The organism is Listeria kieliensis, from assembly GCF_003369925.1.
Lineage (GTDB): Bacteria > Bacillota > Bacilli > Lactobacillales > Listeriaceae > Listeria > Listeria kieliensis_A.
Genome location: NZ_LARY01000002.1, coordinates 865072 through 980414, shown reverse-complemented (window position 1 = coordinate 980414; position 115343 = coordinate 865072). Strand labels below are relative to the sequence as shown.

The window sequence follows — 115343 nt, the reverse complement described above, 5'->3', positions numbered from 1 at the left end:
CCATTCAGCTCCCTGTTCGTTAATGAAGTCCTTTCATCCAGTCCAAAAATACAGTTACTCATCTTACCATTTTACCTTTTCTCTCCTCAAGATTCAAATAATGTAAAAAGAGCCGGTTCTATTTAAATAAATAGATGCGGCTCTTTGCTACAGCTGAAGTCCCTTGATTAATTTATTCGATGCAATACATTCTTCACCATTTACCATCGTAATCGTTCCCGTTTTCGTATCCACTTCGCTAATATTATTTTTATTAACAAGGAACGACCGATGACATCTATAAAACGGTTCCCCCAAGCTATTTTCGATTTGTTTCATTTTCGCATAAAACTCCACTTGCCGGTTCTTGCTATGCATCACAATCCTGTGAATTTTAGGTGACGTTTCAAAAAAGAGAATATCGTCTATTTTTTCATGAATCACTTTCTTATCTGAAATATGGTATGTGAAGTAACTACTCGTATCCGGGTCATCCGTCATTCTTTCTTGAACGCTTGCCAAACAAGCACGGACACGCTCTTTCACATCCGAAAGATTATCCTTCACAATGTAATCCATTGCTTCAATTTTATACGTAAAAGTCAAATAAGTCATTTCGGCGTGCGTCGTAAAGAAAACAATAAAACCGCGCGGGTCAAACTTGCGAATTTCTTTAGCAAGCTCAAATCCATTAAATTCTGGATGGTTCAAATCAATATCAAGAAAATAAAGCCCAAGCCCATTTTGCTGTTGAACAACCTCCAAAATTTCATCTGGATTTCCCGATACTTTCACGATTTCCATATCATAATGTTCAAACATGATCGCATCGTTAATATAGCCGACAAGCCTTTCCCGTTGAATCTTATTATCTTCGCAAACAAAAATCGGAAGCATAATAATCCCCGCTTTTCTACATGATTTCTAGTTCCTGAATAAACTCTTGTTTATCTTCATCCAACTTCGTATCCAAAGTAACATTTGGATATTCTTGCAATGTATCTCTCAAACTGGACAATCCAATCCCACGATTTGTCCCTTTCGTTGAAAAGCCATCTTCAAAAATCTTATAAACTGGTGGCATATCCTTTGGCACACTATTCGCAAATAGCATGGTTGTCGCTTCTTCTCTTTTAAAAATCGCGATTCGGATAATTGGTCTTTCACTTCCAAGTGCAGCTTCCACCGCATTATCTAACAAAATTCCAGCCGCCTTACAAAGATCGACACTTGGCATATTAATCGAATTGATTTCTTCTGTCACTTCTACACTGACATCAATATTCAGTTCTTGCGCCCGAATCAATTTGATCGCAAGTAAACCTTTTAGTTCTGTGACATGAATATTTTGCAAAGTAGAAATCCGGTAATCATTCGTTTCGATTTGTTGGTTGATTGGTACAATGTTTTTCTCGAAATACTTTTTTAAGCCTTCCATATCGTTTTCATCAATATAGCCAGCCATACTGGATAAAATGTTAATGTAGTCGTGCCTAAAAACGCGCATTTCATTATGCAACTCTTCAAGCGTTGACGTATACTCTTGCAGTTGCGCGAATTGTTCTTGTTGGTTTTTCATTTTAATTTCTTGCACAGCAGATTGAAGCACCAGATACAACATACCTATCAAAATTGCAAAATAAGCTAGAAAAATGATGGTGTTTAAACGAACAACCTCTTGGACAAAACCATCTGCGGCACTGAAGAAAATATTTAGGTGATAAATCAATAGGGTAAGCAAAGTAATTGCCACAGTAATAAAACCATATTTTTTCTGATTAATATAAGTATAAAGATCCCACTTGTCTACAAATTTTTTGATAATATATGCGAACAGACAAGCAATTATCATCATGCTTGTGGCATAGCTAGCTGCACTTCCAAGCCCTTGATATATTTCGGAAATAGGTATTTTAAAAACCGGAACAAAAATATTGCTAAATATATAATCACTTACAATTAAAAGTATAAAAGTTAGCGCTGGAACAATAATTGAAATAAAGATAGTTTGCTTTTTGTATAATAAAGCTATCATAAAGATAAAAATAATTACTAAGTTTAGCCAATAAGTAATCACAGGAAATAGAGGGATGGTAGCAATGGCAAACACCAATGTAACCGCTCCCTCTTTCCATTTTAATACCCAACCAGATAGAATTTCTACAACAATAAACAAACCAACAGTTTGAATTAAAATAGTTATAAGCAAAATTATCGTTTGATCCATGTATATCCTCCACGATGTGATCGCATCATCTTACAACATATTTTATCACACTTTTATTTATTGACATAGATAAATTCACTTACTTATTTGCTTTCTTGTTCCATTTTCTTCACAAAAGGACTTTTTGGTTCATAAGAAAGTCCTACACAAGATTTCTTCATTGAATTATTCGCAATTTTCAACGCCTTGTCTTCAAGCTTTCTTCCTAAAAATTGCATTGTTTTATCATTCATAAATCTCATAACTGTTTCTCCTCCTCTTAAGTAGTTTATAAGTTAACGGGTGAATACACACCATTTGGTAAAATGCACCAAATAAAATCAGTGTTTTTATTTCCGAAAACGGAATAAAAAGCGTAACCCCCATTAATAACAAAGTACATAAAACTGCTTTATTTCTTAACATCTTACGATTTTCAGCACCTAAAAGAGGCAGGCTCTCGGTATCTGCTGGCGCATATAAAAATATATTAAGCACAATAATCGCAAAGATAATTAACACAAACAAATTTGAAGATGAAACATCTCTTAAAAAGAACGGACCAGCTACGAAAACTAACAAACTAATTAACGTACAGTTTAAACTTTTGAGCGCGTGTAGCCCAAATGAATAACGCCGCACAATTAAAAAAGAAAAATGAACAATCAGCGTTTCAAAAAACACGCCCATGAGAAGGGAAACTAAGTAAACTAAACCGATTTTCATCGTATTAATTAAAATAACTTCCATTCCGTATTTTACTTTTTCGTAGCTTTCTTCATCTTCTTGAAAACGTTCTTTTGAGATGAGCTTCTCCGCAATTCTTTCTGTTAGAGGAACTTTGTTCACTAAACTGCTCAAATTTTTCACCTCCATCTCTATTTTACAACGAAATAAGCGATTATAACCAAAAATGTAATGAAATGTCTATTTTAGGTCGCGAATGACCAAAAAATGGCATTTTTTTCGATTTTTTACATAGGATTTTCAATCTTTAAGTTAAAATACAAATAGATTTACCTTCTAAAATAAAAAAACCGGCTTTGGATTTTCTATAAATCCAAAGCCAGTTTGACTTGTATGCTTATTTTTCTTCCGCAACAAATGGAAGTAATGCCATTTGACGAGCACGTTTAATAGCAACTGTTAATTTACGTTGATATTTCGCACTTGTACCTGTTACACGACGAGGTAAAATTTTACCACGTTCTGAAACGAATTTTTTTAGTAATTCAACATCTTTATAGTCGATGTGTGTGATTCCGTTAGCCGTAAAATAACAAACCTTTTTACGACGACGTCCGCCTCTGCGTCCTCCAGCCATGTTTTTCTCCTCCTATCTCTCAATAAAATCTACTTGCGCATTTTTGTTCCTTTTCAACATTAGAATGGAAGATCGTCATCCGAGATGTCGATAGGTTTCCCATCACTTGCGAATGGATCATTATTTGCGCGATCATAACTTTGAGATGAAGATTGCTGGTTCTGATTGTATCCACCGCCAGCGTTATTATTGCTATATCCGCCACCGGAATTTCCTTGGTAGCCACCATTTCCGCCACCGCCATTATGCGTCGCGTTTTTAGGCTCTAGGAATTGAACACTTTCAGCAACCACTTCTGTTACATAGACACGTTTTCCATCTTGACCTTCATAATTCCGAGTTTGAACTCGACCATCAACGCCTGCTAAACTTCCTTTTTTCAGGAAATTCGCTACGTTTTCAGCTGGTTTTCGCCAAACTACGCAGTTAATGAAATCGGCCTCCCGCTCTCCTTGCTGATTCGTAAATGTACGGTTAACAGCGAGTGTAAATGTCGCAACAGCAACACCTGCTGGAGTATAACGAAGTTCAGGGTCTCTGGTTAAACGGCCTACTAACACCACACGATTCATCATACAGAACCAACCTCCTCTCGTTTAGTCGAATCAAAGGGAAAAACCCTTCGAAAATAAGTCTTATTCTTCTTCTTTAACGATGATATGACGAATAATATCATCCGTGATTTTAGCGATACGATCGAATTCATTGATTCCATCTGCATTTTCAGCAGAGATTTTCACAATGTGGTAAATTCCATCATGGAAGTCTTGGATTTCATAAGCCAAGCGACGTTTACCCCATTCTTTTGATTCGATGATCTCAGCCCCATTCGAAGTTAAGATTCCGTCAAAACGTTCTACCAACGCTTTTTTCTCATCTTCCTCGATATTCGGACGAATGATGTAGTTAATCTCGTAATTTTTAGCCATCTACTTTACACCTCCTTGTGGTCTTAGCGGCTCTGACGCGAAAAATCGCATCCCCATCGTTTCAAAGTTCATCACTCCTACACGATAAGAACGAGCAAGGAATAATTTATAATTACTCACAATAACAAATTATACCACAGGACAAGACTTGCTTCAAACATTTTCTTAAATATCTTCGTTTCAAACGCTATTCGTTTTTTAATAATCCAAACTATTCTACTGCGATTTGTGAACTTTTTGTGACAGTTTTTTGCATATCGTTGTATATAAATTAAGGGTTTTATACAAAAAATTTATAATTAGAATTTTTTCGCTTTTATACCTTAGACTTGTCAATGTTTAACTTTATATGTTTAATTGTCTTACAATTGAATAGCAACAAAAAACCGCAAAGTCTTCTCCTGCAACAAAATTCAGATTATGTTAGAATTTGAAAACAGCTTATCTTTTTTGGAGGTCTATACTTTTGAAAAATTTGTACTTATTAGCTATTTTATTTTTACTTCTTTTCTTTATCGGTGCTCTTTGTTTACAAAAGAGGGAAGAAGCTGTTATTCGGAAGCCTTATACAGTCATTTCCATTGATCAGCTTAAAAATATGCTTTCAACAAGCCATGTTAGCATTAGTCCCGCTTCTATTGATTTAGAAAATAATCAGCTTCATGTTAATATCCCGCTTTCTTTTAGTCCTAATCTTTACAGACAGATGGCTGATGTAGAACATTTCGGGATGAAGATAGATTTGCCACAAGACATTTATGCACTCAGTACATTAAAAGAAGCTTCCATACCTATTACTGCTCAAAACATTCGCTATACTGACAAACACTTCCTCGAGGTTTCTTTTATAGTTCCCTTAAATCGCACCTCATTCACTTCAAAAGAATTCACCAACTTGATGCAAAAAGATTTAAAACTCCATTTAAGTTTTACAAACGCTAAAAATAAACCCATTGCTTCATTTCGAGATATAGAAACGGAATTTATTTCCAAACAAAAAGCCGAAAGGAGCAACTCCTTTCGGCTTTTCAAGAATTTTTAATTTCGAATCAAATAGTCAAATGCACCCAAACTTGCTGTTGCACCTGAACCCATTGAAATGATAATTTGCTTATAGGCGCTATCTGTGCAATCTCCGGCAGCAAAAACACCTGGAACATTTGTCGCACCGCGTTTATCAACAATAATTTCTCCTGTTTTAGCGCGCTCTACAGTGCCTTCAAGCCATTCTGTGTTTGGTACAAGACCGATTAAAATAAATACGCCTTCAAGATCAAGATGAACTTCTTCATTCGTTTCACGATCAACGTAAGTAAGTCCATTTACTTTTTCAGTACCTGTAATTTCCTTTGTTTGAACATTGGTAAGTACAGTGACGTTTGGAAGGGAGTGAAGTCGTTCTTGTAAAATTTTATCGGCTTTTAATTCCGACATGAACTCAAGAACTGTGACATGCTTGACGAGCCCAGCAAGATCAATTGCTGCCTCAATTCCGGAATTCCCGCCGCCTACTACGGCCACATTTTTTCCTGCAAAAAGTGGTCCATCGCAGTGTGGGCAATAAGCTACGCCTTTGTTTTTGAATTCTTTCTCGCCTGGAACGTTGATATTGCGCCATCTTGCTCCGGTTGAAAGAATAACGGTTTTACTTTTTAACACGGCCCCATTGTTTAGCGTCAATTCAGCTAGATCCTTTTTCTCGAGTTTCGCTGCACGAACGGTTTTCATTATATCTACGTCGTATTCATTTACATGCTCTTCAACTGTTCGCATGAGTTCAGGACCTTCGATATACTTCGTACCAATCACGTTCTCAATTCCTAAAGTTTCTAGAACTTGTCCCCCGAAAGTTTCGGCAACGATGCCCGTTCTGATTCCCTTACGTGCCGCATAAATCGCTGCACTTGCTCCGGCAGGCCCACCACCTACAACAAGAACATCATAAGGATCTTTGTTTTCAAATTCAGAAATATCAACTGTTCCTACGATTTTTTCAAGAATTTGTTCGATCGTCATTCGACCGTTGCTAAATTCTTCTCCGTTAAGAAAAACTGTTGGGACGCCCATTACATTTTTGGCTTCGATTTCAGATTGGAACATGCCACCTTCAATCATAGTGTGTGAAATGGACGGGTTAAGTACGCTCATAATATTTAAAGCTTGAACAACATCTGGACAGTTATGGCAAGATAAACTGACATAGGTTTCAAAATGAAGTTCTTCTTTAATTGACTGAATTTGTTTGATTACTTTCTCAGAAACTTTTGGTGCGCGTCCACTGACTTGGAGCAAAGCGAGTACAAGTGATGTGAATTCGTGACCAAGTGGAATGCCTGAAAAGACAATTCCTGATTCCTGATCTTTTTGGTCTACGCTAAAACTTGGCTTGCGGCTAAATGCGCCTTCAGTCATTGTAATTTTAGGAGACATTGCTGTGATTTCTTCGACGAAATCGGATAGCTTTTTCGAGTTTTCACTAGAATCCAAGCCGACGCGTAAAACTAAATCGCCTTCTAGGAGCTCTAGATACCCAGCTAGTTGTTTTTTAATTTCTGCATCCAACATATCTTTTGCGCTCCTTAAATTTTTCCTACTAGGTCAAGACTTGGCGTTAAAGTTTCTTCCCCTTCTTTCCATTTTGCAGGGCAAACTTCACCAGGATGTTTACGAACATATTGAGCAGCTTTTACTTTATCAATTAATGTACTTGCATCACGTCCGATTCCATCTGCATTGATTTCAACTGTTTGAACAATGCCATCTGGATCGATGATGAATGTTCCACGATTAGATAGTCCTTCTTCTTCATCTAACACATCAAAAATTTGCGAAATCTTATGCGATGGGTCTCCTACCATAATGTAATTAATTTTATTAATGACATCTGAGGAATCGTGCCAAGCTTTATGTGTGAAGTGCGTATCAGTTGATACAGAATAAACTTCAACACCTAACGATTGAAGTGTTTCATATTGATCTTGTAAATCCCCAAGTTCTGTCGGGCAAACAAATGAAAAATCAGCTGGATAGAAACAAACTACGCTCCATTTTCCTTTTAAATCTTCTGAAGATACATCAATGAATTCACCCTTGTGGTAAGCTTTCGCTGTGAATTCTTCAACTTCTTTTCCAATTAATGACATTTAAAAATTCCTCCTTCATGTTATCTATAGGATGCAAAGTAACCCTTTACTTCTTTATTATCATGAATTTAGAAAGCAATGTCAACCGTTAATTAAAGTACTTATTAAATTATAATAACTATCAAGTGAAATCAGATACAAGAAAAGCACGTTCCATCATTGGAACGTGCTTTTTCGAATGGTTATTTTTACTTGGTTCCTTTCTTCGCAAGCTTTGCGCGCAAGAAAGAAACAAACATCGGGATGAGCGATACGATGATAATCCCGATCACAACAATTGAGAAATTTTCTTTGACAATGGGAATATTCCCAAAGAAATAGCCGCCAAGTGTGCAAAGAAGTACCCAAACGGTTGCGCCTAAAATGTTGTAGTTGAGGAAATAGCGATAGTTCATTCGGCTTGCCCCAGCTACAAACGGCGCGAAGGTGCGGATAAATGGCATAAAACGTGCAATGAAAATCGTTTTTCCGCCATGTTTGTTGAAGAATGCTTCGGCTTTTTCCATTTTTTCTCGGTTAATGATTTTACCAAACCAGCTATCCTCAGGAATGCTCGTTCCGATTTTTTTACCGATATGATAGTTGACGGTGTCGCCAAGTACTGCTGCTAGCCAGAGAACGATGACAAGCGGGACGATTTTCAAAATGGAACCGTCTAGGACCGCGAGCGCCCCTGCCGCGAACAGCAATGAATCTCCCGGTAAAAATGGGAAAATAACAAGTCCCGTTTCAACAAAGACAATAATAAACAAAATAATATATGTCCAAATGCCAAATGTATTAATAATTTCTACTAAATGCTGGTCAATATGCAAGATAAAACTAATTAACCAAGAGATAAAATCTACCAAGCCTTCACTTCCTTTTCATGTGTTGTGTCCATTTTAACATAGCTTTTTCCAAAATTTATCATTCTTAAGTGTGATTTAACGAAATTTTAATAAACGATAAAGATATAGTTTTTTACAATTGTCAATAAATTGCCACATTATTTTGCGTCAAAACGTGGTATGATAGTGACACAGGATTTTACTGTATGAAATTCATTCGAAGGAAAAATAACGTCTTACAGGCACAAGACGTTATTTTTTTGCATAAAAAGAGAGGCACGCCGAGACGGCGTGCCTCTCTTTTGTTTTATTCCCCATCAAGCGCGATTTCTTCTTGGTTAACTAAAGCAATTAAGCCACCTAGGCCTAGAAGCATGATTGGGATTAGGAACATTACTGAAACAGACATTGTTCCGCCAATCGCCGCTGCGATCATGAAAACTGCCCCCATGCGTGGTTTGTGAGCTACAACGAACGAGCCAACAAGACCAAGAATAGAAAGAATAAGCGTACCAGCTGTTAGTAGGTAGAAGAAAAACGATTCTTCTTCTAAAGCTTGTGAAATGCCAGGGATAGTAAGTACCATTAAACTAAAAGCAATGGCGAGCGCTGACCCCAAAAAGCCAAGTAATCCTTCTAATTTCATAAATAACTCTCCTTTTTTGTGCTTTTATTCTATGTTACCACCTCTCCTGCAAGAAAACAATAAAACGCCTACATTTTCACAGTTTAGTCAAGAAAAGCTTGGATTTCGCTTGCTGCCTCTTCGTCTAGCACAACGGTCAAGTTGGGGTGCATTTGTAAAATGGAAGAGGGGTGTTCGTTCGTGACTGGTCCAAAAAGAGCTTTTCGGATGGTTGTTGCTTTTTTCTGTCCGTTTGCAAACAACACAATTCGTCTGCTTTGCATAACGCTTTTCGGCCCCATTGTTACATAATAATCTGGGCATTTGGATTCGTCTCCGCCGACTTCACTGATCATCACTTCGCGCATACCGGGTGTTGCGTCACTTTCCACACGTGATGTTAAACACTCAAATCGAGTAGTTCCTGGAAGGTTGCCACAAAAATGACCGTCTTCGCCGATGCCCAGTAAAATCAAGTCTAATCCGCCATCTGCTGCGATTCGCGCATCTTGATCTTTATAATTTTTTTCGTCAAGAATGTGGATGTTGGCTTGGTTGATTTTAGCTGGCGAAAAGTATAACTGATTTAAATTGGACATGGTGACGCCAAATTCTGCACCTTTAACAGGGATTTCATCAAAATTGTAATAGTGAACATTGTTGAAATGCGGTTTGTCACGCACAGTTTCCGCCAAGTATTGATACATTTTAACAGGTGTGCTTCCAGCTGTAATGGCAAGGTTGACTCTTTTTTCTTGTAGCATTTCCCCTAGCAAGATTTGTTCTGTGGTTTTGCTCATCGCATCATAGTCTTGTTCCACGATTATTTTCATTCTGTTGCCTCCTCTAGTCTTTGGATGTGCCTTTTTCGACATAGCTCATATCATTAATACTCTCAACATGAAATTTTCCATGTTTATAACGAATTTTTGTGACACTTGCATTTTCAAAAGGTTCACCATGATAATCATCTGTCAAGTTAGAAATCAAAGCACCGATGGCCATTCCATGACTTACTAGCAACACATTGCCGCCACCTTGATCGGCTTGTTTTTTGGCTACTTTTGTAAGTTCTTGTTGCATCCTATTTCGAACAGCTGGATAAGTTTCTGCCATGCCTGTATCATCTAACTTTTGTAATTTCTCGAGACTCTGCTCAATAGTTACTCTCTGCGCCGAAATAGCTTTCATAAGCGTTGGCTGATCTGGATAACCAAGCTGCTTGGCAATGTCGCCCCACATATTCGCATCCAAATCGCCTTCATATTTACCAAAGCAAACTTCGCGTAGCTTCTTGCTTTCATGTAATTTTAAATGCTTTTGTCCCTGCGTTTCTAAAATGGCATCCGCTGTTTCGCGCGCTCTACCAGAGTCACTTGAATAAACTGCATCAAAATGGGTTCCCTTCAAGCCTTTTCCAAGTTGTTTCGCAACTTCCGTTCCAGAATCAACGAGCGGTGAATCTGCAAAGCCTTGAACGCGTTTTTCCTGATTCAGCATTGTTTTGCCATGACGTGTCACGTAGATCACAACATCTTGCTCGGTTTTTTTGGAACCATTTGCATCTTTAGCTCCCTGTCCTGAACCACAACCAGCTAAAATGAGCAATACTGCCATACAAAGGATCCCAATCTTCCCTATTTGCTTTTTCATTTTGCAAGCTCCTTTAAATAACCAGCGTAATCAGTCTGTCGCCTACTTTCACGGTTTGGTCATCTACGACTAAAATATCCAAATACTTATCTGAATTCGTTATAATCACTGGTGTTGTTACGTCATAGCCAGCCGCTGTGATTTTTTCGATGTCAAATTCTGATAGTAATTCGCCTGCTTCAACGCGGTCGCCTTGCTTAATATGTGTCGTAAAATGTTCACCGTTTAGTTGAACGGTATTTAATCCAATATGGATGAGCACTTCTGCGCCATCATCTGTTTTTATGCCGATTGCATGCCCAGTTGGGAAAACGGTTGTCGCCACACCACTTGCTGGAGCATATACTTTGCCTTCTTGCGGTTTGATGGCTGTTCCTTTTCCAAGCGCACCAGATGCAAAGGCTTCGTCTGGCACTTCAGCCAAAGTGATTACTTCACCTTCCATAGGGCTTACCAAAATTTCTCGCTCAATCAGGGTTTCTGTTTCACGGTTTCCTGCTTCTGTTTCTGCTTTTGCGCTCGCTGGGTCTTTAAATCCGAAAATCAAAGTTAACACAGCACCGATGATAAATGCTACAACGATCGCGATAATCACCATTAGCACGCTGAAACCAATTGATTCACCTGGTTTGAAGAAGTTTGGAATACCGAAAATGCCAAGACCACCCATGATATAAGATTTTACGTGCGCACCGCCAATGATTGCGCCACCAACGGCACCACCGATACAGCTCATGATGAACGGTTTTTTGAGCGGAAGCGTAACACCGTAAATCGCGGGTTCTGTTACACCAAAAATACCCGAGATGAAGGCAGGAACGCTAAGAGATTTGAGTTTTTCGTTTTTCGATTTGATCATGACTGCGAGTACCGCACCGATTTGAGCGAAGGATGCCGCGAAACTCATCGCCAAGATTGGGTCAAAGTGCATTTGAGCCAAGTTGTTCATTGCGATCGGGATAAGTCCCCAGTGCAAGCCGAAGATAACAAAGACTTGCCAGAAGCCACCAAGTAAAAGGCCGGCTACGATTGGACTCAAATTGTAAACCCAGATGGTTGCTGCGCCGAGCAATTGTCCTGCCCAAGTTGCAATTGGACCGATGACTAAGAAAGTTAGCGGAACAACAATCAAAAGGGTGAAAAATGGAACTAAGAAAGTTTTCACTACATCTGGAATGATTTTTTTCATCCAGTTTTCAACTTTGGAGCTAAACCAAATCGCAATCAAAATTGGGATTACGGAAGAAGCGTAGCTCATCAAAATGACAGGGATTCCAAGGAAAGTCACATGAATCGGTGAAGCAATAACTGTGCCTTCAAAGAGTGTATATAGCGGTTTTCCTGCCATAATTCCTGCAAGTGTCGGGTAAACCATCGACGCCCCGATAGCCATCCCAATAAAGATGTTCGAACCGAATTTTTTACTTGCTGTATAACCGAGGAAGATCGGGAAGAAGTTGAACAAGCTGTCCCCTACAGCATAAAGCAATTGGTAAGTACCAGACTGTTCCGTCACCCATCCAAACGCAAGGAACATCGCAGCAAAGCCTTTAATCATCCCAGTTGCGGCTAAAACACCAAGAACGGGCGTAAATACACCGGAAATAAAGTCAATGAACCGGTTAAAAATATTTCCAGTTGCTTTTTCTTCACCAGCTCCCTCTGGATTAATGCCGGCTACTTCAATAAATGTGCTATAGACATCTGGAACATTGTTTCCAATAACTACTTGATACTGGCCGCCACTTTGTACGACGGAAACAACGCCATCCAAAGCTTTAATTTTTTCAGTATTGGCAATTTTCTCATCTTTAAGTTTAAATCTCAGCCGCGTCACACAATGAAACACGCTATTGATGTTTTCGACGCCTCCGACATTTTCCAAGATGTCCTTTGCGAGTGCTTCATACTTTTTCATCTCTCAAATCATCCTTTCTTATTTTTGGGCAAAAGAAAAACCTAAACTCATTCGAGGAACGTGCGCCAGAAAGCGACACAAAAATTCCTACAAATCAGTTTAGGTTTTGCCCAAAATTGGTAACAATCCTTTTTGATAATCCAACTATACCACATGTATAAAACGCTTTCAAGGCTATTTTTAAATTTTTTTCCTTAGAGTTAAATCATTGATAGATATAAAATGAAAAAGCCTCTCTTGCCGATTCTTGCATCAGCAAAAGAAGCTTTCAACTTTTAGTCTAAATCTGTTCCATTCGAAGCAATCACTTTTTTGTACCAATCAAATGACTTTTTCTTCGAACGATTGAGCGTTCCGTGCCCCTCGTTATCGCGATCAACGTAGATGAATCCGTAACGTTTCTTCATTTCACCCGTTCCGGCGCTCACAAGGTCAATACAGCCCCAAGGTGTGTAGCCGATCAGTTCAACGCCATCTTCCATTGCCTCGCGCATCTCACGCACGTGTTCCCGCAAATAATCAATCCGGTAATCATCATTGATCGAAACGTCCGCTTCCACTTTATCAACGGCACCAAGGCCATTTTCCACGATAAACAGCGGTTTTTGATAGCGATCATAGATTTCATTCATCGTAATCCGAAGCCCGACTGGGTCAATTTGCCAGCCCCACTCGCTTGCCTCCAAATATGGATTTTTAAGCGTTGCAAAGACATTTCCCTCTGTTTTATCAAGAACTTCGGGGTCAGCGCTTGTTAATTTTGATGAGTAATAGCTAAACGCTACATAGTCCACTGTATGGTCACGAAGCACCTCTAAATCACCGTCAGCGATGTTCAAATTGATATTTTTTTCCTTGAAAAGGCGCTTGCTGTAACTTGGATAGTATCCACGCGCCTGCACATCCACAAAGAAATAGCCTTCCCGGTCCGCTTCAAGCGCCGCAAAAACGTCTTTTGGATTTGGGGTATTTGGATAGGTGGAACCGGCCGCAAGCATGCATCCGATTTGGTTATCTGGATTGATTTCATGCGCAAGTTTAGTTGCCCGCGCGGATGCTACTAGTTGATGATGGATCGCTTGGTATTTTAGTTCTTCTGGGTTTTCTACGCCCGTTATATCCATACCGCCACCGAACATTGGAATATGCAAAATCATGTTGATTTCGTTGAAGGTCATCCAATATTTGACTTGATTTTTATAGCGTTTGAAGATGGTTTCGCAGAAGTTAAGATAGAAATCAATCGTTTTGCGGTTAGCCCAACCGTTATAGTCTTTCATCAAGCCGACAGGTGTATCGAAATGATTGATGGTTACAACGGGTTCAATGCCGTATTTTAAGCATTCTGCGAATACGTTATCATAAAATTCAAGGCCTTTTTCATTTGGCATGGTTTCATCGCCATTTGGATAGATTCGTGGCCAGCTGATCGATAAGCGAAAGCATTTGAAGCCCATTTCCGCAAATAGTTTAATATCTTCTTTATAGCGATGGTAAAAATCAATGGATTCATGACTTGGATAATAGTCATACTTGGTTTCCATGGCTTTTTTAGGGTCTTGAAGCGCGTCCCAACGACCTCCTTCGGCTGCTGGAAGTAAATCAACGAGAGACAGTCCTTTCCCATCTTCTTGGTAAGCGCCTTCACACTGGTTTGCTGCAACTGCTCCACCCCACAAAAAACCGTCAGGGAAGCGTAAATCTTGTTTTTTCATGTCTTTTTCTCCTCCTATCTTGTCTCTAGTTTCACTATAAACTCTGTAATGCATTACAGAGCAAGAACTTTTTTTAGGTCGATGAAAAATCCATACGTTATGTAGCGTGCCCCTAAAGTTAGGTTTTTTAGTCTGGCTTTAGAGGCGCGCTACAATATCTGAACGATATGCTTGATCTCTTCTATTTTGCTGTCTTTAAAATTTGTCTACAAATCCGAAAATATGTTTATAAACGAAAGATTCACATTTTTGTCACAATTATGAGAGCATGTTTGTGGTATAATGTGTGCATAAAATTTGAAAAGTATGTGGAATTTAGATTAAAGGTGGGTGAAAACATGGACTACATAAGAGAGATAAGAAAAAAAGTAGGAAATGAAAAAATTATTTTAAATTTTGTAGGAGGATGTATTAAAAATAGCGAAGGAGAAATTTTACTCCAAAAAAGAAAGGATAAGAATGTTTGGGGGTTTCCAGGTGGAGCTATTGAATTAGGAGAATCCATTGAGGAAGCTCTTGTAAGGGAAATTTTGGAAGAGACGGGGCTTCAAATTAAGATGAAATCCTTAATCGGTATATATTCCAAATACGAAGACAGTTATCCAAATGGTGACAAAGTCCAACCCCTTTCCTATTTTTTTGAACTGGAGCATCTTAGTGGAAAGTTATCTACACAAGATGAAGAAACATTAGGCCTTAAATACTTTAAAGAAAATAAGATGCCACCGTTAGTTAATAAACAACACGAAGATTTTTTTACAGATTTAAAAAATTATGATGGGCAAGTATTTATTAGATAGAGATCTAAATGTACTGAAACTTTTATTAATGATTTCAAAACAGACATAAGAAAGCAGGTTGATTATGAAAGTTATTTTATTAGTTTTAGACGCTCTTGGGGTAGGTCAACTAGAAAATGGGAATACATATCGAACAATTACTGGAGAAAAGAAAGAACTTCGTGAATTATTTTTATCACAAATTCTTGACTATTCCATAGAAAAGGTAGGGAATGAAGAGATAGTAGAAACAGTCTCAAAAAAGTTCGGATTGCATACATTTTTTGCTTACAATTTAATACCAGAATCTTCAGTGCCAGATTCATTTTTAGGTCATTTGGAAATGATCGGTAACACTGCTGAGATTAAAGAGGTATATCTTGAAGACGAAGTCGCTAAATTGCAAAAAGTTCTGAGTAAGTATGGGGCTAGTAAATATGAAGATGGATTTTTATACATCGATAATAAAATTGTAATCGGCAATAATGCAGAATGTTCTCCCGGTCTAAATATCAATGTACTTGCTATGAAATCGGATATATGTGTTGATTTGCTTACTCAGATTTCAAAGGAAATACTTGAAATGACGAATTGTGTACGAGTGATTATGATGTATGGAAATGATATCAATTTGAGACAATTGTATACTGATGGTTTAGAAAAACGCAAAAATATCGATGGATCAGTTCATACTTTTTTAAAAATCCCCCCACTACAAATATATAATGATTTATATAAAGTTCAACATTTTGGAAATAAACGATTAAAGCCTCATTTATTAGACATCTTGAGTGATAGCCCTAAAATAAATCGGATTGAACTTATTGGAAAGGTTGCAAAGATGTTTCATTATGATGCCACAAGCGTCTCCGAAGTTTATGATGGTATTGAAACAGAGAAGATTTTTGACGCATTGCAAAATAATCTTCGAAGAAGAGATAAGAATCAAGAATTCATTTGGACTAATGTTCAAAAAATTGATTTATTTGGTCATCAACAAAGTATAACTAAATCTAGATTTGAATATCAAATAATAGCAAATAAAGTAGCCACAACGATTGAACAACTAGGACAAGAAGATGTGCTGTTGATAACAGCTGACCACGGAAATGATCCCTCAGTTAATGGTTCTTTCCACACACGAGAGAAAGTTCCTTTTGCTATATTATCAAAAAACACAGTAGACTTACCAAACATTCAATTTACAGATAAAAATTTGACTGTCATAAGCGATTTGGTTAGCTACATATTTAAATTGTCAGAAAAGGGTGAGGTTTATGAAAAGTAAGTTACGAGAACGATTCTTTGATGAGAATTTGGTAAATGAAGAATTAGAAGAATCCAAAATTGTTCGTATAAGTGGTTCTAGTAGTTATTTTACTTACTCACCTTTTCTGGACACAGAGCTAAATTTCTTGGAAAAGGATAATAAGAGTATAAAATTTCAAAGGTGCATTAGATATGTCAATAAGTTAGATTTAACAAATCCCTTAGCAATTAACTATCAAGAAACTTGCACTATTCAAAATTATCATATTGAAAATCAAAGTAAATTTATTAAATCAATCTTGGATGTCTTTTGTAAAACCTACAAACTGTCTAATCAGAATTTAGTAGTTAGAGCACATAGCGCAGTGACAGATATTGTTAAAGACTTGAACATAAAGAGATACTTTCTGAGTGAGGATTGTGAATTTAATGCAACTTTACCATTGAATGGAAACCATTACTATCTTAAAATTTTCTATCGTTATTTCGATCAAGAAGTTGCAATTATCAATTTTGTAATAGTCAATTTAGTGGGTGTAGAGTCTCAGTTGGATAGTATTATGTACTTGGAAAGAATTGGCTTTATTAATGAAGGAAAAAGATATATTTATGAACAAAATAAATACAGTCCATTCTATTCATCAATAAAAATGTTAAAAGATTATCAAATTCACAGAATAATTAACGATACCATTACCATTTTGACTATTTTTGAGCAGAATATAATGATTGGCAATAAAGGAGTTAATAGTGAGTTAAAAAGAAAAATAAAAGGATTGGCAAAGTTTATTTTTTTTAATTGCTCTGATTTCCACTATAAAGAGTATTATCAAAACCTCTTGGCATTGGACGATGTACATTTTAATACGGACCATATACAGTTACTAATGAATGAAATAGATATTCAAATTAGATGGATACTAAAACTTGAAAAAGAACTAAAAGCTGGAAAATATGATAAATATGAGGAGGAGGTACTACATGATAGATTTGGTATTCCTGAAGAATTTTTCCTTAAAGATGATAAAGAAAAAATGTATGCAAAATCGAGGGCTATGAGATATTGTTTCAGAGATCTATAAACAGGAGGAGATTAGATGGAGAGAAAAGCAGTTACTTTTGGCAGATTTAACACATTTTCAAGAGGTCATGAGAGTTTCATTCAATCAATTTTATTAGAGTGGAGTAAAGTTAGTATCGGAGTAATTGAAAATAATCCTATTACGGTAGAGGATAACTTGTTCGCTAATTTTATTAAAGAATGCGATAGAAACTACATCAAACCTTTGAATAAAATACAACATAGAATGAATTTAATGGAATTAATACTCGACGAAAAAAATTTTTTAGAAAATTGTAGTATTATAAAAATTAACAGACCTGAATTATATCCAGAGAAATTTAACGAAATGTTCCCAAAAAATGTATATGATGTGGTATTTGCGATAGATACAGACTCTCAATTTGATATAAAAAAGATAGGGATTTTTGAATTACTACTTAACAGACCTATAAAATTGGTGAAACCAGATAAAATTATACATTCAAGTGATATTATTAAAATGGGAATAGAGGAGATTGGGTTTAGTAGATCTGCAATTGATTATTGTCAAAAACATGGAATACCATTAGGGGGGGAATATTATGAAAAATAGCATTAAACTTATTATATACGCCTATCCCCCCGGATCTATTGGTCTTGACCCAAATAATTTGGGTGAAAGTACATTCATTATAGTTCCTCTCGCTATGAAAGAGTATTATATTAATTATAATCAAGATAAAGTTATATATGATCAATATTTTAATTACAATTCAATAATTTCAATAATTCAGCAGCTTTTATCTATGTATATAGTTAGTGAATTTATTGTGCTGAGTGAGCCAGATATTGAATTCGGAGGATTATTAAACGACTATTATGGAATGGATAAAGCAGCCCAAGGACTTACAAATGCAACTTTATATCGTAATAAATATTACATGAGGTCACTGCTTAAAGATAAAGTTAATCAGCCAGATTTTTATTTAGTTAAAAATAAAAAAATGATATACGAAATATTTGAAAAAAAAGAGGATAGAATGGTTCTTAAGCCCTTATCTAAAGATAGTGCTCAAGGAATTAAGTTCATAGAAAATAAAGATGAAATTGAGTATATGGAGATGGAGGAAGAAGCATATCTTTTGGAGCAGGTGGTAGAATACAAGACTATGTTTACAACAGATGGGATTTGCAAGGGGCCAGACATAGTAGAATTCTTTGTACATCAATATGATGAACCGATTCTTGAGACATTTCAAAAAAGTAAGCGCCATATAACAAGAACACGCGATTTATATTTGGAAGAAAGGATACAAAAGACACTTTTTGAAAACACAGTTACTATATTAAAAACATTTAACAAATGTGATGAGGTATTTCCATTTCATATGGAATGGTTTCTCAAAGGGGATAGTGTAATTTTTTGTGAAGCTGCCTGTCGATTTGGTGGGAAAATAGGCTCTTTAATTCAGGAAGCTTATGATTTTAACATCTTTGATAAATACTGGTCTATTAAATTAAATAAAAAAGATGCATCTCCCATTTGCTTTAGAGAAATTCGTAAGCCCAATAAAATTGCGCTCAATTATTGTGCGTACAAAAAAAATGGTGTACTCAGGTTTATTCCCGATTTTAAGGATTGCGGATTGAAACTCAAAGTAGAAATAAATCAGGCCTATGTAGCATCTTCTAATATTCAAGAAAGTTCCTTTGAAGTTAATAAAACTTGTGATTCAGAGAGTGATTATACATGTTTGATAAAAAGACTAGATAATTTAAGTGCTAGTTTTATTTATGAACAATAATTTGAAAGAGGTGTAAAATTTTGTTTATTTTAATCAATTCCTTCTCCTTTAAAGAGTTAGGATTATCAGAACATTTGATAGAAACCAGTAACATATTGATTATATCACCGTCTAGAGTAAAAATATCATTTCCTATGATTTCAGACAAAGTTATTTTTATGGAGGAGTGGTCGGATGATTATCTTCAACAACAATGTTTAAAGCTGAATTTAGTGGAAAAAAGTTCACTGTTTATCGCCAATGGTGAAGAAAAAATTGTGTTGGCAGGGCTTCTTAATGCACAATCGGGTATCAGTGAAAGTTACTTTCAAGCAATGAGTTTTATCGATAAATATCTAATGAGAACACTTTTAACAGGTGTTGTACAGCAACCAAAATTTATCAAAATAAACACTAAGAAAGAAGTAAAAAATTATTTTACAGAAAATACAGCTCAACAATATATTTTGAAACCAAGAGCACAAAGTTCTGCTAACGGACTATATATAGTATCTTCCAGTCAGGAAATTGATATGCTACCTGAAAATTTAAATGGATATATTTTGGAAAAATTTGTTGATTACGATATTATGTTAACCAGTGATGGTATTGCGCAAGATGGAAAAATACACACATTTGCTGTCCATGAGTATGGCGAGAAATTAACGGAAAGTATAGTTAAATGCCATTATGCAACAGTCAGCACAAGTCATTTTTATACTACTAATCCAGAAGTTATTGAGAAAGTTTTTAAAAATACTGAAAAAGTTTTAGATAAATTAATGGTTTATGGTCACCCGATTCCATTTCATATGGAATGGTTTTATAATAACGAAACAGGTGAGCTAACTTTTTGTGAGGGCGCCTCAAGATTCGGGGGTGCTGAAATACCCAAGCTTATTGAATGCGCATTTGATTTAAATATTAAGAATTTGTACTGGTCAATGCTTCTAAATAAGAACATTAATGAAACAGAGAGAGCTGGAATAATACGGATTCCACGTTCCTACGGAGCAACATTTTTAAGCTATCGGAGGGAAGGTGTGATAGAAAAGTTACCTAAGCAACAATCTACAGAGTGGTTTGATAAATATTCATGTTATGTTAAAGTTGGTGATAAAGTTAAAACATCAAGTACAGCTACAGAAAATATTTTTATTGCTGTTTTTAAATGTAAAAAATCCGAGAATATATCTAAAGGAATTGAAAAGTGTGTTCGATTACTGAAAGATGAGGTTGGCATTCAAAAGACTGAAACAATTCAAGAGGAAAAAGTATGAAAATTAAAAATCTCCCTATAAATATTCAAGTACGACTTTGGGGTTCTTTTTTGAATCGGATAGCAAGTAGCGCTATCTTGCCGTTTATGGCGCTGTATTTAACTGAAGAAATTAGCGGCTCTTTCGCGGGTGTTTTCTTAGCTATTATTGTCATCTCTACATTTGTGTTAAGTATCGTAGCAGGGTATGTGTGTGACAGGCTTCCTCGAAAAAAAATGTTGCTTTTAACAAGTTATGCTGAGGGTCTTCTCTTACTTGGTCTCATGTTGATGGTATGGCAGAACGATATCTGGGCGTTCATTGTTATTTACACGCTTTATATCATTGTCTCTACTTTTAGAAGACCGAATCTAACAGCATTAATCCAAGATTCTGTAACTGAGAATAATAGAAAATTAGTTTTTCGTCTAGATTATTGGCTAATTAATTTATCAATGGCTTTAGGTGCATTGATGGGCGGTTTGCTATATGTGAATCATAAAGTTCTTCTTTTCTTCACTCTTTCATTTACGACACTAGCACTTGCTGTAGCCTACACTATTTTTGTAAAAGAAACAAGACAATTTGTGAATGCTAAACAACACAATAATATTTTCAAAGATATCATTAGATCATATACCAAAGTATTTTCGAATAGGCGTTATATGCTACTTATGTTAGGTGGAATGTTTATTTTTTCAGCAGAGTTAAGTGTAAGCGGATATATTGCGGTTCGCTTATCACAAGATTTTTCAACATTTAATCTATACTCATTTCAATTTGATGGTGTAAGGATGTTTTCTTTAATTAACATAACAAATACTATAATTGTTGTTTCATGTACTTTTGGAATAGGTAAATTGTTATCAAATGTATCTACAAAGCGTACTTTAATTTTAGGATTTCTATTTTATTCGATTGGCTATGTATTTTTGACATCAGCTAGCCACTTTTGGTGGCTCTTGTTGTTTACTATACTAGCTACTTTTGGCGAACTAATCTATTCTCCAGTGTTGAATGCAGAGGAAGTGAAGCTGATTCCGGCAAATCAGAGAGGAACTTATGCTGCTGTATCTTCATTTAAATTAACTGGCGGAGATTTAATATCAAAAATCGGACTTGTTATAGGAGCTTTTTTATATCCTTGGTTAATGAGTATTATTATGGCATTTATTCTTTTTCTTGGTTCAATATCAATTATAGGAGCACTATTTTATTATAAAAAAAGCCAAGTCAATGTTAAAAACTTTTAAAGGTGGCTAATTTCTTAGAGAGCTAATAGTAAGAACTCTGAGTTAATAAACTTGTATTCTAGCATTTCCCAATTGGAAAATGTTCAGTCAGGAAAGAGAATATAAATAAAAAGCATACTGCAATACACAGTATGTTTTTTATTTATATTGATTTCAACAACGGCTACTCTATTACAGTCAACAATATTGCTTTTAGGTTTATATATAATTGAAGTTTGTTACCCCCAAATTATTCTTTCAAGTAATTCATCCACTACATGATCTTCCAACTAACTTACGAATAGATCTCATGTCGTCCGTTCTTTGAAATCCGCTAGCAACTTTAGTGTACTCTTCATTATTATAACCACAAAGCCAACACTTGAGTTTACTATCAATCATCCTTTTCCAAAAATAAGCTACTCAAAAAACCTACAAATAAAATTTTCCATATTTATAATTACTCCTTTCAAAATCTACACCAAAAAAATAATAGGTAATAGCATAAATAGACTTACTAACTCTAGCGACTGCCTTCCCTTATCTATACAAAATTACTTCCATAACAAAAAAAGCGCGCTTCCGCACGCTTTCCCATTTAAAAATACAATCCAACAATAGTTCCGGTCAAAATCGAAGCAAGTGTTGCTCCTAGCAATAGTTTCATTGAAAACTTCGCAACGGAAACGCTTTGTTTTTCGCTGATTGATTTGATTGAACCTGTGATAATCCCAACTACACTGAAGTTTGCAAATGAAACGAGGTAAGAGGAAATGATCGCATTACCTTTTGGCGTTAGTTGCGACGCTAATTGATGTAAATCGCCCATCGCTACAAATTCGTTCGTCAATAATTTAGTGGCCATCAAGCTACCTACTTCGGTAATGTCACTAACGGGTACCCCCATCAAGAAGGCAATCGGCGAGAAGATATAGCCCAAAATCTGTGTAAAGCTGATGTGTAAAACGGCTGTAAAAGTACTATTTAAGAAGGTTACAAGTGCTACAAACCCAATTAGCATCGCTGCGACAGTTACCGCTAATTTGAACCCTTGTAAAATATAGTTCCCTAATACTTGGAAAAATGGTTCTTTAGCGGCTTCCCCTGTTAATTCGTCTCTTGTGATTTCATCTTCTGGACCTACGTCATAAGGATTTACAATACAGGAAACGATTAATGCAGATAAAATATTCAAGAAAACAGCTGTAACAACAAATTTACCAGGAACAAGTTCCATATATGCTGCAAGAACTGCGGCCGATACGGCACTCATTGCCGATGCACAAATCGTGTATAAACGTTTAGCATTCAATTTTGGAATTTCATCTTTTACAGTTAGGAAAACTTCTGGTTGTCCAAGAATCGCTGTTGAAATCGCAAAATAACTTTCTAGTTCGCCCATTCGCGCCACTTTATTAAGCGCCCAACCTGTCCATTTGATGATAAATGGTAAAACTTTAATGTAATTCAAAATACCAACTAGTGCCGAAATAAAGACGATTGGCATCAATACGTTTAGGAAAAAGACGGATGCACCTTTTTGAATGACAAGGCCACCAAATACAAAGTTGATTCCGCCCGCTGCTTGTTCCATCAGCCAGCTGAAAAAGGAGGAAATACTGGATAAAACTTGAATTCCACCTGTTGTATTTAAACACAAGAAGGAAATTACTAATTGTAAGGCAAACATGATGCCCATTTTTTTAAATTTGATGTTCTTGCGATCGCTGCTGACTAGCCAGCCAATCCCAAAAACAAGCGCTAAACCAGTGAATAAAAAGATAAATCGCACGTTTCTTACACCTCTCTCATTAAGTTTACAATTCTATGTCTATTTAAGAAACATTTTTCTGTGATTAATCAATGATTTTATAAATCATTTTTGGTGCCGTTGCTGTCTCCGCAATTTCAACATTTTGATAAATTAAGTCTTTAATGGATTCGATTTCTGCTTCTGGTTGATTGGCATAAATTGTCATTAGTGACTCGCCTGCTTGAACTGCGTCCCCAATTTTTTTGTGCAATTCGATTCCAACTGCATAATCTAATTTATCACTAGCTTTTTGTCGTCCGCCACCAAGTAGCATACTGGCAATGCCAATTTCATCAGCTGTTATTTTAGCGACAACACCGGCTTCTTTTGCTGGAAGTTCGATTTTATATTTAGCTTGCGGCATGATGGTATAGTCTTCAATCACACGTTCATCGCCACCTTGAGCTTTAATCATTGCTTTGAAACGATCTAGTGCAGAACCGTCAGCAATGGTTTTTTCAAGCATTTGTTTAGCTTCATCAAATGTTTTTGCCTTTTCACCTAGTAATACCATATAACTTCCAAGTGTCAACACAAGATCAACTAAATCTTTTGGTCCCTTGCCTTTTAATAAATCAATTGATTCTTCAATTTCTAACGCATTTCCGATTTTATTTCCCAGCGGTTGGTTCATATCCGAAATAAGCGCCATACATTTCATTCCAACACCTTTTCCGATATCAACTAGCGCTTCCGCTAGTTCTGTTGAGTCTTCAAGTGTCTTCATAAACGCACCAGAACCTGTCTTAACATCAATCACAAGTGCATCTGTTCCAGAAGCAATTTTTTTACTCATGATCGAGCTGGCAATTAATGCGATCGAATCCACGGTATCTGTAACATCACGTAATGAATATATTTTCTTATCAGCTGGGGCAATATCACCAGTTGCTCCGATAATTGCCAATTTTTCATCTTTTACTTGGCTGATAAAGTCCTTTTCACTAATTTCAATTTGATATCCTGGTATCGCTTCCAATTTATCTAAAGTTCCACCTGTATGTCCTAACCCGCGACCTGAGATCATCGGAACAGGGATACCAACCGCCGCAACAACTGCTGCAAGTGGTAAGCTCACTTTATCACCTACGCCGCCAGTCGAGTGTTTATCTACTTTGATGCCAGGGATTTCAGATAGATCCAAGTGTTCGCCAGATTCCATCATTTTGATAGTTAAGCTCGCACGCTCTTCTTTCGTCATGTTTTGGAAATAAATGGCCATAAGTAGCGCACTAATTTGATAATCAGGAATGGTTCCGTTTACAACACCGTCTACAAAAAATTGAATTTCTTCATCTGTTAATTCGCCACCATTGCGTTTGTGGTCAATTACATCTATCATTCTCATGTCTCTTACACCCTCTCGTAATCTATTAATGCTTGCGCTAGTGCTAAATCGATCACTGCATGATTAGCGTAGCCTGCTGTTAACACGGCATTTACGCCTGCAAGTTTTGCAACACCACTAGCCACTAAGATTGAATAACGTTTTTCTTTTAAATCGGATAATTGGATGCCAACTGTTCGTTCATTTAATTTTTCATCAACCAATTCGCCGTCTTTATTAATAAAGCGGGAAACAATATCACCAACCGCATGGTCTTGCAGATTTTCTTTTTGGCCTTCATCAAAATAACCTAATTGAAATAATAAAGCACTTTTACGAACTGTTCCAACGCTAAATATAGCAATATTAGCTTTCTTCCCACAATCTAAAACAGCCTTAATAAAACGATCTTGCTCCACCATTTCTTTCGTCACTTGATTATCAAAAATTGTCGGTAGCGGCAAATATTGCGGTTGTGTATGATAAACGCGGCCTAATTCATTAATGCTTTCATAGGCATAAGTTCGTTCATTTTCAAAGTTAACGCTTCCTTTTAATTGTACAACTTGAACGCCAGGGACTTCTTGATTCTCCATTCTTGTGGTTACAGAATGAATCGTCTTCCCCCAGCCGATGCCAATAATATCATCGGGCCGAACGATCTTCGTCAAAAAATCTGCCGTATAAGCACCGACACTATTAATCGACAACGTTTCACCGTTAAAATTCGACGGAACGACCATGATTTTTGCCCCATATTTTTTGGACAATTGCTGCGACAGCTCATCAGCGTTTAGCAGCGGGTTAAAAATTTGGATTTTAACGAGACCGCTATCTCTAGCACTTCGTAATAACCGGGAAATGGTCGGGCGAGAAAGATTCAATTTTTTTGCAATGGCAGCTTGCCCCATATTTTCTTCATAATAAAGGTGTGCTACTAGCAGACTTTGCTTGATTTTTTCTTCATCTGTCATTGTTATCCTCTTCCTCCCCGTTTTCCCTTTAATTTAATTCTGCTAAAAAACTTGTTCCCACTTTGCTACCAGAAACGCCAAAGTTATCTGTTACAGTAGCTCCTAAATCAGCAAATGTTTTGCGAATGCCTAAACTGTTTCCTTGTTTCATGCTTGGCGAATAAGCTAAAAGCGGTACTTGTTCGCGCGTATGATCGGTTCCTTTAAAGCCTGGATCATTACCATGATCTGCTGTTATCATCAACAAATCATCCTCTTTCAAGTTGGCTAAAACTTGACCAAGGCGTTCATCAAAGTCCATCAAAGCTTGACCAAAACCAATTGGATCACGGCGATGGCCATACATTGAATCAAAATCCACTAAATTTACGAAACAAAAACCCTTGAAGTCTTTTGCCATGACGTGGTCTAAATGATCCATGCCGTCCATATTGCTTTCATTATGATAAACTTCATCTAATCCTTGACCGGAGAAAATGTCATTGATTTTGCCAATTCCAACTGTATGAATACCAGCCGCTTGGAGATCATCCAAGTCGGTTTTACTTGTTGGTTTTAATGCAAAATCATGTCGGTTAGCGGTTCTTGTAAAGTTATCTTTATTCGTTCCCACGTATGGTCTAGCGATGACACGTCCTACTACATATTCAGGACCATTCACTAAGCTACGAGCAAACTCACAAATTTTGTAAAGCTCATCAACTGGGATGACTTCTTCATGTGCAGCAATCTGTAATACGGAATCGCCTGATGTGTAAATAATCAAATCCCCAGTTTCTAGCTGATGTTCCCCGAGCTCTTTAATAATTTCTGTTCCAGAAGCTGGTTTATTGCCAACAATTTTGCGGCCTGAGAACTCTGAAATTTTAGCTAGTAGCTCGTCCGGGAAACCATTTGGAAAATAACTAAGCGGCTCTGTAACAGGCAGTCCCATCATTTCCCAGTGCCCATCCATGCTATCTTTCCCTGCGGAAATCTCCGTCATTTTACCATAATAGCCAAGCGGTTGTTCCGCCTTCGCCACACCTTCAATCGCCGTTTCTCTAAGATTTGATAAGCCTAATTTTTGCAAGTTTGGTAATTTCAGTTTTCCTTGATACGCTTCACCAACGTGACCTAACGTATCTGAACCAACATCACCAAATTTATCAGCATCCGGTGCGGCTCCAGTTCCAACAGAATCAATGACGATCGCAAAAACTCGATTGTACTTATTCATGAAAAAGTCTCCTTCTCTATTAAAATTACTCGATTACACGATTCATTGTAATTGAGTGAGGTGCCTGGTTTCTACTTAAATCTTTTTAAGCAGCTTTTTCGTTATTTCTCTTCTTACATTTTACACGGAATGCCTATCTTAAGCCAATATTTGTTTTGTCGCACTTACACCAAGACGGCTAGCCCCAGCTTCGATCATTGCTAAAGCTTCTTCTCTGGAGTGGATTCCACCAGAAGCTTTCACTCCTAGACGATCTCCAACTGTTTTGCGCATTAAAGCAACATCTTCTACTTTTGCTCCAGCTGAACTAAACCCTGTTGAAGTTTTCACATAATCTGCGCCAGCTTTTTCCGAAATTTCGCAAGCAGCTACGATTTGTTCGTTGTTCAAGTAAGAAGTTTCAATGATGACTTTTAATAATTTTCCTGTTTTGTGAGTTTCTAGAGCCACGTCATGAATATCTTTTTCAACTTCACTGTGGTTTCCAGCGATCAGTTCCCCGATATTTAAAACCATATCAATTTCTTCGGCACCATCTTGAATGGCAACTTGTGTTTCAAATACTTTTGATTTCGTTGTTGTCGCTCCAAGTGGGAAACCAACAACAGCGATTGGTTTTACTGTTGAATCTTTCAGTTGTTCTGCAACAAATGGAATCCAGTAAGCGTTAACACAAACAGAAGCCGTGTTATATTTTAATGCTTCCTGACAAGTGACCTCAATGTCGCTTTTTGTCGCATTTGGTTTTAAATTTGTGTGGTCTAAATATTTGGCTAATTCTGCAGTCGTTATATTCATTTTTGTAACCCCTTTCTTTTTACAAATTTATCATAGCACACACTTTTACATTTGTAAAATATATTTTTGAAATTTTGTTCATAAAAAATATAAATTACTTGAAATGTTGTCACAAAACCATTTTCACTAATAAAAAACAGGAGTCTAGGAAACATTTTCCCTAACTCCTGTTCTATTTTAATAAAATTTTACATTAAATGGTTCATATGTCCGATTTCCATGACCCAATAAGAGCCAATGACAACCACAATCGCAATAAACGCTGCGAAAAGGATGTTGCCGACTTGGATTCGGCCATCGCGACCTTCTGTCATGTGCATAAACATCAAAAGCTGTAAAGCTGCTTGAATGAATGCAAAGATGAAGATAATGACTAGCTTCACGCTATAATCAAGCGAAGAGTAAAGTGCTACCCAAACAGCTAGTAAAGTTAATACGATGGATAAGATAAAGCCAATGATATGCTTCCACGGGATACCCGATTCAACATGTGCGCTATTTGTATTTTTGTTTTCAGCCATTTAGTTCACCATCCCTAACAGGTAGACACCCGTGAAGATGAAAATCCAGACAACATCCAAGAAATGCCAATATAAGCTTGAAATAAAGACTTTGGATGCTGCACGTGGCGTCAAACCGCGCATTTTAATTTGAATAAGGATAAACGTAATCCAGAATAAGCCGATCGTTACATGGGCGCCGTGGGTTCCAAGTAAAACGAAGAACGAAGACCAGTATGAGCCGACTTGCATCGTTACGCCTTCCATAATGTAATGTGCAAACTCATAGATTTCAAATCCAACAAAGCCAGCACCTAGAAGCAATGTGATGATTGAATAAACCATCAACATCTTCGTATTGCCTTTACGCATTTCACCAATAGCTAAGCCACAAGTAAAACTACTTGCAAGTAGCAGGAATGTCATGATGAGTACAAGCGGTAGTTCGAACATTTCTGCTGGCGGATGTCCCGCATTCGAACCGGCTTTCATCATCACAAAATAAGTCGCAAAAAGCGTTGCAAAAAGCGCAATTTCTGCACCAAGGAAAATCCAGAAGCCAAGAATGTTCAGTCTCCCTTGTTCAGATTGATACTCAAGTGGAAGGTTCGAATTTGTTTTTACAGATTCCATGGGTTACCCTCCTTTACGCCCGTTTCACGTTCGTGAGCAGCATGCTCTTCTGTTGCACGAATTTCTTCAACTGAAACATGATAACCGTCGTCTTTTTGGAAAGAACGATAAATCATGCAGCCTAGTACACCCAGTCCTCCAAGGAGTCCAAGCCAGTACCAGTAGAAGACAAGACCAAACGCGCCGATGAAGAAGAAGACAGACATCACAAATCCGAGCATTGTGTTGCTTGGCATATGAATAGGCTGATAATTTTTATCGTCCAAGTAAGACTTGCCTTCTTGCTTCTTATTCCAAAAATCATCAATGCTGTGCCATTCTGGTAGAATTGCAAAGTTATATTTTGGCGCAATCGCAGAGCTTGTTGCCCATTCGAGTGTACGCCCAGCTCCGTCCCAAGAATCGCCACTTACTTCGCGTTTTGAATGTTTGAAGCTGTAAACGATATTCCAGCAAAGAATTAAGAATGCTACTCCCATCAGGAAGCCTCCGATAGAGGAAATAAGGTTCAATGTTGTCCAGCCGTCTCCTTGTGTATAAGTGTAAAGTCGACGTGGCATGCCGTCGAGTCCCAAGAAATATTGCGGGAAGAAGCAGACATTAAAGCCGATTACAAAAATCCAGAAGAACCATTTACCAATTTTTTCATTCAGCTTGTAACCAAACATTTTTGGATACCAGTAAATTAAACCGGCGAAACAAGAGAATACGGTTCCTGCAATCAACACATAGTGGAAGTGAGATACAAGGAAGTACGTATTGTGATATTGATAATCCGCTGCGGCCATGGCAAGCATAACCCCAGTTACCCCACCAATAACAAAGTTTGGTATGAAAGCAAGCGACCAAAGCATTGGTGTATCAAATCGAATCTGGCCTTTATACATCGTAAATAGCCAGTTGAATATTTTAATCCCAGTCGGTATGGCAATCATCATCGTCGTAATCGAGAAGAATGAGTTAACAAGTGCGCCTGAACCCATCGTGAAGAAGTGATGGACCCAAACAATGAAACTCAAAATGGAGATAACAACGATGGCAGCAACCATGGCTGGATAACCAAACAGTTTCTTTTTCGAAAAGGTAGAAATAACTTCTGAGAAGACCCCGAATGCCGGTAGGATAACAATGTATACCTCCGGATGCCCCCAAACCCAGAAAAGGTTGGCCCACATCATCGGTAAACCACCATTTGCTAGCGTAAAGAATGCTGTTCCAAATAAGCGGTCAAATGACATGAGAGCAAGCGCTACTGTCAAAACAGGGAAAGCAAAGATGATAATTAGGGAAGTGATCAAAATTGTCCAAGTAAACATTGGCATTTTCATCAGCGTCATGCCTTTAGCACGCATCCGCATTATCGTGACAAAGAAGTTAATCCCTGTCATAAGCGTTCCTATCCCGGCTATCTGAACTCCGAGCAAGTAAAAGTTAATTCCATAGCCTTGGCTAAATTCTTCTGCAAGTGGCGCATAGTTTGTCCAGCCTGCTGCTGGAGAACCACCGATTACAAAGGACAAGTTGAAAAGCATTGCCCCCATGAAGAATGTCCAGAAACTCAAATTATTTAAGAATGGGAATGCTACGTCGCGCGCACCAATTTGAAGCGGTACTGCGATGTTCATTAACCCGATAACAAACGGCATTGCCATGAACAAAATCATGATCGTTCCGTGTGTTGTAAAGACTTCGTTATAGTGCTGTGCATCTAAAAACTTCATTCCAGGTAAAGCAAGTTGGGTACGCATCATGAGCGCATCCACGCCGCCCCGGAAGAACATTAAAACAGCAGCAATCAAATACATGATCCCAATCCGTTTATGGTCAACGGAGGAAATCCATTCTTTGAAAAGCCATTTCCATTTTTTCGTATACGTTAACAGCACGACAATCCCAATACTGACGAGTGCGATCGAAACTTGTGCACCTAAGATCAGAGGGTCGCCAGTGATGATAAATTCGTTCCATTTCATGTTTTAGTTTCCCCCTTTACTCGCCCGCGTCGTCGGATTCTTTTTTATTGAATTCGTTCGTTTGGATGTCGTCTTCCATTTTTTTCATTTCTTTATCATAGTGCTTATCTGAGTGATATTTCTCGCCATTTTTAATGATCATTGGCTTCATGTGATGCCGTTCAAATTGCGGATTTGTAACCGTAACTGGACGAGCAGGTTTAAGTGGCTTATCAGAAATTGTCACTTTTTCATTTGGATTATGCGGATTCGTTAGCTTGTAGCCAAAACGTTCATACGCATAAAAGACATATTCAGGGTCCGCTGCCACATCAACAAAGGCCAAGTGAGTTCCTGAATAACTCTTTTCTTTCGAGCCTCCTGGAATAAGCAAACGATCATAAATATCTTGTGTGATCAGTGGAGAATTGGCTTTTGTTTTCTTCGCCCATGCTTTATAGTCGCTTTCAGATTGTGCGATTACGTTAAAGCGCTGTTCGTGGAAGCCTTCTCCGTTAAAGTTTGCATTCCGTCCTTTATAAGTTCCTTCTTCATCAGCTTGTAAATACAAGTTCATTGACATGCCTGACATCGCATATTTTTGACCACCTAGTTGAGGCACCCAAAAACTAGTCATTGTATCTGCGGATGTTAATTTGAAGAGAACTGGTCGATCTGTAGGAATATGTACATAGTTGACAGTCTCAATACTTTCATTTGGATAACTGAATATCCATTTCCAGTCCACACTCGTCGCATAAATCACAACTGGATCCTTATGCGATGTTACTTTTGGAGCTTCTTCGCCCGCATAAATCGTTTTGACAGTTGGAATTGCAAGTGCAATAACGATTATGATTGGAATAAGCGTCCATAAAATTTCCAGTTTACGGCTTCCGTGCATATTTGGTTCGTAATTCTTTGGATTTTTTCGTTCACGGTATTTAAATAGAATAATCGTAAGCAACACAAAAATGGTTAGCACGATCAGTAGCATGAAGAATATCGAATAGATAATTAGATTACTCTGATCTTTGGCAACCGGTCCCTTTGGATCTAGTACCGCTAAATCACCACAACCGCTTAATACAGCTAAAAATCCAGCTGAGACGGTAAGAAGTAATGATTTCAGTATCTTTGACACCCTAATCCCCTCTTTTCCTTTTGAAGTATACAGTTCGTATAACGCGCATAAAATATTAAAATTCCAAATTCGTTTTCTACTCCCGCAAAGCATGTTTTCGATTATTTTCACAAACTTCTCAAGCAATAAAAAACACTATGTGCATATTCGTTTAATATTATAACCTATATCTATCAATTATTCAAAGACTGTACATATTAAATTTTTCACAAATAAAAAAAGACCCGACCTAGTGAAATTAGATCGAGTTTTTAGCTTTTATTTTTTAATCGTTACTTGTCCAGTATGGAATGGAAGTGGCATAATTCCTGCTTCTTGCCAAGCACTTTTGACCTTTTCCGCCGCTTTAGAGTCAGGCAAAAAAGCAATGCCGCAATCGCCGCCGCCAGAACCAGATGATTTTCCTGCACCAGAACAATCTGCCGCGATTTGAGCTAATTTTTCAAGGAGCTCCGTTTCAATTTGTACCCCTGCCTGTAAGCCGAGATTTTGAAGTAATCCTCTATTTTCCTTAATTGCTTCAAATACAATGGCTTGATCTTGTTTTTTTAACCCCGTTAGCAAATGATTAACGGCAGCTGTTGAATCCTCTAAAAATTGCTTATAAGCCAGTTGATTTTTTTGCTTAAACAACTGAATCTCGGATACAAGACGCCCAGTACTAACAGGTTTTCCCGTCCAGCCAACTAAAAATGGCCAATCAGGCATCGTCAGTCTTTCAATTTTCAAAGCTGGCCAATCATTTTCAATAAACCAGTTTAAGGATTCATAAGGCAAATGCCGCTTGATCCATTCCTGATCAAAAGTTGTATAGGCAATGAAGCCACCATACATACAAGAAGCAATATCTCCGCAAGAACCATTTCCCTGCACAACAAGATGTGAAAGGGCAGCAAGTTTAAATCTTGTTAGCAAATCCGTTTCTGGTGCGAATTTTTCAAGCAACGCATTAACAACAGCCACTGTTGCCGCAGCACTTGAACCAAGTCCGTATTTAAAACCGGAAGCATCGATCAATTCTGTTTGAATCGTCATTTTAACTGGCGTAAGCGAAATTCCCCGAGCTTTCAAATAAGCCGTTACAGTATTGATCGCTTCAGCTGTAAACGACCAGTGTTCTCCGCTCGCTTTCAGCTCTTCGCCCGTTTGCCAAGTCACTTGGTCTTCATAGTGCGGAATTTTGAGTTCATTTTTTGGCGCGTCTTCGAGAACCAATGTGATGTAGCGATCCACTGCAGCTAAAACCGCCGTATGTCCAGATTCAACTACTGCATATTCACCTGCTATATAAAGTTTTCCAGGAATTTTAATTTCCATTTTCATTCTGAATCACCTTAGCTCCTTCACCTGCGTGACAAATTAAAACGCGACCTACCAATTGATCAATTCGACTGGCTACTTTTTCTTCGTCTTGCCTTAAACATACAATTTTAACATTTGGTCCAGCATCCATCGTAAAATAAGCTTCAATCCCGTCAGCCCGCAACTCTCTCACAGCTTCCATCACAAGCAGCGATTCCTGACTAAAATATGTGAATGGCGGGTTGGCACTCAAGGTTGTTGCGTGCATTTTCATTGCGTTATGCTCCAAAATCTCACCAACTTGTGTGAAATCAGAGTTCGCAAAAGCTTTTTTGATAGCTTCCAAATCCAGTTCAGCTGTCCTCGTCCATTCCGCAAAAAAAGGGGAGGTAAGTACCGTTTGCTTCATTCCACTTCGACTGGAAATTTTTTTAGGTCGATCAGACACAATCGCGACGACAACAGCCAGTTGATCAGTTAACTCACTTTCAAAAGGAACCGCATAAGAATCCGATCCATCCGCTTTTTCACCTTTTTGCCAAATCGCCAAGCCGCCAAAAATAGAACGACTAGCAGAGCCAGATCCAAGCCGGGCGAGTCGAGATAGAGCAATCTTCGAATCCTTTCGTCCAAGTGACGCTGAAGCCGCAGTTGCAAGAGCTGCAAACGCTGAAGCTGAAGAAGCTAGCCCTGCCGCAGTAGGCACATGATTTTCCGAATGGATCACCGCGCGCAAAGTAATATCAAATTCATGTCGCAAAACATCCAAATATCGCTGAATTTTCTTATCTTCACGCTCCTCACCATTTAAAACGAGCAAATCCTTTTCCTGCGAATTGCTCCATTCAAAAGTGGTTTCCGTAAAAAACTTATCAAGCGTAATTGATAAACTGCTATTGGATGGCAAAATCAACTTTTCATCCCGTTTCCCCCAATACTTAATAAGCGCTATATTGGTGTGAGCTACCGCTGTTACTTTCATGCGTTCCTTCTCCAATCGTAAAAATCCATTCTTCACTAGCACCCGCTTCATGGAGAGCCTTCACTAACGACTCAGCCTGCTTTTTGCTAGAAACAAGAGCTACCATACAACCGCCACGTCCGCCTCCGGTCAACTTCGCACCCGCTGCGCCATTTTGCAAGGCTACACGAATCAGCTTTTCTAAGCTTGCATCACTAACCGTAAGTTCCTCCAAAATAGCTTGGGCAGCATTCATCGCTTTTCCTACTTGCTGAATGTCCGCTTCACCTTCAAGTTGCTTCCGTATTTCCCGGGAAATATTTCCAAGTTCCTGAATCATCGGTTTGAATTTTTCCGGCTGCGTTTCAAGCAACCTTCCAACATCCGCAACCGCGGCGCGCGTCTCACTGGGAATCCCCGTATCAGCGACCACCAAAAAAAGTTTTTCATGAAAGTGCATCGTTTCAAGGGCCAAATCTCTTTCAAACCAAACTGGTTTTTCAGTTACAACCGTGACCGCATCGATACCACTTGGGTTCCCATGAGCTATTTTTTCAGATTGATTTACAAATTTGAGCAACGCCTCATCTGTCAGTTCTTGCTTAAAATAAGCGAATAAAGCACGGGCTACACTTGCCGCTACAGCAGCACTCGAGCCGAGACCACGTCCGATTGGTATTTCCGTCAAAACGCGAATCAAAACGGGTTCTGTTCCAATCTGCGCTAAAATAGCCTCAGCCATTTCTTTAATTCCAAAAAGAATCGGGGGCATATTATCCAAATCGCCTGTGAAAAAAGCAGACGAAAATTTAGTTTTTTGATTCGTTGGCAAAACCTCTGTTTCAATGACAGCCTGCGAAAAAGGTACAGCAATTGCAGGTTCACCATAAACAACAGCGTGTTCGCCACATAGTATTAATTTTGCAGTTGCACGTCCTGTAGCCAATTGGCTCCATTCCTTCCTGATTTTAGAATAACGTTGTGACAATCCAAGGTGCGGCATAAAGCGTCATAAATAACACACCAAAGTTAATCCCGAGTCGACTAAGTGCGCCCGATACAATTGCGACAAGAAGTACACCCATCATATTGATAAATCCACCATCCATGTAGCTAAGCATCATAACAAGCGCAATAAATAATCCTAAAATCGCTTCATGTGGAATAAATTTAAACACAAAACGACAAATTTGCTGGGAATACTTCATGATAACATAATATGTTAGTCCAAGTCCTACAACTGAACCGACAATCGTTGCAATCGTAAATTCCGACATCGTGAGCAAGTGGTGCATATTTTTATCCAACGTGAAAATAGGAGGGGCATTAAAAAGTGGATTTGCCGGACCAATCGCAACAGGCGACAGGGGAACCCCAAGCGCGATAAGTGGAATCAATAACCCCGCTAAATAAGTCGAATGCGCCAAACCTTCCATACTAGCTAGGGCAATTTTTGCCTTCTTAATTGGATTCTTCACTCGGCTCACAACCGCTTCACCAAATAACACAGTCATTCCAACCGGGCTCATAAAAAAGGTAAAACAGCCAGCGATAGATGTTCCAAGCGTTGCCCAAGATTCTTGCTTCGTTAATACCTTGAACGGGTTAGGAAATCCCTTTTGTTTTCCAACATTTGCAATCACAATCTCGCGCTTATCTTGTTTAGGCAATTTTTCACGATGTTCCTTATTCAGTAGCGAAATCATACTGAAAATCATCGGACCGATCGTAATCCCAAGGAAAAATGAAATCGTGATCGTCTTCGTTTCAGGAACCGCGCCAACACCCCAATACAAATAACGCATTCCCTCGATAAGTAAACTGAAAGGTAAGATAGCGAGTAACGATAAAATTTTATTTTTACTTACTAAGGCAAGAAATATAGCGCCGATAAAGAAAACAGGGGCCGAGTACTTCGTAATCACTTCGGATAGCGGAGCCAGAAGACCTGCCAAAGCTAAACTAATCGGAACAGCCACAATCGTTCCAATAGCAGCTCCAGAAGCCATTTTGCGTATCCCAACAACTGATTGACCAGCCTCTTTCAAAGTGAGCCCATAAGGGACCATTGGCGAGGCCATAACCCCACCTGGTGTTCCTGCAACAGCGACAGGCACTGCGTCCGTCAAATTAAGCGTCACAACAGCCGAAACAAAAAAAGCAAGCACAACCATCGGGGAAACGCCTAATAAAACGAGTGCAAGAGTCACAGGAGCAAGTACTGCTGTTTCATCTGTCCCGGGAGCAATCCCAATAATCGTATAAATCCCAGCTGCGAGAACAGAAGCAAGAATCATTTCAATCACAAGTTGAAGCGTCATTTGTCAGTCGCCTCCGTCTCATCACTTTCGCGTAGTGTTCGTTTCGGCTTGATGATTAAACTTGAAATGATGAAGCCGATAATGGCACCGCCTAGCCCAAAGAAAAGGGGCATTGGTGCTTTTCCGGGAGCAATAAAATAACCGCCCATGGTAAATCCTATACAAATAATAATTGCAAGAATCAAATCTTTTATGTTTACAAGATCCGCCCAAATTTCAACATTTTGCGAGTCCTTGTTTTTCTTAGTCATTCTTTTTCCTACTTTCTGCACAAGGTTTGCTATTAAAATAGACTACTATGATAATGATAATCATTTCATTGATTTTTTTCAATCTTACTTGACTGTAAATTTTTATTCATAAAAAAACAGATGACACATTGAGAAGAATCTCAACATGCCATCCGCATGTAATTTCATTATTCTTCTAAGTTTGGTCCGTCTTCTTCAAAACTTTCATCTGGAACTTCTGTTTTCAGGGTTTGATCGTCTTCTGCTTCTTCTTCCTCAAGAATTTCATCATCTTCTTTAGGAACTTTAGCAACAGTAGCGACTTTTTCGTTTTCATCCAAACGAATCAGTTTCACACCCATCGTACTTCTTCCAGTTTCAGATACAGTTTCCACTTCAAAACGAATCAAGACGCCATGAATCGTCATCAACATGATATCTTCATCACCAGTAACAGTCTTCATCGCAACAAGTGGACCATTCTTTTCAGTAATGGATACGGTTTTAACACCCATACCGCCACGATTGCGAAGCGGATACTGTTCGGCAGGAGTTTGTTTCCCGTAACCGTTCTCCGTCACGACAAGCACGTTCTGGTCATCTTCAAGCACTTCCATGCCAATTACCTCATCATCATTATGAAGACGAATTCCGCGCACTCCTGCAGCCGTACGACCCATTACCCGAATATTATCTTCTGGGAAATAAATCGATTGACCTGCTTTCGTCGCAATAATCATCTTCTTGCTGCCATCAGTCATTTGAACAGAGATGAGCTCATCATTTTCACGAAGATCCACTGCACGTAAACCGCTTTGACGGATATTCGCAAATTGCGAAAGGGCAGAGCGTTTCACAACACCGTGTTTCGTTGCAAAGAAGAGATAATCGTCATCAGTGAATTCACTTAAATTGATAACCGCATTCACTTGTTCTTGGCTTTCAATGCCTAGCAAATTGATTAGCGGGATTCCTTTTGCCGTACGTCCGTACTCAGGAACCTCGTAACCTTTCGCCCGGTAGACTTTCCCTGTATTCGTAAAGAATAGGAGAGTATCATGCGTGCTCGTTGCAATCAAATGTTCCACAAAGTCATCTTCATGAGTGGACATGCCTTGAATTCCACGACCACCACGGCGCTGACTCCGATACGTAGACAGCGGCAAACGCTTGATGTAGCCTTTTTTCGTTAACGTAATCGCCACTTCTTCTTCAGGAATAAGGTCCTCATCTTCAATGCTGACAAGGTCTCCCGTTAAGATTTCTGTGCGGCGTTTATCGCTATACTTCTGTTTGATTTCTTCTAACTCTTCACGAATAACTTCAAGAATACGTTCTTCATCAGCCAGAATCGCTTTTAATTCATTGATTAGCTGCATCAAATTGTTGTATTCTTCCTCGATTTTCTCGCGTTCTAAACCTGTTAAACGTTGCAAACGCATATCGAGAATGGCTTGTGATTGCTTTTCAGACAAGCTAAATTGTGTCATCAAGCCTTCTTTAGCAATTTCAGTTGTCTTTGATCCTCGAATCAAACTGATTACAGCATCAATATTATCAAGTGCAATTCGTAAACCTTCCAGAATATGCGCACGTGCTTCTGCTTTACGCAAATCAAATTCAGTTCTACGGCGAATAACAACTTTTTGATGTTCTAGATAATGATATAGAATTTGTTTTAAATTCAACACTTTTGGATGGCTATCAACAAGCGCCAACATGTTAATCCCAAAAGTAGTTTGCAGTGCTGTCATTTTATACAAATTATTGACAACTACACTTGCACTAATGTCGCGACGAACTTCAATGACAATCCGCATACCTGAACGGTCAGATTCATCATTCAGTTCAGTGATCCCATCAATTTTCTTCTCACGAGCCAGTTCAGCAATCCGCTCAATCAGCCGTGCTTTATTGACTTGATAAGGTAGTTCCGTAATCAAAATAGTTTCTTTTCCATTACTTTTTGTTTCAATATCCACGCGAGCACGAACAGTGATGGATCCACGTCCTGTTTCATAAGCCCGTCTAATTCCGCTACGTCCCATAATAAGACCAGCAGTAGGGAAGTCAGGTCCCGGAATATGTTCCATTAGTTCTCGAATCGAAATATCTGGATTATGACTTAAAGCAAGGACCCCATCAATGACTTCACCAAGATGGTGTGTTGGAATATTTGTAGCCATCCCAACCGCAATCCCAGATGAACCATTAACAAGCAAGTTTGGAAAACGTGCTGGCAAAATTGCCGGCTCTTTTTCCGAACCATCATAGTTATCTTCATAATCAATCGTGTCTTTATTGATATCTCGCAAAAGTTCCATCGAGATTTTCGACATCCGTGCTTCCGTATAACGCATCGCAGCAGCCATATCTCCATCCACAGAACCAAAGTTTCCGTGTCCATCAACAAGCATATAACGATAACTGAAATCTTGCGCCATCCGAACCATCGTGAAGTACACGGCCGAGTCACCATGTGGGTGATACTTACCAATTACTTCACCGACAATACGAGCCGATTTTTTGTAGGCCTTGTCAGAAGTCATTCCCAGATCATTCATTGCATATAAAATCCTGCGGTGAACGGGTTTAAGTCCATCACGCACATCAGGAAGGGCACGAGCAACGATAACACTCATTGCATAATCTAGGAAAGACGTTCGCATTTCTTTATTTAAATTAACTTCTTTGACTCGATGATTTGGTGTTTCTGCCATTATAACGAAACCTCCCTTTCCAATTCTAAGCTAAATTAGATTTGATTATTTCCCAGGAAATAAAATTAAATATCCAAGTTTTTAACATACTGAGCATTTTCTTCGATGAATTTCCGACGCGGTTCAACTCGGTCACCCATAAGCATTTCAAATGTTTCATCCGCATCAATGGCATCATTAACGCTAACTTGTAGCAACGTCCGGTTTTCAGGATTCATTGTCGTATCCCAAAGCTGTTCCGGATTCATTTCTCCAAGCCCTTTATAACGCTGAATGGCATATTTTTCATCGCCTAATTTTGCCAAGTAATCATCTAACTGCTCATCTGAATACACATATTCAACTTGTTTCCCATGTTTAATTTGATAAAGGGGAGGCTGAGCAATATAAATATAACCAGCATCCACAAGCGGACGCATATAACGATAGAAAAGCGTAAGCAATAGCGTCCGGATGTGCGCACCATCCACATCGGCATCGGTCATGATAATCAGTTTATGATAGCGTGCTTTTGAAACATCAAAATCGCCACCAAAACCAGTTCCCATTGCCGTAAAGATCGTTCGAATTTCTTCGTTTGCCAAAATTTTATCGAGACGCGCTTTTTCAACGTTCAAGATTTTTCCACGGATTGGAAGAATTGCTTGGAAAAGTCGATCACGTCCTTGTTTAGCAGAACCGCCGGCTGAATCCCCCTCAACGATATAAAGCTCACTGATTTCTGGATTTCTAGACGAACAATCCGCAAGTTTCCCTGGCAAATTGGAAATTTCAAGCCCAGTTTTCTTACGGGCAACTTCGCGGGCACGTTTTGCTGCTAGTCGAGCTCTCGAAGCCATAACTCCTTTTTCAACAATTTTCTTGCTGACATCTGGGTTTTCCAACATAAACTTGCTCAAAGCTTCTGAAAAAAGCTTATCTGTAATCGAGCGCGTTTCTGAGTTTCCCAATTTGGTTTTCGTTTGCCCTTCAAATTGTGGGTCAGGGTGTTTAACCGAAATAATCGCAGTTAAACCTTCTCGCACATCTTCACCAGACAAATTTTCATCATTATCTTTAAAAAGCTTATTACGTCTTGCATAATCATTGATTACACGTGTAAGTGCTGTTTTAAAGCCAGATTCATGCGTTCCGCCTTCATAAGTGTGAATATTGTTAGCAAAAGAAATGATCGAACTTGAAAATCCAGAATTATATTGGATAGCCACTTCTACCATGATGCCATCACGTTCACCTTCGATGTAAATCGGCTCATCGTGAATGACTTCTTTCGATTGATTTAAGTGATCAACATACGATTTAATTCCACCTTCATAGTGATATTCCTTTTTCACTTGATGTTCAGCACGTTTATCTTCAATCGAAATCATTAATCCACGATTTAAGAAAGCTAATTCGCGGACACGTGTCCGTAAAACTTCGTAGTCAAATTCCACAGTTTCAGTGAAAATTTCAGGATCTGGTTTAAAATGGACAATCGTACCACGATAATCTGTTTCCCCTTGATTTTCAAGATCTGATACAACATTTCCACGTTCAAAACGTTGATAATATTTTTTTCCATCACGATGCACGTAAACTTCTAGCTCTGTTGAAAGAGCATTAACAACGGAAGCCCCAACGCCGTGAAGACCACCAGATACTTTATAGCCGCCACCGCCAAACTTACCGCCAGCATGAAGCACTGTAAAAATAACTTCAATCGTTGGGCGACCTACTTTTTCATTGATCCCTGTTGGCATTCCGCGTCCATTATCTTGAACAGTAATACTGTTATCGGCTTCAATCGTAATTTCGATTTCTGTACAAAAACCAGCTAAAGCTTCGTCAATTGAGTTATCGACGATTTCCCAAACTAAATGGTGAAGTCCGCGCTGACTGGTTGAACCTATATACATACCTGGCCGTTTTCTTACGGCTTCTAATCCCTCTAAAACCTGAATTTGATTGTCATTATAGTCCGAAGCATTTTCATGTACATTTGTAATATTTTCTTCTGACATCTAAGCTTCACCGCACTTTCTCATTTTCTATTATATCAACCTAAAATTAGGATTTTTTTATGTGACCTTTTTCCACTTCAAAAGTAGTAGCTTGTTCGAGCTTTGCATGTTTAATCCCACTTACGCTAGTTGTCGTAACAAATGTTTGCACTTTGCCAGAAATCGTTTCAAGCAAATGAGACTGCCTGTAGTCATCAAGTTCACTTAATACATCATCAAGCAAGAGGAGGGGATATTCCTTTGTTTCTTCATGAATCAAGTCAATTTCAGCAAGTTTTACAGATAAAGCTGTTGTTCGCTGTTGACCTTGCGAGCCGAACACTTGTACATTTTGCCCATTAACATAAAATAGAGAATCATCCCGATGCGGTCCGATAAGTGTGACGCCTCGGTCGATTTCTCTTTGCCGAATGGTTTTCATTTTTTCAAGTAAGTTCTGTAAATGATCGCCGTCCTGATCGAGTGAAACAGAAGGCTTATACTCAATTTGTAGCGTTTCAAGCCCTCGCGAAATATCATGATGGATCGGAGCTGCATAAGCTTGCAACTTTTGGATAAACGCGGAACGCCTTTCCGTCAATTTAATGGCGACCTCTGCAAATTGCTCATCGAGAATGCCAAGCATGACTTCATCAAAGTTCTTCTTTAACTTTGCTTGCTTCAAAAATTGGTTTCGCTGGTGTAAGATCCGCTGAAAAACACTTAAATCATGTAAATAAACAGGCTGCATTTGACCGATTTCCATATTCATAAAACGTCGTCTTACGCCTGGTGCACCTTTTACAAGCGTTAAATCTTCTGGGGCAAACATGACCACGTTTAAATTTCCAACATACTGACTCAACTTTTTTTGCTCAATGTGATTGACCTTTGCTTTTTTTCCTTGTTGAGTAAGCGTGAGTTCAAGTGGCAAAGTTTGTCCGTGTTTTTCAATTCGTCCACTAATCTTTGCTTCCGCTTTATCCCACTGGATAAAATCTTTGTCGTTTGTCGTCCGGTGCGACTTAGCGAGCGAAAGCATCAATATCGCTTCTAATAAATTTGTTTTTCCTTGAGCATTTTCGCCAAGAAATACATTGATAGACGGGTCGAGATCGATTGTAAGTTCATCATAGTTTCGGAAATTTTTAAGCGTTAATTGTTTTAACAGCATGTTTTTTTCCTAAGATTGTTCAATCTTAACTTTTCCTTTTCCGGGAACTAAAATGACATCGCCATTCCGCAGTTTCCTGCCTCGTCTGTTATCTTGTTCGCCGTTTACATAAATCGGATGTTCGCTTAGAAATGCTTTTGCCATTCCCCCAGATTCAACAACATCAAGCATCTGCAAAAGCTGTCCCAGTGTTACATAGTCACTGTCTATTGTTACAATATTCGCCAAAATCTCACACCCAATCTATTTTATCGCTATCTTCTATTTTACTAAAGTTTGCCTATAATTACAAAGATTATTTTCTAAAGCATCGTTTTTCGGTTTTTTATTAAAAATAATGGGGGGATACTATTTTAAGTGAAAAATGAAATTTAAGGCTAATATGGAGCTTCTGTAAAATTTACATAAAAAAGCCCACCTAAATTGGTGAGCTTTTTATCAATTAATAAGTTCGAACAGGTGTAATCAATTGTAAAATTTCATTTGGATTTTCCGCATCACGTGGACGAAGAACGAAAGGACGCATTGTTCCAGAAAACGAAATTTGAATATCATCGCCTTCAAACGCACGTAAAGCATCCATCATATATTTTCCGTTAAAGGAAATTTGTAAATCTTCGCCAGTAAAGCTTTGACTGAAGAGTTTTTCAGAAACATTCCCAATTTCAGGAGAGTTAGACGAAACCTCTACTTGGCCATTTTCCAATGTGGAAAGTTTAATTACATTATTGCGATTTTCTCTTGCGAGTAGGGAAGCACGGTCAATCGCTTGTAAAAAGGCTTTCGCGTTAATAATCAGTTCTGATTTTGTTTCAGCTGGAATTAGTCTTGAAGTATCAGGATAACTTCCTTCGAGTAAACGCGAATAAAACAGCAAATCTTTTAATTTAAATAAAATTTGGTTGTTGGCTAGGATGATTTCAAGTGAATCAGAAGCTTCATCCAAAATTTTATTGAGTTCTGACAAACTTTTTCCTGGAATAACAATGTTGTATTCTTCCTCTTCAGGAGCTTCAATTGGAATTTCCCGAAGCGCAAGTCTATGACTATCCGTTGCAACAGCCGTTAAAGTTCCATTTTTAATGATCCAATTCACCCCAGTAAGTACAGGACGAACTTCAATCGTTGAAACAGCGAAAACCGTTTGACGAATAATATTTTTAAGGACATGGATTGGAATCCGAATTTGTTTTCCTTCAGATACCTCGGGAAGTTTCGGGTATTCTAAAACATCTAACCCATTCAGTGTAAAGAAAGCTTGTCCAGAACGAATCGTTGTTTGGTTATTAGTCGTTACTTCGATTTCAACGTTTTTATCTGGCAGTCGTCTAACGATATCTCCAAAATATTTTGATTGTAAAACGATTCCACCAAACGATTCGACTTCAACAATTACCTCATCTTGTTCAATAAGTGGAATAAAAGCTTCGATTGAAATATCTGAGTCACTCCCAGTAAGAGTAACACCTTCATCATTCACATCAATTTTAATCCCAGTAAGAATTGGAATCGTTGTTCGAGCAGAAATAGCACGTGTAACTTCGTTAACAGCATTGACCAAATGATCTCGATCGATGACAAATTTCATGAAAAATCCCCCGTTCATTTTTTATGATGTTCTTTAATTAATTAATAAGAAAATCGTAATAATAGTAATAGGCCTTGTGGATTTGTGGATAAGTAAGCTAATCTATTTTTCTTCTAAGTTTTCCACATGTGTATAACCAGTGGAAAACTAGTGTCCTGTTATCCACATTATCCACAGATTAATTTTTACGTAGATTTTTTTCTATTTCTTGAATATCATTTTTTAAAACTTGATCGCTTTTAAGCATCTGCGAAATTTTTTCGTGAGCATGAATGACAGTTGTATGGTCACGCCCACCAAATTCATCGCCAATTTTTGGAAGTGAAGCATCGGTTAATTCCCGTGACATGTACATGGCGATTTGTCTAGGAAAGGCAATGCTTTTGGTTCTTTTTTTAGCTTTAAAGTCTTCGAGTTTAACGTGGAAATACTCCCCAACAGCTTCTTGAATACCACTGATTGTGATAACGGAGGTTTTGGCATTTGGAATAATGTCCTTTAAAGCTTCCGCTGCAAGTCCAGCTGTAATGTCTTTATTTACAAGAGAAGAGTAGGCGACAACGCGAATTAGTGCCCCTTCAAGCTCCCGAATATTCGAATCAATTTGATTAGCAATATAAAGCATCACTTCATTTGGAATATCAAGCCCATCCGCTTTAGCCTTTTTCCGCAAAATCGCAATCCGCGTTTCAAGATCAGGCGGAGTGATATCTGTAATTAGTCCCCATTCAAAACGTGAACGAAGCCGATCTTCAAGTGTTGGAATTTCTTTAGGTGGCCGGTCACTTGAAATGATGATTTGTTTTTGCTCATCGTAAAGCGCATTAAACGTATGGAAAAATTCTTCTTGTGTTCCTTCTTTACCAGCTAAAAATTGAATATCATCAATCAAAAGTACATCTACATTGCGGTATTTTGTTCGAAATTCTTCTGTTTTGTTATCGCGAATGGAGCTGATAAATTCATTGGTAAATTTTTCGCTGGATAAGTACATCACATTTGCATTGTCTTTGTGCTCTTGCACGTAGTGACCAACAGCATGCATCAAGTGCGTTTTTCCAAGTCCAACGCCTCCATAAATGAAAAGTGGATTGTAAGCTTTGGCTGGTGCTTCTGCTACAGCAAGCGAAGCCGCATGTGCAAACCTGTTACCGGAACCAATTACAAATGTATCAAAGACATATCTTGGATTTAACATATGTTTGGAGTTATCAGGATCATTTTCATCCGGTAAGTTTTGATTTTGTGGAATCGGCTTGTAATCAAAATTTTCTTCTTGTTCGCCGTCAATAAAGCGTACATCATAAGAAGCTCCCGTCACTTCTTGTAAAATATTGGCGATGAACTGCGTATAGCTCTTTTCAAGCCAGTCACGAACAAAATTGTTAGGCGCCGAAATGACAAATGTGTTGTCTTCAAGAGAATGTGCAGTAGTGGATTTCATCCAAGTATCATAGCTTGGTTTGCTCATATTCTTTTGAACAATTTCAAGTGCACGTGTCCAGATCTCTTCTATAGACTGCAAAAAATTTCCCTCCCTTTTTCTGTGGACATGATTTTAAGGAAGAAAAATAACAGGGACGATTTTCCAAAGTTATCCACAAAACGGTAAAAATAGTGGATAAAGATATCCGGACCCTGTTAAGAAAATATCCACAACAAGAAATAATTATGTGGATAACTTTATTTTTCCTCAACTTATTTACTATTCAACACCTGATATCTTATCAAAAAAAGGCTTTGATATCAAGGACTTTCAAAAAATATCCACAAATTTATCCACTTGTAGAAAAACGTTACCCACAATCTGTGGGGTTGTGCATAACTTGTGCGTAACCAGTTTATAATTTTTCTTGCTTTATATATTTATTCACAATTAATTTTTATGGTTCTGTGGATAAAAGTGGATAACCTCACATAATTATCCACAGTTTCGTGATTAAAGAAAATAAAGCTTTTTAAGAAGGTAAGAAAAAAGATTGAAGTAAAATTTTGCTTTTTCCTATAAAGAGGGTTTTTTTAAACTTTGAAATATGGTATGATTAAGGGCGAAGTTTTTTCGTGCTCTATTGACAAAAAACGTTTATTTCCGTACAATATTTAAGACTGTCTAATAGATTTAAATCAATTGGACCCAGATAATGGGAGGTGTTACAAAGTGAAAAGAACATATCAACCAAGCAAACGTAAAAGAAAAAAAGTACACGGTTTCCGTGCACGTATGAGTTCTAAAAACGGCCGCAGAGTGTTAGCAGCACGTCGTCGTAAGGGAAGAAAAGTATTATCTGCGTAGACCACTGATACGGCTCAGTGGTTTTTTTATTGTTTTTTATGGAAAAAATCCATTTTTGATAGAAAGCGGATGGCACACGCAAAAAGATGGGAGACTGTATGAAAAAAGAATATCGGATCAAAAAAAATGATGAATTTCAACGAGTGTTTAAGAAAGGGAAGTCATTTGCCAATCGACAATTTGTCGTGTATAAATTAAGAAGAGAAAAGGAAGGAACGCATTTCCGAATTGGTCTTTCTGTCAGCAAAAAAATTGGCAATGCTGTTTGTAGAAATCATGTGAAACGTTGTATTAGACAGACATTCCATGAACTTGAACAGGAGATCGAACAAGGAAATGATTATATTATTATCGCCCGAAAACCGGCGGCCAATATGGATTTTCATGAAATTAAGAAAAGTTTGATTCACGTCTTAAAAATTGCAAAAGTATTGAAAAAGACCAGAATGAGCGGTTCAAAATGAATTGGAAATTTAAAAAAAGGCGGGGAGGTTACACTTGTTGAAGAAGAAAAAGAACCTGAAGAAAAAACTCTTCGTGATCGGACTTGTTATTGCTTTAGTCACTGTACTTTCAGGCTGTGGTTATTCAACTGATCCAATCACAAAAGACTCACCAGGATTCTGGAGTCATTACATTGTCTTTCCATTATCTTGGGTGATAAGATGGTTTGCTGATGCCTTTGGTGGCAATTATGCGGTTGGAATTATCGTTGTTACGATTATTATTCGCTTAATTATTATGCCACTTATGATTAAACAGCTAAAAAGCCAAAAAGAAATGATGAAAGTTCAACCTTTACTTAAAGAGCTGCAAGAAAAATATGCTTCTAAAGATAATGAAACAAGGCAAAAATTGCAGCAAGAAACGATGCGCTTGTATCAAGAGCATAATATTAATCCGATGATGGGCTGTTTACCGCTTATTATCCAAATGCCAATTTTAATTGGTTTTTATCAAGCGATCAGCCGAACAGCTGAAATCAAGACGGATTCATTTTTATGGATGACGCTAGGTCAACCCGATCCCATCTATATTTTGCCGATCATCGCTGCGATTACAACTTTCCTATCATCAAAAATTTCGATGATGGGGCAAACACAGCAAAATAAAACGATGGCCATGATGATTTATTTCATGCCAGTTATGATTTTGTTTATGGGGATCACACTTCCGTCAGCACTAGCGCTATACTGGATTATCGGGAACATTTTCACGGTCTTCCAAACACTTTTAATTAATAATCCTTTTAAAGCAAAAAGACTACAACAAGCTGAAGAGGCTGCCAAAGCCGAAGAAGCTCGTTTGAAGAAAAAAGCAGAGCACATGAAAGCTTCAAAAAAAGGAGGTAAGAAGAGAAAGTGAGAGATATCACTGCACAAGGTCAAACTGTTGAAGAAGCGATTCAAAATGGACTAAAAGAACTAGCCTTGAACCGTGATCAAGTGGAAGTAGAGATCATGGATGAAGGTAAAAAAGGGATTTTTGGAATCGGTTCACGTCTTGCGATGGTTAAGGTCATTGAAAAAGAAAACAGTGTACAAATTGTCACGGAATATATTTTGGATGTTGCTAAGAAGATGGGGGCGGAGATCTCACTCGAAGCAAAAGAAGAAGGAAAAGATGTTTACGTGCAAATCTCTGGTGAAAACCTTGGAGTTTTGATTGGAAAACATGGTCAAACACTTAATTCTTTGCAGTACTTGACTCAACTAATTGCCAATAAACAAAGTGAGCAGTTTAGAAATATCTTTGTCAATGTCGGTGATTATCGTGAGCGCCGCTATGAAACACTCTCAAATCTTGCAGAAAAGATGGCTGGGAAAGCACTAAAAACCAAAAGTGCTGTTCATTTAGAACCAATGCCATCTTTTGAAAGAAAAATTATCCATGCTGTTTTAAGTGAAAATGAAAAAATAGAAACGCATTCGGAAGGGCGCGATCCTTACCGTTATGTTGTGATTAAACCAGCACGTTAAAAAAGACTGTAAACAAAGTTGTGAAAAACTTTGTTTACAGTTTGAGCCACGCAAAGCAATTTGCGTGGCTTTTTTATTGGAATAAAAGAGGAAGTTGAGCTTGAAAGTCATCCTGATGATGCGAAGGGATGGAACATGTGGTTACCTTTCCAGTAGGTGTAAGCACAGCTTCTGTAAGTAAGTTACCGTGAATGCAGCCAGTATCCAGATGGATTTTATTTTTTAAGCGAAAGGCGTTTTTAGCGGCAACGTGTCCAAAAAAATGATAGGGATGATGCTCATTTGCTTCTTCTAATAGGAATAACAATTGTTCTTCGGTAGGTCTTGACCGGTCTAGATGGAAATTACGCATTCTTCGTAGGGACTTTTTATCAAGTTTGCCGAGATATTTATTTTTGCACGGGGCATGGGTCGCATAAAACGACGCTTGATTTGAGATAAGCTTATAGAAAGGCGCAGAATGTTCAACAAGCGTATGAAATTTGGCAAGTAAATCGGGATTCTCTTCAAGGATGGGAATGGAATCGAAAAAACGAGAAACAATTTCTTCGTTAGCATTCTTAATTTTTCCTTGGAGGTAGTGATAAACAAAAGATTCGTGATTCCCAATTACAAAATAAAAGTGTTCAAGGTTTAGATAAAGAAATTCAAGGATTGCTTTCGTATTTTTCCCTTTGTCGATGGAATCCCCAAGCAAAATGAATTGGTGAGATGGATCAGGTCGTTCTGTAATGCGTCCAGATAGATTGAAGCGAAATCCACTTTTTTCTAGCAATGTCATAAGTTCTTCTAAACATTCATGTGTGTCACCAATGATATGGTAGGTTTTCCCGGGTTCAAGTAGGTATTTTTTGAGTTGATCACCGTTTGACTCAATCGAAAAGTTTGAGATGGGCAGTGTTAAGGTATGCTGATTAGCAAAATGGTCACTTGCTAGTTTTGACGCTTGATTTAAATAAACAGCTTCAAGTTGATATTGATTCTCTTTAGCAATTTTTTGGATGCTTTCTTGCAGTGAATCGGAAGGCTTGTTACCCATGTGAATTAAAATGTAGTCAGCTGATGTTGGAAAGGATGCCGACTTATTTAAATCATTTAAAAAGCTTGTTTGGTTTGTATCAGGAAAAAATTGAATGGTAGTATAGTAATTTTTAGAAGGTTCATCATTTCTTAAGGCAGGCATGAATTGTTGTTCGATGAAAGTGAGCGCCTCGATAGATGTGTCTCCAAAAAACAGGAAAATCGTATGGAGTTGGGTAGTGAGTTGTGAATTTGTTTCGGCCATTGGAGATTCTCCTTTCGATGTTTCACGTGAAACAATTAGAGTTTTAATTTTAATTATAGGTTTAGGAGAGCTGATTTTCAAGCTGTCTAACTGAAAAAACTTAATTAAAATTTTATTTCAAAAATGGATTTTATGATATAATCAAAGAAAAAACAAGGAAGAAATGGCTATGACAAATGGAAGTATTATCAATCTTATAAGTGGAATTCTTGATACGTTGCCTAAGTCGGAACAAAAAGTAGGGAGAACGATTTTAAATGATCCTGACTTTGCTGTAAAAGCATCCGTACAGAGTCTTGCAAGGAAAGCTGAAACAAGTGCTGCGGCAGTAATTCGGTTTTCAAAGTCTTTAAATTTGGATAGTTTTCCTGAACTGAAGCGTCAACTTTCTATGGAACTAGCAACGCCTAATAGGACGGGTTACTATGATATTGAACCGGGCGAATCTTTTGATTCAATTCGTGAAAAATTGGTTTCTAATGTTAATCAGACGACACAAGACACCGCAAGTCAACTCAAGGAAGACGCCATCATTCAAGTTTGTGCGGAGATGGAACAAGCCGAAACAATTTATGCTTATGGCGTCGGAGCTTCGTGGCTTATTGCGGAAGATATTGCGCAAAAGTGGCTGCGTGCAGGGAAAAATGTATTTTTGTCGCAGGACCCGCATGTTCTTGCCATGGCTTTTTCTTCTGGCAAAGAAAACAGTTTGTTTTTTGCCATTTCAAATAGTGGGGAAACTTCGCAAGTGCTTGAACTAGCAAATGAAGCGAAACAAAGCGGTTTAAAGGTAGTTAGTTTAACACGCATTGGAAATAATAAGTTGAAGTCGATTTCTGATTTGGTATTAGAAACTTCTCGAGCTCCTGAAGCGGAAATGCGAAGTACAGCAACAAGTTCTAGGCAAGCACAGCTTTTAGTTATTGATATTTTGTTTTATTATTTCGCATCAAAGCAATATGATGAAATGATTACGCATATCAAAAAATCACGAGAAGCAACCAATCGTTTTCGTGAAAAATAAAAGGCAGCATTTGAATTCATTCAAATGCTGCCTTTTTTAGTTGAAGCGTAATTTTATTTTTTGTCCGGCTGAAATATAGGAGAGACAATCCAGATAAAGCGGGCTGATTTGACCGATGCAATTTATTTTTTCATTGGCTTCTAAAGGAACTTTTGTGATGCAAATTTCGCCACTGTAACGCCCGTATTTTTGATTATCAATCGTGATCGTTCCAGCAGGTCGGAGAATTGTATTTTTAGCTTCTATTGCAAGTTCATTAAAAGCTGGGCGACTATTTTCTAAACGTATCAAATCGCGCGCATCGTCCATTCGATTTTGATCACCTTGAATAAGGTGATTTTTTATTTGAACGGGTACAAAATCGGCTAATGTAGCTTCAAGAGACAAAGTCTGATTGAAAATAAGATTTTGCCAAAATGGAAAATGCAAGGGATCTAATGCCGGGTCGCCGATGTAAACATGGTCAACAGCTAACGTGAAGAGTTCCAAAGTCGCCGCGTAAGGACTTGTAAAGCGATGCTTTTCTAAGGTTGGTAGACCCGCATAAAGTGGTAAGCGTTTTTTGGAATCACCGGGTACGAAAGCTGAAATTTTAAGACCATTTCCGCGCAAAAAATGGTTTTTTTGTTTGAAAAAGGTTTCGCTCAAACCTGTTTCAGGTTTTGGATAGTAATTATGAAAAGCTTCGATATTTTCCATCTGAGCATCTGCTTCTTTTAAGGCGTCTAAAAAAGCTTGATCAATGGTGCTGGCATTTAAGTAAACTGTAATTTTTTGCGAAAGTAAGGCAATTTGCTGGATTCCAATGCCATAATCAATTCGCAAGCCTGTTACGCCTATTTTTCGGATTGCTTCAGCATTTTCAAAGCTTAATTGAATTTTAGCTAAAGCATTTTCGGAAATATCTAAGATGAGAGTCATCTTATTTTCTTGAGCAGCTTTGCCTAATTCTTCTAAACGAGTCCAGTAATCTATTTTACTTTCTTCTGGAATATGTAGTGAACTGAAGATAGATGAAAACCCATTTTGATGGGCTATTTGAACGGTTTCAGCAACGTTATCCAAATCCTGTAAATAAAGACTAATTCCTAGCATTTTATAACCTCCATTCTTATTATCAAGTATAAGACTTGTGAAATAAAATTTCAATTAAATGTTACAAAAATAAAATAAAGTATTGAAATTTTGTTTCAAAGGTTTTATAATCTGTTTATGAGGAGTGATTGAGATGTTAGAAAATTTATCCACGGAAAAACAAAATTTGAAAACGCTTAACTTAGATACTTTAAAGGTTGAGGAAATCTTATCGATTATGAATGAAGAAGATGGAACGGTTGCAGCGAGCATAAAGCCAGCTCTTCCTGAAATTGCCAAAATTGTAAGGGCTGCCATTTCAAGTTTTAAACGAGGAGGGCGTCTTATTTATATGGGAGCTGGCACGAGTGGGCGTCTTGGCGTACTTGATGCGGTTGAATGTGTGCCCACGTTTGGCGTTTCTAAGGAGCAAGTGGTTGGTCTCATTGCTGGAGGGGACGAAGCGTTTGTTACGGCGGTTGAAGGTGCGGAGGATTCTATTCAGCTTGGAAAGTCGGATTTAGAAGGGATTTCGCTTACAGAGCTTGATACGGTGATTGGGATTGCTGCGAGTGGTCGAACGCCTTATGTGATCGGTGGTTTGGATTATGCGCGAAGTGTTGGAGCTACGGCGGCTGCGATTTCTTGTAACAAAGACGCTGCCATCTCGCAACATGCGGAAATCGCGGTTGAAGTCGTACCTGGAGCGGAGGTTTTAACCGGATCAACTCGGCTGAAAGCAGGAACGGCACAGAAATTAATTTTAAACATGATTTCAACGGCTTCTATGGTTGGAATTGGCAAGGTTTATAAGAACTTGATGGTGGACGTGAAGCCAACAAATGAAAAATTAGAGGAACGGGCTAAGCGAATTATCATGGAAGCAACGGAATGTAGCTATGACGAGGCAGAAAAAGTTTATTTTGCTGCTGATAAACATGTAAAAACAGCGATTGTTATGATTTTGACGGGAAGCACTAAAGAAGATGCTGAACAAAAACTTAAAGCTTCAAATGGTTTTGTAAGAAAAACAATTTAAGGGGTTGAGTAGGGTGTCAAAAGAAGCAGAAATCGGCAAAAAAATCTTTGAAAATGTGGGCGGCAAGGAAAATGTTTCGCGGATTGCACATTGTATGACGCGAGTTCGGCTAGGGATTCGCGATCCAGAAAAAGTGGATTTAGACCAATTGAAAAAGGTTCCGGGTGTTTTAGGTGTTGTGGAGGATGAAACACTTCAGGTTATCGTTGGTCCTGGAGTAGTGAATAAAGTCGCAGCGGCGATGGCTGACGAGGCTGGCGTGAAGATTGGTGAAGTTATCAATGAAAATTTGGACGCGGAGCAAAAATCTGGGAAAGAATTGGTAGAAGAAAAAGCTGCTGCAACGAAGGCAAGTATGAAAGCTAAACAAAATAATCAATCGGGATTTAAGCGCTTATTGAAATCAATTTCGAATATTTTCGTTCCGTTGATTCCTGGTTTTGTTGGTGCGGGTTTGATCGCAGGTATTGCAGCGATTTTGGCGAATAATATCACAGCTGGAAATTTAGACGCAGGAACATGGACGCAGTATGTTGATATTTTGGGTGTAATCAATAAAGGTATTTTCGCTTTTCTTTCGATTTATGTTGGGATTAATACGGCAAGTGAATTTGGGGGAACTCCGGTTTTAGGTGGCGGAATTGCTGGGATTACAATGTTGTCGGGGCTTGCTGATGGGCATACGATCACAAATATTTTCACGGGTGATGCGATTTTATCAGGACAAGGTGGGATTATTGGTGTTTTGTTCGCAGTTTGGCTAATGTGTCTGCTTGAAAAGGGCTTGCGCAAATTTATTCCCAATGCTATTGATATTATTGTGACGCCAACGATTGTAATGCTCGTGATGGGACTTATTACGATTTTTCTTATCATGCCAGTTGCAGGCTTAATTTCTGAAGGACTGGTTTCAGCTATCAATTGGACTATTGAAGTGGGCGGACTTTTCTCAGGATTTGTACTCGGAACATTTTTCTTGCCGATGGTAATGCTAGGTTTGCATCAAGTTTTGACGCCGATTCATGTGGAAATGATTGCGCAAACGGGTGCGACGCTTCTTCTTCCTATTTTAGCGATGGCGGGTGGCGGTCAAGTAGGAGCTTCCATTGCACTTTGGATTCGTTGTCGGAAAAATAGACCGCTTGTGAATATGATCAAAGGTGGACTTCCAGTTGGAATTTTAGGAATTGGCGAACCGCTGATTTACGGGGTTACGGTTCCACTTGGACGACCATTTATTACAGCTTGTCTTGGCGGTGGTATCGGCGGGGCAGTTATTGGTGCTTTCGGAAATATTGGGGCGATTGCTATTGGTCCTTCTGGCGTAGCACTAATTCCGCTTATTGCAGGCGGACACTGGTTAGGTTATGTTATTGGTCTTCTTGCTGCTTATCTTGGTGGTTTTGTTTTAACTTACTTCTTTGGTACTCCAAAAGATGCTATGGAGGCGGTGAGCGAGTAATTAATTAGAATGAAGTGGAAAAGTTGAACTTGATTGGATGTTGAGTTCAACTTTTTTGTGCAGAGAAATAAGTGTTTCTTAGTTGTTTGTTTAAGAAGAAGAAATTTTTTGATTTTTGTTTCTAGGGGATATGAATTAGCTATTGATGGCTACTTAATTTCAAGAACTTTAGTGATTTTATTTTGGTTATATTTGGTAGTAAAGTTATTTAATTATATCAATGAGGATAAAAAAATTAAGAATATTGAAAGGTGATTTACAAAGTATTTAGCATCTTTATGTATTTAATAAAATGTATTGACGATACAGTTAATACACTCCAGATTGGCAAAAAGCACCTATTTAGGGCCTTCAAAAGTGAAGGCCCTAAATATTAGCTATTGTTATTTCGTCGATTGCTATTCTTAAAAATTTCTTCTTCAAAAGCTTTCATTTCTGCGATAATTTCGGCAACTGAACGTTCTTTATTAGGGGAATCTCCTGAATTTGATTCTTCTTTCTTGGCTTTTTCTTCGGCTTCAATGTCGGTCACGTTTTTAGATTTATATTCAAATCCAGGTTTAGAGTATTTATCATCGAATATTGTTGGAGTATCAACGACTTCAACTCCATTTATTCCGTCCAAAGGAGCGTCAATTTCCAATTTTTTATTATTATTTAAGTAGCCTTCAATATGGGTTACACCTGTAGGATTTGTGTATGTTCCCGTTAGAGTAACGGATTCTATATTGTTATAGTTGTAATTTAGAAATTTTTCAATGCGTGGTTTTTGTTCTTGCATCAATTCTTTTTCTTGATGTTTCATGTACAAATATCCCCCCAAACTGACAAGTAGTACGATAATCAGTATGCTTTTTAATGTTTTTTTCTTTTTCATACGTTCAACTCCTGTCAACTGTACAATACAAAATGAATATAACATAAGAGATAATGAATTTGACGAAATTTACAGAGCTAAAGATTATAGTTTTACGGCCGTAGTTTGGTCCCATTGAGAAATTGTAACTGAATGTATCAGATATCACGTACATCAGCCGCTCATATCAACTCCTTAAATTCTTTCCACTTTGCTCCAGTCAGACATTTACCGTTGACCCTTCCTGTTTAATCCGTTCCTATCGCCTGTATTCGCATTACCAAGCATCTTTCAAATCTTCTTGACTTCTTCGAATGTTTTCTGTTCTGGTCGATTGTAGCCACTTTTGTACAGCATCTCCTGTTACCGAATCAAAAGCGTCTTTTATTTGTACTTGTAAACTATGTAAATCTTCTAGCATTTCCGGATATCTTCTCCGGACACGATCCATTTCATCATCTAGTTCGGATTCGATCCGTTCAGCTCCCTTATTCACAGCTCTTTTTAAGGCGATTTTTTGCGCCTGTCTGATTAGTTCCCGCTCAGCCGCAATTAGATTCGCGCGCTCATTTGGCGTTAAATCTTTACTTTTTAGTCGTTCTTTCAAGACATCTGCTTGATACTTATATTCTCCTGCTACATCTCCTAAAGCTCTTGCTCTCTCCCTATCATAAACATTCCCGTACATGTTTATTCCTCCTGTATGTTTATTTCATGTTGGCTGCTATCCAGTTCCCTATACTCATATCTTTTTCTCGAATTTTTTTTGCTGCTTGAATCAACTCCATTTTAAATTCTTTCAAACGTTTGATATTCTTTTCATTTGATTCATAAAAACGCTCAAATTTTTCTGGGTCATGAAACATATAAATCCCGTTACGATGTTTTTTAGAACGCTCTGTGAGCATATTATCGACGTCCCAAATTGTCAATTCCCTAAACCGAGCACCTTCCACCGTATCCTCATTCAAACGATTTCTTAGCCGTTTTGATTCCTGGTTCACTTTGTCTTCTAATTCTTCCATTCGATTTTGAAGTTTTCGCATCACAGACACAATATTGTCTATACGTTCTGCCCGCCTAATAATTTCGTCTGGTTTTACTTTTAACTGGGCTGTTCCATCAGCATTGAACATACCTACAAATGTATCGCGCATATGTCCCTTAATCGGCATTGTTCCTCCCAAAACAGCAGGGTTTGTATCCATGATAAATTGTTTTCCAATCGGAATGCCTCCAGGTACAATTTTTCCGACTGGGTCTAAACGATGCCGATAATCCGTGATAAGTCCCATAAAGTCACCATTCTTCACTGCTTCTTGTTGCGCCTTTGATAACAACCGATACGGATTCGCCGCCGCATAAGTGACCGCCCTTTTTTTCAGCTGAACCGCCATAAAAATTGCCAGTGCACCACCCAAACTATGACCCGTAAAACTATAATCTTTAGCCTTATATTTCTTTAGTGTTTGATTGACAAAAACCTGATACTCTGCAAATTGATTATCAGTATTCAAATACCAGGCAGGTAAGGAACTGGCAAAATTACCTAAGCCATATTTCTTTAACGTATTATGTACTTTTTGAACGTCCTTTCCAACTATGCCTCTTAGTTTGACATCTGTCGCTGGCTTCATTCCAACCCCTAATTTTCCTAAATCTGCATTAATCCAGTCTTTTAGGAACTCTCGACCTTCTGAACCACGAGAAACAAATACCACATTATCATAATTTGTCTTTCCCTTTTTATATTCTTTTGCTGGAACAACTGCCACTGCTTGTAAACCGCTACCATTTTTATCTATGTAGTTAATAACTCTCCATTGTGATCTATCCGCTAGAGTAAAACTTTTCCCGTTTTTTAGGATATCGTTATTATAAACTCTATCCGCTAAATTAAAATATTGCTCTTCCGTAAATTTTGCCAATTTCATCACCTCTTATGTTATATTAATTCTGTACCTTATTGCACATGCTGGGAGTTGAACATATGAAAAAGAGGAGAACATTGAAAACCATATTAATTATACTGATTATTATACTACTTATCAGTTTAGGGGGCTATCTATACATGAAACATCAAAAGCAAGAATTGATGCAGGAGCAAAAGCCACGCATCGAAAAATATCTAAATTATAATTTTAACAATATAAAGAGTGTAACCTTAACGGATACATACACTAATCCAACTGGAGTCACCCATATCAAAGGGTATGTAAATGGAGATGAAAAACTAACAATTGATGCACCACTGAGCAGTAAACATGGTGTTGAAGTTGTTGACACTTCTGATGAGCTATTTGATGATTATCTGAAAGAAAAATATAGATTCAATGTTCGTAGTGTTTCTGACATTGAAGCTGAAGAAAAAGAAAACGGAAAAGAAACTAGTTCCACTGACGAATCAAAAAAAGAACGTTCAGTTGCCGAAATAATCGTAGAAATGAAGGCCTTTGAAGAAAACATTTTTAAAAACAGCAACCGCCGAAATAATGATAGCTAATATAGGAGTCATTTGCATAATAAATCAAAGGGAATTAAGATGCCTGAACGTAAAAATATGACGCGCAAAAAGCGATGAAGAAATATAAGCTAAAGGCACAAAGACGTGGTTTACTAAAAAAATCAGAACTCATTTCTCAAAAATATGAAAGCCGAAAAGAAAAAATCTTTTCGGCTTTTGTGTGACGTTCACTAGTTGACAAATTTTCTATATCGTATTACTATGTAGTAGAACTTAACATTACTATATAGTTGATGGGAAGGAGGAAAATCTGTTTGTACGTAAGACAGATGACAAATTATGAATGGAATAACTGAGATGCTAAAAGGGGTTCTTGAGGGAATTATCCTTGAAATTATTAATCGGAAAGAAACCTATGGCTATGAAATTACTAAGATTTTGCAGGAATCGGGTTTTGAAGATATTGTAGAGGGAACTGTTTATACAATTCTCTTGCGACTTGAAAAAAAGGAGCTCGTTGTCATAACTAAGAAGAAATCGACAATGGGCCCAGTGCGAAAGTTTTATTCGTTAAGCGATGCTGGTCAAAAAGAACTGGAAAATTTCTGGGAAAAATGGGAGTTTGTTTCATCGAAAATTGATAAATTGAAGGAGGAACAAGCATGAATTTCTGGGATAAAATTACTGGAAACGATATTACGAGAGATATGAATGGTTTTCAGTCGCGCATCGAAAAATTACCGGATGATTATCAGGCGGCTTGGGAAGAAATCACCCTGAACCTCGCGGGGCACGCCGATTTTACCGGTCGTAACCTCATTCCTATTCTTGGTGGCGTGGTTGATTGGTTTGAAGAAACGGCGGCAGACGGACAAACTGTGCAAGAAATTTTGGGGGACGACGTGAAAGGTTTTTGTGTGGCGCTTGCTGGCGAAGAAGGGGCAAAGTCATTGCGTGATAAATGGCGCGATCAGTTGAATAAAAATGTGGCGAAAAAGCTGAAATAATAGGAGGGATAGAGATGGGCTTGCAGGAAATTTTGTCCGAAAAAAAAGAATGGCGTAAGCATATGGCGCGAGTCAATGCACTGCCGCAAGACTATAAAGTGGTGTATAAAGAAATCCAAAAGTACCTTTTCAAAGTGGGTCCTTTGGAGCTTATCGATGGGATTAAGCCACTTGCTGATGTTTTGGAACTTTTTGAGGAAGGTGCTGCAAGAGGCGATGCGGTTCTAGATGTTACAGGAAAAGATGTCGCCGCTTTTTGTGACCGCTTGATTCAAGATTCGAAAACGCAAAGTGATGAGTATGAAGAACAAGTGAACCAAGAAGTGAAAAAAGCTTTGAAAAAAGAAATGAATAGAAAAAAGAAATGAAAAAGCTGTTCCTTTTTATAGGGATGGCTTTTTTCTTGCTTCTCTCAGTTCAGTTTTTGACTATTCGTTTGAAGAGGCTATTTTTCGGGCAAAAATAAAAGAGTATCCAATTAGATGGCTTAGAGTTTCGGAGGGAAGCAAGATGAAAAAGGTAGCAATTGTGCTCGGGGGCTATACACTGCTTTTAAGTGTGGTTATTGGCGTTGTAGCAGCCTTGTTTTTAGCGGCTGTTCACTTTTCAACAGATTTTGTTTGGGAACAACTTCCAGAAAGCTTGAATCAGCCCAATTTTTATCCGCTTATGGTGGGTCTAATTGGCGCTTTGCTTGTTGGACTTATGCAAACGAGATGGGGCGCATTTCCTTATACAATGCATGAAAATATGGCTGAATTTCGGGATACTGGTCGAATCGAATATAAAAATCGACTGTGGAAAACGATTGTGGCAGCATGGATTATTCTTTCTTTTGGGGCAAGTGTTGGACCGGAAGCGGCACTAATCGGTATTGTCGGTGCAATGATTACTTGGCTAGTGGAACATTTACGCATTAATTTAGCGAGTCGGGAGGAACTTGTGAACCTGGGGATAGGCGCGATGATGTCAGTCGTTTTCCTTGCTCCTTTTAATGGGATTGTTCAAGATGTTGAACATAAAAATCCAGTGGAACGGAAGTTGCCCGGTTGGTTGCGCTATTCGCTTTCAATTGTCGCTTCTTTCTGTGCTTTAGCAGCTTTCGTGATCGTTAAACAGCTTTTGCCACTTCCGGAAAGTATATTTGCCATTCGGCTATCCGATCAAGCGATATGGAATTTACAAAACCTCATTTTCGTGGTTCCTGCCATGATTTGCGGTGTTGCTTTTGCTTTTTATTTTAATGGATTGCAATCACTTGTTGAAAAGGTGCTTCATTTTGTGCGGAATAAGTGGCTACTCGCACTGATTGGCGGCCTGAGCATTGGGCTTCTTGGAATGATTTCTTCGTATTTCTTGTTTTCAGGGGAGCATCAGCTGATCGAAATGTCGAGTGAAGTAGTGAAATATAGCTGGCCGTTTTTGCTTTTGCTTGCGCTCCTCAAGCCGCTTCTTGCAGCGATTTGCGTAAACACGGGCTGGAAAGGTGGGTTGATCTTTCCGGCAATCTTTGCAAGCAGTGTGATGGGCTATGTGTTTACTTGGCCACTTAACGGGCACATCGGATTCTTGCTTACTATTTTTGTTGCGGCAAGCTGTTCACGAATTGTTGGGAGTCCACTTCTTACTAGCTCGATTTTGCTTTTTGTTTTCCCATTACAGTTTTTCCCATTCATTTTATTTACATCGCTTATAGTGAATCCAAAGCGGGTTCGCGAACTTTTACATAAGGAAGCAAAATCTTAATACAACAAAACAGGCAAGAAACGAAAACTCTCCGTTTCTTGCCTGTTTTTTAGAAAAATGGTCCCGACTGGTCTCGAACCAGCGACCCCCACCATGTCAAGGTGATACTCTCCCAACTGAGCTACAGGACCTTATTAATTTTATAATAACGGCTGTGAGTTAGGCTGTCAACTAAAGATTAGGACTTTGTTTTTTTGTGAAAAATGATATGATAGAACAAAAAAGGAGGTTCCAGGATGAAATTTGTCATCGCTCCAGATTCTTTTAAAGAAACGCTTTCGGCGGAAAAAGCGGCTATTGCTATTCAGAAAGGCTTTCTGCGCGTTTTTCCAGAAGCAGAATACCAGCTTTTGCCCGTCGGGGATGGTGGGGAAGGCACACTTGATGTGATTGCTAAAATACGCCAGGCAGAGCGCCAAGTTGTTTCAGTTACGGGTCCGCTTTTAAAGTCGATCGTGGCGCCGATTGCTTTTATTGATGAGCGGAAAACTGCTTTTATCGAAATGGCTGAAATTTGCGGTTTGCAGCTTGTTCCTGAAGATAAGCGTGATCCGCTAGCAATTTCAACTCGGGGTGTTGGAGAGATGATAAATTACGCGATGGAGCAAGGCGCAGAAGAAATTGTCATTGGAGTTGGAGGAACGGCTTCTAATGATGGCGGCATTGGCATGGCCGCGGGTTTAGGTTATGTGTTTTTAAATGAGGCAGGCGAAATGGTTACACCAGTTGGAGAAAATCTAGCACAAATTCATACGATCAAAAAAGAAGGCGTACGGCCGCAGTTAGCTAAAACAAAGATACGCGTTATTACAGATGTGACCAATCCTTTGGTGGGAGTGAATGGCGCTACTTTTATCTTTGGAGCGCAAAAAGGTCTAAGCGAAGCGAAGATGCCTCAAGTCGATGAGATGATGGCCGCGTTTTATGATCGTTTCTTTGGAATTCCAGAAGTACCAGGATCTGGGGCAGGAGGAGGAATGGGCGCGGGTCTTCTTCAATTTGCTTCAGCTGAACTGACACTTGGCATTGACTATGTGATTGAAGAGTTACAGCTTAAGGAAGCTTGCGCGGATGCTGACTTTGTCATTGTTGGGGAAGGCCGAATGGATGGCCAAACTTCAAGTGGGAAGGCGCCGCTTGGAGTGGCGCGTGCGGTTGCCGGACGGGTTCCAGTGATTGCCATTTGTGGGAGTGTAACAATGGATAGTGAGCATCTTTATGAACAAGGGATAACAGCTATTTTTCCGAGTATTGCTTCGGTGGCTACGTTTGATGAAGTGCGCCGGGATGCAGAACAAAATTTAGTAAGGACAGCTGAGAATGTTGCAAGATTGTTGAAATCTGCCAAATGACTTTGAATTGTTTCACGTGAAACATTTTGGGTCGTTTGGATTGAATTGAGGAGTTGGACATGGAGCCAAAAGGAAAATTTTTTATGTACGCTGTAATGAATGCAACCGTATTTATGCCATATCTGTTTTTTATTTTAGCGGGCAATCAATATCAAGGCTGGTTAAATGGCTATGCTTCACTAATTATCTTTTATGTGTTTAAATCAACCGGGACTTTTTTATTTAACGCTTTTAATTATCAAGCAAAAACTAAGTCACTTTTACTTGTATTGCTAACGATGGGGATTATTGGATCGGTCTTGGCTAGCCTTGGTTCATTCGATGCACTTTGGATTGAAATGGGGGCTATATTGATCGGAATTTCAAGCAGTATGGCGCTACCTGTCTATATTACTTTGCAGTATCATGATCATTTTTATTATGGTAGGAAGATGTCGAATCGCAATTATTTACGGGCGCTCTTTGTGATTATCTTAGCGCTTGCGATTGGCGGCATTTTAGCACGATATCTCTATCCAAGCTTAGCCTTCTTATTTTACGCAGCACTACTTCTGATTACCTTTTACTTTGTCAGTCGCTTGCCTGACTATGAAGTGAAAACTCGATCAGGGGAAGCCTTTTTAATTCGACCTTTTCTCGTGTTCTTTATTGCTTCCTTCATTCTCTTTTTGTTTAAAGAAGCACGCACCATTGAATCTACAGATTATGTGTTTTGGGTATTTCTCGCAGCCCTTGTAGGAATTTTAATTTTTATCGGTGCAGGTCTTTACTTAATGCCGAGAATGAAACTGAAATTGGAACCTTGGATTTTATATTTTTCCTTTTCACAAGGTGCAATTATGAGTTTTACGCTACTTTATGGAACCTTTGTTGCACTGGCCGAAAAAGACTTTAATTTCATGTTATTCGGTGTATATATGGTGTACTTTTTAGGGACGCTATTTTCTCTTGCGGTTGAGCCAATCGTTAAAAAGGCTTGGGGCAAACGCCCAATTTTATATCTCTACAGCTTAGGGATTGCTTTAAGCTTTGTCTTGATTGTGATTCCGGCGCGACTAAGCATCAGCGTTGGTATTTTTATTGCTTCCTTGTTTTTATCCATGCTAAGCCGCCACTTAAATCGCTCAGCGTATGCGACTGCCACTACAGAAATGCAAGATGCCAGTTTACTACTTCGAAGCAGGTGGACAAAACTGGGTAGCATTTGCGGACAGATCTTCCTAGTTTTCTTGCTATTTATCGGTAGTTTATTTAGCGCATTACTTGATTTTAAGCAGGTTATTGCGGCCTTTAACGGGGCAGAAAACATGTCGAATGATTTATTTTTCGATTTTGCGGGAACTGCGCTTGTGGCAGCGCTTGGTATTTTGCTATTCCTCTTTGCGGGTTTAAGAAAGTATCGAGGAACTGTTAAAAAATGAACAGTTAAGCTCGTTTGCTTGACGATTCAGATGGAATGGCATAATCTGAATCGAGAGGTGAGAAAATATGGCGATTATACATGCGAAAGAAGACGACTTTGATCAGATTATTGCCAGTCATCCAAAGATTTTACTAAACTTCTGGGCCGAGTGGTGTGCGCCGTGTCGCTGTTTTTGGTCAACTTTGGATCAATATGCCGAAATAGAAAATAGAGGTATCCAAATTGTCAAAGTCAACGTAGATAAGCAAAGGAAAATTGCTGATCGGTTCAAAGTAAAGGGAATCCCCAACTCATTTGTGATCGTAGATGGTGAAGTGAGAGGGATGATAACGGGGAAGATGAGTTGTGATGAACTTTCTAAACGTGTAGAAACTTTAATTGCGAAATAAAAAAGCCTTAACTGCTGTGCCTTTCAAAAAAGGGCTCGTCAGTTAAGGCTTTTTTTACGTACTTATTTAAAAATGCGGAAGCGATCTTCGTCTGCCATGAATTCTTTTTCACCAGGCTCAGCAGCGATATTACCAAATGGCATTTGTGCACGCAAGTTCCAGCTTTCTGGTAGGTTCCATTCAGCCTTCACAGCGTCATCAATTAGTGGATTGTAATGTTGCAAGGAAGCACCAATTCCAGCTTCTGCAAGAGCTACCCAAACGGAGTGTTGCGCAATACCAGTTGCTTGTTCGGACCAAATTGGGAAGTTTTCAGCATAAAGTGCGAAATCTTTTTGGTATCCTTTGATTACATCAGTATCTTCGAAAAATAAAACGGTTCCGTAACCAGCACGGAAAGAAGCAATTTTTCCTTCAGTCGAAGCAAAATTTTCAGCTGGAACAATTTTGCGAAGTGTATCTTCTACGATATTCCAAAGTTTATCATGGTTTTCGCCGAATAAAATGACAGCTCGTGAAGTTTGTGAGTTGAAAGAAGAAGGGCTGTGTTTTACGGCTTCTTTAATGATTTCTTCGATTTCATCTTGTGATAACGATACGTTTTTATCAAGCGCATAGATTGAACGGCGCGATTTAATAGTTTCTAAAAATGTGTTTGACATAGGAATACCTCTTTTCAAATGTTATTTACTTACTTTAGTATAGTGGCTAATTTTTAGGATTGCAAGCTTTTGTTTTTATGTAAGCGCTAAACCTATTGATCTTCTAAGTAAAAAAATTTTTAAAAAAATAGTTGCAAACAAGAACGTTTGTTCGTATAATAAAGATAGAAAGAGGTGATCACAATGGTTTATGCTATATCTTTAAATAAACAAGTAGAAATCACTAATCCAGCCGTTCTTATTGAAAAACCGCAAGTGGATCCTATCGAACAGGAAAGCTTTTATATCACACTGTCTGATGCGATTAAGCGGGAATGGTTAGTGCGTTTAAACTTTTTTGAAGAAGCAAATGTGGCAAAACTGGAGTTGGCATCTTTTGAAGATTCGGAAGCTTTCGTAGGGCGTGGTATTGTTCGTGAAATGGATCTCGTACCATTTCAAATGGATACAAAAACACAAGAAATTCTTTTTCGAGATATATTCGGCCAAATTTATTTTGTTCAATTTGATGAGATTATCAATATTGAACTACTTTAAAGCTAGATAACGGCAGATTCCCAGCCGTTATCTGGCTTTTTGACTTTTTTTAAATTATGTTATATGATTGTTGTGACAATGATTGTCATAACAATTAATAAAGGTGTGGTGAAATAATGAGGCAAAAGTTTGATGAATTTTCTTTTCAAACAACAAAAATCGCGAAAAAAATGCACTTGTTTCTTTCAAGAAATTTAGCTGATCTGCAAGTCACACCAGAACAGTGGACAATCTTAAACATTATCCACCAGAAAGCGCCCATTTCGCAAAGAGAATTAGCGGGGCTCTCAGAAAAAGATACGCCGACGGTTAACCGAATCATCGACGTGTTGCAGCGCAAAAATTTGGTGATTCGTGAAACAGATGCCGTGGATCGACGAAAAACTTTGTTGAGTCTAAGCGACAAAGGAAGCGAGCTAACTCGTATTTTGCAGGAAACTGTAGAAGAGGCTTGCAAGAATATGTTTGCCGGTTTTTCAGAACAAGATTTGCAAACTTTTGCTACTTTGTTAAACCAAATCGAGAATAATATTGAGTAAGAAGGGATTTTTTGGAAAGTAAAACAAAATTATGGACAAAGGACTACGTTTTTTTACTGATCGGAAGTATTTTTCTATATGTTGGCTTCATGGTGTTCATGCCAACGCTACCGACACAAATTATTAAACTGGGTGGTTCCCAAGTTGAAGCAAGCCTCGCGGTAGGTGTTTTCTCCGTTGTGGCGCTTCTGATGCGTTCTATTTCAGGAAGTTGGAATGACCGATTCGGTTCTAAGGTGCTCATTTTAATTGGCTTTCTTATTTTGATTGCAACAACGGCTAGTTTCTATGTTTCAACCGTTGTGTTAGCACTTCTTGCGGTACGCTTCATTCAAGGAGCTGGCTGGGGAATCAGTACGACTTCCATTGCCACCGGGGTTTCGGCAATTGTTCCACCCAATCGAACGGGTGAAGGAATTGGTTTTTACGGATTAACGACGGCGCTTGGCATGTCGCTTGCTCCCGTTGTCGCGATTTTGATTATGAACTATTTTTCATTCAACACATTGATCACATTTGCCTTAGTCATTTTAGTTGCGACGTTCTTGCTGCTTTCACAAGTTCGAATTAAGCAAGAAAAGATAAAAAAAAGCGGAAAAATGAAGCTTTTCGAAAAAACGGCTCTATTGCCGGCTTTTTTATGTTTATTGATGGCTATTCCACTTGGTGGGATTCAAACGTTCATGATGGTATACGGCACAGAAATACATGTCGAAAACACATGGATTTATTTTTTAGGACAAGCGATTACCATACTTTTAAGCCGCCTATTTGCCGGACGATTATACGATACGAAAGGTCATTTCGTTGTCGTCGTTCCTGGTGTCTTTGCTATGATGCTAGGTATTTTATTGCTTTCCTTTGCTACAGGCGCTTGGATGCTATTTCTAGCAGCGCTCGCATTTGGTTTAGGGTACGGAATGACACAACCTGCCTTACAAGCTCTTACCGTGGACCGAGCTGCTCCAGAAAATAAAGGAGCCGCAAACGGAACCTTTTTATCTGGCATGGATATAGGGATGGCGATCGGAAGCTTTGGGCTTAGTATTGTCGCTACTTATAGCAACTATGCGATCATGTATCGTTCTGCTATTTTAGCGCTACTTGTTTTTCTTGTAATTTACTTTTTCGCATTTAGAAAAACTAAATAATTAATGAGCAAGTGCCTTTTCCATAGAGGGACTTGTTTTTTTATGAAGGGTTTTTCTTTAAATTTAAGCGGCATCTGTTATAATATACGAAAAGCATGTGATTTTTTATTTATTCTAAAAATTGTGTCTTGATGCACAAGTGAAAAATGTTAGTTTACCAAATAAGAATGGATGGGAGCGAGCGGGGAATGAAACAAGTCTATAATTTTTCAGCGGGTCCAGCTGTGTTACCACAACCTGTTTTAAAACAAGTACAAGAAGAAATGCTTTCTTATCAAGGATCGGGAATGTCAGTCATGGAACTCAGCCATAGATCGACGCTGTTCGAAGAAATTATTCGTGAAGCGGAAAAGTTACTTCGCGAATTAATGGGCATCCCAGATCACTATAAAGTCTTATTTCTGCAAGGTGGAGCAAGCTTACAGTTCACGATGGTCCCACTTAATCTAGCGCTCCATCAAAAAGCTGCATTTGTAAACACTGGCTCTTGGTCAAAAAAAGCCATCCAAGAAGCAAAAAAAGTCGCAGAACCCATTGTTATTGCTTCTTCCGAGGATCGCAATTTTCATTACATTCCAGAAATCCCAGAAGCGCCACAAGACGCATCTTACATACATATCACAACGAATAATACCATCGAAGGGACAGCTTACTTCGATATTCCGCAAACTAAAATCCCACTTGTCGCGGATATGTCTTCTAACATCTTATCAAACGATTACCGAGTCGAAGATTTTGGATTGATTTATGCGGGAGCGCAAAAAAACATTGGCCCAGCAGGACTTACGATAGTGATTGTGCGGGAAGATTTGATCGGCCAAGTGCCTGACTTGCCTGCAATGCTCGATTATGCCGTACAAGCGAAAAATGATTCGCTTTATAATACACCACCAACCTTTGCTATTTATGTGGCAAAGCTTGTTTTAGAATGGATTAAAAAAGAGGGCGGCGTGGCTGAAATGGAACGACGAAACCACGAAAAAGCCGCCCTTTTGTATGCTTACTTAGATCAGTCCGAGATGTTTAGTTCTTCCGTAGAACCCGCATTCCGTTCGCTCACGAACATTCCTTTTCAAACCGGTAACGAACAACTAGACCAACTCTTTTTGCAAGAAGCGGAGAGACAAGGCTTCATCAATTTGAAGGGGCATCGCTCGGTCGGCGGTATGCGAGCTAGTTTATACAATGCCTTCCCAATTCTTGGCGTCGAAGAATTTGTTCATTTTATGGAGGGTTTCGCTGTTAAATATAAAGGGGGAAAAATTTATGTTTAAGATTGAAACGCTAAACGCCATTGCAGAAGAAGGACTTGCAACCTTCCATCACGAGAAGTACAGTGTGGATCAAAATGTCGATCCAGATGGTTTATTGCTACGCAGTTATAGTTTGCATGATTTTGAGTTTCCGAGTTCATTAAAAGCCATAGCGCGAGCAGGAGCTGGCGTGAATAACATCCCGCTTGAACGCTGTTCGGAGCAAGGCATCGTCGTATTTAATACGCCAGGAGCAAACGCCAATGCCGTGAAAGAGCTAGTGCTTGCAAGTTTGTTCATGGCAGCTCGCCCGATCATTGAAGGCTGCACGTGGGTTCGCGAACTCGAAGGTGAAAACTTGGCTGCAAAAGTGGAGGCAGGAAAAAAAGCATTTTCTGGAACCGAATTAGCTGGCAAGAAACTGGGGATCATTGGGCTTGGATCAATTGGTGCGCTTGTTGCGAATGACGCGGCTGCTCTTGGAATGGAAGTAATGGGTTTTGACCCTTACATATCCGTGGATACCGCTTGGAAGATTTCGCGAGAAGTGAAGCGCGCGACGGAACTCGAAGAAATTTTAACAACGTGCGATTACATCAGCGTTCATGTTCCGCTTCGAGAAAACACAAACCAAATGTTTAATGCAGAAACGTTGATGCTGCTTCGTTCAGATGCAGTATTATTGAATTTTTCTCGAGGGGAATTAGTGGATGAAACGGCAATTTTGGATGCCTTGGATCACCAGAGATTGCGTCTTTATTTGACAGATTTTGCTACAAACGCGCTGCTTGAAAATGAACACGTCCGCGTATTGCCGCATCTAGGCGCTTCAACCGCTGAAGCAGAAATCAATTGCTCCATCATGGCGGCGCGAGAACTACAATCATATCTCGAAACGGGCAGCATCAAAAACTCGGTGAACTATCCAAATGTGGAAATGCCTTACAATGGCCATCCGCGAATCGGCGTTTGCCACCACAATATTCCCAACATGGTAGGACAAGTCTCAACGATTGTCGCGAGCCATCAAATCAACATTCTCGATCTTACAAACCGAAGCCGCGAAGGCTATGCGTATACGCTGCTCGATTTAGAACAAAATGAAGCCGTGAATTTGGAACGAATCAAAGAAGACTTAGAGAAAATTGAAGGAGTACTTCGCGTTCGAGTCATTGAACCAATCGGAGTCACCGTTTCCTGAACTATTTCCCGGGAAATATCAACATGATAAAGGAGGAAGAAAGTTGGTAAAAGTGAGACCATTTAAAGCCGTTCGACCCAGGCAAGATTTGGCGGACCAAGTCGCATCGCTTCCCTATGATGTTTTAAATAGCGAAGAAGCGCGAGAACTCGGCAAGGGAAATCCTTACTCCTTCTTGCATATCGACAAAGCAGAAATTGATTTGGATGAAAACCTTTCGCCATACGCCGATGAAGTCTATCAAAAAGCAAATGAAAACCTCAAAACTTTTTTAAAAAGTGGTTGGCTAGAAAAGGAGGAGCAGGATTCTTACTATTTGTATGAATTAACAGTTGGCGGCAAGTCCCAACTTGGCCTAGCAGCCGTGACGTCGATACAGGATTACGCGGATGGGATCATCAAGAAGCATGAGTTTACCCGTGAAGAAAAAGAACTCGACCGAATTCGCCATATTGATGCTTGCGATGCGAATACAAGTCCCATTTTTCTTACTTATCGGGGCAAACCCAATTTGACTGAAGCGCTACATCGCTATGCCAATCAAAATGAGCCATTATATGATTTTGCGAGTTTTTATGATGTGCAGCATCGCGCGTGGCAAATTCTGGATGCAGACTTAGCGGAGCAAATTGGTCAGACTTTTGAAGCCGTGCCAGCACTTTATATTGCCGATGGGCATCACCGCACGGAATCAGCCGTCAAAGTGGGCTTGAAGCGCCGGGAGATCCATCCGGATGCTTCTCAGGATGAGGAATTTAATTTTTTCCTTTCGGTGCTATTTCCGGCAGAGGAGCTTTCTATTTTGGACTACAACCGCGTGGTTCGGGCGCCGCTTCCAGATGATTTCCTAGCAAAAGTGAAGGTTGCATTTGATGTGACGCCAGCGCAGCAGGAGGCATTCAAGCCGCAAGAGAAGCATCAATTTGGGATGTATCTGGATGGAGCTTGGTATGGCCTTAAAGCGAAACAAGAGGTTATCCCGAATGATGTGATTGGTGGCCTTGATGTGTCCATCCTTCAGGATCAGGTGCTCGCGCCGATATTTGGAATCGAGGATGTGCGCCGGGATGATCGAATTGATTTTGTAGGTGGCATTCGCGGACTGGCCGAGTTAAAGACGCTTGTGGATAGTGGGAAATTTAATGTGGCGTTTGCGATGTATCCACCGCAAATGGAAGATTTGCTCGGGGTTGCGGATGCCAATCAAATTATGCCGCCTAAATCGACTTGGTTTGAGCCGAAGCTTTTGAGTGGCTTGTTTGTTCATCAATTGGAAACAAAATGAGAAGGTGCGCCTCGGAAGAAGAGGCGTACTTTTTTTGTGGATAAAATAAAAAACGGTTGTTATCCACATGTGAATAAGTTAAAATAGAACATATCAATTGTGGATAATTAAATAATGCTGATGAATGACTTGAGCTTTGGTCAAAGCAGAGTGAATGGTTGTGTAGTCGCAAGGAATTTATTCGGACACTTTTAGCCCGAGCTTATTTGGCTTATAGAAGAAAGGTGGGAGAAGAATGGATTTGGATACTATTGCTGCTATCTCAACACCGCCCGGCGAAGGAGCCATTGCTATTATTCGATTAAGCGGCGATGAAGCGATTCAGATAGCGGATCGTATTTTTTATGCCAAAAATCGCTTGGCGGACGCGGATAGTCACACGATCCATTATGGACATATAAAGGAAAATGGTGAAGCAATCGAAGAGGTTATGACTTCTGTGATGCGAGCACCACGAACGTTTACGAGAGAAGACGTCGTTGAGATTAATTGTCACGGCGGAATTGTTGCAGTTAACCGGGTTTTACAATTGCTATTAAGAAGTGGCGCCCGGCTTGCTGAACCTGGAGAATTCACTAAGCGCGCCTTTTTAAACGGAAGAATTGACTTGTCACAGGCAGAAGCGGTCATGGACTTGATTCGTGCGAAAACGGACCGGGCGATGGGGGTTGCGCTCGCGCAAATGGACGGCAATTTGTCGCGGTTAATTCGGAATTTGCGGCAGGAGATTTTGGACGCGCTCGCGCAAGTTGAGGTTAATATTGATTACCCAGAATACGACGATGTTGAGGAAATGACGCAGAAGATGCTCGTTGAAAAAACGCTTCTTGTAAAGGCATCTGTTGCACAGCTGCTTGAAACGGCTCAGCAGGGGAAAATCTTACGGGATGGGCTCGCTACAGCCATAATTGGCCGACCGAATGTAGGGAAGTCTTCACTGCTTAATCAGCTTATTCAAGAAGAAAAAGCGATCGTGACGGATATTGCGGGGACGACGCGTGATATCATTGAGGAATATGTCAATGTGCGCGGGGTACCGCTTCGTTTGATTGATACGGCTGGTATTCGCGAAACGGAAGATATTGTTGAAAAAATCGGGGTAGAAAGATCAAGAAAAGCGCTACAGGATGCAGATTTTATTTTACTTGTATTAAATCAAAATGAACCACTGACAGAGGAAGATCGAGCGCTGTTTGAAGCGGCGCAAAATCATCGCTATGTTGTAGTGTTGAATAAAACGGACTTAAAGCGAGAAATAGATATTGCTCAGGTTCAGGCGCTTGCGGGCACTAATCCTGTTGTAGAGACGTCGATGCTCACGGATGGTGGCATCATAGAACTTGAAGAAGCGATTAAAAAGTTGTTCTTTACTGGGGAAATTGATGCAGGGGATGCAACTTATGTTTCGAATACGCGGCATATTGCGCTTCTTCATCAAGCTGCGAGTGCGCTCGATGCGGTAATTGAAGGTGTTGAAGCTGGAATGCCAGTCGATATTGTGCAAATCGATATGACAAGAGCATGGGATTTACTCGGTGAAATTACGGGGGATTCTGTTCAGGATGAACTCTTAGATCAACTATTTAATCAGTTTTGTCTAGGTAAATAAAGGAGATGGAAGGAAAAAATGCAAATTTATGAAGCTGGTCATTATGATGTGATCGTTGTAGGTGCTGGCCATGCGGGCGTTGAAGCAGGTCTTGCAAGCGGCCGGATGGGTGCGAAGACACTTATGTTAACGATCAATTTAGATATGGTCGCATTCATGCCTTGCAACCCGTCAGTTGGCGGCCCAGCAAAAGGTGTTGTTGTGCGTGAAATTGATGCGCTCGGCGGCGAAATGGGACGAAATACAGATAAAACGTATGTGCAAATGCGAATGTTGAATACTGGTAAAGGACCTGCCGTACGTGCTTTACGTGCACAATCGGATAAATGGGACTATCAGCATGAAATGAAACATACGATTGAAAAAGAAGAAAATATTACGCTTAAACAAGGCTTAGTTGACCGTCTAGTCATAGAAGATGGTATCTGTCGCGGCGTGATTACAAATAGTGGTGCGAAATACACAGCGGATGCTGTTGTTTTAACGACAGGAACATTTTCTCGTGGTGAAATTATTGTTGGAGACTTGCGTTATTCAAGCGGTCCAAACAATCAACAACCATCAGTTAAACTGTCAGAGCACTTGGAAGAATTGGGCTTTATTTTGCGTCGCTTTAAAACGGGGACACCGCCACGTGTCAAATCTAGTTCCATTAATTATGATGAAACGGAGATTCAACCAGGGGATGAAAATCCGCGTGCGTTTAGCTATGAAACGACTGAAATGCTACTTAGCCAACTGCCATGTTGGTTAACTTATACGAATGAGCACACACATGAAATTATTCATGCTAACTTGTCGCGCTCGCCGATGTTTACAGCGACGAAAAAAGGAACAGGCGCGCGTTATTGCCCGTCTATCGAAGATAAAATTGTTCGCTTCAGTGATAAACCGCGGCACCAAATTTTCTTGGAACCTGAAGGTCGCAACACGGAAGAAGTTTATGTGCAAGGTCTTTCTACGAGCCTACCTGAAGATGTGCAAGAAAAAATGCTTCGGACGATTCCTGGTCTTGAAAATGTTGAAATGATGCGAGTTGGCTATGCAATTGAGTATGATGCGGTGATGCCAGATCAACTTTGGCCGTCTCTTGAAACCAAATTAGTTCCAGGACTCTTTACTGCTGGACAAATTAACGGAACAAGCGGTTACGAGGAAGCAGCTGGACAAGGTTTAATGGCCGGTATTAATGCTTGCCGCAAGATTCAAGAGAAGGAGCCTGTCATTTTGGGTCGCGACCAAGCTTATATTGGCGTGCTCATTGATGACCTCGTAACGAAAGGCACGGAAGAACCTTATCGCCTTTTAACTTCGCGGGCTGAATACCGCCTCCTCTTGCGCCATGATAATGCGGATTTGCGGTTGACTGAACTTGGTCATGAAATCGGACTGATCAGCGATGAACGTTATGCGCGGTTCCAAGCGAAAAAAGCGGCGGTAGAAGAAGAAAAACATCGCCTAGAAACAACGAGAATCAAGCCAACAGAACAAGTGCAAGCAATGCTTCGTGAATTAGGCTCGGCTGAACTTAAAGATGGTGTCTTGGCGGCGGACTTCTTACGTAGACCAGAAATGACGTATGATAAAATCATAGAAATTGTTCCACGTGAAACATCTGTGTCTTGGGATGTGGCAGAACAAGTGGAAATTCAAATTAAATATGAAGGCTACATCGAAAAAGCTTATTTACAAGTTGAAAAAATGAAGCGAATGGAAGATAAAAAAATTCCGGAAAATATTGATTACGATGCGATTTTTGGTTTGGCAACGGAAGCTGTTGAAAAACTTAAGAAAATCGAACCGCTATCGATCGCACAAGCAAGCCGAATTAGCGGTGTTAACCCAGCGGATATTTCCATTTTATTGGTTTATATTGAACAAGGAAAAATTGCAAAAGTAAAGTGAGGGAAAAACGTGAATCCAGAACAATTTCAGGCGAAACTTGCTGAAGCGGGAATCCTGCTAACGGAAACGCAAATGCAGCAATTTGAACGGTATTATGAATTGCTTGTCGAATGGAACGAAAAAATGAATTTAACGGCAATTACGGATAAAGAGGAAGTCTATTTGAAGCACTTCTACGATTCGATTTCTGCAGCTTTTTATGTGTCGTTTAATGATTTTAATACGGTTTGTGATGTAGGAGCGGGCGCTGGCTTTCCGAGTTTGCCGCTGAAAATTTGTTTTCCACATCTAGAAGTTAGCATTGTGGATTCTCTAAACAAACGGATCACGTTTTTAAATCATTTAGCGGATGAGTTAGGACTTACAAATGTTCATTTTTATCATGATCGAGCAGAGAGCTTTGGTCAAAATAAAGCGCACCGCGAACAATTTTCTTTAGTAACCGCTCGCGCTGTTGCTAGAATGAGCGTGCTGGCTGAGCTTTGTTTGCCGCTCGTTAAAAAAGATGGTGTATTTTTAGCGATGAAAGCGCAACAAGCCGAGCAGGAGCTTGAAACAGCTAAAAAAGCCATTGCAGTTTTAGGTGGGAAGGTGACGGAGCATTTTGCTTTTCAACTTCCTGCTGAAAACAGCGAACGAAATATTTATGTGATTAAAAAAGCGAAAGAAACACCGAAAAAATATCCTCGTAAAGCAGGACTTCCAAATAAACAACCGATTGAGTAATGTTTTTCCTGGCTATTTCTGCTAAAATGAAAAGAAGAGTACAAACTTTATTGTGAGATAAACTGAGAAGGGACGATACTCCATGGCTTTTTCACTTTTTGGGAAAAAAGATAAAAACAAAGCGGACGAGTTGGTCGAGCAAGATTTAACGCAACGAGTTGAAGAAATTCCGTTAAATCAAATTATGCCCAATCAATTTCAACCGAGAACGGTATTTGATCAAGAAAAAATTGAAGAACTTGCTGAAACGATCAAAATTCATGGCTTGATTCAGCCGATTGTTCTCCGTGAAATCGAGGAAAACAGCGAAGAAACTCGTTATGAAATCATTGCTGGGGAAAGACGTTATCGTGCGGCTGTTCATTTGGAAATGGAAACTATTCCGGCGATCGTTCAAGAATTTACGGATGATGAGTCGGCGGCGCTCGCGTTGATTGAAAACTTGCAGAGAGAACAGCTTACGCCGATTGAAGAGGCTGTGGCTTATCAAAGTTTGCTTGAGATGAATGGTGTGACGCAAGAAGCACTAGCGAAACAAGTTGGGAAAAGTCAATCTGCTGTTGCGAATAAGCTGCGTTTACTCAAGTTGCCCAAGGGAATCCAAGAATCTGTTCTTGCAAAAGAAATTTCTGAGCGCCATGCACGGTCTTTGTTAGCTCTCGAAAGTGAAGAAGAACAGCTGAAAGTTTTAGATAAAATTCGAGACAATCATTTGAGCGTTAAGCAAACGGATGAACTAATTCGAGAGCTTTTGATGAAAAAAGATGAAAAACCAAAGAAAAAGGCAAAGTTGCGGCTGGTGAGTAAAGATGCGCGAATTGCTTTAAATACAATTAAAGAATCCGTTTCGATGGTGCAAAAAGGCGGAATGGATTTGAACATCAATGAACAGGAATCGGATGAATTTTTCGAAATCACCATTCAAATTCCTAAAAATAAAAAGTAAGAGGGGAATCGAACGTGAAAATACTACAAATTATTTGGCATATTGTGGGAATCGCTTGTTCAGCGATGATTTTGCCTTCTTTTGTCACATCAATTACAGAAGCTATTTTAAGGCTACAACCGCAGCGCATGGTCATTTTTTTCATCTATCCGCTAATGTCTGCGAGTCCCGCAGCGAAAATTAGTAACACGCAAGCAATTATCACTGCAGGAATGGGTTATCTGATGTATATCATTGCTTTCATCTATGTTTTTTGGCTAATCCGAAAGATCATGGGATGGCACAAAAAAGCAAAACAACTCGATCAACAATCAAACTAATCAAGCAATCTTCCTCGGAAGGTTGTTTTTTATTTGCGTTTAGGGTTATCGGGTGCAAAAATCAGCTAAAGGAAGTAAAATTAAAGTGGAAGGAAAAAGATGAGGAGGTAAGGGAGATCATGGCTAAAATTATTTTTGTTAAAGACGAGGAAAATCAATTTCAAGCTTACGATTTTATACACGATTTGATTGAAGAGCAGCCATTAATGGCAACGCTTTTATTGCAAGGACTATTTGATCTGGAAAATGCTGAAACAAGACGGTTAAGTACAGGAAAACAGATTGCACCAGATCTACACCTTTCGATTGGGAAGAGCCAGGCGTATTCACTTCAATCTACGCGTATTGAATCGACGATCGATCAACCGCTCCATGAACTTAAACTACACTTTAAGGACCGTAATTGCCGTTTGATTTATTTTACGGCTTTTTCAGAGTCTGAAACATATTATTGCTTTATTAAAGGCTATTTTAAAGATAAAAATCCATTTATTGACCAAATGGGTGCATATCGCGAAGAAGCAAAACGCATTTTCTTAAGTCGAACTAATGCTGATTTGAGTATTGGCGAGGAGGCCTATAGCTTTGAATCCTTGAAAAAACGGGCTTATGAACATGAAGGGATTGTTCATTATCTGGAAAGTGTTTCAGCAATGCTTGCACGAGTCATTTTTGCGAAACGAATTGAGAAAAAATGGTCGCAACTTGATTTGGCGTTGAAATCGGACTTGTCACCAACGATTATTGAACGGATTGAAGCAGGGGATCCAGATTTAACTTTACGTATGTATCAAAAGACCTGTGCAGTTTTAGAGGTTAAACTTTCATTTGACTATAAGTGAGTAAAAAGGCCCACACACGTGGGCCTTTTTTGTTGGATAGAAAACTCAATTGTTTCACGTGAAACAATTTTTTAGGATGAAAAATAAAATTTTAGCTAATTTAAGAGACGGATTGGAAAAGTTTTGGTAGAATAGAAATTATAGAACTGAGAGATCAGGAACTTAATAAGGGGCTGGTGAAGAAAGTGACCAAAATTATTGCACTTGCGAATCAAAAAGGCGGCGTTGGTAAGACGACATCTTCTGTCAATCTTAGCTCTAGCCTAGCTTTTTTGGGAAAAAAGGTCTTGCTAGTAGACATTGATCCTCAAGGAAATGCCTCTAGTGGTGTTGGTATCAATAAGGGAGAAATCGAAAACTGTATTTACAATGTATTAGTAGACGATGTTCCACTTAGAGATGTGCGTGAACATACTGAGTTAGATAATCTAGATGTTATTCCTGCTACTATCCAGCTTGCTGGAGCTGAAGTTGAGCTTGTTCCAGCGATCTCAAGGGAGCTTCGTTTAAAACGAGCAATTGATACGATAAAAGATGAGTATGATTACATCATCATTGATTGTCCACCATCTCTTGGATTGCTGACGTTAAATGCGTTGACTGCTTCAGACTCTGTTTTGATTCCTGTTCAATGTGAGTATTATGCATTAGAAGGGTTAAGTCAGCTTTTAAATACAATTCGAATCGTACAAAAACAATTGAATTCTGAGTTGCAAATTGAAGGCGTGCTTTTAACTATGCTTGATGCGCGGACAAACCTTGGAATTCAAGTTATTGAGGAAGTTAAAAAATACTTCCAAAATAAAGTATTTGATACGATCATTCCTAGAAATGTACGATTAAGTGAAGCACCAAGCCATGGGAAACCGATTCTTCTATATGATCCAAAATCAAAAGGGGCCGAAGTTTATTTAGAATTAGCTAAGGAAGTGATTGCAAATGGCTAAAGGACTTGGAAAAGGAATCAACGCATTATTTAACACAGTGGATACAGATGAAGAAACTGTTGTAAGTATTGCGCTTGATAAAGTGGATGCGAACCCATTTCAACCACGGAAAAACTTTGATAAGAAAGCTATTCAAGAACTAACGGATTCCATCAAAATTCATGGTGTATTACAACCCGTTATTCTAAGAGAGAAAAAGGATCGCTACGAAATTGTGGTAGGGGAAAGAAGATGCCGTGCATCTGTCCAAGCCGGTCTCAAAGAAATTCCTGCGGTGGTAAGAAAGCTAAATGATCAAGAAATGATGGAGCTTTCTGTAATTGAAAACTTGCAACGGGAAGATCTATCTGCACTTGAAGAAGCCGAATCCTATGATTTCCTAATGAAAAATTTGAAACTGACTCAAGCTAAACTTGCAGAGCGTGTCGGAAAAAGTCGTCCTTATGTGGCAAATTTTATTCGCTTGCTTTCTCTGCCAGATGAAGTCCAAGATATGATTCGTAGTGGAGAGCTATCAGCAGGACATGCTCGAGCCCTTCTTGCATTAAAACAGAAGAAAAATATTATTCCACTCGCGAAAAAAACAGTCAAAGAAGAACTCACTGTGCGGCAATTGGAAAAGCTTGTGACTGATACTAATGAGAATGTTTCACGTGAAACAAAGAAGCCAAAGAAAGTACCAGTCTTTATTCGTGAGAGTGAAAATCAATTGCGAGATAAGTTTGGAACGGCGGTTTCAATTAAACGCACAAACAAAAAAGGCAAGATTGAAATTGAGTTTTTATCAGATGATGACTTGGATCGGATTTTAGAAATTTTAGATGTGCAGTTTGATGATTAAATAAAATTTGTGAAGAGGATAGAAATGGAAAGTAAAAAATTTGAGTTAAATGATATTGTAGAAATGAAGAAACCACACCCTTGTGGAAGCAATCGTTTTCGGATTATTCGAATGGGGATGGATATTCGAATCAAATGTGAAGGTTGTGGACACAGTGTGTTGTTGCCACGGCGAGAATTCGAACGAAAAGTAAAAAATATTCTTCCAAATGAAAAATAAACCAAAAGACCCATCGTGTTAATTGTGGTGGGTCTTTTTACATGCTTGTTTTTTGTAAAAAATTATAAGCTAATTAGTTGCAGCAAGTTTAGAAACTCTTTATCATAATAATTATCATTTAATAATTATTTTAATTAAATGAATCATTTTGTTAGATGGAGGGATTCAATTTGACCGAAAAGAAAAATTTAACAACGAATCAAGGAGTGCCAATTGGAGACAATCAAAATTCGATGACGGCAGGTTTCAAAGGACCAACGCTTCTTGAAGATTATCAGTTAATTGAAAAGTTAGCTCATTTTGACCGTGAACGAGTTCCAGAACGAGTCGTTCATGCACGTGGGGCAGGGGCACACGGAAAGTTTGTAGTCAAAAATAGCATGAAAAAATATACGATGGCACATTTTTTACAAGAAGAAGGACAAGAAACAGAAGTTTTTGCTCGCTTTTCTACGGTTATCCATGGACAGCATTCTCCTGAGACGTTGCGCGATCCACGTGGATTTTCGATCAAATTTTATACAGAAGAAGGAAATTATGATTTTGTTGGAAATAATTTGCCTGTATTTTTCATTCGTGATGCGATTAAATTTCCAGACGTGATTCATTCGCTCAAGCCAGATCCAGCGACGAATATCCAAGATCCAAATCGTTACTGGGACTTCATGGGCTTAACGCCAGAAGCGGTCACGATGCTTACTTATCTCTTTAGCGATGAAGGGACGCCTGCTTCTTACCGCGAGATGCGTGGTTCGAGCATACATGCTTTTAAATGGATTAATGAGGCAGGAAAAACGGTCTATGTGAAGCTACGTTGGCAACCAAAAGCTGGGATTGTCAATTTGACGACGGAACAAGCGTCTCAGATTCAAGCAAAAGAATTCAACCATGCCACACGGGACTTGCATGAAGCCATCGAAGCGGGGAACTATCCAGAATGGGATTTATATGTCCAAGTGCTTGATCCAAAAGACCTTGATACATTTGATTTCAATCCACTTGATGCAACCAAAGATTGGTTTGAAGATGTTTTCCCATACGAACTTGTGGGCACAATGACGTTAAATCGCAACCCTGAGAACGTCTTTGCCGAAACAGAATCGGTAGGCTTCAACCCCGGGGTTCTTGTAAGAGGTATGCTCCCATCTGAAGACCGTTTGCTTCAAGGGCGACTGTTTTCTTATTCAGACACGCAGCGCCACCGCGTGGGACCGAACTACCTGCAACTGCCGATTAATAAGCCAAAAGCGCCGGTTGCGAACAATCAACGTGACGGCTATATGCCAATTGGGCAGCAAACGAGCTCGATCAATTATGAGCCAAATAGTTATAGTTCCGAGCCGAAAGAAAATCCTGCATTTGTTGAGCAAGAACAAGAAATTCGAGGTGACATTTCAGGCCGGCTAGCAGCAGAGAAACCAAATAATTTTGTGCATGCGCGCGAAGTTTGGAATCGCTATTCGGAAGGGGAACGTGACGCGCTTGTGAAGAATATTGTAGATGACTGGGCGACAGTTCGTGAAGATATTAAGATTCGCAACTTGCGGAATTTCTATCAAGCCGTGCCAGAATGGGCTGAACGTGTGGCTGCTGGAACAGGAATTGAACTTGCGCAGCACGTGGCTGATTTGAAAGCCTAATTAAAAGCCATCCGTGGGTGTATCCGCGGATGGCTTTTTTAAAATTTGCGTGTGTATAAGTAATGGGGCATTTCGATGCCATAATAAAACTTGATATAAGCTTTGGTTCGCTCCATTTGATTGTTTTCGGCAACGCGAATGGAAGCGGCATTGGTTGTTTTGATTGTCGCATGGATTTCTGGCGCATGAAGTTTGTCTTGGGCATATTGAACGATTGCAGCCGTTATTTCACGGGCGTAGCCCTTATGCCAATAAATTTTTTTAAGCAAGTATCCCAGTTCTAGCACCATTTCGTTTTCGACTTCTTGGTAGGTGATCCCAGCGTTTCCGATAAATTGATCGTTTTCTTTTAAGTAGATGCCCCAAAGTCCAAAACCAAGCTCGCGGTAGCGACGGAGGTTGTTTTCGAGCCAGCTACGTACATCGGCATCCGAAAAATCGTGCTCATAAGCGTACATTACTTCAGGGTCTTGAAGCATGGAGGCAAGAGCGGGGAGGTCGGCTTGAGTCATTTCGTTTGCGTATAAGCGTTCAGTTTCAAGTATCATTTGAGTTCCTCCTTGTGGCTTAGGTACAACTATTATAGCAGAATGTGGGTGGTTTTTTGTAAAGAAAACCTTTATAATAGTTCTTAGTGATTTGAAACGATTAAAGTGAAAAGGAGTTATTATAAAATGGCATTAACAGCTGGTATTGTCGGACTTCCGAATGTTGGGAAATCAACACTTTTTAATGCAATTACAAAAGCTGGAGCGGAGGCTGCAAACTATCCGTTCGCAACGATTGATCCCAATGTTGGAATTGTTGAGGTTCCAGACAATCGTTTGAATAAATTAACTGAACTCGTGAGCCCGAAAAAAACGGTGCCAACGACTTTTGAATTTACGGATATTGCCGGGATTGTAAAAGGGGCAAGTAAAGGCGAAGGACTTGGAAACAAATTTTTGTCGCATATTCGCCAAGTGGATGCGATTTGTCACGTGACGCGTTGCTTTGAAGATGAGAACATCACGCACGTGGAAGGGCGCGTAGATCCGCTCGATGATATCGCGACAATCAATTTAGAGCTGATTTTAGCGGACCTTGAAAGCGTTGAAAAACGTATCGGCCGTGTGGAAAAAATGGCGAAACAAAAAGACAAGGAAGCGGTAGCTGAGTTTAACGTTTTGACGAAGCTTAAAGAAGGCTTTTTAAATGACAAGCCGGCTCGGGCGCTTGAATTTAACGAGGAAGAGGCTAAGATCGTCCGCAATTTATTCTTGCTAACCAATAAACCAGTTCTTTATGTGGCTAATGTGAGTGAGGAAGATGTCGCTGATCCTGACAGCAATAAGTACGTGCAACAAGTAAAAGAACTTGCAGCTGAAGAGGGCTCTGAAGTCATCGTAGTTTGCGCACGTGCTGAAGAAGAGATTGCGGAACTAGATGATGCGGATAAAGCTGAATTCCTTGAAGCGCTTGGAATTGAGGAATCTGGTCTTGATAAATTGATTCGTTCGGCTTATTCACTGCTTGGACTAGCCACTTACTTTACTGCTGGGGTTCAAGAAGTGCGTGCATGGACGTTCCGAAAAGGAATGAAAGCGCCAGAATGTGCAGGTATTATCCATACAGACTTTGAACGCGGCTTTATTCGCGCGGAAGTGGTTTCCTATGATGATCTTGTGGAATATGGCTCAGAACATGCGGCTAAAGAGGCTGGGAAAGTCCGCCTAGAAGGAAAAGAATATGTGATGAAAGATGGGGATGTTGTTCATTTCCGCTTTAATGTTTAATTGTTTCACGTGAAACATTAGAAAACCCGTGCTTCAATTTGAAGCGCGGGTTTTTGTTATTCATTGAATAGGTAATCAATAATTCGGTCGCCAATCATGCGGCGCTTTCCTTCATAAGGGAAAGTGTGCATTTGAATGGCTGGATTAAAGTTGAGCTCAATAATTGCTGCTCTTTCATAATCAGTTGGATTTGGTGGCACAATGATGTCAACGCCGCAGAACTTGGCATCAGCTACTTTAGCTGCTTTTATCGCCATGTCTTTGTAGTAGTCATCCATTTCATCTGTCACATCAATGCTATCTCCACCAGTGCTGATGTTCGAATTCTCGCGTAGATAAATGACTCTGTCTCGCTCAGGAATGCTGTCCCAGTTTAAGTGGTGTAAGCTGAGCATCAATGTTTCCTCAGGGCCTTTTAAGATTTTCTCAAGCGGCTTCAAGTGATCTGTACCGCGAAGGGGATCATCGTTTTTTTCGTCAACGAGTTCAGCGATTGTATGGACACCATCACCGATAACGTTTGCTGGAACCCGCTGTAAGACTGCTTCAATTTGATCGCCAATAACAAGGAAGCGATATTCGTCTCCAGGAATGAATTCTTCAATAATGACAGATTCGTCATAGCTAAACGCAATTTTAAGTGCTTCATGGAACACATCTTGGTTAAAGTCGTCTTTAAAGATGCTAATTCCAAGGCCATAGTTCGTCGATTTCGGCTTGACAACAATTTGTTTCCCCTTGAAGTGCGCATAGCTTTCGAGTGCAACTTCAATGTCCGTAAAGTTTTCCCCAAATGGCACGCGGATACCGTTTTCAGCTAGGATTTTTTTCGTCACAACTTTGTTTTCCATTAGCAAAACAGAAATGTAATTATCACGCGATGTTTTCGTCGCTTGTTTCACCAGTTCCGTATGGCCTTTTTTGGATAGCCGTAAAAAGTTTTCAGCGCGATCGAGAATTTCCACGCTAACGCCTTTTTTCCAAGCTGCTTTCCATACAATCTGTGTTGAAAGTTCTAAATCTTCCGCTCCGATAAAACGGTAAGCTTCTAGGTCCGCTTGCTCGAATGAATCACGCGCCACATCGAGATGATAACTGAGGTAGCCGCGTTGCTTGATATTTGTCACGACTTGAGCCGCAATGGTTTTTTCAGCGTACAGCAAGCGATCTTTTTGTTTGGCTAGCACATTGTGAAGTACTTTGTTTTTCGGCGCAAGCAAATCCAAAATTTGTTCGATTTTATCAAGTTCAGCCATGCCAGCTTCAACGAACGGAACGCGTTTTCCAGAACAGTCTGTGAGCGTTGGATGCGAAAGGCCAAATAAAGCCGTGATTTCTTCGTTACGGTCGGCCACTTCTTGGTTGTTTGGACAAAGCTCCATATCTTCCGATAAAAGTCCCGTGAGTAAGAAGAGTTGCAAGAAATGCAAGGTTTCCTTCGCAATTCCAACTTCTTCAAGCGGATCAAGGTCGATTGACCGAATTTCTAGATACTCTACGCCTTTTTCAGCCAAGCCATCTAGCGACTGGTCCGTGTGGCTGTTTTTTAAGCGAATTGGGTTATAGAATTCACGCATGCTATTGATTTGGCCTGCTTCAATGTGTTCGCGAATCGTTGTGATGTACCCATCAAAGGTATCATAATTGATGTGGAGCGACTCCTTGTTCTTGTAACCAGAAGAACTGTTACGAAGTGAAATTCCTTCTTTGATAAGCTGTGCGCCTTCGCTAGCTGGTTCTTCACTTGCGATTTTTGTGAAGCTTTCCATGTAAGCGGGGCCAGCTCCGGTCAAATAAACGAGCAACCAGCGATTTTTCATGAAATATTTAGCGGTTTTTAAATAAACACGATTTTTAAAATCCTGATAGCTTTCTGTCTCTGTATGGAAAGCGTTAAAAAGTTCCTTTAAAAGCGTATCTGAGAAGGAAAAATTGAAATGGGTACCGCTTAAAAGTTGAATTTTTTTCCCATATTCTTTTGCCAAATGTTCACGGTATTGTCTGCTTGAGCTATTTGCGCCGTCATCATAAACCGCGATTGGAATTTTTTCTTCTTCTGGAATCAGCGGCGGGTTGCTGTTTGGCCAAAGTAATTCATCGTTTTCGAGCGCTAGTGTAACAATATGATGTAAGTTGGAGACGGCTTCATAAACCTCTTCAACGGAATCGCAAACAGGCGTGATCATTTCAATTTGACTTTCGGAAAAGTCGGTTTTAATCAGTGGGTTATCTTCCTTTTTTCCAAAAACAGCCGGGTGAGGCGTTAAGGCTAATTGACCGCTAGGTGTGACACGCAAATTTTCTTTCTCTAGTCCAAAGTGGCCAGAAAATACTTGCTTTGCGAGTTTAGGGTCGTCTTGAAGATAAGCTAACAATGGTTGATCTAGATTAATCATGTTTTCACCTCAGGCGAGAATTTTTTCACCCTTATCTTACAACAAAGCGACCGCCTAAGTATATTAATTGGTTTGTGAAAAAAGATAAACAGGTTTTTCCCTTAGTTAGAAGTCGTTTTTGTAAAAGAATATCAGGTTTTTTCAAAAAGTTAGTCCACTATCGCTATTTTTGCTTTTTTTCTGTATAATGGGTGTTATCAAGCTAAGTGGGAGGAATTGTTTTCGTGACGACAGAAACTGAAACAAGCAAACCTTCTTTGGAAGAGCAAAAAAGCGCCTTGACAAAGAAAAATTTGCAATATGTTCAAGAAGTTGAAAAACACTTAAAAATGACGGATTACGAGGAAGCGCAACGCAATGAAATTGTTCGGGAGATGGTCGAGAAAATCCTCGAACAACAAAAACAAGGGGTGACAGCGCGGAAACTGTTTGATTTAACACCGACTGAATACGTCACTTCGCTTACCGTGAAAGCTGAGCGTTCACCGGGAGAACCTACGACTGGAAAGGGTTGGTTGTTCCTTGATGGGGCTTTGCTCGTTCTTGGAGCGATGATGCTGATTTCTGGGATTAGTGCCTTTTTCCAAGGGCAAACTTTAGGTATTGCTGTGCTCGTCGTTACGGGAATCGTCGGCGGTTTTGCTATGATTATTTTGCGTAAATACTCAGCTGAGATGCGAACGGGTAAAAAAGGAAGTACACTGCGGTATATTTTAATGGCCGTATTAGTTGTGGCAGTTTGGATGTTTGTAATGACGGTTGTTCAACTGGTTATTCCGCCAGCTATTAATGTGGCGCTTGATCCAACCATCACAACGATTCTTGGGGTTATTATTCTAGCACTTCGTTGGTATATCAAACGCCAAAAAAATATTCCATCCTTATAAAATAAAAAGTGGTTACTTTCAAGTTGCAAACTTGGGAATAACCACTTTTTTTATTTCCCAGGAAATAGTTTAAGGGAATTCCATTTTCTTGGATTTACTCGAGCATTCTCCTGAGAATTAGTTTATAATGATTACAAAGAAAAGAGGTGCTGGAAGATGGAACAAGTCGTGAAGGATACGTTAAATCTTGGTTTGTTAGGCACAAACTGGACAACTCATTTTTTTGCAAGCAAATCCATTCGTGGGGCGTAAATTTTTTTCAGGATAAAAATTGATGAAATCAGCTCTGAATAGGTAAGAAAGTGATGGAGGCGTATAAAATGAAAGTCAGTATTTTTTCAACATGTTTAGTGGATATGATGTTTCCAAATGTTGGAATTGCGATGGTGGAATGTCTGGAACGTCTTGGCGTTGAAACAGATTTTCCAGAATCACAAGTTTGTTGTGGCCAGCCGACTTATAATAGCGGCTACATGGAAGATACGAAAGCAACTTTGCGAAATCAATTAAAGGCTTTTAAGGATTCGGAATATATCGTTGGACCTTCTGGTTCTTGCGTGGGGATGATGCGAGAATATAAGGAAATTTTTAAGGATGATCCAGAGCTTGCTGAGGCAGCGCGTGAACTTAGCGAAAAGACCTATGAATTTTCTCAATTTATTTACCGCGTGCTTGGCGTGACGGATGTCGGAGCGGAATTAAATGGAAAAGCAACTTACCATCGTTCTTGCCATATGACACGAATTTTAGGCGAGCGTGAAGCGCCGTTCGAACTGCTTGATAAAGTGAAGGGACTTGAAATGGTGCCCCTACCGCACGTGGAAAATTGCTGTGGTTTTGGCGGAACTTTCTCGGTTAAAATGCCGGAGATCTCGGAGCAAATGGTTTCAGAGAAAGTACAAGACGTGATTGATACGGAAGCAGAAATTTTAATCAGTGCAGATATGGGTTGTTTGATGAATATTGGTGGTAAATTTAACCGATTAGGAAAAGAAATCAAGATTATGCACATTGCCGAAGTATTGAATCAAGTTCAAGATAAGTCGAAGCTAAGCGCGGTATAGGAGAGTGAATGAAAATGGCTTTATCAACGAGTGAAAAGGATTTTAAAACACGAATTGAAGATAGTATGAATGATACGTTTATGCGCAAAGCTGTTGCTAAATCGCAAGACGATCAGTGGGTGAAGCGCGAAACGTCACGGAAGGAACTAGGTAACTGGGAAGAGTGGCGCGAAGTAGGCGAACAAATTCGTCAGCACACACTGACGCACTTGGATTATTATTTGGAACAGTTTGCGGAAAATGTGACGAAAAAAGGCGGGAAAGTCTTTTTTGCAAGAACGGAAAAGGAAGCGACAGACTATGTGGAAGCGGTTGTCCGTGCCAAGCAAGCGAAGAAAATTGTGAAGTCGAAATCAATGGTGACAACGGAAATTGATTTGGATCAAGTGCTGCTTGGAATTGACGGCGTTTCTGTGATGGAAACGGACCTTGCGGAATTTATTTTACAGATGGACGACTGGGACGAGCCTTCGCACATTGTTTTTCCGGATATACATAAAAACCGGGAGCAAATTCGAGAAGTCTTTGCTGAAAAGTTGAATTACACTGGGGATAATGAGCCGAAGCACATGGCTCGCTTTGCGAGACAGGTGTTGCGCGAGTTTTTCCTTGAAGCGGACATCGGGATTACGGGTTGTAACTTTGCGGTTGCAAATAGCGGCATGGTGAACTTGGTGACGAACGAAGGGAATGCCGATCTTTGTGAAAGTATTCCCGATACGCAAATTGTTTTGATGGGGATGGAACGGATTGTTCCAACGATGGCGGATGCGGAAGTGATGGACAACTTGCTTTCGAGAAGTGCTGTTGGGCAGAGTTTGACGAGTTACATTACGTTTTCAGGACCCAAACTGAGCGAGGAAGCGGACGGTCCGGAAGATTTTCATGTTGTGATACTCGATAACTCGCGCTCTAATGCACTGGGAACGGAATTCCAATCAGTTTTGCAATGCATTCGTTGTGGTTCTTGCTTAAATGTTTGTCCGGTTTATCGTGCGATCGGTGGACATGGTTACGGCTCGATTTATCCGGGGCCAATTGGGGCGGTTCTTTCGCCTGTGCTCGGCGGTTATGAGCAATTTGGTGAACTTCCTTATGCGTCGAGTCTTTGTGGTGCTTGTACGGAAACTTGTCCGGTTAAAATCCCGTTACACGAGCTTTTGATTGCGCATCGTCGGGTGATGACGGATGAGCTCAAAATGAAACATGGCTTTGAAAATACACAAATGAAGGTAATCGCGAAAGCAACAGCCTCACCGTTTTTATTCAAGCAAGCGATGACGTTTGGGCACGCTGGTGTGAGCATGCTTGGCTTACATCACGATGCTAAGATTGATAATATGTATCAATTTGGTGGCTTTGTTTCTGGCGGATTTGGACTTATCAAAGGCTGGACACAGGTGCGTGATTTACCGCGGCCGCCAAAACCAAAAGACAATTTCCGCAACTGGTATAAAAATCGAGCAAAGAAGGGCGAATCGAATGAGTAATAATCAGGAAAGTTTTTTAAATCATGTTGCAGAGCGACTTGGCCGTGAACGAATTCGTGAGGAAGTTCCGCGTCCAACTTACGTTCATGATGTGGTCCACACTACGCTTAGCGGTAAAACGCAAGATGAGTTGCTTGAAATAGCTAAAGCATCAAGCGCCAAGATTCATACGGATTTGGTGGAAACATCACTTGAGGGGCTATCTGAAACGCTTCAGGCGATTTGCCACCAGTTTGGCGATGAGTCTGTTTTGATCGCAGATGATCCGCGTTTTTCTGAATACGGATTAGAAGCGCTTCTTGCTGATAACTGGCCGAATGCGACGGTGAAAGTTTGGCAAAAAGGTGACGCGAACCGAAAAGGAAATATTGTCGTGGCTAGTGAAGCGAATATCGCAATTGCTTTTGCGGAATTTTTACTTGCAGAAAGTGGCTCGGTGGTTGTTGAATCTAGTCCTGAACAAGGGCGCTCGCTTCACTTTTTACCGGTTCATTATATTGCGGTTATTCCCAAAAGCAAAATTGTACCGCGTTCGACTCAAGCAGCGGAATATTATGACCAAAAAGAAAAAAACGGGGAACAAGTGGGCTCTTCGATTAACTTTATTTCTGGACCGTCTAATTCAGGGGATATTGAAATGCAGCTAGTTGTTGGGGTTCATGGTCCAATCGAAGTTACTTATGTCGTTGTTTTGGACAAGTAAATGTAAAATGAAAATCTAGTCTTGTTCGTTAAACAAATTTGGGTCTTGTTTTCTAGAAAAAGAGTTTTTCAATATGAAAGGTAACAGCAGATCATGCTGCAGCGTCAGGAAAATCGGGGGAAACAAAATGAAGAAGCTTGTTGTAGCGCTTATAGGGACGCTATCGATGCTGATTCTATTTAGTGGTTGCAGTCGTCCAGAAGAAGCAGATAAAGCGGCTCGGGCGATTGTAGACTGCTATATCTATCAGGAAGATACGCCGGAACTAGAATCGATTTATGGGTTAGATGATCGACTGGTTCAAAAAGAAAACGAAAATGTATTTTTAACAACCATGCAAAATGCTTTACCGGAAGTTTCAGAAGAAAAGATTGCTTCATTGCATCAAAAGCTAAGTACACATTTGAAAAAAGCAACTTCTTATTCGGTGCACGTTAAGCGTGACACGGGAAAGGAAGCTGTTGCTTTGATTCAGATCAAGGGAGTGGATTTGGATAGCCAGTTGGATCAGAAAGCGGGCCAATCGGCTGCTAAGGCTGTTGAAGCTGAAAGTACAGATAAAGAAATGGAAAAAATCGTTGACGTAGCAAGTTTTGAGTTTCTTGAGCGGATGTTTTTAGAAAGCAAGGCGAAATCGAAGGCTGAAACGGTTACCTTGCGTTTGAAGCAACATCCGGAAGATGAAGAAAAATGGGAAATACAGGATGAAGAAACTTTTTTCAAGAATTTATACCAGGCTTTTGGACTCTGAGGCGTTTTCAGTTGCTGTAAAGACCGACTTGTAGGGCATCACAGCATGAATTGGACGGGGGAAAACACGAATGTTAGATGAAAAGACGAAAGAAATTGTAAAAAGCACTATTCCATTTTTACAGGACAAGGGGACAGAAATTACGAGCATTTTTTACCAAAATATGTTTCAGGCACACCCGGAATTGTTGAATATTTTTAATCAAAATAATCAACGTGAGGGAACACAGTCAAAGGCGCTTGCGAATATGGTTCTTGCAGCGGCGATGAATATTGACGATCTTTCAGTCATTAAGCCATATGTGATTCAAGTTGGATATAAGCACCGCGCATTGCAAGTAAAACCAGAACATTATCCAATTGTAGGGCATTACTTGATTCAAGCAATCGGAATCGTGCTTGGAGATGCGTCGACAGATGAAATTATTGAAGCGTGGACAGCGGCGTATGGCGAAATTGCTCAGGTTTTCATTGATGCTGAAAAAGAAATGTACAAAGAAGAGGCTTGGCACGATTTCAAACCTTTTACAGTGATTTCTGTCGAGAAACCGGTAGATGGATTTGTCAAAATTGGTTTACAGTCGGACTTCGGAATTGGCAAAGTCATTCCGGGTGAATATATTACCGTTCGAATAAAAAAAGATGGCGAAACTTATTTTTCCAATCGTCATTATTCTATCTATGCGGCCGATGAAACGAAAAACCAAGTGCATATTGCGATTCGGAAGGAAAACAAAGGCATTATCTCGAACTATTTGACGCAAGAAGTTAAACCTGGCGATGAAATTTGTTTAAGTGCGCCAGCGGGTGATTTTTGCTTAGCTGAAAACAGCCAAGCGAATGTGCTTATCAGCTCAGGAATCGGTATGACACCTATTTTACCAATGGCAAAGGCTTCACAAGAACAAGGCAAGAAAACTATTTGGATTCAAAATTATCGGCATTTGGCGGATAAAATCTTCGAAAAAGAAGTGGCACCGCTCCGTGATAAAGTAGAAATCATTACGAATGAAACCAGCACAGAAGGCAGGATCAATGCCGAAAAGTTGAAAAACTGGCTTGATTTTAGCGAACCGATGGCTTTTTATCTTTGCGGGCGACCAGAATTTACGATTGGTGTAAAAAATGCTTTGATTGAAGCTGGTGCGAGCGAAGCAGATATCTATTATGAAGTGTTTGATGCACCGAAAATGGCTACGATTTTCGACTAAGTTACATCTGGAAAGATTGTCGCTTAGAAGAAGCTATGTTATGATGGGAAAAAGTAAATAATGCAACACTAGGGGGGCCGACTTGCGGCTGAGATAGAAAGAATTCTTTCTGACCCTTTGAACCTGTTTGTTAGTGCAAGCGTAGGGAAGTGGAAATTTTTAAAAAGCAGCGCGCTTTTCTATTTCTTTGTTTGTTTTGCAAATCTGGAAATAGAAGGCGCGTTTTTTGTGCTAAGAAATAGGCGCATTTTTTCTAAAAGAAAGGATGATGTCTAGATGGAATTTGTAAAAGCTTGGGAAAAAGAAGCAAGGGGTGTTTGGCAGGAAAGCCTTACACATCCGTTTGTACGGGGTCTTGCTGATGGTTCGCTCGAAGAAGAAAAGTTTATTTATTACTTATTGCAAGACCATTATTACCTCACTCATTTTGTGAAAGTTACTCGACTAGCGAAGATGCAAACGCGTGATCCAAAGGTTGAATTCGAAATGGATCGCGTACTTGAACGCTTACGCACCTCTGAACTGAGCATGCGCGAAGCTTTTTATCCGCGTGCAGGCATTTCGGATCAAGCTTTAACGGCGGTGCAACCGTCACCAGCGGCTTATCATTATACGTCTCATTTGTACCGGATGGCTTTTTCGGATGAATTTGGGATAACGATGGCTGCACTTCTGCCATGTTATGCGCTATATGCGGATATGGGCAATCTGTATCTGAAGGAAAAGAGCCCACATCCGCTTTATCAAGAGTTGCTCGCGAGTTATGCGGCTAAGGAATATCAAGCGGCCGTTTTCTTGCAAAAAGAATTGGTGGAAAAAGCGGCGCAACAAGCAAGTGAGGCTGTGCGTGAGCGAATGCGCAAAGGCTTCCTCATCAGCGCGGAACTAGAGGTCGAATTTTTCAATATGGCATTCCAAAAGCAAGTATGGCGAGGTGTAGAAAATGAGACGGTTTGATTTATTGGAACAAGTGAAAAAACAAAATCCGTTAGTACATAATATTACAAATATTGTGGTGGCAGGTGATTCAGCAGATGGTTTGCTTGCGATTGGAGCTTCACCGATCATGGCATCAGCAGCGGAAGAAGTCGCAGAAATGGCGGCGGCTTCGGATGTGCTCGTGATTAACATTGGGACGCTTGACGCTGAACTTGTTCGAGCGATGAAACAAGCTGGGAAAGCGGCGAATGAGGCTGAGACTCCGGTTGTCCTTGATCCGGTTGGAGTTGGGGCAACACGTTTTAGGCGCAAAGTAGTAGCTGAGTTGCTTGAGGAGGTCAAGTTTACGGCGATTCGTGGTAACGCTGGCGAAATGGCTGTACTGGCTGACATAGCGTGGCAAGGGAAAGGTGTTGATGCGGGAAGTGGCGACGCCGATCAAGTCGAAATCGCGCGGCAAGTGGCGAAGAAATACAGAACGATCGCTGTTTTAAGCGGGGCGAGCGATGTGATTTCGGATGGCGATCAGTTTGCGAAAATCACAAATGGCAGTAAACTTTTACCAAGAATTACGGGTTCGGGCTGTCTTTTGAGCGCGGTTTGCGGGGCGTTTATTGCGGTTTCCCCAACTGATGCGGCTTATCTAGCTTGTCTTGAAGCCTGTGCGAGCTATGCGGTTGCTTCTGAGTTCGCGGAAGAAAAACTTGGTTCCGCGAATCTACCTGGATCGTTTCGGCCAGTATTTTTGGATGCGCTTGCGAATTGGTCGAAGGAAGCTGTTCAGGAACGTGTCATGCTCGAAGAAAGGAGCCATCCAGAATGAAAATTGCAAAAGCGTTAACGATTGCTGGTTCTGATAGCGGCGGCGGGGCTGGGATTCAAGCTGATTTAAAAACTTTTCAAGAACGCGGCGTTTACGGGATGTCGGTGATTACAGCGGTGACCGCGCAAAATACGCTTGGCGTGAAGTCGTTTCATAAAGTTCCAGCGGCGATTTTGGATGACCAACTTGTGGCGATTCGTGAGGATTTGATGCCACAAGTGGTGAAAACAGGGATGCTCGTGGATGCGGAGGTTATTCGGCATGTGGCGGCGGAACTGAAGAACTGGCCGGGGATTCAGCTTGTGATTGATCCGGTGATGATTGCAAAAGGTGGGGAGGCGTTGCTTGAAAAGGAAGCTCTTCAGGCGCTCCAGGAAGACTTGCTGCCACTTGCGACTTTGATTACGCCAAATATTCCGGAGGCGGAAGCGTTAGTTGGGATGCGGATTGAAACGGCGGAAGCGGTCGAAAAAGCGGCACGGATGCTCATAGATTTGGGGGCAGACGCTGCGCTGATCAAAGGCGGTCATGCGAATACGGAGCAAGCTGCGGATTTCTTTTTTAGTCCACAAGAATCTATTTGGCTTTCAAGCGAGCGCTTTGATACGCCGCACACGCATGGAACGGGCTGTACTTTTTCGGCGTGCATCACAGCGGAACTTGCGAAGGGCCAGTCACTTGTTGAAAGTGTTCGGACTGGCAAGGAGTTCATTCGTTGTGCGATCAAAGAAACACTCGGAATTGGCCACGGTCATGGGCCGACCAATCATTTTGCTTACCGGGAGTGTGAGCAAAAATGAGGCAAGAACTGGCGGTTTATTTGATAGCAGGAACGCAGGATGTTGCGAAGGCGAATTTGGTCGGCTTTCTGGAGAAAGCTTTACAAGTCGGGATTACTTGTTTCCAGTTTCGTGAAAAAGGGGTTGGAAGTTTAACGGAACGCGTCAAAATGATTGAAACGGCGCGAAAATGTCAGTTGCTTTGCCAATCTTACGGAGTTCCATTTTTTGTAAACGACGATGTTGAGCTCGCGCTTATGCTTGGTGCAGACGGTGTTCACGTCGGGCAGGACGACCGCCCGATTCAGGAAGTAATCGAGCTTTGCGGTGCGAAAATGAAAGTGGGGCTGTCTGTGGGCTCGCTTCAAGAAGCAACGGAAGCAAGCAACTTGCAAGGACTCGACTATATAGGCGTAGGTCCGATTTTTGCGACAAGCTCTAAGATAGACGCGAAGGCACCAGTTGGTCTTACACTTTTGGAAGAGATACGCCAGGCAGGAATTGAGTGTCCTGTCGTTGCGATCGGCGGGATTACGACAGAAAATGTTTCGGCTGTTTTGCAAGCTGGTGCGGATGGTGTGGCGGTCATTTCCGCTCTTACGGAAGCCGCGAATTTAGAGGAAGAAGTAGCTGAATTGAAATGAAGCTATGTTTGGTTTCTTGGCTAGGGGTAGCAAGAAGCCAAACATTTTTTTGATTGAAAGCTAAAAAGCAATCAATGTTCACAAAATAGACATAACGGCATTTTTTTTGTAAAAAAAAGTGAGTTTTTCCCATGACAACAGACTTTTTTTACATGTTACTATAAACGAAATAACAAATAAGGGAGTGTCGTAAGTGGTCAAAAGATTTGCTAGTCTCTGGGGGATTCTATTCATGGGGTTATTTCTATTTATTCAACCGCTAGATGTAAGTGCACAGAGCGAAACGGAATATGATTTAAAAGTCAACTATAACCCCGCTTCATTTGAAAAATTCAAAGTGAACCTACCTCTTCCTGAAGAATTGAAAAATCAAGAATTAGAGTATGAAATATCGTTAACAGCTAGTTTCTTTAGTTATAAATCAAATGCCCCGTTAAGAATGAAATCCGTAGATTATAGTCATACTATTTCCCCGGCAAGTGAGCAAAATAGCATCCAAATGTCAGCCATCAATAATTTTTTCAAGAGTAGTTCAGATATTAATTATCAAGGTTTCACGATTTTCATTGACTACCAAAATAAAGCAGACGGTACGGTCACACGAGTTTGGTACAATATCAAATTTATTAACGGTTTAGTGACAGCTTATTATTTGGATGAAAACGGGAGTGAACTTGTCCCGCCATTTCAGGCCATTGGAACGATTGGCGAGCCTTACGCTGTCCAAGCAGCACCTCAAATCCCGGGTTATTCATTAGTAAACATAGAGGGGGCTGAGCAAGGGATTTATACGGATCCCATTTTAACGAATCAAACGCAAGAAGTTATTTATACGTATACCGCTGAATCTGCACCTCAAAAAGGACAGGTTATCGCTTCTTTTGTGGATGAAAATGGAGACAAACTTGCAGAACCAGAAAGTATTGAAGGTGAAGTGGGGCAAGCATATCAAATTGAAGCTAAGCAGTTGGAAGGTTATCAATTGAAAACCATTCATGGCGAACAAAAGGGGCTCTTTTCACTTGAACAGCAAAATGTTCAATTTGTTTATGAAAAGTTAGTAGAACCAGTCGCTGCAAAGGGACAAGTTACCGTTCACTTTTTAGATGAAGAAGGAAAGAAACTCACGGATGATTTTGTAATGCAAGGCGAACTAGGTGTGCCATACGAAGTTAAAGTAGAGTCCATTACTGGTTATCAGTTTAAAGAAAATATCGGAGAGCTTGCAGGAACATTTAGTGACACAAATTCAGAAGTGACGCTAGTCTATGAAAAAGAATCCATACATCGTCCAGATGAAAGTGGGAATACACCGCGAGAAGAGCCGACACAAGCCGAAGAAAATAAAGATGCGCCCTACCAGCCTGAATCTGCAATCAAAACAAATTCGCAAATCAATGTGGATCCAATTGCATTGGTGAGCTCTTCATTGGAAAATGTTGCTAGGTTCAAACAAGCCTTGCCTGCAACAGGTGATCATTCTGGATGGGCAGCATCACTTCTTGGCTTATTGGCTGCTGCTATTGGAGCTTTCTATTTATATAAAAAGCAATAAATCATACGAATCAATTTGATGATGTTGAATCAAAAGCTGACTTGAATTTGAAGAACATTAAACTCGAATCAAGGCGAGGGATGGCATTTAGCATCGAAAAAGACCAGTTCATTATCAAGTTAGCATTGCTTGCAGTGCTTTTGACTGGCTTGCTTTTTAAATACTAAGTGTGATTCCAACAAAATTTGAAAATCAAACTTAGAAAGTGCCCGATTTAGTAGGGTTGTATCGTTTTTTCCGCATCTTGCTTATCGATATTCCAATCGTAGATGTGCTTTTCGTTACTTTAAAGGCATGTCAAGAGAATTTTGTACTTAAAAAACGATTTTTTAGACAAATTGTCAATAATTCGTCACGATTTGTGTTCATTTTTATGCTATGATGATAAAGTCAAATGTTGGTTTATGACAAAAAAGGAAAAAGGGAGAGGCGAAAATGAATCCAAGAAAGGCTGAATTTGTTTTAACCTTAATAGCAGGAATTACAGGGATAATTGCTGGCTTATTTGGTATTTTAGGTGGAGGATTACTAGGTGCTGTATCACAGTCGCCGGAGATTGCGAATAATGCAGCGGTAGATACATCTGATATGGAAATCCTAGCAGCAACAGGTGGTATGGTCGTTATTATGGCACTTCTTGCATTAGTTGTTGGTATCTTATTATTGATCTTTTCATTTTTTATCAAGAAAAATGCTAAGTTATGGGGAATCTTGACGCTTATTTTAGGGGTCATCGGTTTCTTTTTAATTGGATTCCTTTGGATTGTACCAGGCGTTCTAGCGGTTATCGCAGGAATTATGTGTCTGGCGAGAAAAGTATCTATTTAATTGTATTTTGATTGAAAAAACGAGCAAACTTCGATTTGCTCGTTTTTTATTACAAGCTTTTTCGTCTGTTAGAGCAGGTATAAAATGATGAGAATGATAAAGAGAGGTAGGAAACACTTGAATGGGTTTTTCTTAATAGATCTGTTAATTTTGACAAGACTTTTTCGAGTTTTATTAGTAAATCTGAAGAACAATATATTGACTATAGAAGTAAAATGCGTAGATATAAGTAATCAAGTTCAAACTTGAACGAATAGGAGTTGGATATAATTTGATAGGAAAATCAAGGTGGAACTGGAAAAGTCACAAATTAGACACAGACAATCTGCTGTATTTGTGCTATATTTAAAATTGAAAGAAAATAATACATAAATAGGTGGTGAATTTCATGTCTGGACAAATTAGAATGAGCCCATCCGAGTTGCGAGATCGTGCTAAAACTTATGGTACAAGTGCACGTGATATCGAACAAATGTTGCAACGCCTATCTCAAACTCAAGAACAGCTACGTAGTGAGTGGGAAGGTCAAGCATTTCAACGCTTTGATGATCAGTTTAACCAATTAAAACCAAAAGTGACAGAGTTTGCGAATTTGATGGATCAAATTGAACAACAACTTCAAAAAACGGCGACCGTTGTGGAAGAACAAGATCAACAGCTTTCTCAAAACTTTGGATTTTAAACAGTAAAAACGCCTCTTAGCATGTATAAGAGGTGTTTTTTAAGGGGAAAATGTGTATAAGAATACAGTGTGAGATTCGACACTTTAATGTTAAAATAGATTATATGCGAACTCAGAAGAAAGGAGTCATGAAAATGAGAAAAATTGCTTCCAATACCAGTTCAGCTCAAGAAGCGGTATCCGGCGTTAAAGGTGTTTCTGTTGAAGTAGGCGAACAAGTTTCTTTAGAAAAAAGTAACCTTTTGGGCATGAAAACAGGGGAAAAAATAAATAATCAATTATTACCTGATTTAATTGATTTAGTGGAATGTGTGCAGAAGCAAAGTGAAAAATTCCCCAAAATTGCTGAGTTGATGGCCCTACAGGACAGTCAAATTAAATTTTAAGGGATGAAAAGCGTTGAGTAAGAAAACCTGTAATCAAGAATTGACAACGTACAATCAACTGTTAATCCAAAAAGAAAATGAAATGGATCAGCTAGAAGAAGATCAAAAAAAAGTGGAAAAGGCGCTTTATCAATTAGATGAAGATCTTCGAAGTGGTTTCCAACGATTAAAAGAGTTAAATGAAGGAAACGATAAAGAGTTGCAAAATGAAATCTTTCGTATGCAACAAAAGAATGACGATCAGGAAAGAAGATTTCGACAGACTATACAAGATACGCAGAAAGAATTCACTCAGGTATTTCAAAAAGAAATCCGGAGAGTGGACGATGAACGCGAAGAACTACACAAGAAAAGGGGTGAGATTCCTTGGGATTAATTTATTCGAGTAGCGACTCAGAAAAGCTAGTGCAAGCGCTCTCTAGAAATTTAGCAAGTGGGGAAGAAGCGATTGCGCAATTAAAAGCGGGGAGTCAAAAAATCATTGAAGCAGTGGATGGACATATGTTATCAGGTGCTGCTTATACAGCAGGCAAAGGGTTATTTGCCGAACTCATTTTACCAACTATTGAAAAAGTAGCGAACGCTTGTGGCAAGGTCGCACAAGAATTGCAAAAATACCAGACAGCAGATTTGATTGTTTCAAGTGAGGGTTATTTAGACGAAGATCTTTTGAGAGAACAAATTGAGACGAAAGAAAAGATGAAGATGTCGATGGATACAACGGCATCTGTCTTAAATGTATTGATGAATACAAGTGCCGCAGCTGCCTCGTTTAATACGGCACAGAATCGTAAACGCGAGTTAGACTGGATGTCAGCTGATTTGCAGCAAGATATTGATGAACTTCAAAAGAAAATTGATAAATTATATGAGTTCGATAAGCAAACAAAAGATCTTTTCAGTACTAGCCTGGATGAACTGAAACTTGCAATGCAGGATGTTATGCTTTTAAATAATGTAACTGTAAACAGTGATGGTACATATAAGCTACCTGCAAAAGCTGAGAAAAATTGATTTGTAGAATTGAAGTATAAAGAGCAAGTAACTAAAAATAACGCTTTTAAAAGCGGCATAACATAAAAATCTATGCTATTAAACTATGGCATGGATTTTTTTGAATTTAAATGAATTGAAATGTGTCAGATAGCAATACTGATTAGGTGGAAGTAGTTTGTTTGAAAATAGCGCAAAACCGAGCAAATTTCGATTTGCTCGGTTTTTTATGAATTTTAAAGCAAGTTTTCGCATATGTGTAAACAACTTTGTGCCTTTTCATGACCTAAATATAGCGGTTTCCCTAATATGTAAATCTCCTCACAAACGATATAGTATAACTAGGAAAATCTCTTGATTTTGAAATAAAAATAGAGGTGAAAAACGTGAAATATCGTAAAAAAGGACTAAAGTTCTTCAAAAGAACGGAAAAATTTAATGGTAACTGGACGATTTTGGAAGAGAAGAGCCGTGCTTGGGAAAAAATGTACCGCGATCGTTGGGCACATGACAAGGTAGTTCGCACGACACATGGTGTAAACTGCACGGGTTCTTGTAGTTGGAAAGTCTTTGTTAAAAATGGCATTATCACTTGGGAAAATCAAGCAACGGATTATCCTTCTTGTGGTGTCGATATGCCAGAATTTGAACCGCGTGGCTGTCCGCGTGGCGCGAGTTTTTCTTGGTATGAATACAGCCCGCTTCGTGTGAAATACCCTTATGTACGCGGCTTACTTTGGCGGATGTGGCAAAATGCACTCAAACAATATCCCAATCCGGTCGCTGCATGGGCAAGTATTGTCGAAGATCCAGAAAAAGCACAAGCTTACAAAGCCTCACGCGGGAAAGGTGGACAAGTCCGCGTTTCTTGGAATGATGCGTATGTTTTAATTGGCGCGATGCTACTTTATACGATCAAGAAATACGGGCCAGACCGAATCGCTGGTTTTACGCCCATTCCGGCAATGTCAATGATTAGTTATGCAGCGGGTTCACGCTTTATTACATTGCTTGGCGGCGAAATGCTCAGCTTTTATGATTGGTATGCGGATTTACCGCCTGCTTCTCCGCAAATTTGGGGCGAGCAAACCGACGTTCCCGAATCGAGTGACTGGTATAATGCCGGCTACATCATGATGTGGGGCTCGAATGTGCCGCTTACAAGAACGCCGGATGCGCATTTTATGACGGAAGTTCGTTACAAAGGAACAAAAGTTGTAGCGGTCGCGCCAGATTACGCTGAAAATGTGAAATTTGCCGATAACTGGCTTGCGCCGAATCCTGGAACTGATGCCGCGCTTGCTCAGGCGATGACGCACGTGATTTTGAAAGAGTTTTACCAAGATAAGAAAGAACCGATGTTTTTAAATTATGCAAGAAAATATACGGATTTGCCTTTCTTGATTTTGTTGGATCAAGATGCAAGCGGCGTTTATAAAGCAGGGCGTTTCCTTCGTGAAGCGGATTTTGGGAAGGAAAGCGAGCATGCGGAATGGCGCACTTGCTTGATTGATGAAATAACGGACACAGTTGTTTCGCCAAATGGGACTATCGGGCAGCGCTGGGCGAAAGATGAAAAATGGAATCTAAGTCTTGAAAATGAAGATGGAACGGTGATTGCGCCGAAACTTTCCCTTCAAGAAGAAGGTCAATTTGAAAAAATTGTTTTCCCATTCTTTGATGATGCTGGGAATGGCACATTTGAAAGACATATCCCAGTGCGCGAAATGACGCTTGCGGATGGGACTGTTCGGAAAGCTGTAACGGTTTACGATTTGATGCTTAGCCAATATGGGATTGAAATGTTTGAAGGCGACGAACTTGCGGCGAAAGATTTGGATGATGAATCGAGCAAGTATACGCCAGCTTGGCAGGAAAAAATTACGGGCGTGAAAGCGAGTATTGTAACGCAGATTGCTCGTGAGTTTGCGCAAAATGCGATTGATACGGAAGGGCGTTCGATGATTATTATGGGCGCTGGGATCAATCACTGGTTCAATAGTGATACGATTTATCGATCGATTTTGAATCTCGTTGTGCTTACGGCATCGCAAGGTGTGAATGGCGGCGGTTGGGCGCATTATGTGGGTCAGGAGAAATGCCGTCCAATTGAAGGCTGGCAAACGGTTGCTTTTGCAAAAGACTGGCAAGGCGCGGTTAGACAGCAAAATGGGACTAGTTTTTGGTATTTCGCGACGGATCAATGGAAATACGAGGAAATGGAAAATGCGGCGCTGAAGTCGCCAACTGCGGATGAGCTGCGGTATCAACATCCAGCTGATTATAATGTGCTTGCGGCGCGACTTGGCTGGTTGCCTTCCTTCCCGCAATTTGATAAAAGTTCGCTTTCTTATGGGCAAGAGGCGGCTGAAAAGTCGGATGCGGAACTGGTGGATCAGCTGGTTGAAGATTTGAAATCAGGCGAAACGAATTTTGCGGTGGAAGATCCAGATAATCCAGTGAACTTCCCGCGTGGACTTTTTGTTTGGCGCTCGAATTTGCTTTCTTCAAGCGGGAAAGGGCAAGAGTATTTTATGAAGCATTTGCTTGGGGCAACGGACAATTTGATGTCGAAGCAAAATGATGAGTTCCGACCGGAAGAAATGGTTTGGCGGGATGAAGAGGTTCGCGGCAAATTAGATTTGCTTGTGACGCTTGATTTCCGGATGACGGCTACTCCGATGTATTCGGATGTGGTGCTTCCAGCGGCTACTTGGTATGAAAAGACGGATTTATCTAGCACGGATATGCACCCGTTTGTCCATCCGTTTAATCCAGCGATTGATCCGCTTTGGGAATCGAAGTCTGATTGGAACACGTTTAGAGGGCTTGCTGAGGTATTTTCGAAGATGGCGAAACATGTTTTTGAGAAGCCGGAACGAGATATTGTGATGTTGCCGCTTGGGCACGATTCTGAGAAGGAAATTGCTCAGCCTTACGGTCAAATCAAAGACTGGAAGCGGGGCGAAGTTGAAGCTGTGCCGGGCAAAACAATGCCAATTTTTCAAGTCGTGGAACGCGATTATCGCGAAATCTACAACAAATTTATCACGCTCGGACCGAATGTTTCTAGCGGAAAGGTTGGTGCGCACGGAACGCAGTTTTCTGTAGCACCGGAATATGAGGAGCTGAAGCAAATCAACGGTGTTTACGAGGACGATACGATCAAAAATGGCAAGCCGATTTTGAAAGATGCGCGACATGCGGCGGATGCGATTTTAACGATCTCGAGTGCGACAAATGGCAAGGTGGCGGTGCGTGCTTGGGAAAGTGCGGAGGAAACGACTGGGGTCGAGCTTGCGGATCTTGCGAAGGACCGGGAAGCGGAAAAAATCACGTTCCAAAGTATTACGGTTCAGCCGCGTGAAGTGATTCCAACGCCTGTCTTTACGGGATCTAATACGAATGGGAAGCGCTATTCACCGTTTACAACGAACATCGAGCGCCTTGTTCCATTCCGGACGTTAACGGGAAGGCAACAATTTTATTTGGATCATGAGTTGTTCTTGCAATACGGGGAATCGCTACCGATCTTTAAGCCGACACTTCCGCCACATGTGTTCGCAAAACGCGACAAGTTTGATGAGTCGCAAGATGCGGATGCGATCACGCTTCGTTATTTGACGCCACACGGGAAATGGAACATTCACAGCATGTATCAAGATAATCTTCACATGTTGACGCTATTCCGTGGGGGGCCGAATGTTTGGATTAATAATGAGGATGCTGATGCGGCTGGTATTGAAGACAATGATTGGCTTGAGGTTTACAACCGGAATGGAGTTGTAACGGCGAGAGCGGTCGTTAGTCATAGGATGCCACGTGGAACGATGTTTATGTATCACGCACAAGATAAGCACGTCAATGTGCCGGGCAGCGAACTTACGGGGCAGCGTGGCGGTAGTCACAACTCGCCAACGAAGATTCATGTGAAACCAACGCAAATGGTCGGTGGTTATGCACAGCTAAGTTACGGCTTTAACTATTATGGACCGATTGGGAATCAGCGTGACTTGTATGTCAATGTGAGAAAACTGAAAGAGGTGGACTGGCTTGAAGATTAAAGCGCAAATTGGAATGGTAATGAATTTGGATAAATGTATCGGCTGCCACACTTGTAGTGTCACGTGTAAAAACACGTGGACAAATCGACCGGGCGCGGAATATATGTGGTTCAACAATGTTGAAACGAAGCCAGGCGTGGGCTATCCGAAACGCTGGGAAGATCAAGAAGAATATAAAGGTGGCTGGACGCTCAACAAGAAAGGCAAGCTAGAACTGAAATCGGGCTCAAAGCTGAATAAAGTGGCGCTTGGGAAGATTTTTTACAATCCAGACATGCCCGAAATGAAGGATTACTACGAACCGTGGACGTATGATTATGAAAATTTGTTTTCACCTGACCAGCGGAATAATCAGCCGGTTGCGCGTCCAAAATCGGTTGTGACGGGTGCGAATATGGAAATTGAATGGGGTCCAAACTGGGAAGATGATCTTGCTGGAGCTCCAAAAACGATGCCGCAAGACCCGAACATGAAGAAAATTGAATCGGAAATCAAATCGAATTTTGAAACGGCGTTTATGATGTATTTGCCACGTCTTTGCGAACATTGTTTAAACCCAGCTTGTGTTGCTTCTTGCCCAAGTGGTGCGATGTATAAGCGGGATGAAGACGGCATTGTCCTTGTCGACCAAGAAGCTTGTCGCGGCTGGCGTTATTGCATGACGGGTTGTCCTTACAAAAAGGTTTATTTTAACTGGAAAACGAACAAAGCGGAAAAATGTACGTTTTGCTTCCCGCGGATTGAAGCGGGGCTACCGACGGTTTGCTCGGAAACGTGTACGGGACGGATTCGCTACCTTGGCGTAATGCTCTATGATGCGGATCGCGTGAAGGAAGCGGCTGAAACGAAAGATGAAAAAGCACTTTATGAAGCCCAACTTGATTTGTTTATTGATCCAAATGACCCTGAGATGATCGAACAAGCGCGTAAAGATGGGATTTCGGAAGATTGGATTGAAGCGGCACAGAAATCGCCTATTTATAAGATGGCGAAGGAATACAAAATTGCGTTCCCGCTTCACCCTGAATACCGCACGATGCCAATGGTTTGGTACGTGCCGCCACTTTCGCCGATCATGAATTATTTTGAAGGGAAGGATTCTATTGAAAACCCGGATATGATCTTCCCGGCAATTGAAGAGATGCGCCTTCCAGTGGATTACTTGGCGAGTATTTTAACGGCTGGAAACACAGAAGTGATCAAGTCGTCGCTGCAAAAAATGGCGATGATGCGGCTTTATATGCGGGCAGCTTCTTCTGGACGTGACTTTGATGTGACCCGGCTGGAACGAGTTGGGCTTACGGAATCGGAAGTGAAGAAAATGTACCGCTTGCTCGCGATTGCTAAATATGATGACCGCTTCGTGATTCCAACGAGTCATAAAGAGGATTATGTGGATACTTACCGGGCGCAAGGTGGAACGGGTTATGCGAATGAAGTTTGTAGCGGCTGTAGTCTTGCTTCGGAACATGGGCAAGTGATGCAGGCGCATGCGGATGGTAAGACGACGCAAGAAATGTATGAAGAAAGTTTCTATGGAGGGATTTGGCGTGATTAATGCAGCTGTTTTAAATGAAAAACGACCGGTATTTGGCAAACTATCAAGTCTGTTTGATTATCCGGATAAACTGTATATGAATGAAGCCTATCTTGGATCGGAACTAGATGCTGCTGAAGCGGAAACAAGGGATCTCCTTCTCCGCTTTTGGCAGGAAATTGAAATGAAAAGCCTCTTTGAGTTGCAGCAGTTTTACACGGACAGTTTTGATTTTACCAAAAAATTATCGCTTTATATGACGTTTTACAAATTTGAAGATGCGCGAGAACGTGGGCAGATGCTTTCAAAATTGAAGTTTTTATATGAAATGTTTGGGCTGCTTGCGGTGGATGCTGAGCTGACAGATTTTCTACCCTTGATGCTTGAGTTTTTTGAGGCTGGCGACTGGTTTCAAGATGAACGAGTGCAGGATTTAGAGGTGCTGTTTGGCGTGATGGAAGACGGCACTTACTTTTTATTGCAAAACTTGAAAGAAGAGGGAAATCCGTATCAGTACTTGGTTGATGCAGTCCGCGTGGAACTTAAGGCTTGTCTTTTGCAGAAGGAGGGCTCTCAGTATGTGGAATGAATTTTTGTGGGTCATTGTCCCGTACTTGGTTCTTGCGAGTTTTATTGTCGGTCACATTTTCCGCTATCGCTACGATCAGTTTAGTGTGACGGCGAAGTCGAGCGAGATGCTTGAGAAAAAACAACTGATGATCGGCAGTCTCTTGTTTCACATTGGGATTATTTTTGTGATCGGCGGGCATTTTGTTGGGCTCGTGATTCCAGAATCGTGGACGGCGGCGCTCGGGATTAGCGAACATGTTTACCACATTTTTGCAGTCGGGATCGGTAGCATTTTCGGCGTGATGACGTTTGTTGGGATGTTCTTGCTAACGTTTCGGCGTCTCTCGAATCCAAGCGTTCGCAAAATCAGTTCGGCGGGCGATATTATCGTGAACGTGACGCTCCTTTTGACCGTCCTTCTTGGGATGAGTAGCACACTTTTTGGGACGCAAGAAATCCCGGGGTTCGATTACCGAGAATCGATTTCGATTTGGTTTCGGCAGCTGTTCTTGTTCCGGCCAGATGCGAGCTTGATGGTGCACGTTCCAGTTTTGTTTAAGCTACACATTTTGAGTGCTTTCGTGATTTTCGGGTTATTTCCTTATACGCGGCTCGTTCATGCGTGGAGTGTTCCGCTTAGTTATTTGAAGCGGCGCTACATCATTTATCGTAAAAATCCTTCTTGATAATCTAGCTGTTTTTTTCAGTTAAATTGCGTTATAGTGATAGTATCAGTTCATGGAGGATTCGGAAAAATGGAAGGGCAGCTAAAACATGAAATAACGGACTATTTAATTGAAGCACGTCTTGATTTGGGTGTAGATTTCCTTGGAATCGCGCTAGATACGAGCGAAACGAGCGTGAAGGAAATCAAGTGGTTATTTGCTTCTGGAAATCGGAATAATCGCTATCAGAAAATCGTGTTGCAAAATGGAAAAGGCATTGCCGGCATCGTTTGGAAGACGGGGCGGGCCATGTCGATTCAGAATCTAAGGGAAGAAGTTGAGGACTTGTCGCAGTTTCCGATTGCGATTATGGAAAATCTCGTTTCGATTGTGGCCATCCCTATTCTTGTGGAGCAGGAAGTTTTGGCGATTTTTCTTGGAGGCTACCGGAAAGAGACTGTGATGGACGAACGAATCAAACAGCAAATGGACGCGGTAGCGGAAAAGCTTTCGCCTTATTTGCTTCAATTCATGCAAAGAAAGGAAGATTAGCTTGACTGCATTTGCGAACCATCCTCATTTAGTTGATCTTTTTTTTGAAAAAACGAGTGATGCTATTTTTATCATGGATAAGAATCAGAAAGTCATTAAGCAAAATCGCATCGCCGAGGAACTATTTGAGCGAGGCACGGCGATCGACTGGCAGCAAATCAAGAATTTTTGTCAGATTTGCCGCGGCTGCATGTCTTATGAAGAAGAGCATACTTGCGCCAATTGTCGAATCAAAGGGCGAAAAAATGGTGAATCCTTTCAAATTTATTTGACGAGTTCAGATGGAAAAGAGGTGCCTTATAGCGCCAGTTTTACGATATTAGATGAAGAGAGTCATATTGGCGTTCTATCGCTACGCAATTTAACGGAGCAACAAGAAACGGCGAAAGAGCTGCAAAAATCAATGCTCACGAAGTATGTGATGAATGCCCATGAGGCGGAGCGAAAAAAGCTTTCCCGTGAGCTTCATGATGGAATTGCGCAAGAACTTTATAGTGCGCTGATGGAAGTCAGAAAACTGAAATATATGGAAAAAGGTACGTCGTTTGATGAGCAAATGGATGGCGTTGAAACGTATGTAGCCAATATCTTAAGTGATATTCGGAACATGGCGGTGGATTTGCGTCCGGCGGCTTTGGATGATCTTGGTTTGTATTCGGCACTCAAATCTTACTGCAAGCGTTACGAGCAGATATTTGGCGTGGAAGTCGCACTGATTTCTGATATTCAAAACGCGCGGTTTGACCCATTTATTGAGACGACGCTTTACCGTGTAGCCCAAGAAGCGCTGTTAAACGCTGCTAAGTATGCGGATATTGACGATATTGTGGTAACTTTGCGGAGGAAAGATGAGGTTTTAATTCTTGAAGTGATCGATGACGGTCGTGGTTTTTCAACGGAAGATATTGAAATTAAAGGTTCAGGTCTTGGCTTGATGAATATGAAAGAGCGCGTTGAGCTTTGTGGTGGCACTTGTGAAATTCATTCGGAATACGGAAAAGGAACAGAAGTGATTGCTAGAGTAGGAGTTGAAGTCGGGTGATTCGAATCATGGTTGTGGATGATCATGTTGTTGTGAGAAGAGGATTATCGTACATCATCAATGCGCAGTCTGACATGCAAGTGGTTTGCGATGCGGCTGACGGGTTAGAGGCGATGATGAAGCTTGAGCAAAACGAAATTGACGTGATTTTGATGGATCTTAGCATGCCGCCGGGCGAAAATGGACTTGTGACGACGAAAAAAATCAAGGAACTCGACAAGAAAGTCAAAGTGTTGATTATGACAATGCACGACGATGAAGAATACCTTTTTCGGGCACTCAAAATAGGCGCATCCGGATACTTGCTGAAAAATGCCTATGATGAAGAAATGCTTGAAGCAATCCGAGCGGTTTACGCAGGCGGTGTTTATATCCATCCGAGTGTGGCACCGGCGCTTGTCCGCGAATTTTTGACGAAAAACGAAATCGATGAAAAAATTAATTCATATGAGCTCTTATCGAAGCGCGAGCAGGAAATTCTGCCACTTATCGCGCTCGGATATGGAAATAAAGAAATCGCCGAGAAACTCTTCGTATCAGTGAAGACGGTCGAGGCGCATAAAACGAGCATTATGCATAAACTTGGCTTTGAAAAACGCACGGACTTAGTGCATTACGCGATTAAGAAAAATTTGATTGATTTGTAAAAGATATTGCCGCCGGGCAATATCTTTTTTTAGGTATTTCCCTAATAGTGCTTTGATTGTGAAAAGACTATCATAGTAGTGTATAAAACCGTTAAAGGGGATATGAAAATGAATTACTCAAAAAAAGATGCAATCACGGCACTCATTTTTGCTACAGTTGCAATGGCGATTTCATTCATGGTGTGGGCATGCTTGTCGCCTGTTGCCAATCAAATTGCCTCTGACTTTGGACTTTCAGCATCGCAAAAAAGCTTAATGATCGCAACGCCAGTTTTACTCGGTTCCGTCATGCGAATTCCAATGGGGATTCTCAGTGACCGAATCGGCGGAAAGAAAGTATACATCGGAACAATGCTTTTCATCATTATTCCACTTATTTTTGTTCCACATGTTTCTTCATTTCCACTACTCATTTTATTGGCACTTTTCCTTGGAATGGCGGGAACAACATTTGCCATCGCGATTTCGTATGTTTCGGCTTGGTTCCCGCCAGAAAAACAAGGACTCATCCTTGGAATTGCCGGAATGGGGAACATCGGGAATGCACTTGCAGGCCTGATTATTCCGCAAATTAACAACTCTTGGGGATTTGATTGGATTTATTATTCGCTCATCATCGCGCTTCTTGTTATCATTGTTCTCTTCAGTTTATTCGCGAAAGAAATGCCAATCGCAGCGGAGAAAAAGACACTCGGGCAGCAATTATCTGTTGTTAAAGACAAGAATACTTGGTTTTTATCGCTGTTTTATTTCTTGACGTTCGGGGCTTTTGTCGCGCTTAGTAACTACTTGCCAGCCTTTATGTCCGATCAGTTCTTGATGAATCCTGTGAATGCGGGGCTTGTTTCAGCGGCCTTTGCGGCGGTTGCTACGTTAATGCGTCCGATCGGCGGTGTTGTTGCGGACAAAGCAAATCCAACTAAGATTTTAACGGGACTGTTTGGACTTGTGATCGTTTTTGCGTTTGTGATGGCATTGTTGCTTCAAAATTTTGTTATTTTCACAGGCTGTATTTTCTTGACAGCACTTGCAATTGGAATTGGTAATGGCGTTGTTTTCAAGATGGTTCCGATGGTTTCAGCTGGAAATACAGGAGCTGTTACTGGATTTGTTGGGGCCGCAGGTGGCCTTGGTGGGTTCTTCCCACCGCTTGCGCTTGGAGCGATTAAAGATGCAACGGGTTCCTTTTCATTGGGATTTGTTTTCTTAGGACTATTCGCGGTCATTTGTTTAATTGTCGTTTGGGCAGTATATCTAAGACCAAAAGCAAACTATCAAAATTCTTAATACAATTGTAAAAGAGACGGTTTCACGTGAAACCGTCTCTTTTTTATGGCTTTTTATCCGATCAGAATTTCTGATCGGATTTTTTCTTTCCATATATAGGCGTTTTTTCTATCTATTAAATTCCTATATATCTAAGTTTTTTACTAAACAAATTTTTCTCTCGTAGATAATTAAATATAGAAAAGCAAATAAATTTGAAAGGAAGATATGTGTGTCTCATAGAAAAAGGCTTTTAAAGGATAAAAAGAAAGCGAATATGCTTGATAAAAGTACTTTTAGGAAACTAGATAAAAACAAAAATAGGTTTTTAATCCACTTATTTATGCTTGTTTCTTTAGAAAATATATGGTAACAGGAAAACGTTTTCTTTTTCAGAGTGTCAAATAAGTGTCATGTTCGCGCAAAAAGTGAAATTTTATATACTGTTTTTTGATTTTTTTAAGTGGTGTTTTCGCTTTATACTAAGTTTCGTTGAGTTGATGAGCCAGCTAAACTTAAACTTTCGTTAACGATTTATTTTTATAACTGGATGTGGTTTATTCACAAATTACTATCTTAAGTTTAGTGGGAAATCAGCTTTACTAAAAAATTCAATTTAAAGGAGACGAATAATGACGAAGAAGAAAAAGTTGTATGCAGCAGTTGCGATCGCAACTTGTGCATTCCAATTAGGTGGGGTTGTTGCACAACCTGCTTTTGCAGAAGAAGTACAAAATGCTAATAAACAACAAGGTGAGGCTACAGTAGCAAGCAAAGAAGCAAATGTTGATGATGAAAAGGCAGCACGACTTGCCAGCTTACCATACGATGCGGAGTTTGATAACAAGAAAAGAAACTTGGGTACAACATCATTTGATGGTGACTACCTGAACATTTATACGCATGGGTGGACAGCAATGTCATCATCTACTGCAGTAGAAAAAATGCGTCAATATAATAACATTGTTTTTGACAATGCATTCAAAGAGTTTTTCGAAACTCCAAATTGGAATGAATATATTGAAGGTAGTGTCTCCCGGACAACGACGATTGACGAAGGATGGTGGGGATGGTCTCGTGAAAGATATGGTCTTAACGAGATAAACTTCTACAATGGCAAGGATATTTTAGTTAAAAATGAGCAACACGAATATAAGAACCCACTTTCTTTCATGAAAGGAAAAGAGTATGATGATGGTCTTGTTTATGATAAAAAATCTAACACATTGACATATCGTACAGCTCGTTATGATGGAACTCTTTCAGCTTTATGGACTACACAAGATTTGAATATCAACATTGGTAAATGGTCAAGAGACACTGGTAAGCAAATTCCAAAACAAGATAAATATACAATCAAAACGAAATCAAATGAGAAACCAGATCGCGGTCTTGCGATCGGTGGCGGAAGTCTAAATGCTGCAGTTAAAGAACTAGAATGGAAAAACGCGCCAACAGATCCTGCAGACGAAAAAGCAGTAATCAATGCGTCTGATAAAGAACTAGTTGTAGGTGACAAGTTTGATCCTATGGAAGGTGTAACAGCAACAGATAAAGATGGTAGCGATATTACTTCAAGCATCAAAGTTACTGAGAACACTGTTGATACATCTAAACCTGGTGACTACAAAGTAACTTACAGCGTAGTTGATAAAGATGGAAATACTGTAAACAAAACGATTACAGTAACTGTTAAAGACAGAAACCCAGCTGACAAACCAGTGATCAATGCATCTGACAAAGAAATCTTTGTAAAAGAAGACTTTGACCCTAAAAAAGGTGTAACAGCAACAGATAAAGATGGTAACGATATTACTTCAAGCATCAAAGTTATTGAAAACACTGTGGACAATACTAAACCTGGTAAATATAAAGTAACTTACAGTGTAACAGACAAGAATGGTAATACTGCAACTAAAACAATTACTGTAACTGTTAAAGAAAACAAATTAACAACTACTGATTTCGTCATTGGAAAAGACAGTAACATTACTGGTACGTATGAAGGAAATGTTGCTTACTTTACTGTAACTGACGCATCTGGTAAGACATTCAAAGGTGGTACTGTGAAAGCTGATGGAACTTACAAATTCTATGCACATGGTAACGTTGTAACTCCTGGTAAATTCACAATCACTTCTTATGATGCAAAAGGAAATGCCCTAGCAACAGCTACTGGTACTGCTATCAAAGAAAAAGTACCTTATAAAGGTAGCATCACTGTTGATAAGCCATACAAAGTAAACAAAGAAAGCTATGTATATGGAACTTTTAAAGGCGATGTTTCGATGGTTACTATGGTAGTTGATGGAAAAGAGTATAAAGCAGCTAAGTTAAACGCTGACGGAACATACTCATTCTATGCTTATGGTAAAGTAACAAGCTCTAGTCAAAAAGTGCAAATGAAGGCTTATGATCCAGATGGTGCTCTTCTTGATACTAAAACAGTAACTCTTACTAATTAACAGTCGTGTTTAAACAAGTTATAACACAATAAATGATGGCAGGAAAAGCTCGTGATTGGATGAGCTTTTCCTAGCCAGATTTTATCCTGATTTATAAAACTAGATTATTTATTTTCAAGCAACTAAAAGGCTATAGAATTAAAATAAATAGACGGAATTTGGAATTTTGAAAGGAATGCTGAATTTGAAAAAAGTAATATTAATTATCTCAACACTCTTATTAAGTGTTTCACTTACTGCTTGTTCAACAAGTGGAGATACAAGTAAAGAGGAAAAAACGAAAACAAATAAATCAACAAAAACAGTTGAAACAAAGAAAAAGGTAGATAAAAAGACAACAACAAAAAATGAAGCCAAGAATGAGGAAGCAAATAAAACAGCAGCAACAAAAGACGAAGCAAAGAAAAGTAAAACAAGCGAAACAGCAACAAAAAATGAAGTAAACAAAAAGGTGGAAACAGCGGATGGTTTTGATATTGAAGTAACAGGTGTTAAAACAAGTTTCGGTCAGTCTACCGATAAGAAAAATATGCTTGAAGTCTCTTTTGAGATTAAAAATACATCGGATAAAGACAGTTTGGGACGTAGCGCATTTGATTTTCTAGTAGAAGGAGATAATGGCAAAACATATGAAGCTTATTCTATGGAAGCTCGTAATTTTGGTGATGCAATTCCTGCTGGAAAAACTCTTAAAGGAACAGGCTACTATGAAATCCCTGCAAGTGTAAAAGCAGTGACTGTTTACTATGCTCCACAAGGTAAAAAAATGGCGCAATGGCAACTTACAGTACCAGAAAAATAATGGCAGAAAGGTGATTTTAAATGAATGTAAATGTAATTGGGTTAGGCTATATAGGTCTTCCAACTTCGATTGTATTTGCAAAGCACGGTATTAAAGTACGTGGGATTGATACAAAGCAAGATGTTGTTGACCGGTTAAATGGTGGGCAAATCCATATCGAAGAAGCTGGGCTAGAAGAATTATTTCAACAGGTTTTACAAGACGAGATGTTTCAAGCTGCCACACAGCCAGGTAAAGCAGACGCATTTATTATTGCAGTGCCAACTCCTAATCGAAATGATGAATTTAGAAGTTGTGATGATCGATACGTAGTTTCTGCTCTAGAAGCTATACTCCCCATTTTAGAACCAGGGAATTTAGTCGTTGTCGAATCAACCATTGCACCACGGACGATGGAAGATATTGTTCAACCCATGATTGAAAAAGCTGGATTTCGCGTAGGTGAAGATATTTTCCTAGCACATTGTCCAGAACGTGTTTTACCAGGTAATATCATGCATGAAATGATTTATAATCCACGAATTATTGGTGGAATGACAGAAGCGTGTACTGAGAAAGCTGCAGAACTTTATGGGCGTTTTGTAAAAGGTGAACTCATCCGTGCGAAAGCTGGTGAAGCTGAGCTCAGTAAATTAATGGAGAATACTTTTCGTGATGTAAATATTGCTCTTGCCAATGAACTTGCAAAAATTGGTCAAGAACTTGATATTAATCCTTTGAAAGTTATTGAAATGGCAAATATGCATCCGCGCGTGAACTTACATCAACCAGGTCCAGGCGTTGGCGGGCATTGTCTTGCTGTCGATCCATACTTTGTTATTGCAGCGGCACCCAAAGTATCGCCGCTTATCCAAACTGCTCGAGCTATTAATACAAGTATGCCTGAATATGTTGTGCAAAACGTGCGTAACTTGATGAGCGATAAGTCTAATAAACGTGTTACGTTATTTGGTTTAACTTACAAAGGCAATATTGATGATGTAAGAGAAAGTCCGGCGATGGAAATTAAAGAAATGCTTGAACAAGAATTTGACGTGCGTATTTTTGAACCGCATGTAACTAATATGAATATGACTGGTGAGGAAGCTTGTGAAGATAGTTCGTTGATCGTTGTATTAAGTGATCACGATGAATTTCGGAATATTCCAAAATCATTTACCGATAATATGAGTCAAGCAGTTGTATTTGATACAAAAAATGTTGTAAGTACTGTGGCAAAAGATGTGAAGTATTTTAACTATGGTTCTCTATATGAAGCCAAATATGAGCAAAATAAAGTAACTGTTTAACAAGGGGGAGAAAGATAAGTGGAAAAAACAAGCTTTAAGATGCAACAGGGTGTGCAACTTTCAAGCGAAAAACCGCTTTATGACAAAATCTGGCGACTATGTGATATTTTGGCAGCTGTTGTTGCACTCATCATTTCCTCTCCGCTTTTTCTTATGATTGCTCTTTTAATTAAGATCGAAGACTGGCGTGCACCAGTATTTTTCAAGCAACAGCGGGTAGGAAAAAATGGTCGTAGATTTCAAATGTATAAATTCCGATCCATGCACGTTGACGCTGAAGCGCAATTAGCTAAACTCAAGGCGCAAAATGAAATGGACGGCCATATGTTTAAGATGAAAGATGATCCACGTATTACGAAGATCGGAAAATGGATCCGTAAAACGAGTTTAGATGAGTTTCCACAGTTTTTAAATGTTCTAAAAGGCGAAATGTCTTTTGTAGGTCCTCGCCCACCACTCGTTACTGAATATGCTAAATATAGTGCATATGAAAAGCAACGTATGTTAGTGACGCCCGGATGTACAGGTCTTTGGCAAGTAAGTGGACGTAACAATTTAAGCTTTCAACAAATGGTTGAATTGGATTTGGAATATATCGACAAAAGAACTTTAGGGTTGAATATTAAAATTATTTTACTAACTTTCAAAGAGTTTACAAGTAAAGGTAGTGGCGTTTAAAGGTATAGGACGCAAATTAAGAAAGAAGAGGAGAGATTAAAGGTTTGAGAATTGAACTACTAGGCAGCTATTTAGATTGTCTTACCATGTCAGAAACATTGGAAGAAATAGAGCGAATCATAGATGCACGCAAGCCTACTCAACATGTAGTAATTAATGCAAACAAAATCAATCTTATGTATCAAGATGAAAAGCTAAGACAAATTGTGAATAGTGCACCACTGATTAATGCCGACGGTTCTTCGATTCTCTTAGCTGGAAAAATCCTTGGTCATAAAATTCCAGAACGTGTAACGGGTATCGATCTATTTGAAAAGTTACTAGATATTAGCGTTGTAAAAGGCTATCGACCGTTTTTTTTAGGAGCAACTCAAGAAGTTATTGAAACACTTCAAACACACTTTCAAGAAAAATATCCTAACATGTCCTTCGCAGGCTTTCGAAATGGCTATTTTCAGACGGAGGAATCGAGTGAAGTTGTCAGGCAAATTCGTGAAAGTAAGGCCGATATTTTGTTTCTAGGTTTTTCTAGCCCGCAAAAAGAATATTGGGCGAATGAGTATTTAAATGAACTTGATGTACCTTTTGTGATGGGAGTCGGCGGAAGCTTTGATGTTATTGCGGGAAAAACGACACGTGCTCCAAAATGGATGCAGAAGCTAGGTATGGAATGGTTTTATCGCTTTATACAAGAACCAAAGCGGATGTTTAAACGATATTTTGTTGGCAACCTACAATTTTTAGGTCACATTTGCAAGGCAAAAGTTCAAGGCTTGCAAAAAAAGCGAGGGAATAAAAGTGCAAACTGAACAAGAAATTTTGGAGAGATTAAAACAAACTGAACTAAGCATTTTGATCGAAGTTGCAGAGCTATGTGATAAATACAAATTAAAGTATTACTTGATGGGTGGAACTCTTCTTGGGGCTGTGAGACATGGCGGATTTATTCCTTGGGATGATGATATTGATATTGCTATGCCGCGAGCAGATTTTGAAGCTTTTCAAGAAATAGCCGCTCGTGAGTTACCAAAATCTTTATTTCTACACTATGGCACAACAGATCCCCACTATTATTTACCAATTATTAAAATTAAAAAGAATCATACTGTTTTTCAAGAGGAAAACATTTCTGCGAAAGTGCGGCATAGCGGGATTTTCATTGATATCTTTCCGCTTGATGATGTAGCAAAAGATCATGGTGCTTTCTTTCATATAAAAGGTCGAATCATAAAGCACTTGAAAGGCCTACTCTTTTTAAAAGAAAATGCAAAAACAGCTGCAGGAAACATAGGAATAGCAAAGAAATTGATGCTTGGGCTTGCCCGACCAATTTCTACGAAAAGGGTTTTTAGTTGGCTTACCGGGATAATGAAATACGGGCAAAATGAAGACGCACCTTACTATGTCAATTATGGGAGTCAATACGGCTATCAAAAACAAACAATGTTAAAAGAAATCTATGACCCGGCAGAAGTAGTTCAATTTGAAGGTTATAACTTTAAAGCGCCTAAACAGACAGC

The 115343-nt window shown here is 39.7% G+C and carries 113 protein-coding genes, 1 tRNA gene and 1 riboswitch (1 of these 115 running past the window's edge); of the genes, 70 read left to right on the top strand and 44 right to left on the bottom strand.

Going from position 1 to position 115343, the window contains the following annotated elements; genetic code table 11:
* Positions 1-147: 147 nt before the first annotated feature.
* From UR08_RS10590 to rpsF, 7 genes are all read right to left on the bottom strand, one after another.
* Entirely contained in the window at positions 148-876 is a 729-nt protein-coding gene (locus UR08_RS10590; protein ID WP_115753602.1) for a LytR/AlgR family response regulator transcription factor, read from the bottom strand.
* Positions 877-892: 16 nt separating this feature from the next.
* A complete protein-coding gene (locus UR08_RS10585; RefSeq protein WP_115753601.1) occupies positions 893-2206 on the bottom strand; it encodes a sensor histidine kinase in 1314 nt (437 codons plus the stop codon).
* An 83-nt stretch (positions 2207-2289) separates the two neighbouring features.
* Positions 2290-2448, bottom strand: coding sequence for a cyclic lactone autoinducer peptide (locus tag UR08_RS10580; RefSeq protein ID WP_115753600.1), 159 nt, complete (start codon positions 2446-2448; stop codon positions 2290-2292).
* Positions 2432-3046, bottom strand: a complete 615-nt coding sequence (locus UR08_RS10575) for an accessory gene regulator B family protein (protein WP_115753599.1) — start codon at positions 3044-3046, stop codon at positions 2432-2434. Before UR08_RS10575 ends, UR08_RS10580 begins: the two co-directional genes overlap by 17 nt.
* Before the next feature lie 223 nt (positions 3047-3269).
* The gene (gene rpsR, locus UR08_RS10570) at positions 3270-3509 is read right to left on the bottom strand and encodes a 30S ribosomal protein S18 (RefSeq protein WP_036073876.1); all 240 of its coding nucleotides are present in this window, start codon (positions 3507-3509) and stop codon (positions 3270-3272) included.
* A 59-nt stretch (positions 3510-3568) separates the two neighbouring features.
* Positions 3569-4084, bottom strand: a complete 516-nt coding sequence (gene ssb / locus UR08_RS10565) for a single-stranded DNA-binding protein (RefSeq protein ID WP_115753598.1) — start codon at positions 4082-4084, stop codon at positions 3569-3571.
* 60 nt (positions 4085-4144) lie between these two features.
* Positions 4145-4438, bottom strand: a complete 294-nt coding sequence (gene rpsF / locus UR08_RS10560) for a 30S ribosomal protein S6 (RefSeq protein ID WP_115753597.1) — start codon at positions 4436-4438, stop codon at positions 4145-4147.
* Between the two features lie 430 nt (positions 4439-4868).
* Here rpsF and UR08_RS10555 point away from each other — a divergent pair, with 430 nt between their 5' ends.
* Positions 4869-5480: a hypothetical protein gene (locus tag UR08_RS10555; protein ID WP_133296348.1), complete on the top strand. Its 612-nt coding sequence runs from the start codon at positions 4869-4871 to the stop codon at positions 5478-5480.
* On the opposite strand, the gene ahpF is transcribed toward UR08_RS10555, so the two are convergent.
* From ahpF to UR08_RS10515, 8 genes are all read right to left on the bottom strand, one after another.
* Positions 5477-7003 carry an alkyl hydroperoxide reductase subunit F gene (gene ahpF, locus UR08_RS10550; protein ID WP_115753595.1) on the bottom strand — a complete coding sequence of 509 codons (1527 nt, stop codon included), beginning with the start codon at positions 7001-7003 and terminating at the stop codon, positions 5477-5479. The genes UR08_RS10555 and ahpF overlap by 4 nt on opposite strands.
* Before the next feature lie 14 nt (positions 7004-7017).
* Positions 7018-7581: an alkyl hydroperoxide reductase subunit C gene (gene ahpC / locus UR08_RS10545; RefSeq protein WP_115753594.1), complete on the bottom strand. Its 564-nt coding sequence runs from the start codon at positions 7579-7581 to the stop codon at positions 7018-7020.
* Between the two features lie 188 nt (positions 7582-7769).
* Positions 7770-8432 carry a DedA family protein gene (locus UR08_RS10540; protein ID WP_115753593.1) on the bottom strand — a complete coding sequence of 221 codons (663 nt, stop codon included), beginning with the start codon at positions 8430-8432 and terminating at the stop codon, positions 7770-7772.
* A gap of 286 nt (positions 8433-8718) precedes the next feature.
* Positions 8719-9057, bottom strand: a complete 339-nt coding sequence (locus tag UR08_RS10535; protein ID WP_115753592.1) for a DUF4064 domain-containing protein — start codon at positions 9055-9057, stop codon at positions 8719-8721.
* A gap of 83 nt (positions 9058-9140) precedes the next feature.
* Positions 9141-9869 (bottom strand): glucosamine-6-phosphate deaminase, encoded by a 729-nt coding sequence (locus UR08_RS10530; RefSeq protein ID WP_115753591.1) that lies wholly within the window; start codon positions 9867-9869, stop codon positions 9141-9143.
* 13 nt (positions 9870-9882) lie between these two features.
* Positions 9883-10689 carry a histidine phosphatase family protein gene (locus UR08_RS10525; protein WP_115753590.1) on the bottom strand — a complete coding sequence of 269 codons (807 nt, stop codon included), beginning with the start codon at positions 10687-10689 and terminating at the stop codon, positions 9883-9885.
* Between the two features lie 13 nt (positions 10690-10702).
* On the bottom strand, positions 10703-12607 hold the full coding sequence (locus UR08_RS10520; RefSeq protein WP_115753589.1) for a beta-glucoside-specific PTS transporter subunit IIABC: 1905 nt from the start codon (positions 12605-12607) through the stop codon (positions 10703-10705).
* A 275-nt stretch (positions 12608-12882) separates the two neighbouring features.
* Positions 12883-14322 (bottom strand): 6-phospho-beta-glucosidase, encoded by a 1440-nt coding sequence (locus tag UR08_RS10515; RefSeq protein WP_115753588.1) that lies wholly within the window; start codon positions 14320-14322, stop codon positions 12883-12885.
* A gap of 338 nt (positions 14323-14660) precedes the next feature.
* Here UR08_RS10515 and UR08_RS10510 point away from each other — a divergent pair, with 338 nt between their 5' ends.
* From UR08_RS10510 to UR08_RS10480, 7 genes are all read left to right on the top strand, one after another.
* Positions 14661-15122: an NUDIX hydrolase gene (locus UR08_RS10510; RefSeq protein ID WP_115753587.1), complete on the top strand. Its 462-nt coding sequence runs from the start codon at positions 14661-14663 to the stop codon at positions 15120-15122.
* 64 nt (positions 15123-15186) lie between these two features.
* On the top strand, positions 15187-16389 hold the full coding sequence (locus tag UR08_RS10505; RefSeq protein ID WP_115753586.1) for an alkaline phosphatase family protein: 1203 nt from the start codon (positions 15187-15189) through the stop codon (positions 16387-16389).
* A complete protein-coding gene (locus tag UR08_RS10500) occupies positions 16379-17452 on the top strand; it encodes a hypothetical protein (protein WP_115753585.1) in 1074 nt (357 codons plus the stop codon). The genes UR08_RS10505 and UR08_RS10500 overlap by 11 nt, the downstream gene beginning before the upstream one ends.
* A 15-nt stretch (positions 17453-17467) precedes the next feature.
* Positions 17468-18025 (top strand): hypothetical protein, encoded by a 558-nt coding sequence (locus tag UR08_RS10495; RefSeq protein ID WP_115753584.1) that lies wholly within the window; start codon positions 17468-17470, stop codon positions 18023-18025.
* Positions 18015-19217, top strand: coding sequence for an ATP-grasp domain-containing protein (locus tag UR08_RS10490; RefSeq protein ID WP_115753583.1), 1203 nt, complete (start codon positions 18015-18017; stop codon positions 19215-19217). Before UR08_RS10495 ends, UR08_RS10490 begins: the two co-directional genes overlap by 11 nt.
* A gap of 20 nt (positions 19218-19237) precedes the next feature.
* Positions 19238-20476, top strand: a complete 1239-nt coding sequence (locus UR08_RS10485) for an ATP-grasp domain-containing protein (protein WP_115753582.1) — start codon at positions 19238-19240, stop codon at positions 20474-20476.
* On the top strand, positions 20473-21708 hold the full coding sequence (locus tag UR08_RS10480) for an MFS transporter (RefSeq protein WP_115753581.1): 1236 nt from the start codon (positions 20473-20475) through the stop codon (positions 21706-21708). Before UR08_RS10485 ends, UR08_RS10480 begins: the two co-directional genes overlap by 4 nt.
* A 577-nt stretch (positions 21709-22285) precedes the next feature.
* On the opposite strand, the gene UR08_RS10475 is transcribed toward UR08_RS10480, so the two are convergent.
* From UR08_RS10475 to dnaA, 20 genes are all read right to left on the bottom strand, one after another.
* Positions 22286-23479 carry a NupC/NupG family nucleoside CNT transporter gene (locus UR08_RS10475; RefSeq protein ID WP_115753580.1) on the bottom strand — a complete coding sequence of 398 codons (1194 nt, stop codon included), beginning with the start codon at positions 23477-23479 and terminating at the stop codon, positions 22286-22288.
* A gap of 64 nt (positions 23480-23543) precedes the next feature.
* Complete coding sequence (locus UR08_RS10470) at positions 23544-24848, bottom strand: pyrimidine-nucleoside phosphorylase (RefSeq protein WP_115753579.1); 1305 nt, start codon at positions 24846-24848, stop codon at positions 23544-23546.
* Positions 24849-24853: 5 nt separating this feature from the next.
* Positions 24854-25801 (bottom strand): sugar-binding transcriptional regulator, encoded by a 948-nt coding sequence (locus tag UR08_RS10465; RefSeq protein ID WP_115753578.1) that lies wholly within the window; start codon positions 25799-25801, stop codon positions 24854-24856.
* A 28-nt stretch (positions 25802-25829) separates the two neighbouring features.
* Positions 25830-27020: a phosphopentomutase gene (locus UR08_RS10460; protein ID WP_115753577.1), complete on the bottom strand. Its 1191-nt coding sequence runs from the start codon at positions 27018-27020 to the stop codon at positions 25830-25832.
* 138 nt (positions 27021-27158) lie between these two features.
* Positions 27159-27818 (bottom strand): deoxyribose-phosphate aldolase, encoded by a 660-nt coding sequence (gene deoC, locus UR08_RS10455; RefSeq protein WP_115753576.1) that lies wholly within the window; start codon positions 27816-27818, stop codon positions 27159-27161.
* 188 nt (positions 27819-28006) lie between these two features.
* Positions 28007-28339, bottom strand: a complete 333-nt coding sequence (gene qoxD / locus UR08_RS10450; RefSeq protein WP_115753575.1) for a cytochrome aa3 quinol oxidase subunit IV — start codon at positions 28337-28339, stop codon at positions 28007-28009.
* The gene (qoxC, locus tag UR08_RS10445; RefSeq protein WP_115753574.1) at positions 28340-28951 is read right to left on the bottom strand and encodes a cytochrome aa3 quinol oxidase subunit III; all 612 of its coding nucleotides are present in this window, start codon (positions 28949-28951) and stop codon (positions 28340-28342) included.
* Positions 28939-30924, bottom strand: a complete 1986-nt coding sequence (qoxB, locus tag UR08_RS10440) for a cytochrome aa3 quinol oxidase subunit I (protein ID WP_115753573.1) — start codon at positions 30922-30924, stop codon at positions 28939-28941. Before qoxB ends, qoxC begins: the two co-directional genes overlap by 13 nt.
* Positions 30925-30940: 16 nt before the next feature.
* A complete protein-coding gene (gene qoxA, locus UR08_RS10435; RefSeq protein ID WP_115753572.1) occupies positions 30941-32047 on the bottom strand; it encodes a cytochrome aa3 quinol oxidase subunit II in 1107 nt (368 codons plus the stop codon).
* Positions 32048-32305: 258 nt separating this feature from the next.
* Positions 32306-33370: a phosphomevalonate kinase gene (locus UR08_RS10430; RefSeq protein ID WP_115753571.1), complete on the bottom strand. Its 1065-nt coding sequence runs from the start codon at positions 33368-33370 to the stop codon at positions 32306-32308.
* Entirely contained in the window at positions 33354-34331 is a 978-nt protein-coding gene (gene mvaD, locus UR08_RS10425) for a diphosphomevalonate decarboxylase (RefSeq protein ID WP_115753570.1), read from the bottom strand. Before mvaD ends, UR08_RS10430 begins: the two co-directional genes overlap by 17 nt.
* On the bottom strand, positions 34288-35256 hold the full coding sequence (mvk, locus tag UR08_RS10420; protein WP_115753569.1) for a mevalonate kinase: 969 nt from the start codon (positions 35254-35256) through the stop codon (positions 34288-34290). The genes mvaD and mvk overlap by 44 nt, the downstream gene beginning before the upstream one ends.
* 22 nt (positions 35257-35278) lie before the next feature.
* Positions 35279-36631 carry a tripartite tricarboxylate transporter permease gene (locus tag UR08_RS10415; RefSeq protein WP_115753568.1) on the bottom strand — a complete coding sequence of 451 codons (1353 nt, stop codon included), beginning with the start codon at positions 36629-36631 and terminating at the stop codon, positions 35279-35281.
* The gene (locus UR08_RS10410) at positions 36628-36882 is read right to left on the bottom strand and encodes a hypothetical protein (protein ID WP_115753567.1); all 255 of its coding nucleotides are present in this window, start codon (positions 36880-36882) and stop codon (positions 36628-36630) included. The genes UR08_RS10415 and UR08_RS10410 overlap by 4 nt, the downstream gene beginning before the upstream one ends.
* A gap of 167 nt (positions 36883-37049) precedes the next feature.
* Positions 37050-39581, bottom strand: coding sequence for a DNA gyrase subunit A (gene gyrA, locus UR08_RS10405; protein WP_115753566.1), 2532 nt, complete (start codon positions 39579-39581; stop codon positions 37050-37052).
* 65 nt (positions 39582-39646) lie between these two features.
* Positions 39647-41584, bottom strand: coding sequence for a DNA topoisomerase (ATP-hydrolyzing) subunit B (gene gyrB, locus UR08_RS10400; RefSeq protein ID WP_115753565.1), 1938 nt, complete (start codon positions 41582-41584; stop codon positions 39647-39649).
* A gap of 46 nt (positions 41585-41630) precedes the next feature.
* Positions 41631-42737, bottom strand: coding sequence for a DNA replication/repair protein RecF (gene recF, locus UR08_RS10395; protein WP_115753564.1), 1107 nt, complete (start codon positions 42735-42737; stop codon positions 41631-41633).
* A gap of 9 nt (positions 42738-42746) precedes the next feature.
* Positions 42747-42965 carry a S4 domain-containing protein YaaA gene (yaaA, locus tag UR08_RS10390; RefSeq protein WP_036073924.1) on the bottom strand — a complete coding sequence of 73 codons (219 nt, stop codon included), beginning with the start codon at positions 42963-42965 and terminating at the stop codon, positions 42747-42749.
* Between the two features lie 214 nt (positions 42966-43179).
* Positions 43180-44325 carry a DNA polymerase III subunit beta gene (gene dnaN / locus UR08_RS10385; RefSeq protein WP_115753563.1) on the bottom strand — a complete coding sequence of 382 codons (1146 nt, stop codon included), beginning with the start codon at positions 44323-44325 and terminating at the stop codon, positions 43180-43182.
* Between the two features lie 178 nt (positions 44326-44503).
* Entirely contained in the window at positions 44504-45850 is a 1347-nt protein-coding gene (gene dnaA, locus UR08_RS10380) for a chromosomal replication initiator protein DnaA (protein ID WP_115753562.1), read from the bottom strand.
* A 633-nt stretch (positions 45851-46483) separates the two neighbouring features.
* Between dnaA and rpmH the strand changes: the two genes are divergently transcribed.
* The 4 genes from rpmH to jag all read left to right on the top strand — a co-directional run bounded on the left by rpmH (position 46484) and on the right by jag (position 48597).
* On the top strand, positions 46484-46618 hold the full coding sequence (rpmH, locus tag UR08_RS10375; protein WP_115753561.1) for a 50S ribosomal protein L34: 135 nt from the start codon (positions 46484-46486) through the stop codon (positions 46616-46618).
* Between the two features lie 98 nt (positions 46619-46716).
* Positions 46717-47082 carry a ribonuclease P protein component gene (gene rnpA / locus UR08_RS10370; protein ID WP_115753560.1) on the top strand — a complete coding sequence of 122 codons (366 nt, stop codon included), beginning with the start codon at positions 46717-46719 and terminating at the stop codon, positions 47080-47082.
* Positions 47083-47119: 37 nt separating this feature from the next.
* Positions 47120-47983: a membrane protein insertase YidC gene (gene yidC / locus UR08_RS10365; RefSeq protein WP_115753792.1), complete on the top strand. Its 864-nt coding sequence runs from the start codon at positions 47120-47122 to the stop codon at positions 47981-47983.
* On the top strand, positions 47980-48597 hold the full coding sequence (jag, locus tag UR08_RS10360) for an RNA-binding cell elongation regulator Jag/EloR (RefSeq protein WP_115753559.1): 618 nt from the start codon (positions 47980-47982) through the stop codon (positions 48595-48597). The genes yidC and jag overlap by 4 nt, the downstream gene beginning before the upstream one ends.
* 73 nt (positions 48598-48670) lie before the next feature.
* Here jag and UR08_RS10355 read toward each other — a convergent pair whose 3' ends face one another.
* Positions 48671-49882: a metallophosphoesterase gene (locus UR08_RS10355; protein ID WP_115753558.1), complete on the bottom strand. Its 1212-nt coding sequence runs from the start codon at positions 49880-49882 to the stop codon at positions 48671-48673.
* A gap of 169 nt (positions 49883-50051) precedes the next feature.
* On the opposite strand from UR08_RS10355, the gene UR08_RS10350 reads away from it, so the two are divergent.
* Complete coding sequence (locus UR08_RS10350) at positions 50052-50906, top strand: MurR/RpiR family transcriptional regulator (RefSeq protein WP_115753557.1); 855 nt, start codon at positions 50052-50054, stop codon at positions 50904-50906.
* Positions 50907-50942: 36 nt separating this feature from the next.
* Here UR08_RS10350 and UR08_RS10345 read toward each other — a convergent pair whose 3' ends face one another.
* Positions 50943-52001: a MupG family TIM beta-alpha barrel fold protein gene (locus tag UR08_RS10345; protein ID WP_115753556.1), complete on the bottom strand. Its 1059-nt coding sequence runs from the start codon at positions 51999-52001 to the stop codon at positions 50943-50945.
* Between the two features lie 133 nt (positions 52002-52134).
* On the opposite strand from UR08_RS10345, the gene murQ reads away from it, so the two are divergent.
* Both murQ and UR08_RS10335 read left to right on the top strand, forming a co-directional pair.
* Complete coding sequence (gene murQ, locus UR08_RS10340; protein ID WP_115753555.1) at positions 52135-53019, top strand: N-acetylmuramic acid 6-phosphate etherase; 885 nt, start codon at positions 52135-52137, stop codon at positions 53017-53019.
* A gap of 13 nt (positions 53020-53032) precedes the next feature.
* Positions 53033-54481: a PTS transporter subunit EIIC gene (locus UR08_RS10335; protein WP_115753554.1), complete on the top strand. Its 1449-nt coding sequence runs from the start codon at positions 53033-53035 to the stop codon at positions 54479-54481.
* A gap of 373 nt (positions 54482-54854) precedes the next feature.
* On the opposite strand, the gene UR08_RS10325 is transcribed toward UR08_RS10335, so the two are convergent.
* The 3 genes from UR08_RS10325 to UR08_RS10315 all read right to left on the bottom strand — a co-directional run bounded on the left by UR08_RS10325 (position 54855) and on the right by UR08_RS10315 (position 57265).
* Positions 54855-55358 carry a DUF1433 domain-containing protein gene (locus UR08_RS10325; RefSeq protein ID WP_240616072.1) on the bottom strand — a complete coding sequence of 168 codons (504 nt, stop codon included), beginning with the start codon at positions 55356-55358 and terminating at the stop codon, positions 54855-54857.
* A gap of 256 nt (positions 55359-55614) precedes the next feature.
* On the bottom strand, positions 55615-56025 hold the full coding sequence (locus UR08_RS10320) for a hypothetical protein (RefSeq protein WP_115753552.1): 411 nt from the start codon (positions 56023-56025) through the stop codon (positions 55615-55617).
* A gap of 19 nt (positions 56026-56044) precedes the next feature.
* Positions 56045-57265 carry a lipase family protein gene (locus tag UR08_RS10315; RefSeq protein ID WP_165849986.1) on the bottom strand — a complete coding sequence of 407 codons (1221 nt, stop codon included), beginning with the start codon at positions 57263-57265 and terminating at the stop codon, positions 56045-56047.
* A 143-nt stretch (positions 57266-57408) separates the two neighbouring features.
* Here UR08_RS10315 and UR08_RS10310 point away from each other — a divergent pair, with 143 nt between their 5' ends.
* The 5 genes from UR08_RS10310 to UR08_RS10290 all read left to right on the top strand — a co-directional run bounded on the left by UR08_RS10310 (position 57409) and on the right by UR08_RS10290 (position 60554).
* A complete protein-coding gene (locus tag UR08_RS10310) occupies positions 57409-57840 on the top strand; it encodes a DUF1433 domain-containing protein (RefSeq protein ID WP_115753550.1) in 432 nt (143 codons plus the stop codon).
* Between the two features lie 300 nt (positions 57841-58140).
* A complete protein-coding gene (locus UR08_RS10305; RefSeq protein WP_115753549.1) occupies positions 58141-58467 on the top strand; it encodes a PadR family transcriptional regulator in 327 nt (108 codons plus the stop codon).
* Entirely contained in the window at positions 58464-58808 is a 345-nt protein-coding gene (locus UR08_RS10300; protein ID WP_115753548.1) for a DUF1048 domain-containing protein, read from the top strand. Before UR08_RS10305 ends, UR08_RS10300 begins: the two co-directional genes overlap by 4 nt.
* A gap of 14 nt (positions 58809-58822) precedes the next feature.
* Entirely contained in the window at positions 58823-59176 is a 354-nt protein-coding gene (locus UR08_RS10295) for a DUF1048 domain-containing protein (RefSeq protein ID WP_115753547.1), read from the top strand.
* A gap of 142 nt (positions 59177-59318) precedes the next feature.
* Entirely contained in the window at positions 59319-60554 is a 1236-nt protein-coding gene (locus tag UR08_RS10290; protein WP_115753546.1) for a chloride channel protein, read from the top strand.
* Between the two features lie 58 nt (positions 60555-60612).
* On the opposite strand, the gene UR08_RS10285 is transcribed toward UR08_RS10290, so the two are convergent.
* A tRNA-Val gene (locus UR08_RS10285) sits at positions 60613-60685 on the bottom strand.
* 105 nt (positions 60686-60790) lie between these two features.
* On the opposite strand from UR08_RS10285, the gene UR08_RS10280 reads away from it, so the two are divergent.
* From UR08_RS10280 to UR08_RS10270, 3 genes are all read left to right on the top strand, one after another.
* Complete coding sequence (locus UR08_RS10280; RefSeq protein WP_115753545.1) at positions 60791-61906, top strand: glycerate kinase; 1116 nt, start codon at positions 60791-60793, stop codon at positions 61904-61906.
* An 83-nt stretch (positions 61907-61989) separates the two neighbouring features.
* A complete protein-coding gene (locus tag UR08_RS10275) occupies positions 61990-63327 on the top strand; it encodes a hypothetical protein (RefSeq protein WP_133296347.1) in 1338 nt (445 codons plus the stop codon).
* Positions 63328-63394: 67 nt separating this feature from the next.
* Positions 63395-63718, top strand: coding sequence for a thioredoxin family protein (locus UR08_RS10270; RefSeq protein ID WP_115753543.1), 324 nt, complete (start codon positions 63395-63397; stop codon positions 63716-63718).
* 62 nt (positions 63719-63780) lie between these two features.
* On the opposite strand, the gene UR08_RS10265 is transcribed toward UR08_RS10270, so the two are convergent.
* The gene (locus tag UR08_RS10265) at positions 63781-64380 is read right to left on the bottom strand and encodes a nitroreductase family protein (protein ID WP_115753542.1); all 600 of its coding nucleotides are present in this window, start codon (positions 64378-64380) and stop codon (positions 63781-63783) included.
* Between the two features lie 183 nt (positions 64381-64563).
* On the opposite strand from UR08_RS10265, the gene UR08_RS10260 reads away from it, so the two are divergent.
* The 16 genes from UR08_RS10260 (at position 64564) to UR08_RS10185 (ending at position 80341) form a co-directional block, all read left to right on the top strand.
* The gene (locus UR08_RS10260) at positions 64564-64917 is read left to right on the top strand and encodes a hypothetical protein (RefSeq protein ID WP_115753541.1); all 354 of its coding nucleotides are present in this window, start codon (positions 64564-64566) and stop codon (positions 64915-64917) included.
* A 116-nt stretch (positions 64918-65033) separates the two neighbouring features.
* Positions 65034-65456, top strand: coding sequence for a MarR family winged helix-turn-helix transcriptional regulator (locus tag UR08_RS10255; RefSeq protein ID WP_115753540.1), 423 nt, complete (start codon positions 65034-65036; stop codon positions 65454-65456).
* An 11-nt stretch (positions 65457-65467) separates the two neighbouring features.
* Positions 65468-66607 carry an MFS transporter gene (locus tag UR08_RS10250; protein ID WP_115753539.1) on the top strand — a complete coding sequence of 380 codons (1140 nt, stop codon included), beginning with the start codon at positions 65468-65470 and terminating at the stop codon, positions 66605-66607.
* A gap of 188 nt (positions 66608-66795) precedes the next feature.
* A complete protein-coding gene (gene serC, locus UR08_RS10245) occupies positions 66796-67881 on the top strand; it encodes a 3-phosphoserine/phosphohydroxythreonine transaminase (RefSeq protein ID WP_115753538.1) in 1086 nt (361 codons plus the stop codon).
* The gene (locus UR08_RS10240) at positions 67874-69061 is read left to right on the top strand and encodes a phosphoglycerate dehydrogenase (protein ID WP_115753537.1); all 1188 of its coding nucleotides are present in this window, start codon (positions 67874-67876) and stop codon (positions 69059-69061) included. Before serC ends, UR08_RS10240 begins: the two co-directional genes overlap by 8 nt.
* 43 nt (positions 69062-69104) lie before the next feature.
* Entirely contained in the window at positions 69105-70346 is a 1242-nt protein-coding gene (locus tag UR08_RS10235) for a DUF1015 domain-containing protein (RefSeq protein ID WP_115753536.1), read from the top strand.
* 235 nt (positions 70347-70581) lie between these two features.
* Positions 70582-71955, top strand: a complete 1374-nt coding sequence (gene mnmE, locus UR08_RS10230; RefSeq protein WP_115753535.1) for a tRNA uridine-5-carboxymethylaminomethyl(34) synthesis GTPase MnmE — start codon at positions 70582-70584, stop codon at positions 71953-71955.
* Positions 71956-71973: 18 nt separating this feature from the next.
* A complete protein-coding gene (mnmG, locus tag UR08_RS10225; RefSeq protein WP_115753534.1) occupies positions 71974-73860 on the top strand; it encodes a tRNA uridine-5-carboxymethylaminomethyl(34) synthesis enzyme MnmG in 1887 nt (628 codons plus the stop codon).
* A 9-nt stretch (positions 73861-73869) separates the two neighbouring features.
* Positions 73870-74586 carry a 16S rRNA (guanine(527)-N(7))-methyltransferase RsmG gene (gene rsmG / locus UR08_RS10220; protein WP_115753533.1) on the top strand — a complete coding sequence of 239 codons (717 nt, stop codon included), beginning with the start codon at positions 73870-73872 and terminating at the stop codon, positions 74584-74586.
* A gap of 82 nt (positions 74587-74668) precedes the next feature.
* Complete coding sequence (noc, locus tag UR08_RS10215; RefSeq protein ID WP_115753532.1) at positions 74669-75532, top strand: nucleoid occlusion protein; 864 nt, start codon at positions 74669-74671, stop codon at positions 75530-75532.
* Positions 75533-75546: 14 nt separating this feature from the next.
* Positions 75547-75852, top strand: a complete 306-nt coding sequence (locus UR08_RS10210; protein WP_115753531.1) for a hypothetical protein — start codon at positions 75547-75549, stop codon at positions 75850-75852.
* A 119-nt stretch (positions 75853-75971) separates the two neighbouring features.
* Complete coding sequence (locus UR08_RS10205) at positions 75972-76694, top strand: helix-turn-helix domain-containing protein (protein ID WP_115753530.1); 723 nt, start codon at positions 75972-75974, stop codon at positions 76692-76694.
* Positions 76695-76879: 185 nt separating this feature from the next.
* Positions 76880-77641 carry a ParA family protein gene (locus UR08_RS10200; protein WP_115753529.1) on the top strand — a complete coding sequence of 254 codons (762 nt, stop codon included), beginning with the start codon at positions 76880-76882 and terminating at the stop codon, positions 77639-77641.
* On the top strand, positions 77634-78482 hold the full coding sequence (locus UR08_RS10195; RefSeq protein WP_115753528.1) for a ParB/RepB/Spo0J family partition protein: 849 nt from the start codon (positions 77634-77636) through the stop codon (positions 78480-78482). Before UR08_RS10200 ends, UR08_RS10195 begins: the two co-directional genes overlap by 8 nt.
* 18 nt (positions 78483-78500) lie before the next feature.
* Entirely contained in the window at positions 78501-78701 is a 201-nt protein-coding gene (locus tag UR08_RS10190; protein WP_115753790.1) for a DUF951 domain-containing protein, read from the top strand.
* 170 nt (positions 78702-78871) lie between these two features.
* Entirely contained in the window at positions 78872-80341 is a 1470-nt protein-coding gene (locus UR08_RS10185) for a catalase (RefSeq protein WP_115753527.1), read from the top strand.
* A 38-nt stretch (positions 80342-80379) separates the two neighbouring features.
* Here UR08_RS10185 and UR08_RS10180 read toward each other — a convergent pair whose 3' ends face one another.
* Positions 80380-80889: a GNAT family N-acetyltransferase gene (locus tag UR08_RS10180; protein WP_115753526.1), complete on the bottom strand. Its 510-nt coding sequence runs from the start codon at positions 80887-80889 to the stop codon at positions 80380-80382.
* Positions 80890-81015: 126 nt separating this feature from the next.
* On the opposite strand from UR08_RS10180, the gene ychF reads away from it, so the two are divergent.
* A complete protein-coding gene (gene ychF, locus UR08_RS10175) occupies positions 81016-82116 on the top strand; it encodes a redox-regulated ATPase YchF (RefSeq protein WP_115753525.1) in 1101 nt (366 codons plus the stop codon).
* Positions 82117-82172: 56 nt separating this feature from the next.
* Here the strand turns inward: ychF and gshAB are convergent, their stop codons facing one another.
* On the bottom strand, positions 82173-84512 hold the full coding sequence (gene gshAB / locus UR08_RS10170) for a bifunctional glutamate--cysteine ligase GshA/glutathione synthetase GshB (protein WP_115753524.1): 2340 nt from the start codon (positions 84510-84512) through the stop codon (positions 82173-82175).
* Positions 84513-84736: 224 nt separating this feature from the next.
* Between gshAB and UR08_RS10165 the strand changes: the two genes are divergently transcribed.
* The 30 genes from UR08_RS10165 to UR08_RS10020 form a co-directional block, all read left to right on the top strand.
* Positions 84737-85399, top strand: coding sequence for a DUF1129 domain-containing protein (locus tag UR08_RS10165; RefSeq protein ID WP_115753523.1), 663 nt, complete (start codon positions 84737-84739; stop codon positions 85397-85399).
* Between the two features lie 320 nt (positions 85400-85719).
* Entirely contained in the window at positions 85720-86463 is a 744-nt protein-coding gene (locus UR08_RS10160) for a (Fe-S)-binding protein (protein WP_115753522.1), read from the top strand.
* Positions 86464-86477: 14 nt separating this feature from the next.
* Positions 86478-87953, top strand: a complete 1476-nt coding sequence (locus tag UR08_RS10155) for a LutB/LldF family L-lactate oxidation iron-sulfur protein (protein WP_115753521.1) — start codon at positions 86478-86480, stop codon at positions 87951-87953.
* Positions 87946-88656 carry a LutC/YkgG family protein gene (locus UR08_RS10150; RefSeq protein ID WP_115753520.1) on the top strand — a complete coding sequence of 237 codons (711 nt, stop codon included), beginning with the start codon at positions 87946-87948 and terminating at the stop codon, positions 88654-88656. Before UR08_RS10155 ends, UR08_RS10150 begins: the two co-directional genes overlap by 8 nt.
* A 127-nt stretch (positions 88657-88783) precedes the next feature.
* Positions 88784-89407, top strand: coding sequence for a DUF5105 domain-containing protein (locus UR08_RS10145; RefSeq protein WP_165849985.1), 624 nt, complete (start codon positions 88784-88786; stop codon positions 89405-89407).
* A 70-nt stretch (positions 89408-89477) separates the two neighbouring features.
* Entirely contained in the window at positions 89478-90617 is a 1140-nt protein-coding gene (locus tag UR08_RS10140) for a globin domain-containing protein (protein WP_115753518.1), read from the top strand.
* A gap of 60 nt (positions 90618-90677) precedes the next feature.
* Positions 90678-90782, top strand: a riboswitch (TPP riboswitch).
* Positions 90783-90893: 111 nt separating this feature from the next.
* The gene (gene tenA / locus UR08_RS10135; protein WP_115753517.1) at positions 90894-91574 is read left to right on the top strand and encodes a thiaminase II; all 681 of its coding nucleotides are present in this window, start codon (positions 90894-90896) and stop codon (positions 91572-91574) included.
* Positions 91561-92379 (top strand): hydroxyethylthiazole kinase, encoded by an 819-nt coding sequence (gene thiM / locus UR08_RS10130; RefSeq protein WP_115753516.1) that lies wholly within the window; start codon positions 91561-91563, stop codon positions 92377-92379. Before tenA ends, thiM begins: the two co-directional genes overlap by 14 nt.
* Positions 92376-93179, top strand: coding sequence for a bifunctional hydroxymethylpyrimidine kinase/phosphomethylpyrimidine kinase (gene thiD, locus UR08_RS10125; RefSeq protein ID WP_115753515.1), 804 nt, complete (start codon positions 92376-92378; stop codon positions 93177-93179). Before thiM ends, thiD begins: the two co-directional genes overlap by 4 nt.
* Positions 93176-93802 carry a thiamine phosphate synthase gene (gene thiE, locus UR08_RS10120; RefSeq protein ID WP_115753514.1) on the top strand — a complete coding sequence of 209 codons (627 nt, stop codon included), beginning with the start codon at positions 93176-93178 and terminating at the stop codon, positions 93800-93802. The genes thiD and thiE overlap by 4 nt, the downstream gene beginning before the upstream one ends.
* 193 nt (positions 93803-93995) lie before the next feature.
* A complete protein-coding gene (locus tag UR08_RS10115) occupies positions 93996-95357 on the top strand; it encodes a MucBP domain-containing protein (protein WP_133296346.1) in 1362 nt (453 codons plus the stop codon).
* Positions 95358-95792: 435 nt separating this feature from the next.
* Entirely contained in the window at positions 95793-96185 is a 393-nt protein-coding gene (locus UR08_RS10110; RefSeq protein WP_115753512.1) for a DUF4064 domain-containing protein, read from the top strand.
* Between the two features lie 388 nt (positions 96186-96573).
* Positions 96574-96867: a WXG100 family type VII secretion target gene (locus UR08_RS10105; protein WP_115753511.1), complete on the top strand. Its 294-nt coding sequence runs from the start codon at positions 96574-96576 to the stop codon at positions 96865-96867.
* 134 nt (positions 96868-97001) lie between these two features.
* Positions 97002-97253: a hypothetical protein gene (locus tag UR08_RS10100; RefSeq protein WP_115753510.1), complete on the top strand. Its 252-nt coding sequence runs from the start codon at positions 97002-97004 to the stop codon at positions 97251-97253.
* A gap of 13 nt (positions 97254-97266) precedes the next feature.
* Positions 97267-97629: an OmpH family outer membrane protein gene (locus tag UR08_RS10095; protein WP_115753509.1), complete on the top strand. Its 363-nt coding sequence runs from the start codon at positions 97267-97269 to the stop codon at positions 97627-97629.
* On the top strand, positions 97620-98267 hold the full coding sequence (locus UR08_RS10090; protein WP_115753508.1) for a T7SS effector LXG polymorphic toxin: 648 nt from the start codon (positions 97620-97622) through the stop codon (positions 98265-98267). The genes UR08_RS10095 and UR08_RS10090 overlap by 10 nt, the downstream gene beginning before the upstream one ends.
* Before the next feature lie 365 nt (positions 98268-98632).
* Entirely contained in the window at positions 98633-102310 is a 3678-nt protein-coding gene (locus UR08_RS10085; RefSeq protein WP_115753507.1) for a nitrate reductase subunit alpha, read from the top strand.
* Entirely contained in the window at positions 102300-103868 is a 1569-nt protein-coding gene (narH, locus tag UR08_RS10080; protein ID WP_115753506.1) for a nitrate reductase subunit beta, read from the top strand. Before UR08_RS10085 ends, narH begins: the two co-directional genes overlap by 11 nt.
* Positions 103861-104436: a nitrate reductase molybdenum cofactor assembly chaperone gene (gene narJ, locus UR08_RS10075; RefSeq protein ID WP_240616071.1), complete on the top strand. Its 576-nt coding sequence runs from the start codon at positions 103861-103863 to the stop codon at positions 104434-104436. The genes narH and narJ overlap by 8 nt, the downstream gene beginning before the upstream one ends.
* On the top strand, positions 104426-105103 hold the full coding sequence (gene narI, locus UR08_RS10070) for a respiratory nitrate reductase subunit gamma (RefSeq protein WP_115753504.1): 678 nt from the start codon (positions 104426-104428) through the stop codon (positions 105101-105103). The genes narJ and narI overlap by 11 nt, the downstream gene beginning before the upstream one ends.
* Before the next feature lie 69 nt (positions 105104-105172).
* Positions 105173-105634 carry a GAF domain-containing protein gene (locus UR08_RS10065; protein ID WP_115753503.1) on the top strand — a complete coding sequence of 154 codons (462 nt, stop codon included), beginning with the start codon at positions 105173-105175 and terminating at the stop codon, positions 105632-105634.
* A gap of 1 nt (position 105635) precedes the next feature.
* Positions 105636-106676, top strand: a complete 1041-nt coding sequence (locus tag UR08_RS10060) for a sensor histidine kinase (RefSeq protein ID WP_115753502.1) — start codon at positions 105636-105638, stop codon at positions 106674-106676.
* On the top strand, positions 106673-107323 hold the full coding sequence (locus UR08_RS10055) for a response regulator transcription factor (RefSeq protein WP_115753501.1): 651 nt from the start codon (positions 106673-106675) through the stop codon (positions 107321-107323). Before UR08_RS10060 ends, UR08_RS10055 begins: the two co-directional genes overlap by 4 nt.
* Positions 107324-107431: 108 nt before the next feature.
* Positions 107432-108610 (top strand): nitrate/nitrite transporter, encoded by a 1179-nt coding sequence (locus UR08_RS10050; protein WP_115753500.1) that lies wholly within the window; start codon positions 107432-107434, stop codon positions 108608-108610.
* A 611-nt stretch (positions 108611-109221) separates the two neighbouring features.
* A complete protein-coding gene (locus UR08_RS10045; protein ID WP_115753499.1) occupies positions 109222-111054 on the top strand; it encodes an immunoglobulin-like domain-containing protein in 1833 nt (610 codons plus the stop codon).
* A gap of 184 nt (positions 111055-111238) precedes the next feature.
* The gene (locus tag UR08_RS10040) at positions 111239-111856 is read left to right on the top strand and encodes a DUF5067 domain-containing protein (RefSeq protein WP_240616070.1); all 618 of its coding nucleotides are present in this window, start codon (positions 111239-111241) and stop codon (positions 111854-111856) included.
* A 20-nt stretch (positions 111857-111876) separates the two neighbouring features.
* The gene (locus UR08_RS10035; protein WP_115753498.1) at positions 111877-113145 is read left to right on the top strand and encodes a nucleotide sugar dehydrogenase; all 1269 of its coding nucleotides are present in this window, start codon (positions 111877-111879) and stop codon (positions 113143-113145) included.
* Positions 113146-113184: 39 nt separating this feature from the next.
* Positions 113185-113823: a sugar transferase gene (locus tag UR08_RS10030; protein WP_115753788.1), complete on the top strand. Its 639-nt coding sequence runs from the start codon at positions 113185-113187 to the stop codon at positions 113821-113823.
* Between the two features lie 44 nt (positions 113824-113867).
* Positions 113868-114632 carry a WecB/TagA/CpsF family glycosyltransferase gene (locus UR08_RS10025; protein ID WP_338067040.1) on the top strand — a complete coding sequence of 255 codons (765 nt, stop codon included), beginning with the start codon at positions 113868-113870 and terminating at the stop codon, positions 114630-114632.
* Positions 114622-115343, top strand: the 5' portion of a protein-coding gene (locus UR08_RS10020) for a LicD family protein (RefSeq protein ID WP_115753497.1). 103 nt of this gene lie beyond the right edge of the window; only the first 722 of its 825 coding nucleotides appear in the window; the start codon lies at positions 114622-114624; its stop codon lies beyond the right edge, outside the window. Before UR08_RS10025 ends, UR08_RS10020 begins: the two co-directional genes overlap by 11 nt.

Coding starts and splice junctions, on each gene's coding strand:
- dnaN (WP_115753563.1), bottom strand. CDS start 44,325: ATGAAATTTGTCATCGATCGAGATCATTTGGTCAATGCTGTTAACGAA.
- UR08_RS10500 (WP_115753585.1), top strand. CDS start 16,379: ATGAAAAGTAAGTTACGAGAACGATTCTTTGATGAGAATTTGGTAAAT.
- UR08_RS10355 (WP_115753558.1), bottom strand. CDS start 49,882: ATGGCCGAAACAAATTCACAACTCACTACCCAACTCCATACGATTTTC.
- UR08_RS10270 (WP_115753543.1), top strand. CDS start 63,395: ATGGCGATTATACATGCGAAAGAAGACGACTTTGATCAGATTATTGCC.
- UR08_RS10140 (WP_115753518.1), top strand. CDS start 89,478: ATGTTAGATGAAAAGACGAAAGAAATTGTAAAAAGCACTATTCCATTT.
- UR08_RS10535 (WP_115753592.1), bottom strand. CDS start 9,057: ATGAAATTAGAAGGATTACTTGGCTTTTTGGGGTCAGCGCTCGCCATT.
- UR08_RS10530 (WP_115753591.1), bottom strand. CDS start 9,869: ATGAAAATAATCGTGGAACAAGACTATGATGCGATGAGCAAAACCACA.
- UR08_RS10325 (WP_240616072.1), bottom strand. CDS start 55,358: ATGAAAAAGAAAAAAACATTAAAAAGCATACTGATTATCGTACTACTT.
- UR08_RS10295 (WP_115753547.1), top strand. CDS start 58,823: ATGGGCTTGCAGGAAATTTTGTCCGAAAAAAAAGAATGGCGTAAGCAT.
- UR08_RS10430 (WP_115753571.1), bottom strand. CDS start 33,370: ATGAAAATGGAAATTAAAATTCCTGGAAAACTTTATATAGCAGGTGAA.
- narI (WP_115753504.1), top strand. CDS start 104,426: ATGTGGAATGAATTTTTGTGGGTCATTGTCCCGTACTTGGTTCTTGCG.
- ahpF (WP_115753595.1), bottom strand. CDS start 7,003: ATGTTGGATGCAGAAATTAAAAAACAACTAGCTGGGTATCTAGAGCTC.
- UR08_RS10345 (WP_115753556.1), bottom strand. CDS start 52,001: ATGCTAGGAATTAGTCTTTATTTACAGGATTTGGATAACGTTGCTGAA.
- UR08_RS10525 (WP_115753590.1), bottom strand. CDS start 10,689: ATGAAAAAGCAAATAGGGAAGATTGGGATCCTTTGTATGGCAGTATTG.
- UR08_RS10030 (WP_115753788.1), top strand. CDS start 113,185: ATGCAACAGGGTGTGCAACTTTCAAGCGAAAAACCGCTTTATGACAAA.
- UR08_RS10470 (WP_115753579.1), bottom strand. CDS start 24,848: ATGAGAATGATAGATGTAATTGACCACAAACGCAATGGTGGCGAATTA.
- UR08_RS10480 (WP_115753581.1), top strand. CDS start 20,473: ATGAAAATTAAAAATCTCCCTATAAATATTCAAGTACGACTTTGGGGT.
- UR08_RS10410 (WP_115753567.1), bottom strand. CDS start 36,882: ATGACTAAGAAAAACAAGGACTCGCAAAATGTTGAAATTTGGGCGGAT.
- UR08_RS10300 (WP_115753548.1), top strand. CDS start 58,464: ATGAATTTCTGGGATAAAATTACTGGAAACGATATTACGAGAGATATG.
- UR08_RS10180 (WP_115753526.1), bottom strand. CDS start 80,889: ATGATACTTGAAACTGAACGCTTATACGCAAACGAAATGACTCAAGCC.
- UR08_RS10050 (WP_115753500.1), top strand. CDS start 107,432: ATGAATTACTCAAAAAAAGATGCAATCACGGCACTCATTTTTGCTACA.
- qoxB (WP_115753573.1), bottom strand. CDS start 30,924: ATGAAATGGAACGAATTTATCATCACTGGCGACCCTCTGATCTTAGGT.
- mnmG (WP_115753534.1), top strand. CDS start 71,974: ATGCAAATTTATGAAGCTGGTCATTATGATGTGATCGTTGTAGGTGCT.
- thiD (WP_115753515.1), top strand. CDS start 92,376: ATGAAAATTGCAAAAGCGTTAACGATTGCTGGTTCTGATAGCGGCGGC.
- UR08_RS10205 (WP_115753530.1), top strand. CDS start 75,972: ATGGCTAAAATTATTTTTGTTAAAGACGAGGAAAATCAATTTCAAGCT.
- UR08_RS10465 (WP_115753578.1), bottom strand. CDS start 25,801: ATGACAGATGAAGAAAAAATCAAGCAAAGTCTGCTAGTAGCACACCTT.
- mvaD (WP_115753570.1), bottom strand. CDS start 34,331: ATGAAAGTAACAGCGGTAGCTCACACCAATATAGCGCTTATTAAGTAT.
- ahpC (WP_115753594.1), bottom strand. CDS start 7,581: ATGTCATTAATTGGAAAAGAAGTTGAAGAATTCACAGCGAAAGCTTAC.
- rnpA (WP_115753560.1), top strand. CDS start 46,717: ATGAAAAAAGAATATCGGATCAAAAAAAATGATGAATTTCAACGAGTG.
- UR08_RS10275 (WP_133296347.1), top strand. CDS start 61,990: ATGTACGCTGTAATGAATGCAACCGTATTTATGCCATATCTGTTTTTT.
- UR08_RS10510 (WP_115753587.1), top strand. CDS start 14,661: ATGGACTACATAAGAGAGATAAGAAAAAAAGTAGGAAATGAAAAAATT.
- UR08_RS10505 (WP_115753586.1), top strand. CDS start 15,187: ATGAAAGTTATTTTATTAGTTTTAGACGCTCTTGGGGTAGGTCAACTA.
- UR08_RS10045 (WP_115753499.1), top strand. CDS start 109,222: ATGACGAAGAAGAAAAAGTTGTATGCAGCAGTTGCGATCGCAACTTGT.
- UR08_RS10065 (WP_115753503.1), top strand. CDS start 105,173: ATGGAAGGGCAGCTAAAACATGAAATAACGGACTATTTAATTGAAGCA.
- mnmE (WP_115753535.1), top strand. CDS start 70,582: ATGGATTTGGATACTATTGCTGCTATCTCAACACCGCCCGGCGAAGGA.
- serC (WP_115753538.1), top strand. CDS start 66,796: ATGAAACAAGTCTATAATTTTTCAGCGGGTCCAGCTGTGTTACCACAA.
- UR08_RS10195 (WP_115753528.1), top strand. CDS start 77,634: ATGGCTAAAGGACTTGGAAAAGGAATCAACGCATTATTTAACACAGTG.
- UR08_RS10150 (WP_115753520.1), top strand. CDS start 87,946: ATGAGTAATAATCAGGAAAGTTTTTTAAATCATGTTGCAGAGCGACTT.
- qoxD (WP_115753575.1), bottom strand. CDS start 28,339: ATGGCTGAAAACAAAAATACAAATAGCGCACATGTTGAATCGGGTATC.
- UR08_RS10290 (WP_115753546.1), top strand. CDS start 59,319: ATGAAAAAGGTAGCAATTGTGCTCGGGGGCTATACACTGCTTTTAAGT.
- thiE (WP_115753514.1), top strand. CDS start 93,176: ATGAGGCAAGAACTGGCGGTTTATTTGATAGCAGGAACGCAGGATGTT.
- UR08_RS10490 (WP_115753583.1), top strand. CDS start 18,015: ATGAAAAATAGCATTAAACTTATTATATACGCCTATCCCCCCGGATCT.
- UR08_RS10515 (WP_115753588.1), bottom strand. CDS start 14,322: ATGAAAAAACAAGATTTACGCTTCCCTGACGGTTTTTTGTGGGGTGGA.
- noc (WP_115753532.1), top strand. CDS start 74,669: ATGGCTTTTTCACTTTTTGGGAAAAAAGATAAAAACAAAGCGGACGAG.
- UR08_RS10310 (WP_115753550.1), top strand. CDS start 57,409: ATGAAACATCAAAAGCAAGAATTGATGCAGGAGCAAAAGCCACGCATC.
- gshAB (WP_115753524.1), bottom strand. CDS start 84,512: ATGATTAATCTAGATCAACCATTGTTAGCTTATCTTCAAGACGACCCT.
- UR08_RS10035 (WP_115753498.1), top strand. CDS start 111,877: ATGAATGTAAATGTAATTGGGTTAGGCTATATAGGTCTTCCAACTTCG.
- recF (WP_115753564.1), bottom strand. CDS start 42,737: ATGCTGTTAAAACAATTAACGCTTAAAAATTTCCGAAACTATGATGAA.
- gyrB (WP_115753565.1), bottom strand. CDS start 41,584: ATGTCAGAAGAAAATATTACAAATGTACATGAAAATGCTTCGGACTAT.
- ssb (WP_115753598.1), bottom strand. CDS start 4,084: ATGATGAATCGTGTGGTGTTAGTAGGCCGTTTAACCAGAGACCCTGAA.
- tenA (WP_115753517.1), top strand. CDS start 90,894: ATGGAATTTGTAAAAGCTTGGGAAAAAGAAGCAAGGGGTGTTTGGCAG.
- rpsR (WP_036073876.1), bottom strand. CDS start 3,509: ATGGCTGGAGGACGCAGAGGCGGACGTCGTCGTAAAAAGGTTTGTTAT.
- UR08_RS10280 (WP_115753545.1), top strand. CDS start 60,791: ATGAAATTTGTCATCGCTCCAGATTCTTTTAAAGAAACGCTTTCGGCG.
- UR08_RS10240 (WP_115753537.1), top strand. CDS start 67,874: ATGTTTAAGATTGAAACGCTAAACGCCATTGCAGAAGAAGGACTTGCA.
- UR08_RS10110 (WP_115753512.1), top strand. CDS start 95,793: ATGAATCCAAGAAAGGCTGAATTTGTTTTAACCTTAATAGCAGGAATT.
- UR08_RS10520 (WP_115753589.1), bottom strand. CDS start 12,607: ATGAAAAAGTATGAAGCACTCGCAAAGGACATCTTGGAAAATGTCGGA.
- UR08_RS10350 (WP_115753557.1), top strand. CDS start 50,052: ATGACAAATGGAAGTATTATCAATCTTATAAGTGGAATTCTTGATACG.
- UR08_RS10415 (WP_115753568.1), bottom strand. CDS start 36,631: ATGACGCTTCAACTTGTGATTGAAATGATTCTTGCTTCTGTTCTCGCA.
- murQ (WP_115753555.1), top strand. CDS start 52,135: ATGTTAGAAAATTTATCCACGGAAAAACAAAATTTGAAAACGCTTAAC.
- UR08_RS10105 (WP_115753511.1), top strand. CDS start 96,574: ATGTCTGGACAAATTAGAATGAGCCCATCCGAGTTGCGAGATCGTGCT.
- UR08_RS10580 (WP_115753600.1), bottom strand. CDS start 2,448: ATGAGATTTATGAATGATAAAACAATGCAATTTTTAGGAAGAAAGCTT.
- UR08_RS10265 (WP_115753542.1), bottom strand. CDS start 64,380: ATGTCAAACACATTTTTAGAAACTATTAAATCGCGCCGTTCAATCTAT.
- UR08_RS10585 (WP_115753601.1), bottom strand. CDS start 2,206: ATGGATCAAACGATAATTTTGCTTATAACTATTTTAATTCAAACTGTT.
- ychF (WP_115753525.1), top strand. CDS start 81,016: ATGGCATTAACAGCTGGTATTGTCGGACTTCCGAATGTTGGGAAATCA.
- qoxC (WP_115753574.1), bottom strand. CDS start 28,951: ATGGAATCTGTAAAAACAAATTCGAACCTTCCACTTGAGTATCAATCT.
- UR08_RS10305 (WP_115753549.1), top strand. CDS start 58,141: ATGAATGGAATAACTGAGATGCTAAAAGGGGTTCTTGAGGGAATTATC.
- UR08_RS10160 (WP_115753522.1), top strand. CDS start 85,720: ATGAAAGTCAGTATTTTTTCAACATGTTTAGTGGATATGATGTTTCCA.
- UR08_RS10145 (WP_165849985.1), top strand. CDS start 88,784: ATGAAGAAGCTTGTTGTAGCGCTTATAGGGACGCTATCGATGCTGATT.
- UR08_RS10320 (WP_115753552.1), bottom strand. CDS start 56,025: ATGTACGGGAATGTTTATGATAGGGAGAGAGCAAGAGCTTTAGGAGAT.
- UR08_RS10460 (WP_115753577.1), bottom strand. CDS start 27,020: ATGAATAAGTACAATCGAGTTTTTGCGATCGTCATTGATTCTGTTGGA.
- rpsF (WP_115753597.1), bottom strand. CDS start 4,438: ATGGCTAAAAATTACGAGATTAACTACATCATTCGTCCGAATATCGAG.
- deoC (WP_115753576.1), bottom strand. CDS start 27,818: ATGAATATAACGACTGCAGAATTAGCCAAATATTTAGACCACACAAAT.
- UR08_RS10260 (WP_115753541.1), top strand. CDS start 64,564: ATGGTTTATGCTATATCTTTAAATAAACAAGTAGAAATCACTAATCCA.
- gyrA (WP_115753566.1), bottom strand. CDS start 39,581: ATGGCAGAAACACCAAATCATCGAGTCAAAGAAGTTAATTTAAATAAA.
- UR08_RS10495 (WP_115753584.1), top strand. CDS start 17,468: ATGGAGAGAAAAGCAGTTACTTTTGGCAGATTTAACACATTTTCAAGA.
- UR08_RS10155 (WP_115753521.1), top strand. CDS start 86,478: ATGGCTTTATCAACGAGTGAAAAGGATTTTAAAACACGAATTGAAGAT.
- UR08_RS10590 (WP_115753602.1), bottom strand. CDS start 876: ATGCTTCCGATTTTTGTTTGCGAAGATAATAAGATTCAACGGGAAAGG.
- UR08_RS10100 (WP_115753510.1), top strand. CDS start 97,002: ATGAGAAAAATTGCTTCCAATACCAGTTCAGCTCAAGAAGCGGTATCC.
- thiM (WP_115753516.1), top strand. CDS start 91,561: ATGAGACGGTTTGATTTATTGGAACAAGTGAAAAAACAAAATCCGTTA.
- UR08_RS10255 (WP_115753540.1), top strand. CDS start 65,034: ATGAGGCAAAAGTTTGATGAATTTTCTTTTCAAACAACAAAAATCGCG.